We start from the raw sequence: 91,445 nt of genomic DNA on the forward strand, positions 1-91,445 counted from the left end.
GCTCGGGCCCGAGCAGAACCCGCTGGTGCACTCCGATCAAGGATTCCAGTACCAGCACAGGTCCTGGCGCGCGCTCCTGGCCGGTGCGGGTCTGACCCAGTCGATGTCGCGCCGAGCCACCTGTCTGGACAACTCCATGGCCGAGAACTTCTTCGGCCACCTCAAGGAAGAACTCTTCCATCATGACCACTTCGACAGCGTCCAGGACTTCACCCACGCCCTCGACGACTACATCGACTGGTACAACACCACCCGCATCTCCACCACGTTGCAGGGCCTGAGCCCGGCCGAATACCGGGCCCAAGCCCTCACCAACTAGCCTTCAATTAGCCAGTCCAACTCCCGGGGAGCAGTTCAGAGGGCGGGGGTGTGCCCCAGGGGTTCGCAGTGAGGTCGGGGAAAGGGAGCCGCATGACCGAGCACAGCGCCGAGACGCCGGCCCGTCCGCTGCTGCGGGTGGTGCGGGGTGCGCCCGACGACGTCGAACTCGCCGCGCTGACCGCAGTCGTCGCCACTCTGGCCGCCGCGCCGGCGCCCGCGTCCGCGCCGCCGGCCACCCTGTCGCTGTGGGCCGACCGGGCCGCGCTGCTCCGCCGGCCGCTCGCCCCCGGCCCCAACGCCTGGCGCGGCTCGGCCCTGCCCCGCTGACCACGGCCAGAGCCGTCCGCCCCCTGACCACGGCCGGAGCCGTCCCCCTGCCAACCACGGCCGGAGCCATCCCCCCACCGACCACGGCCGGAGCCATCCCCCCACCGACCACGGCGGGAGCCGTCCCCCTGCCAACCACGGCGGGAGCCGTCCCCCTGCCAACCACGGCCGCAGTCGTCCCCCCACCGACCACGGCGGGTGCCGTCCCCCTGCCGACGGCACCGGCTACCAGCGCTAGCAGTCCACCCGGCGGCTGCTGATCTCCAGGCCGCTGCTGCCGGTCACCAGCACCTCGCGGCAGCGCACCTCGCCCGGGTGGCCCGGCTGCCCGTCACCGACCACCAGGTGCACCCGCATGAGCAGGCTGCCCTCGACACTGGTGGGCCGGTCCACGCGCACGTCCGTCACGGCGTAGCCCAGCTCGCGCACGGTGTCCGGCACGCCGGAGAGGTCGTTGCGGGCACTGGCCTCGGCGTGCGCGGCGGCCTTGATGTCGGCCATCACCCGGGCCTCGTCCTGGTCGTATGCGGTGGCCACCGGCCAGAACACGGTCCCGTAGCCCACCGGGTCGGCTCTGAGCACCACACCGACCAGGGTCACGGCGACCAGCGCCCCCACCACGCCGAGCGCGAGCCGCAAGCGCCGCCGCCGCGGCCCGCGCGGTGCGCGCGGTTCGACCAGTGCCTTCCGTTCCACGACAAGAGCTTGCCGAATCCGCGGGGGCGCGCCATCGGTAGTTCTACGCGATCCGGCCCGCCACCCCGCCGCGTCCGGCAGGTCTTGACCGGGGATTCCACCACGCCCATATACTCCAGTTGGAACAATTAATCTGGAACAGTCGATGAGGAGCAACGGTGGTGAACACCCCGAGGGGCGCGTTGTCCCCGCTCGCGCTGGCCGTGCTCGAACTGCTGCACGAGGGACCGAGGCACCCCTACGAGATCCAGCAGCAACTGCGGGACCGGGAGGCCGAGCGGTTGACCAAGATGACGGTCGGCTCGCTCTACCACGCGGTGGAGAAGCTGAACCGGACCGGACTGATCGAGGTGGTGGAGACCAGCCGGGAGGGCCGGCGCCCGGAGCGCACCACCTACCGGCTCACCGACGCCGGTCGGGACGCCTTCGCCGAACGGCTGCGCGACATGGTGGGCAAGCCGGCGACCGAGTACCCCGAGTTCGCCATGGCCGTGGCCTACCTGCACACCCTGGACCGCGAGGACGCCCTGCGCCAACTGCGGCGGCGCAGCATCGCGCTGGAGTCGACCCTGGCGGCCAAGCCGGTGATCATCGACCGGCTGACCAAGCAGCGGCTGCACCCGCTGTACTGGGTCAACATCCGCTACAGCGCGGCCCTGGTCGAGGCGGAACTGCGCTTCGTCAACGACCTCATCGCGCAGCTGACCAGCGGCGAAATCAGCTGGCCCGGCGCGGACGAGCCCGGCGGCGAGGGCGGCCTGACCGTGCTGCCCGGTGGCGCGGACCAGCGCGGCACCAACGCCGGCACCGACACCGACACCGACACCGGCACTGACACCGACGCCGACAACGCCAGCGCCCAGGGCCGCCGCCGGGGCGGACGCGGCGGCGCGCGGTCCACCGGCGAGGCCGCCGGGTGAGCGCGCGCCCGGTCAACCCGTGGGCCGCGCTGGTCACGCTGTGCCTCGGCTACTCCATGATCGTGCTGGACAGCACGATCGTGAACGTGGCCGTGCCGGCCATGCTGACCGGCCTGCCGGCCAGTCTCAACGAGGTCATCTGGGTCAACAGCGGCTACCTGCTCGCGTTCGCGGTGCCGCTGCTGGTCGCCGGCCGGCTCGGGGACCGGTTCGGGCCGAGGCGGGTGTTCCTGGTCGGCCTGGCCGTGTTCACCCTGGCCTCGCTGTGGTGCGGCCTGGCCGGCGGGGTGAGTTCGCTGGTGGCCGCGCGGGCGGTGCAGGGGCTGGGCGCGGCCCTGCTGATGCCGCAGACCATGGCGCTGATCACCCACCTGTTCCCGGCCGGTCGGCGGGGCGCGGCCATGGGCGTGTGGGGCTCGGTGATCGGCGTGGCCACCATCTCCGGCCCGCTGCTGGGCGGCCTGCTGGTGCAGACCCTGGGCTGGGAGTGGATCTTCTTCATCAACCTGCCGATCGGCGTGGTCAGCATGGTCCTGACCGTGGTGCTGGTGCCGGACTGGCGGCCCGGCCACGGCCACCGCTTCGACCTGCTGGGCGTGCTGCTCAGCTGCGCCGGCCTGCTCGCGCTGGTGTTCGGTCTGCAGAACGGCCAGCACTACCACTGGTCCACGGTGACCGGCGGCGTCACCATCACCGGGATCATCGTGCTCGGGCTGGTGCTGCTGGTCGGGTTCGTGGTCTGGCAGGCGGTCAACCGGGCCGAGCCGCTGCTGCCGCTGCGGCTGTTCGCCAGCCGGGACTTCTCCCTGGTCAACCTGGCCAACCTGGCCCTGGGCTGCACCATGGGCGGGGTGTTCGTGCCGTTGATGCTCTACCTGCAGTCGGCCCTGGGCTACTCGCCGCTGCTGGCCGGGGTGATCAGCGCGCCCATGTCGCTGGCCCAGGGCCTGGTCGCGCCGTTCGTCGGCCGGCTGGCCGACCGGCTGGGCGGCAGGTTCCTGGCAGCCGGGGGCTTCCTGCTGTTCGCCGCCGGCCTGGCCGTGCTGGCCTGGCAGGTGGACGTGGCCACCAACCCGGTCACCCTGGTGCCCGCCATGCTGGTCTGCGGGGTGGGCATGGCCGGGGTGTTCTCCCCGCTGGCCACCATGGCCACCACCGGCCTCGACCCCCGCCTGGTCGGTGCCGGCTCCGGGGTGTTCAACACCTCCCGCCAGGTCGGCAGCGTGCTGGGCAGCGCCGCCGTCGGGGTGCTGCTGCAGGCCAGGCTGTCGGTGTCAGTGCCGGACGCGATCGGCCGCGCGGCCGCGGCGCTGCCCGAGTCGGCGCGCGACGCGTTCGTCAGCGGTGTCGGCCAGGCCGCGGCCTCGGCCGGGGAGTTCACCGCGCCGCACGTGCCCGACCTGCCCGGGCTGCCGGCGGAGTGGGCCGGCCAGGCGGCCCGGCTGGCCGAGACCGCGCTGCACGCGGGCCTGACCAGCGCGGCCAAGGCCACCCTGGTGCTGCCGGTGGGGGTGCTGGTGCTGGGCGCGCTGTGCTGCCTCGGCCTGCGCGGTCGGCGTGGTGGCCGACGCGGCGACCAGCCCGCTCCAGCGGTGGCCGGGCCTGAGGCGGCCCTGTCCGAGGCGACCCCGTCCGCGGCGGCGCCAGACACTGGGGCGCCAGGCACTGGGGCGGCACGGGCCACCGGGGTGGCGCGGGCGTCCTCGGGTGAGGCCTAAGCTGCCTGCTCGTGCGTTTGATCCTGGCCTCCGCTTCCCCCGCCCGCCTCGCTGTGCTGCGCGCGGCCGGGGTAGCACCGATCGTGCGGGTCTCCGGCGTCGACGAGGACGCGGTGGCCGCCACCCTGACCGATCCCGAGCCGGCGACCCTGGTCAGCGCGCTGGCCACGGCCAAGGCCAGGGTGGTGGCCGAGGAGATCAGTGCCGAGCACCCGGACGCGGTGGTGGTCGGCTGCGACTCCATGCTGGCCATCGAGGGCCCGGACGGCCGCGAGGTGGTGGGCAAGCCGGGCACCGTCGACCGGGCCCGGGCCCGCTGGCAGGGCATGGCCGGCCGGTCCGGCGAACTGGTCACCGGGCACGCGGTGCTGCGCCTGCGCGGTGGCGCGCTCGTCCAGGAGACCAGTGGCACGGAGAGCACCGTGGTCCACTTCGCCCGGCCCGACGAGCGGGAACTGGCCGCCTACCTGGCCTCGGGCGAGCCGCTGGCGGTGGCCGGCGGCTTCACCCTGGACGGGCTGGGCGGCTGGTTCGTCGACTCGGTGACGGGTGTGCCGTCCAGCGTGATCGGCATCAGCCTGCCGCTGACCCGCCGGCTGCTGGCCGAGGTGGGGGTGAGCGTGGTCGACCTGTGGCAGGCGGCCGGCACCGCCCCGGCGGCGGACTGAGCGGCGGACCGAGGCGACCGCGGCTGGTCGCGGACTGCCGGCGAACGGCCGATTGTGCTGCGACGTGACTGTGAACACACTGTGTGACAGCAGGGAAGAAGCAGTCACTCGAAACGGTTAATCGGCTTCGGCATGGCAGAGCTGAACCAGTGGCATTTCACCGAACGCCTGCACGTCGACCTGCGACGTCAGGCGAGTTCGATCTGTCCGAACTGAGCACGTTTCCGTCACCCTCGGTAACTACTCGCCCGTTCGGAGTGCCCCATGTCGGTTGTCCGCAGCTTCACCAAGCCCAAGTTCTTCGGCCTGACCGTGCTGGTCGCCCTGGTCCTCGGCGCGTTACTCGGCCTGCTGGCCAGACAGGCGCAACAGCAGTGGCTGACCAGCACCCTGCACACCATCGGCAGCGTGTTCACCAGCCTGCTGCAGTTCGCGGTGATCCCGCTGGTCTTCACGGCCATCGTGGTCGGCATCACCAGCCTGCGGGACCTGGGCGGCTCCCGGAAGGCGGCCCGGCTCGGCGGCAAGACCGTGCTGTGGTTCGCCATCACCTCGCTGATCGCGGTGCTCATCGGCATCGCCGTCGGCCTGGTGCTGCACCCGGGCAGCGGCGTGCGGATCACCCCGTCCCAGGCCACCGTGGACAAGCTCAGCGCCCGCACCCAGGGCTCGTGGGGCGCGCTGGTCGAGGGCGTGGTCCCGGACAACCTGTTCAGCGCGTTCGCCGACGGCAACGTGCTCCAGGTGGTGTTCGTCGCGCTGCTGGTCGGGCTGGCCGCCTACGCCCTCGGCCCGAAGGCCGCGCCGTTCGTCGCGGTCAACCGGGCCGTGTTCGACGTGGTGCAGAAGGTCCTGAGCTGGGTGATCCTGCTGGCCCCGATCGGCGTGCTCGGCCTGATCGGCAACGCCTTCGCCACCTACGGCAACGGCTTCGTCCGGCCGCTGCTGTCCCTGATCGTCGCGGTCTACCTGGGCACCCTGCTGGTGCTGCTGGTGGTCTACCCGGTGCTGCTGCGGTTCGTCGGTAGGGTCAGCCCGCTGCGGTTCTTCGCCAAGGCGTGGACCGCGCTGCAGTTCGCGTTCGTGTCCCGGTCCTCCTCGGCCACCCTGCCGCTGTCCCGGCAGACCGCGGTCAACCTCGGCGTGGACCGCGCCTACGCCGGTTTCGCCGTGCCGCTGGGCACCACCACCAAGATGGACGGGTGCGCCGCGGTGTACCCGGCGGTGGCCACGATCTTCATCGCCAACCTGTTCGGCGTCGAGCTGAGCGTGTGGCAGTACGTGGTGATCGTGCTGGTCGCGGTGTTCGGCGCGCTGGCCACCGCCGGCACCACCGGCTGGTTCACCATGCTGACGCTGACCCTGGGCGCGGTGAACCTGCCGCCGGAGACCATCGCGCTGGGCGTGGCCGTGGTCTACGGCATCGACCCGATCCTGGACATGATGCGCACCGCCACCAACGTGGCCGGGCAGATCGTGGTGCCGGTGCTGGTCTCGCGCAGCGAGGGCCTGCTCGACGACGCCGTGCTCAACGCGCCCAGCGCCCCGCCGCTGCTGGGCGGGGACACCGACGGCGCCGACACCGGGGACCGGGCCGACGTCACCGGGGATCGGTCCGAGGCCGGGACGCGCGCGACCGAACCGGTCGGCGCCAAGGCCTGAGCCGGTCAGCTGTACCCCCGTGTCAGGTGACGCAGGGGTACAGCTGCCCCATCTCCGGCGCCGGGTTGGGCCAGCCCGCGAGCTGCTCCACCCCGGTGACCGTGGCCGTGCACCCGATGTTGTCGCCGGTCGCCTCGAACACCCACAGGAACACCCGCTGGCAGCCGGTCAGCTCGGCCGAGTCGCAGTCGTACTGCACCGACACCACGTCGGCCACGCCGTCCCGGTTCACGTCGGCAAGACCGAGGTAGGAGCCGGCCGAGTAGTAGGGGACGTCGATCCTGCTCCACGCCCCGTCCTTGGCCAGCAGCACCTCGCCGACGCTGCCGCCGGACGGGCTCGTCCCGCGCACCAGGCACACCGCGCTCACCCCGGTGGCGCACTGCAGCGAGTTGGCGGTCAACTGGGCGCCGAGCTGGGTGATGGTCGCCTCGAACACGCTGGGCGCGCCGGCCCCGCTGACCCGCACCCGGCCGATCCGGCCGGCTGGGTCGCTGAGCAGTTCCACGCTCTCCTGCCCGACCTGCTGGGTGGCCACCGACTGGCACGCCTGGCTGCCGCACTGCAGGCCGGCGCCGGTGGCCGGGGTCGATGCGCCGGTGACCGGGCCGCCGTCCTCGTCGGTCTCGCCGGCCGGGCGCAGCGTGGCCGCGGCCACCAGCGCCCCCACCGTGATCACCGCCGCCAGCCAGGCCAGCACCACCACCGAACGCGGTGTCCGCCCGCCTCCGCCTGTCACCGTTCCCCTCCTCCCGCCGGCTCTGCCCGGCTGCCCCTGCGCGGGTGGCGGCGCTGCCCGCGTCGCCGCCGGTGCCGAGTCTGCCTGGACGAGTGTGTCGATCACCCATCAGGGCGTGACCGTGCTCTCGGTTCACGCTCCCAGGGGACTCCGTAAACTCCGCTGGGGCAGACTTTGCTGACGGGAAACCCCACCGGGGGATTCCGCAGCGGGGACTCCACGCCGGGGCACTCCAACCTGGGGCACTCCGGACCGGGCGCCCTCGCTGGCCCACACCGCGCTCGCCGGCAGGCGAGTACGTGCCGCAACAAGGAGGTAGGGCGTGCCGCAGCCGGCCACCAACCAGGACAGGGCGACGTTGCGCAAGGTACTCGTCGCCAACCGGGGCGAGATCGCGGTCCGGGTGGTCCGGGCCTGCCGGGACGCCGGTCTGACCAGCGTCGCCGTGTATGCCGACCCCGACAGGGACGCGCCGTTCGTGCGCATGGCCGACGAGGCGTTCGCGCTGAACGGGGCCACCGCCGCCGACACCTACCTGTCCATCGACAAGCTGCTCGACGTGGCGGCCAGGGCCGGCGCGGACGCGGTGCACCCCGGCTACGGCTTCCTGTCCGAGAACGCCGACTTCGCCCAGGCGGTCATCGACGCCGGGCTGACCTGGATCGGCCCCACCCCGCAGGCCATCCGCGACCTCGGGGACAAGGTGACCGCGCGGCACATCGCCATGAAGGCGGGCGCGCCGCTGGTGCCCGGCACCAAGGAGCCGGTGTCCGGGCCGGAGGAGATCATCGCCTTCGCCGAGGAGCACGGCCTGCCCGTGGCCATCAAGGCCGCGTTCGGCGGCGGCGGCCGCGGCCTGAAGGTGGCCAGGACCGTCGAGGAGATCCCCGAGCTGTTCGACAGCGCGGTGCGCGAGGCCGTGGCCGCGTTCGGCCGGGGCGAGTGCTTCGTGGAGCGCTACCTGGACCGGCCCCGGCACGTCGAGGCGCAGGTGCTCGCCGACCAGCACGGCAACGTGGTCGTGGTCGGCACCCGGGACTGCTCGCTGCAGCGCCGGCACCAGAAGCTGGTCGAGGAGGCGCCCGCCCCGTTCCTGTCCGACGAGCAGCGCCGCACCATCCACCGGGCCGCCAGGGCGATCTGCGCCGAGGCCGGCTACCACGGCGCCGGCACGGTGGAGTTCCTCGTCGGCACCGACGGCACCATCTCCTTCCTGGAGGTCAACACCCGGTTGCAGGTCGAGCACCCGGTCAGCGAGGAGACCACCGGCCTTGACCTGGTGCGCGAGCAGTTCCGCATCGCCGCGGGCGAGCCGCTGCGCTTCACCGAGGACCCCGAGCCGCGCGGCCACTCCATCGAGTTCCGCATCAACGGCGAGGACGCCGGCCGCAACTTCCTGCCCGCGCCGGGCACGGTCACCACGTTCGTGGCGCCGGCCGGCCCGGGCGTGCGAGTGGACGCGGGCGTGGAGTCGGGCAGCGTGATCGGCGGCCAGTTCGACTCGCTGCTGGCCAAGCTGATCGTCACCGGTGAGAACCGGACCCAGGCGCTGGAGCGGGCGCGCCGCGCCCTGGACGAGATGGTGGTCGAGGGCATGGCCACGGTGCTGCCCTTCCACCGCGCCATCGTGCGCGACCCGGCGTTCACCGGCACCTCCGCCGAGGAGTTCGCCGTGCACACCCGGTGGATCGAGACCGAGTTCGACAACACGATCCCGCCGTTCTCCGACGGCGCCGAGGCCGGCGCGGAGCCGGCCAGGCAGACCGTGGTGGTCGAGGTCGGCGGCCGGCGGCTGGAGGTGTCGCTGCCCGCCGAGTTCGCGGTCGCCCCGACCGGCGGCCGCGGCGCGGCCGGCGCGACCAGGGCCAAGCCGCGCGGCCGGGCCGGCGGCAAGGGCACCGCCACGGCCTCGGGTGACGCCGTGGCCGCCCCCATGCAGGGCACCATCGTCAAGGTCGCGGTCGAGGACGGCCAGCAGGTCGAGGTCGGCGACCTGGTGGTGGTGCTGGAGGCGATGAAGATGGAGAACCCGGTGACCGCGCACAAGGCCGGCACCGTGACCGGGTTGACCGCGGCCACCGGCGCGACGGTCAGCCAGGGCACGGTGATCTGCGAGATCAAGGACTGACCCCCGACCGGCCGGATCGGGTCGCGCTGGCCGTGGTCGCCGCCGCGACCCGGGCCGGTGGCGCGGCCCGGCCCGTACCATCGCATCGTGAGTGATGTGCCGTCGCCGCACACCCGGATCGGTGACCAGGAGCGCGAGCACGCCGTCCAGGCGCTGGGTGAGCACCTGAGCGCCGGGCGGCTCACCGTCGACGAGTACGGGGAGCGCTCGGCCAGCGCGGCCGTGGCGCGCACCCGGGGTGACCTGCTGTCGCTGTTCGCGGACCTGCCCGAGCCGCGCCCGCACTTCGCGGTGCCGCCGGCCACGTCGGCGGCCGCGCGCCCGGTCCGCGCCCGCTCCCCCCTGCCGGTGCTGCCGCTGGTCGCGGGCGCGGTGCTGGTGATCGTCGCGCTCGCGGTGCTCAGGCTCCCGGTCCCGCTGATCGTGCTGGCCGTCGTGCTGGTCAGCGTGGCCGGCCGGAACTTCGGCTCGGGCGCCACCCGCCACCGCGGTCGCCGGGGCCGAGGCCGCCGCGACGGCCGGGGCCGGGGCAGCACGTCCGGGGGTGGAACCGATGACTGAGGCCGACGCCCTGCCCGCAACCGCCGCACTCGCGGACAGCCCGGTCGCGGACAACGCCGTCGTGGACAGCCCGGTCGCGGACAACGCCGTCGCGGACAACGGCGTCGCGGACAGCCCGGTCGGGGACACCGTCCTGCTGGTGCTGTCCGATCGGGACGACGCCCGGCAGGTGGCCGAGGACCTGGTGGCGCGCGGCTGGCGGCCCGGCACCGTCCACCGCGACATGCTGGCCGGCGAGGACGACGCCGAGGACGTCGACTGGGTGGTGGAGCTGGCCACCGCGCCGGACGGCCGGCCGGCGTCGGCGTTGCGGTCCTGGTTGGACGAACTGGCCGACCGGTACGACGGCTTCACCAGCGACCTGTCCTGATCGCAAGATCGGGTGACTTGGCCGGGAACGGCCGATCCACGCGCGTGTCGCCGGACCGGTTGGTTCGCGACGCCACCCGGGGGCCGGTCCACGCGTTCGGCTGTGACAGGGGGTGAGCCCGGTTCGCCAGTGGTGCCGAATGGTCCAGACCGCTGACCGCAATGGGTGGTCGCCGGTTCTCCACCGCAGTCGGCGACGCGATTACCAGGCGACTTGGCTTCGCTACCGTACGCGGCATGCGCAACCACCGGCGAAGCGTCACCGGTACGGCGGCCCTGCTGTTCCCCGCCATGGTCCTGCTGCTCGGTTGCAGCACGTCCACCGCGACCACGGCGCAGCAGTCCGAGTCCATGGCGCCGGCCACCCCGACCACCACGCCGCGCCCGTCCCTGCCGCCCCGGCCCAGCGACATCCCGCTGGACCGACTCGACCCGTGCAAGATCCTCACCAAGGACCAGCGCGTCACCCTCAACCTGGACGGCCAGCCGGCCGGCTACGTGGACAGCAGCCTCGGCGAGGCCAAGGCCTGCACGATCCGCGGCACCGGCAGCGGCAACGTCGCCCGGCTGGCGCTGGTCACCGTGCAGGGCGTGGATGTCTGGCTGGACGAGAACGCCCAGGTGGACGCGCGGGAGGCGATGGTGGGCGAGTACCCCGCGCTGGTGGTCCGCACCCCGGGGATGGAGACCGCGTGCAACGTCGAAGTGGACGTTGCCGAGGGCCAGTTCCTCGACGTGCTGTTCCGCGACGGCGGCAATGCCACGCCCACGCCACGTGATCAGCTCTGTCTCGGCGCGCAGCGCGTCGCCGAGGCCGCAGTGTCAAGTCTCACCACCAAAAAATGACCCACACGGGCGGATGTCACGCTAACCACTCCCCCTCGTCACGGTCGGTGGCTAGAGTGTCGAGCGGCGTTCGTCCTCGGGAGGTCAGTCATGCCCTTTCAGACTCCCAGCGGTATTGGTGGAACCGGTCAGGTTCCCGATTCGACCGGCACTCGTTCGCAGAGCCTGCGGGTCGATCCCACCGCCATTCCCAACCTGCGCAAGACCTTTTCGTCGGCTCTGACCAAACTCGACAAGGAGATCGAGTTGGCCATCACCGAGATCAGGGTCCGACCGTGGGCGGGCGACCCGGTCAGCTCCGAGGCGGCCGAGCGGTTCAACGAGCGCTCGATCGACTCGGGTGACTCCGCCCTGTCCGCCCTGGAGGGCTACCAGCGGCAGCTCAAGTCCGCCATGGACGCGCTCACCGAGGTCGAGTACCAGTACCGCACCGTCGAGGGTGACAACACCGGCACGTTCAACAAGCAGGGCGGCTGCTGATCCCCGCTCGTGACGTGCTCGCCGGTGTGCACCGTTGTTCCGGCGGGAGCCGAAACCCAGCCCGTAATCGCCCGTAGTCGAAGGGGCAACCACTATGACCGGCGGACACCGTTGGCGCGGATACACGCACGAGGAGCTGTACGAGCAGCTGCACGCCGGGCCTGGTCCGTCGGCCTCGCACATCTCCACAGAGCGGTGGAACCGGATGTCGTCCACGCTGGCCGAGATCACCGCCGAACTGCAGGCCGGGGTGGCCAGCGCGGGAGCGACCTGGGAGGGCGCGGCGGCCGACGCCGCCACCGCCGGGATCACCCCGCTGGCCCGGTGGGCCGAGGACGCCCAGGCCGGTGCCAACGTCATGCGCACGTCCACCGAGCTGCAGGCCGACTTCGTGAGCAAGGCCAGGGCGGACATGCCGCCGCCGGTGGCGGTCACCGCTGAGCAGCCCGGCTCGCTGACCAGCATGGTCACCCACCTGTTCGGCGGGCAGACCGACTACGAGCGGCAGGAGGCGGCGCGCAACGCGGCCGAGGAGCGGGCCTTCGAGGTCATGCAGACCTACGAGTCCAGCACCACGTCCAATGTGGCCACGCTCGGCCAGTTCCAGCCGCCGCCCGAGGTGGTGGTCAAGTCCGCGCCCACGCCAGCGCCGAGCACCGAGTCCGCTCCGCTGCCCGGCCCGGTCCTGCACGTGCCGTCCCCACTGGACCGGCAGTCCTCCGCCGGCAACCGGCGCGGCGGCCTGGGCACCAGCGGCCCGGACCGGGCGGTGGCGCCCGGCGTGAAGCACCCGGCCGCGTCCGTGCGCAGCGCCCGACCCGGCCCGACCGGGCCCGGCGGCCCGGCCCGACCCACTGGCCAGCCCACCGGTCAGCCCGGTGGCCAGCCGAGCCAGCCCAGCGGCGCCAGCCAGGGCGGCACCGGCGGCAGCACCGCCCCGTCGCTGAGCGAGCCGGCCGAGTCGGCGTCGGGCCGCGGCGGAGCCGGTTCGCCGCAACAGCAGGTCAACATCCCCAGCCAGGGGCGGGGCCCGTTCAGCGGGATCCTCAGCCGGCTGGCTGGTGAGCCGCTGCCCACGCCGGCACACGCGCCGGCACCGCCCGCACCGGCCGACGCGGCGAACCCCAGGCCGGAGCCGGCGCCCGCGCCCGCGCCCGAACCCGCCACCGCCCCGGCACCGGCGCCCCCGGCCGCACCGGTCTCGGACGCCACCGCCACGAGTTCGGCGGCACCGTCCATTCCGACCCAGGTGTCGGCCGTGGTCGTGCACCACACCGATCGGGTCGGTCCTGATTCCGGAAACCAGTACTCGGCGAGTACCTTCGGTCCGCAGGCAGGCAACCAGCGCCGTCCGCACGGGACGGGCCCCGGTGCGGGGCGCGACCCGTTCGGCCTGTTCGGCGCCAGGGGGCGCTACCGCGAGGAGGAGGACGCCGAGCACGTCGGGCTGGACTTCCTCGTGGAGACCGAAGACGTCTTCGGCGGTGGCGACCGGGTTTCCTCGCCGGTGATAGGCGGGAGCCTGTGACCGGCGGCCGTGGCCGGATCAGTGAGCAGTGACCAGAAAGAGCCATTCCAGCGATGACAGTGTTCGGTTTGGACCTCGGCCTCAGCGACGTTCGGGAGCCGGTCACCATTTCGGCTCTTGAGTTCGACGTGCTGTGGGAGCACCTGCGGCTGGACGTGATGCCGCTGGTGTTGAAGGTTCCCTCGCCGGGCAAGACCCACCAGGAACGCGCCGAGCTGACCAGGCGGGTGTGGGCTGATCTGGAACGCCGCGGGCTGGGCCGGCCGGTGTCGCTGGACCCGGTGCTGGAAGACCTGCTGCACCTGCTCAACCGGCCGCAGCAGGAGGTGGACGGCCGGGTCTGGCTGGGGCGCAGCATCCGGGTGTTAGCCGCCGCCAAGGGCCAGTCCGCGGTGCTCGCGGTGTTGGACAACGACCAGCTCACCCTGCGCCCCGCCTCCAGCGAGGGCCTGCCCCGCGAGGCGCTGTCCGTGCTGCCCTCGGCGCCCGCCGGCACCGGGCACTCGGTCACCCTGCCCAGCGCCGACCTGGACGCCGCCGCGGCCACCGCGACCACCCCCGAGGAACTGGAGACGGCGCTGCGCGGCCGTGGCGTGCGCGAGGACGACGCCCGCACGCTGGCCAGGATGATCGAGGACGCCGGCAACCGAGGCCAGTTCGGCGCGGCCGCCCGCGACCGGTACGGCCGCCGGGTGCGGGCGGACCGGGTGGTGTCGTTCTTCGACACGCCCCGGGGCCGGTATGTGCAGATGCGGCGCGCCAACGCCGGTACCGAGCCGTGGAGCACCATGTCCCCGGTTGATCTGCGCCGCCTCGACCAGCACCTCTCCGAACTTCTCGCCGACGCCGTGCGCGCCACCACCTGACCATTCCGCGAGTCGACTTTGCAAACCCCGCGAGTTGACTTTTCACGCAGGCCCAAATGGGTGAGCCCGTCGCCGCGCGCCTTCTGTCACACCCCACACAACCAGCCACAACAGCAATTTTCCGACATGCCGCCACAATCGGCACACCCTTTGTCAAGGCAGTCACCCATGTGAGTTATGGAGTTATCCACAGGCACGCGCGTTATCCACAGGAAAAACAATGCTGCTGTTGTCGGATGCCGTGATTGCGCATCCTCGATGGCATGACGACGCTTCCCGATGGTTTTCACGGCGCCCACCGACGTGACGAAATCGAGGCACTGCTCGGCCGGCACGCGATTCGCAAGGCCGTTGAGGAGGGCCGGCTGGTGGCCTTTTCCCGCATTGTCCTGGTGGACCGACGACGACTGCTGGACCTGCCCACCCGGGCGGCCGCAGCCCTGCTGCACGCCGGCCCCAGAGCCGTGCTGACCAGCCACACCGCCGCCCTGTTGTACGGCTGTTCGGCGGCGGACCCCGGCTCCATCCACGTCATGGTCGGCTACGACCAGCACCTCCCGTCCCGACCAGGGCTGACCGTGCACTACGGCCAGTACCAGGAGAGCGACGTGGTGGAGCTGTCCGAACTCCGGGTGCTCGGCCTGGACGCGGTGATCGCGCAACTGCTGTGCACGACCTCCCGATCAACCGCGTTGGCCTGTGCCGACCAGGCCCTGGGTTCGGTCGCGCCGCACCTGCGGGGCGAGTTGCGCGCCGAGATCGACCACCAGCTCACCGTTCGCGCGGATCCTCGTGGCCGCCGCCGGGGGCGGTTCCTGCTCGACCTGGCCACCGGCCTGCCCGAGTCGCCGTGGGAGAGCCGGCTGCTGCTCAAGGTGGTGGACGAGGGCTTTCCCGTGCCCACACCGCAACACGAGGTGCGCGACCTCAACGGGCGCACGCTGTACCGGCTGGACTTCGCCTGGCCAGCGGTTCGGATCGCCCTGGAGTACGACGGGTATGCCGCGCACGCCGGCCGGCAGGAGCGGGATCGGGCGCGCGACGCCGATCTGGGGCGGCGCGGGTGGACCGTGATCCGGGTGACCCACGAGGACCTGCGCAACCCGACGTGGTTGTTCGAACGGCTGCGCATGGCCTTCGCCGGGCAGTGGGGGGTGGTGGCGGCATGAGCACCGCGGTGCTGTCGCGCCCCGGCGGTGCGCCCCAACCCGCTGGTTTTCGTGCCAGCGTGGACGGACCGGCCGAGTGCGCAGGGGCGGCCCTCGGGCGACGGGCTTCGAGTTGGGCGCTGGTATCCCGCTGCCTGGCTCGGGCGCGATCCCGAGTGGCTGCTCGGGCCCGGTGCGGGGCGGATCGGGGCTCAGGCTCGGCCCGCGGCGATCCGTCACCTGCTCAGGGCGGGTTCGGGCGGTTCAGGATCGGGTTGGGGTCGATCTGAGGCGGCCGGGGCGCGCTGGCCGTGGACCCGGTCGGATTCGAGTCCGGTCCAGGTGGGACGGACCAGGTCGGGGTTCGGGGCTCGGTCCAGCAGGGACGGCGCGGGGCGGGTCGTTCTGGCCCCGGGTCGTTCTGGCCCCGGGCCGGGTTGGTCCGGGCTGCGTCGGATTGGGTTGGGCTGCGCCGGGTTGGGCTGCGCCCGGTTGGGTTGGACTGCGTCGGGGTGGACTGCGCTGGGCTGGGTTACGCCGGGTTGGCGCGAACCGGGCCGGGTGGGGTTCGGCGTGGGGTCGGGCGGATCACGAGCCGATGCTGCGACACGGTCGGGTGCGCAGGTCGGCGACGTAGTCGTCGGGGGCGCCGGCGGCTTCGGCGGCATCGGCGACGACCCCGAGGTAGCGGGCCGACGGCAGGCCACCCTCGTAGGCGTCCAGCACGTACAGCCAGGCGACCACAGAGCCCTCCAGGGTCTGCACCCGCAACTTGATCTTCTTGTACAGCCCGAGCGCGCCTTCCCAGCGGTCCAGCCGCGACTCGTCGGCCGGGCTCACGTCGTAGAGGACCGTGAAGACCTGTGAGGTCGGGTCCTCGACAATCGTGGCCAACGCGCCTTCCCAACCCAGGTCCTCACCACCGAAGGTCAGGCGCCAGCCGTCGAGCCAGCCGGTTCCCGCCATCGGCGAGAACGGGGCTCGCTCCATCATTTGGCCCGGATCCATATTGGACCCGTACGCGGCGTAGAGCGGCACGAGGACAGGGTAGCGACCGGGTGAACGGCCGTCCGGCCACGCCTGGGCGTTGGGGCGCGGCTGTGCCACCGAGCAGGGCGAAAACTGGAACGCGTACGGTTGGCGCGCGGGCACCGTCGGGACCGCGAGCACAGGAGGAGGATGTGGTGACCCGGATCGTGATCATGGGCGGCGGCCCAGCGGGATGGGAGTCGGCACTGGTCGCGGCCCAGCACGGCGCTGACGTGACGATCGTGGAACGCGACGGGATCGGTGGAGCGTGCGTGCTCTACGACTGCGTGCCCTCGAAGACGTTCATCGCGTCGGCGGGCGCTCGGTCGGCCTTTCACCGCTCCGGTGAGTTGGGCATCCGCACCGACACCTCGGACGCGTCGGTTGACCTCTCCGTGGTGCACAGCCGGGTGAAGGGCTTGGCCCTGGCCCAGTCGGCCGACACCAGGGCGCGGCTGGAGCGGGCCGGCGTCCGGCTGATCACCGGCCACGCCAGGTTCTGCGACGAGTCTCCCGGGCTGGCCCAGCACCGCATCTCGGTGACCACACCCGACGGTGGCCATGAGACGTTGCCCGCCGACGTGGTGCTCATCGCCACCGGCGCCACACCCCGGGTCGTGCCCGGTGCGGAGCCGGACGGCGAGCGCATCCTGAACTGGCGGCAGATCTACGACCTGCCCGAGCTGCCCTCCCACCTGGTGGTGATCGGTTCCGGGGTGACCGGCGCCGAGTTCGCCTCGGCGTACACGGAGATGGGCGTGAAGGTCACCGTGGTGTCCAGCCGGGACCGGGTGCTGCCGCACGAGGACGCGGACGCGGCCGCGGTGCTGGAGGACGTGTTCGCCGAGCGCGGCACGACCGTGGTCAAGTACGGCCGGGCCGAGCGGGTCGAGCGGCTGCCCGACGGCGTGCTGGTGCGTCTGCAGGACGGCCGCACCATCGAGGCCAGCCACGCCCTGATGACGGTCGGCTCGGTGCCCAACACCGCCGACATCGGCCTGGAGACCGTGGGCATCGAGACCGGTCCTGGCGGGTTCATCCCGGTCGACCGGGTGTCCAGGACATCGGTGTCCGGGGTGTACGCGGCGGGCGACTGCACCGGCGTGCTGATGCTCGCCTCGGTCGCCGGCATGCAGGGCCGGATCGCCATGTGGCACGCGCTCGGCGAGGGCGTGAACCCGATCCGGCTGAAGACCGTGGCCTCCAACGTGTTCACCAACCCCGAGATCGCCAACGTGGGGATCAGCCAGCAGGCCATCGACTCCGGGGAGGTGCCGGCGCGGACGATCATGCTGCCGCTGGCCACCAATGCCCGGTCCAAGATGGAGGGGCTGCGGCGCGGCTTTGTGAAGCTGTTCTGCCGCCCGGCCACCGGTGTGGTCATCGGCGGTGTGGTGGTGGCGCCCACGGCGAGTGAGCTGATCCTGCCGATCGCCCTGGCCGTGCAGAACCAGCTCACCGTCGAGCACTTGGCGCACACGTTCTCGGTGTACCCGTCGCTGTCCGGCACGATCACCGAGGCCGGCCGGCAGCTGATGCGCCACGACGACCTGGACTGACCCGCTCAACCCCAACCTCGGTGCCGACACGCGCGCCAGCGGTCGGGCCGGGCCTTGAGCGGATCGGCCCGGCCCGGCCGTGGGCACAACGCCCCGGTCGGGCTGTGTGCGGTGAGCGGGGAGAGGAGGAGCAGGGCGCGCCAACGAGCTGGGTGCGGCCCGTGCGGGGTCCAGCCCGAGGTTGACTCAGCCCGAGGTTGACTCAGCTCGTGGTGGGGTCAGCCCCTGCTTGGTCCACCCCCTGCTTGGTCCAGCCGCTGGTTGGTCCACCCCTGGTGGCTTCAGCCCTGGTGGGTTCAGCTCGTGGTTGGTCCACCCCTGGGTTCAGCCCCTGGTTGGTCCACCCCTGGTGGGTCCATCTCTGGTGGGGTCAGCTCGTGGTGGGGTCAGCCCCTGGCGGGTCAGAACACCACGTCGGCTAGTCGGTCGACCTGGTCCGGGTCGGCGGACCAGCAGTAGAGCATCACCTCGTCCGCGCCGATGTCGGTGAAGCCGGTGATCGCGGCACGCACCTGCTCGGGTGTGGTGAGCATGGCGTCGGCCACCTGGTCGGGGTTGTCGAAGAACTGGTAGTAGGCCCGGATGTTCTTCCGGGCCTCGTCGACCACGGTGTCCGGGCCGAGGACGGCGTTGGCCTGGGCGACCAGGCGCGGCCGGCCGCTGCGCCCGTGTTCCTGCCAGGAGCGCTCAACCGCGCGGAACAGCCCGTCCATCCCCTCCGGTGGCGCGCCAGCGCCGAGGAAGCCGTCACCCCACCTGGCCACCCGCTCGACGGTCGCGGCGACGAAGCCGCCGAACAGCACCTCGGGACCACCGGACCGGGCCGGGGCGGGGCCGATCGGCCCGACGTTCTCGGCGTGGGGTTCGCCGGCCCAGATCCGCCGCAGCTGCGCCATCTGCTCGTCGAGCCGGCGCCCGCGCTGGCGGGGGTCGACGCCAGCGGCGTGGAAGTCGTCATCGCGTGCGCCAACGCCGATGCCCAGGGTGAACCGGCCGCCGGACAGCCGGTCGAGGGTGGCGGCCTGCTTGGCCAGCAGGGCGGTCTCGCGCACGGGCGCGATCAGGACTTCGGTCTGCACCCGGATGCGCGTGGTGGCTCCGACGATCGCCCCCAGGGCGACCAGGGGTTCGGGGTTGTCGTAGACGAGCCGGTCGAGCAGCGCGAGCGTGCTGAACCGGCTCGCGTCGGCGCGCCGCGCCCAGGTGACCAGCGCGGTGGGATCAGCGGTGGGAAGGCCAAGGCCGATCTTCATGGCGGATGCACTCCTCAGCAGGTGGCACGGGCCGCTCCGGCGCACCGCGAGACCTGCCTGGCTCAGCTCGTCCTCTGCTCGCGGAGCGTGGTCAACCCGCTGTTCTGGGTAGTCATTCCGGTCCGTTCCATCATCGCGCTGATCAGCCGAAGTGACACCGGTCGGACAGCGGATGGCAGCGGTGAGCCGGTGCGCTGGGTGCACGCCGGTCGGCCGAGTGTCCACGCGCACCGCCACACGGCCGAGTCGGGCGCGACCAGACGACGCAGAAGCGCACTGTGGGTAGTTGTGCGCAGTGCCCGTTCAGGGGTGGTACCTGCCTACCAATGGCGGTACATCCCGGCCCGAAAAGATTGAAAGGCTCGCGTAGGTCGGAGGCAACGACACAACTGACGAGGTGACCAGTGAAGGGACTCGACTACTCCACCGGTCCGCCCTCGGCCGCCGCGGTCCGAGCCGCGGGTTACGAGTTCGTGGTCCGGTACGTCTCCAGGCCCGGCAACCCCAAGAACATCACGGCTCGCGAGTTCGCCGACATGACCAACAACGGGGTGGCCGTGGCGCTGGTGTTCGAGACCACGGCCAACCGGGCGCTGTCCGGCTACGCCGGCGGACAGGCCGACGCGCAATCAGCAGCGGACCAGGCGGCCGGGGTGGGCATGCCCGGCAGCCGACCGATCTACTTCGCCGTGGACTTCGACGCCCAGCCCAACCAGTTCGGGACGATCGACGACTACCTGCGCGGCGCCGCGTCCGTGGTCGGCATCGACCGCGTCGGGGTGTACGGCAGCTTCTCGGTGGTCGGGCACTGCCTGGACGTGGGCACGGCCCGCTACGCCTGGCAGACCGCGGCCTGGTCCGGTGGCCAGGCCGACCTGCGGGCCCACCTGTTCCAACGCAGGGGCACCGTGTACGTCGGCGGGATCGCCTGCGACGTCAACGACTCCAACGCCAGCGACTTCGGCCAGTGGCCATACGAGGAGGATGACATGCCCCTGTCCGATGAGGACGTGAACCGGATCGCCGACGCGTCCGCGCGCGCCCTGCTCAACTTCAACTGCGGCATCCCCGAGTACCTGCGCCGGCCCGGTGACGGCGAGACCGCGCGCTTCGAGGACCTGACGCTGCACACCAACCGCGGCGTGTTCACCGTCTACGACATGGTGGTCGCCTACCGGACGGCGTTCGAACAGTTGGCGGACGCGGTCGCCAAGGACAAGGAGATCGACGCGGCAGCCATCAAGCAGGCGGTGACCGACGCGATCAAGGAGAACGTCCTCCAGGTGGACCTGGCGATCCGCGGCAAGCAGGACGAAGCCACACAGTAGGCCACCGCAGGGCCACGGCAGGGTCACCGCTGGGCCCCGCACGGGCACCACCGGCCATCGCGCGCCGCCGCACGGGACGGGACCGCCGGCGCGCCAGCGCACCAGCCACCCCGCGGCTACCCCCGGCGACACGCCGCGGCGGCCCCTGATCGGGCTCGTTGATCAGGGGCCGCCGCGGGTCAGCGTGGGGTCACCGGGTCCTGGTCGGCCGGCCGGCGGCCGGGAGCCGACCGGCCGCCGCGGATCTCAGTCGACCCAGTCGAGCGTCTTGGTGACCGCCTTCTTCCACATGCGGTACTGCTCCTGCCGGGTTTCCTCGGCCATCTGCGGGTCCCACTGCTTGTCCTGCGCCCAGTTGCGCCGGATGTCCTCCTCACCCGACCAGAACCCGGTGGCCAGGCCGGCCGCGTAGGCCGCACCCAGCGAGGTGGTCTCGCTGACCACCGGCCGGATCACCGGCACGCCCAGGATGTCGGCCTGGAACTGCATGAGCAGTTCGTTGACGACCATGCCGCCGTCGACCTTGAGCGTCTTCAGCGGCACCCCGGAGTCGGCGTTCATGGCCTCGATGACCTCGCGGGACTGGAACGCGGTGGCCTCCAGCACGGCCCGGCACAGGTGCCCCTTGTTCACGAACCTGGTCAGGCCGAGGATCGCGCCGCGCGCGTCCGACCGCCAGTAGGGCGCGAACAGCCCGGAGAAGGCGGGCACGAAGTAGCAGCCGCCGTTGTCCTCCACGGTGCGCGCGTGCTTCTCGATCTCGGCGGCCGTGGTGATCATGCCGAGGTTGTCGCGCAGCCACTGCACCAGCGAACCGGTGACCGCGATGGAGCCCTCCAGCGCGTACACCGGGGCGTTGTCACCGATCTTGTAGCAGACCGTGGTGAGCAGCCCGTTCTCGCTCATCACCTTGTCGGTGCCGGTGTTGAGCAGCACGAAGTTGCCGGTGCCGTAGGTGTTCTTGGCCTCGCCCGGGCTCAGGCAGGCCTGACCGAACATGGCGGCCTGCTGGTCACCGAGGATGCCGGCGATCGGCACCCCGGCCAGGCTGCCCCGCTCCCGGGTGTGGCCGTACACCTCGGAGGAGGACCGGATCTCCGGCAGCATGGACAGCGGGATGCCCATGTCGGCGCAGATGTCCTCGTCCCAGCTCAGCGTGTCGAGGTCCATCAGCAGGGTGCGGGAGGCGTTGGTGGGGTCGGTGATGTGCAGCCCGCCCTCGGGGCCGCCGGTCATGTTCCAGATCACCCAGGTGTCCATGGTGCCGAACAGCAGCTCGCCGGCCTCGGCCCTGGCGCGGGCGCCCTCGACGTTGTCCAGGATCCAGCGCACCTTCGGCCCGGAGAAGTAGGTGGCCAGCGGCAGGCCGGTGCGGTCGCGGTAGCGCTCCTGCCCGCCGCCGAGCTGGCCCAGCTCCTGGCAGATCTGGTCGGTGCGGGTGTCCTGCCAGACGATCGCGTTGTAGATCGGCTGGCCGGTGGCGCGGTCCCACACCACCGCGGTCTCCCGCTGGTTGGTGATGCCCACCGCCACGATGTCGCGCACGTGCAGGTCGGCCTTGGCCAGCGCGCCCGCGGTCACCTCCCGGGTGTTGCGCCAGATCTCCAGGGCGTCGTGCTCGACCCACCCCGCCCTGGGGAAGATCTGCTCGTGTTCCATCTGGTCCGCCGCGACGGCGTGGCCGGAGTGGTCGAAGATCATGCACCGGGTGGAGGTGGTGCCCTGGTCGATCGCGGCCACGTACTGGGTCATGCTGCTCTGTCCTCTCTGCTGGGCTGGCGGCTGGCGCCACGGTTCGGGCTGGTGCTCTCCGCGGGCGCGGACGGGCTCACTGGGCGGGCAGGGCCAGGTAGAGCAGGCCGGCCAGGGTGCCGCCGATGAGCGGACCGACCACCGGAACCCACGAGTAGGCCCAGTCCGCGTCGCCCTTGCCCCGGATCGGCATCAGGAACGCGTAGGCGATCCTGGGCCCGAGGTCGCGGGCCGGGTTGATGGCGTAACCGGTGGGGCCGCCCAGCGAGGTGCCGATCACCAGCACCACGAACGCGACCGCCGCGTAGCCCAGGGCGCCGTTGCCGAACTGCGGGATGCCGTCGGTCCCCGCCTTGTAGCCGGGGCTGAACAGGATGAAGGCGAGCAGGACGAACGTGCCGATGATCTCGGAGACCAGGTTCCAGGCGTATCCCCGGATCTGGGGAGCCGTGGAGAAGACGCCGAGGGTGTTCTGCGGGGCGTCGTGCCGGTCGAACTGCAGCTTGTAGGTGGCCCAGCAGAGCATGGCCCCGATGATCGCCCCGATCAGCTGCGCGACCACGTACACCGGCACCAGGCCCCAGCTGACCTTGCCGGCGACGGCCAGTCCCAGGGTCACCGCCGGGTTGAGGTGGGCGCCGGTGGGCGCGGCCAGGCTCGCTCCGGTGAACACGGCGAAACCCCAGCCCACGTTGATGAACAGGGGGCCGCCGCCGTGTCCGTTGGTGTTGCGGAGCAGGTGGTTGGCCACCACGCCGGTGCCCAGCAGGATGAGCACGGCGGTGCCGAGCACCTCCCAGACGAAGATCTCCCCAGGACTCATGATGCTGATCTCCTCGGCTTGTCCCACTAGTGCGCCGGAGGGCATCGAGCCTGGGTACGGCCTCGTCGCCCACCCCGGAGTGATCGGGAACGGTACTGCGCCATTCGACCAGATGTCCACGGTTGTCGCAGGTCGGAAATGCCCCTCGACCAGCGGCACCCGCGCTGGTGCCCGCCCGGGGTGATCTCGATCTCAGTGCCGCGGGCGCGGGCGGTGCCGGCCGGGCTCGGCCGCGACCCGCCGGGCGTGGCCGACCGGGGTGGCGGGCACGACAACCCGCGACAAGATGCACCCGATGTCAAACATGCGATGCTGGACGGGTGTCGCGGCCGGGGGTACGCACGGGCCGCGCCGGGTGGCAACCAACGGGTAACGTCGCCGAGCACCGAGCGCACGCCGAGGACGGGAGGACAGGTGGCTGACGGGAGTCTGGCGCGAATGGGTCCGGAGCATCGTGAGGAGGCCTGGCAGCGCCTTGGCTCGGACACCTTCGACCTGGTGGTGATCGGTGGTGGCGTGGTGGGCGCTGGCACCGCGCTCGACGCGGCCACCCGGGGACTGCGGGTCGCCCTGGTCGAGGCGCGTGACCTGGCCTCCGGCACGTCGAGCCGGTCCAGCAAGCTGTTCCACGGCGGCCTGCGCTACCTGGAGCAACTGGAGTTCAGCCTGGTCCGGGAGGCGCTGCGGGAGCGGGAGCTGATGCTCACCAAGATCGCGCCGCACCTGGTCAAGCCGGTGAGCTTCCTGTACCCGCTGACCCACCGGTTCTGGGAGCGCCCCTACACCGCGGCCGGTCTGCTGCTCTACGACACGATGGGCGGCGCCCGGTCCGTTCCCGGCCAGAAGCACCTGACCAGGGCCGGTGCCCTGCGCATGGTGCCGGCGTTGAAGCGGGACGCGCTGATCGGCGCGATCCGCTACTACGACGCCCAGGCCGACGACGCCAGGCACACCCTGACCGTGGCCCGCACCGCGGCGCACTACGGCGCGGTGGTGCGCACCTCCACCCAGGTGGTCGACTTCCTGCGGGAGGCCGACCGGGTCAGCGGGGTGCGCGTGCGCGACGTGGAGGACGGCAGGGAGACCGAGGTCAACGCCCAGGCGGTGATCAACTGCACCGGGGTGTGGACCGACGAGCTGCAGCGGCTGTCCGGCAGCCGGGGGCGGTTCCGGGTGCGGGCCAGCAAGGGCGTGCACATCGTGGTGCCCAGGGACCGGATCGTGGCCGAGACCGGGCTGATCCTGCGCACCGAGAAGTCGGTGCTGTTCGTGATCCCGTGGCGCAACCACTGGATCGTCGGCACCACCGACACCGACTGGAACCTGGACCTGGCCCACCCGGCCGCCACCCGCAGCGACATCGACTACCTGCTGGAACACGTCAACCAGGTGCTGGCCACCCCGCTGACGCACGACGACATCGAGGGCGTGTACGCGGGTCTGCGGCCGCTGCTGGCCGGGGAGAGCGAGGAGACCTCCAAGCTGTCCCGGGAACACGCGGTGGCGCGGGTCGCCCCGGGCCTGGTGGCCATCGCCGGCGGCAAGTACACCACCTACCGGGTGATGGCCGCGGACGCGGTGGACGCGGCGGCGGTGGACCTGTCCGGCCGGTTGCAGCCGTCGATCACCGACCGGGTGCCGCTGCTGGGCGCGGACGGCTACTACGCGCTGGTGAACCAGACCGACCAGCTGGCCAGCCGCTACGGCCTGCACCCCTACCGGGTCCGCCACCTGCTCGACCGGTACGGCTCGCTCGTGCACGACGTGCTCGCGATGGCCGAGGGCCGACCGGAGCTGCTGCGCCCGCTCCCGGCCGCACCCGACTACCTGCGGGTGGAGGTGGTCTACGCGGCCAGCCACGAGGGCGCTCTGCACCTGGAGGACGTGCTGACCCGGCGCACCCGCATCTCCATCGAGTACCCGCACCGGGGGGTGGACTGCGCCGAGGCCGCGGCCCGGCTGATGGGTGAGGTGCTCGGCTGGGACGACGCCACCATCGCCCACGAGGTCGAGGTGTACCAGGCGCGGGTGCAGGCCGAGCGCGAGTCGCAGGACCAGCCCGACGACCAGGCCGCGGACGCCAGCCGCGCCGCCGCGCCCGAGGCCCGCCCCAACGTCTCGGAACCGGTGCGCTGACCGGCTGCCCGGCAGCGGGCCCAGCGGCGACACGACAACGGGCGGACCACCCGAGGTGGGGTGGTCCGCCCGTTGGTGTCCGGCCAGTTCGGTCCGGTCGGCTGGTTCGGCCGGGTCGGTCGGCTGGGCCAGCGCGGTCGGTCGGGCCGGCGCGCTCCGGCCAGTTCGATCCGGCCAGTTCCGCCAGGCCGGTCGGTCCGGTCAGTTCGGCCAGGCCGGTCGGTCAGGCCAGGGCGGCCAGGGCGGCGTGCACCAGCACCCGCACCCCCACCGGCAGGGCCCGCTCGTCCAGGTCGAACGTGGGCTGGTGCAGGTCCTTCTTCTCACCGTGGCCGGGCCACACGCCCAGGCGGGCGAACGAGCCGGGCACGTGCTCCAGGTACCAGCCGAAGTCCTCGCCGCCCGAGGACTGCTCGGTGCCGGCCAGGGCGTCCTCGCCCAGCGCGGCCTCGATGCCGGCGCGCAGCATGAACGTGCTCTCCCGCTCGTTGACCACGGGCGGCACGCCACGCCGGTGCTGCAGGTCGTAGCCCACGCCGGTGGGCGCGAGCAGCGCGTGCACCAGCTCGCGGACCAGCGGCTCCAGCTCGGTCCACACCTGCCGGTCGCCGGTGCGCAGGGTGCCGCGCAGCACGCCGTCGCGGGGCACCGCGTTGGGCGCCTCGCCCGCGTGCACCGCGCCCCACACCAGCACCGTGCCCGAGCGCGGGTCCACGCGGCGGGACAGCAGCGCGGGCAGGCCGGTGATCACCGTGCCCAGCGCGTGCACCAGGTCGGCGGTCAGGTGCGGCCGGGAGGTGTGCCCGCCCGGCGAGGTGAGCCGCAGTTCCAGCAGGTCGCTGGCTGAGGTGATGGCGCCGATCCGGGTGCCGACCCGGCCGACCTGCAGGCGCGGCGCGCAGTGCAGGCCGAAGATCCGGTCCACGCCGTCCAGCCCGCCCGCGGCCAGCACGTCCAGCGCGCCGCCCGGCATGACCTCCTCGGCCGGCTGGAAGATCAACCGCACCCGGCCGGGCAGTTCGGTGGCGGAGGCCAGGGCCAGGCCGGCGCCCAGCAGCGCGGTGGTGTGCGCGTCGTGCCCGCAGGCGTGGCTGACCTGGTCCACGGTGGACGCGAACGGCAGCCCGGTGTCCTCGGGCAGCGGCAGCGCGTCGATGTCGGCGCGCAGCGCCACGCACCGGTGCCCGCTGCCCACGTCGCAGATCAGGCCGGTGCCGCCGGGCAGCACCCTGGGCTTGAGCCCGACCTCGGTCAGCAGCCGGCTGATCAGCTCGGTGGTGCCGTACTCCTTGCGGGACAGCTCCGGGTGGGCGTGGATGTGCCGGCGCCACGCGATGACGTCGGGCAGGTTCGCCGCCAGCCAGGCGTCCAGCCAGGCGGGGCCACGTCCAGCACCAAGATCTTCCACACTAGACATGCTGACCCCCCGCTCGGTGACCAGCACCTCGGGGTGATCGGCGTTGTGGTGATCCGCACTGGTGGGCCGTTGCCCCGGCTCCGCCAGGTGCTCGGCGACTCTGCTGGTCGCGCGGCTGTCGGGTAGTTCGGGTCGGGAGTCGAGGACTGTCACGCCGCACCCCCCTGGCCAGCCGCGCGTCCGGCCACGCCCGCGAGCAACCGGGCTCGCTGGCCGTCGTCGGTCGCGGCGGCGATGGTGGTCCAGGCCAGGGCCAGTGCCCCGTCCAGCACGGCGCGGTCGGCGGAGGCCGACGCGCAGGCGGTCGCGAACTCGGTTTGGTGGTTCACCGCGTCTCCGCAGTCGATAGCAATGGTTGGGTGGATCGCGGGCAGGGCGCGGGTGACGTTGCCCATATCGGTACTTCCCGTCTTTCGCTGCCGTTCTTCCTCGGGACTCAGCGGGGACCGGCCAAGCTCGGTGATGACCTGGCGGTAGGTGTCGGCCAGCCAGGAGTCCGGTGACAGCTCGGCGTAGACGGGGGAAACCGGCACGACCTCGTGGGTGCAACCGGTGGCGAGCGCCCCGGCGTGGAAGCAGTCCCGGATTCGGTGTTCCAGGCGCTGCAGGGATTCGGTGGTGGCGGCGCGCAGGTCGAACTGGGCCGTCGTGCTGTCGGGCACGATGTTGGGCGCGGCGCCGCCGTTGGTGACGATGCCGCTGACCATCTGGTCGGGTTCCAGGTGCTGCCTGGCCAGCCCGATCGCGACCTGGGCCACGGTGATGGCGTCGGCCGCGTTCACGCCGAGGTGCGGCGCGGAGGCGGCGTGCGAGGGGCGGCCGCGGTAGTGCACCCGGTAGTCGGCGATGGCCAGGGAACTCGCCGCGCACGTCTCGTCCGGCGCGGGGTGCACCATCATGGCCAGGGCGACGTCGTCGAACACGCCGCGCTCCAGCAGTAGGACCTTGCCGCCGCCGACCTCCTCGGCCGGGGTGCCGATCAGTTTGACGGTGATGCCGAGCCGGTCGGCGATGTCGCGCAGGGCCACGGCCGCGCCGGTGGACGCGGCGGCGATGACGTTGTGGCCGCAGGCGTGGCCGATGCCGGGCAGGGCGTCGTACTCGGCGCACAGCCCCACGACCAGCTCACCCGAGCCGTAGGTGGCGGTGAACGCGGTGTCCAGGCCGCCGACCCCGGGCTCGATCTGGAAACCCGCGCCGCCGAGGAAGTCGGTCAGCGTGGCCACGCTGCGGTGTTCGGCGAAGGCCAGTTCCGGCTCGGCGTGGATGCGGTGGGAGATGTCGACCAGGGCAGCGGAGTACCGCTCGACGGTGGATCGAGAAGCTGTCCTCAAGTCGGTACTCATTTGTGTCCATCCTGCATTACGCTTCGGCCCACAACGCGCCGTTGTGGATCTCAACCGTTCGCCGGTCGCGCCCCTGCGCCGAGCGGCGCAACAGGATTCAGCCTGGCTGAAGTGTCAGCGAAGCGATGTCCGCAGCCGCGGCACTGCGGCGCGTCCGCGGGCGAGTCTCCCCCGGAAGGGGTCGACCACACGACCGAATGACCGGCACCCTATCGGATGCGTCAGCGGCCGGGTCAACCAAATGATGATATGCGGAAAACACCCTGGCAGCGGCCCTGAACGGGCTGGACGCCGCCGGGTGTGCTGAAGTTCGCCCAGGTCAGGGCCGTGATCGCGGAGCAGGCGCCGAGCGGGGCAGGCGCCGAGCGGGCGCCACCCGGGCGGCCGACTGCCCGCGCGTTGCCCGCCGGCCGGTTACTTGCCGGCTGGCCACTCGCCGACTGGCTACTTGCCGGCGCGCTTCTTGCGGACCACCTGGCCGCCGTAGATGACGGCCGCGATCAGCGCCAGGCCCAGCGCGCCCATCCAGGCCGGGCCGGTGCGCTCCTCGGCCGGCGCGGGCTGCTGCTGGTTCTGGTCGGTCAGGTCGGGGCCGGCCGGTGCCGGGGTGTCGGTGTTCTGCTGCTGGTGGTGCGCTGGCAGCTGGGCCGCCAGCACGACGTCGGCCGCGCTGGGCGTGGCCGCGCCGGCCGGCGCGGCGGCGAACGCGGTGACCAGCAGCCCGAACAGCCCGAGCAGCAGCGCCCTGGTCCTGATCGCCATCGTCGCCTCCCTGTCCCGCCCGGCCCGTGGCCCGGCACCGCGTCGCGTCCTCACCGGACCCCGTCCTCGCCGGGGCGGTCCCGCGCACCCCGGCGCGGCACACCCGGCGACCACGACATCCGCCCCGAAAGTTACCTTCCGCGGGCGATCACCGCGACTACCGAGTGTGCCGCATCGAGTACGCGCCATTCCAGTGTCCGATCACCCAGCCCGATCAGCCGGGTACGGGGTGGCCGGCACCGGGTGACCGGTTCAGCGGGCGCCGAACAGGTGCTCCAGGGCCAGCTGGTCCAGCCGCTCGAAGTGCATGCCCCGAGCCGCGGCCTCGGCCACGTCGAACTCCTCGGCGCGCAGGTCGTCCAGGCTCTCGCCGTCGGCCAGGGTGGGCACGGACAGCTCGTCCACCCGGGACGCGGCCAGCGCCTCCTGCACCTCCGGGTCGGCGCGGAACGCGCGGGCCCGCTCGGCCAGGATCAGGTAGTTGCGCATGCAGCCGGCGGCCGACGCCCACACACCCGAGTAGTCCTCGGTGCGGGCCGGCTTGAAGTCGAAGTGCCTCGGCCCGTCGTAGCCGCCGTGCTCCAGCAGGTCGACCAGGAAGAACGCGCTCTTCACATCGCCGTTGCCGAACCGGAAGTCCTGGTCGTAGCGGGGACCGGTCTGGCCGTTGAGGTCGATGTGGAACAGCTTGCCGTGCCACAGCGCCTGGGCGTAGCCGTGCACCACGGACATGCCGGCCATCTGCTCGTGCCCGACCTCGGGGTTGAGGCCGACCATCTCGGAGTGCTCCAGCTCGGAGATGAACGCCAGGGCGTGGCCGATGGTGGGCAGCAGGATGTCGCCGCGCGGCTCGTTGGGCTTGGGCTCCAGGGCGAACCGGATGTTGTAGCCGCGCTCCTTGACGTAGGCGCACAGCACGTTCAGGCCCTCGGCGTAGCGGTCCAGGGCCGCGCGCACGTCCTTGGCCGCCGGCGACTCGGAGCCCTCCCGGCCGCCCCACAGCACGTAGGTGTGCGCGCCCAGCTCGGCGGCCAGGTCCAGGTTGCGCAGGATCTTGCGCAGCGCGAACCGGCGCACGTCCCGGTCGTTGGCGGTCAGCCCGCCGTCCTTGAACACCGGGTGGGCGAACAGGTTGGTGGTGGCCATCGGCACCACCAGGCCGGTCTCGTCCAGTGCCTTGCGGAACGCGGCGATCCGCCGCTCCCGGTCGTCCTCGGCCGCGCCGAACGGGATCAGGTCGTCGTCGTGGAAGGTGACCCCGTACGCGCCGAGTTCGGCCAGCTTGTGCACGGTCTCGACCGGGTCGAGCGGGTCGCGGGTGGCCACCCCGAACGGGTCGACGCCCTGCCACCCGACGGTCCACAGGCCGAAGCTGAACTTGTGTTCCGGGCGGGGCGTGTAGTCATCGGTCACGGTCTGCTCCTCGTGGTGGATGTGGTTTGGTGCCGCCGGGCCGGTGGCCGGTGACTCGGCTGGATCAGGTGTGCGGGGACGGTGTCACTGGCGGGTCATCGCGCGCCCTCCCCCGGCCCGGCACCGGGGCTGTCGCCCGGCGGCACGAGGGTGGGGTCGTCGAAGACGCGTTCGAGCGCGGCGTAGCCACCGCCGCGCACGGCCGCGGTGAACCCGAGGTCGGACAGCACCAGGGCGCAGCCGCCGCGCTCCGGGGCCAGCACCCGGCCGGACAGCTCGGCCAGGGCCGGTTCGACCAGCCACTCGCCCAGCGTCGCGAAGTACCCGCCGAGCACCACGGCTGTCGGGTTGAGCACGTTGACCAGGATCGACGCGCCGACGCCCAGGGCCGAGCCGATCTGCCGCAGCGCGGCCAGGGTGCGCGGGTCACCGGCCTCGGCCCGGCCCTTGACCACGGCCAGCCGGCCCTCCAGGTCCAGGGACGGATCGGTCACCTCGTCGTCCGGGCCGCCCACCGCGCGCAGCAGCGCGGCCAGGCCGACCTGGGTCTCCCAGCAGCCGCGCCGGCCGCAGCCGCAGGGCGTGCCGGTGGGGTCCAGCGGCATGTGGCCGACCTCGCCGGTGAACCCGGTGGCGCCGCGCAGCAGCTGACCGCCGGCGATCACCCCGCCGCCGACGCCGACCTCACCGGTCAGGTAGAGCAGGTCGCCGCTGCCGGCGGCCACCCCGTGCGCGTACTCGGCCAGCGCGGACAGGTTCGCGTCGTTGTGCACGCCCAGCTGGTCGGCGGGCAGGCCCAGCCGGCGGGCCAGTCCCTCGACCACGGGCAGCTCGCGCCAGCCCAGGTTGGGCGCGAACCGGACCACGCCGTTGTCGCTGTCCACCAGCGCGGGCACGGCCGCGGTGATGCCGCTGACCCAGCCGGCCAGCCCGCGCACGTGGGCCAGGCCGTGCTCGGCCAGTTCGGCGAGCCGGTCCAGGGCCCGGTCCTGGCCCAGCGCGACCACGTCGGCGGCGATCCGGCGGTGCTCGACCAGGTTGCCCGGCAGATCGACCACGGCCACGGCCAGGTAGTCGACGTTGACCTCCAGCCCGATGCCGCACACCGCGGCGGGGCGCAGTTCGACCAGGTGCCCCGGCCGGCCGAACTGGTTGGGCACGGCGTCGCCGAGCCGCACCAGCCGGCGCTGCTCCAGCTCGGCGACCAGGCTGGAGGTGGTGGCCTTGTTCAGGCCGGTGAGCCGGGACAGGCCGGCACGGGAGTGCGGGCCGTGCTCGCGCAGCGCGCGCAGGACCAGTGCCAGGTTGGCGCGGCGCAGCCCGGGCTGGTCGCGGGGCGAGTGCCCCCGGTCCCGCGCCGGCAGCTCCCTGGGCGACGACCCGTCCACGCTCACCTCCCGGCCACTTCGTTTATTGGTCCAACAAAGTAGGCGCGGCCGGCGCCCCGGTCAACCCGTCAGCGGGGTTCGTCGGTGCGACTAGATCCCGTGCACCTGGTTGCGGGCCCGCGCGTAGGCCGCGCGCACCGCCTGTCCGGCCTCGGTGTGCGCGGGTTCGCTCCGCTCCGCGCGCAGCGCCCACACCGGCGGCTCGGCCGCCCCGGACAGCGCCCACGCCGCCTGCCTGGCCGCGCCCAGCGCCACGTACTCGGCCGGCTCCGGCACCTCCACCGGCACCCCGAACAGCGTCCCGGCCACCTCCCGCACCGCGGCCGAGCGGGCCGCGCCACCGATCAGCAGCACCCGCCGCACGGTCACGCCGGCGTCCCGCACCGCGGTGATGCCGTCGGCCAGCCCGCACAGCATGCCCTCGACCGCGGCCCTGGCCAGGTTCTCCGGCGTGGCGTTGCCCCGGCGCAGCCCGGTCAGCGTGCCGCTGGCGTCGGGCAGGTCGGGGGTGCGCTCACCGTCCAGGTAGGGCAGCAGCACCAGGCCGCCCGAGCCCGGCTCGGCCCGCCGCGCCAGCTCGTCCAGCCCGGCCAGGTCGGTGCCGAGCATCGTGGCCGTGGTGGTGAGCACCCGGGCGGCGTTGAGCGTGCACACCAGCGGCAGGAACCGGCCGGTGGCGTCGCAGAACCCGGCGACGATGCCGGTCGGGTCGGCGGTGGGCTGCTCGGCCACCGCGAACACCGTGCCCGACGTGCCCAGTGAGACCACCACGTCACCCGGGCCGATGCCCAGGCCGAGGGCCGCGCCCATGTTGTCGCCGGTGCCCGCGCCGAGCAGCACGCCGTCCGGGGTGCGGCCGGCGGACTGGTTGGGGCCGAGCACCTCCGGCAGGTCCGGCCGGCGCCCGCCGAACGACTCGGCCAGCAGGTCGGGCAGCCACTGCCCGGTGGCCGGCGAGAAGTACCCGGTGCCCGAGGCGTCACCCCGGTCGGTGTGCTTGGCCTGCTGGCCGCCCAGCCGCCAGGTCAGCCAGTCGTGCGGCAGCAGCACGCTGGCCACCCGGTCGGCGTTGGCCGGCTCGTGCTCGGCCAGCCAGGCCAGCTTGGTCACGGTGAAGCTGGCCACCGGGACCAGCCCGGTGCGCGTGGCCCAGGCGTCCGCGCCGTCCCGCGCCACCAGTGTCCTGGCCTGCGGCGCCGACCGGGTGTCGTTCCACAGCAGCGCCGGCCGCACCACCGCACCGGCCTGGTCCAGGGTGACCATGCCGTGCTGCTGCCCGGCCACCGCGATCGCCTCGACCGGCCCGGGCGCGGCGGCCCGCGCCTGGCCGATCGCCTCCTGGCAGGCCGACCACCACACGTCCGGATGCACCTCGGTGCCGTCCGGGTGGCCGGCCCTGCCCTCGGCCACCACCTGTCCCGTGTCCGCGTCCACCACCAGCGCCTTGGTCGACTGGGTGGACGAGTCAATACCCATAACCAGTGTCACGGCGCGCATCATGCCTGGCAGTGCCGGGCACGTACAGGGCGTCGACCGCGTCCGGCGGAACACGCCGTCCGGCCCCCGGGCTCCGCGGCGGGCGGGGCGATCAGCACCGGGCAGCCGGATCAGGGGGTGTCCGACAGGCCGGCCACCGATCCCAGTTCGACCAGTTGCGCGCGGCCGTGGCCCACCGACCAGTTGTCCAGCGCGTTCTCGACGAGGGTGACGAACACGTCCTCGGACCGGACGCCGGCCGCGACCAGGTTCTCGGTGATCCGCTGGAACAGGTCGAGTTTCCGCTCCCTCGGCCGGCCGGCGACCAGGGTGATCTGGATGGAGACCACGTCCTGGCGGGCCACGTCCAGGTAGGTCGGGTCGAAGATCAGCTCGTCGGTGGCGTGCGGGGTGACGATCTGGAACCGGTCGGCCGGCGGGATGCCGATGGCGTCGACAAGAGCGCGGTGCACGCCGTCGGCGATGGCACGGCGCTGGGCGGGTGGGCGGGCGGCGGACAGGTCGATGCGCACCAGGGGCATTGGGATCGCTGCCTTTCACGTCGAGCGACAGGTGTTCGACCCAGGTCGACCACAAGAGTGTACAACGGTGATCGAACACCTCGGGGCAACTCCACCCGACCGCCTGGCGTCGACCGGGTGTGCCAAGCGGAGACGAACTCGTCCGACCGCCCGAGAGACCACCGGACGGTTACCGCGATGTGCCAGCGTGACAAAAAAGTGCCTTCTTCTACCGCGCTGACGACTGACACACGATAACGGCGTGCGACATGGATTGTGGATCACTGACCCGGGGCTCTCCCCCGTCCAGATCGTCGAGCAGGTGCGCGCCGCGGCCAGCGTCGGACTGTCCAGTGCGTGGCTGCTGCAGGTGCTGAGTTTCGACGCGCTCACCGCGCTCGCGGTCGCCGGCCGCGAGGTGCCCGGGATCGGCCTGGGCACCGCCGTCGTGCCCACCTTCCCCAGACACCCGCTGGCGCTGGCCAGCCAGGCGCTCACCACCCAGGCCGCCATCGGCAACCGGCTCACCCTGGGCATCGGCCTGAGCCACCGGTCGATCATCGAGGGCAACTTCGGCATCCCCTTCGACCGGCCGGCCCGGCACATGCGCGAGTACCTGTCGGTGCTCGCACCGGCACTGCGCGGCGAGACCGTGGACCACCAGGGCGAGACCCTCGCCGCCTCGGCCACGCTCACCGTCGCGGGCGCCACGCCGCCGTCGCTGGTGGTGGCCGCGCTCGGGCCGGCCATGCTGCGGTTGGCCGGTGAACTGACTGACGGCACGGTGACCGTGTTCACCGGCCCGAACACGCTCGCCGGGCACATCGTGCCGGGCATCACCCGGGCCGCGGCCGCGGCCGGCCGAGCAGCGCCACGCGTGGTGGTCGGGGTGCGGGTGTGCGTCACCGCGGACGCCGCCGCGCGCCAGGCCGAACTGGCCGCGCAGCACTCGGCGATGGGCGACACGCCCCCGAGCTACCGCGCCGTGCTCGACCGGGAGGGCGCGGCCGGACCGGCGGACGTGGCGATCGTCGGCGACGAGTCCACTGTGGAGCGGGAGATCCGCCGCTACGCCGATGCCGGCGCGACCGAGTTCCTGGCGTCTCCGTTCGGCACCGGGGAGGAACAGGCCCGCACCCTCGAACTGGTCGCCGCGCTGGGACAGCCAGGCTGATCCGGCCCCGTTCCCGCGCCCGCACCGTTCTCGGGCCGGCGCTGTGTTCGGGCCGGCACTGTGTTCGGGCCGGCGCTGTGTTCGGGCCGGCATCGCGTTCGGGCCGGCACCATGCTCGGGCCGACCCCGTTCCGGGCTCGGGCAAGCCCGTGCCGATTCCGTCCCATCACCGGAACGACCCATTCCGCGTTCACCCGAACGGCCCTGCCTGAGATGTCGACTCGCGCGCGCTGAACGTGCAACTCGCGGGGTTTGCAACGTCGACTCGCGGGTGCGGAGGGCATGACTCGCGGGGTGAGCTGGGGGAATGATCGGTGGGAGCGGGGTCGCCTGATCGGGTTAGCCCTGGTGCCTGGTTGGCGGGTCAGGGTTTGGTGAAGGCGGACAGGATGTGTTCGGCGGCCAGGGTGGGGGTGAGTTCGCCGGCCTGGACGGCCGCCTCCACCTCGGGGACCACCTCGCGGACGGCGGGGTGGTTGGTCAGGCGGGTCAGCAGCTCCTCGCGGACCATCGCCCAGGTCCAGTCGACCTGTTGGCGGCGACGCTTCTCGGCCAGCTCACCGGTGCCGGCCAGGGTGTCGCGGTGCTGTTCGACCTGCTGCCACACCTCGGCCAGGCCGGTGCCGTGCAGGCCGCTGCACGTCAGCACCTGCGGGGTCCAGGTGGCACCGGCCGTGCGGAGCAGCCGCAGCGCCCCGGACAGTTCGCGGGCGGCCCGCCGCGCGTCCGTCTCATGTGGACCGTCCGCTTTGTTCACCGCGATCACGTCGGCCAGTTCCAGCACGCCCTTCTTGATGCCCTGCAACTGGTCGCCGGTGCGCGCCAGGGTCAGGAACAGCGAGCAGTCGACCATGTTGGCCACGGCGATCTCGGACTGGCCAACGCCGACGGTCTCCACCAGCACCACGTCGTAGCCGGCCGCCTCGACCAGCACGATGGTCTCCCTGGTCGCCTTGGCCACCCCGCCCAGGGTGCCGGCGGTGGGCGAGGGCCGGATGAACGCGGCCGGGTCCACGGCGAGCCGGGCCATCCTGGTCTTGTCACCCAGGATGCTGCCGCCGGTCCGGCTGGACGACGGATCCACCGCGAGCACGGCCACCCGGTGCCCGGCACCGGTCAGCATGGTGCCGAGCGCGTCGATGAACGTGGACTTGCCCACGCCGGGCACGCCGGTGATGCCCACCCGGTGCGCGTTCCCGGCGTGCGGCAGCAGTTCGACCAGCAGTTCCTGGGCCAGTGCGCGGTGGTCCGGCCTGGTCGACTCGACCAGGGTGATCGCCCTGGCCAGGCGGGCGCGGTCACCGGCGAGCACGCCCTTGGCGTACTCGCGGACGTCGATGCGAGGCGGCGGCATGCGTGGTACCCGACCTACCCGACCGACGCACCCGAGCCCGACGAACCCGGGTCCGACGAACCCGGGTCGGCCGTCCCGGCACTGGACGCCCCGGCACCGGGTGCTTCAGAGCCGAGTTCGTCATGGCCCAGCTGGGTGGCCAGGCGGCGCAGCAGGTCCGCGGCGGCGTCGGCGATCACCGTGCCCGGCGGGAAGATGGCCGAGGCGCCGGCCTGCCGCAGCGCGTCGAAGTCCTGCGGCGGGATCACCCCGCCGACCACGACCATCACGTCCTCGCGGCCCAGCGCCACCAGTTCCTCGCGCAGCGCCGGCACCAGGGTGAGGTGCCCGGCGGCCAGCGAGGACACGCCGACGATGTGCACGTCGGCCTCGACCGCCTGCCTGGCCACCTCGGCCGGCGTCTGGAACAGCGGGCCCACGTCCACGTCGAAGCCGAGGTCGGCGAAGGCCGTGGCGATCACCTTCTGGCCGCGGTCGTGGCCGTCCTGGCCCATCTTCGCCACCAGGATGCGCGGCCGGCGGCCCTCCAGCCTGGCGAACGCGTCGACCACCGCCCTGGTTTCGTCCACAGTGGACACCGAGCCCACCTCCTCCCGGTACACCCCGGAAATCGTGCGGATCTGCCCGGAGTGCCGACCCCACGCCCGCTCCAGCGCGTCGGAGATCTCCCCGACCGTGGCCTTGGCCCTGGCCGCGTTGATCGCCAGCGCCAACAGGTTCTGGTCCAGCTCGTGCGATGGCGAGGGGGCCGCCTCGGCGGCCCTGGTCAGCGCGCGCAGCGCGGCCGCCACCGCCTGACCGTCCCGTTCGGACCGCAGCCGCCGCAGCTTCTCGATCTGGCTGGCGCGCACGCCCGCGTTGTCGACCTTGAGCACCTCGATCTGCTCGTCGTTGTCGATGCGGTACTTGTTCACGCCGATCACCGGCTGGCGCCCGGAGTCGATGCGCGCCTGGGTGCGCGCGGCCGCCTCCTCGATGCGCAGCTTGGGGATGCCCGCGTCGATCGCCCTGGCCATGCCGCCGGCCGCCTCGACCTCGCTGATGTGCCGCCACGCCCGGTGCGCCAGGTCGTGGGTGAGCCGCTCCACGAACGCGCTGCCGCCCCACGGGTCGATCACCCGCGTGGTGCCCGACTCCTGTTGCAGCAGCAGCTGGGTGTTGCGAGCGATGCGCGCGGAGAAGTCGGTGGGCAGCGCCAGCGCCTCGTCCAGCGCGTTGGTGTGCAGCGACTGGGTGTGCCCCTGGGTAGCGGCCATGGCCTCCACGCAGGTGCGGGCCACGTTGTTGAACACGTCCTGCGCGGTCAGCGACCAGCCCGAGGTCTGCGAGTGCGTGCGCAGCGACAGCGACTTCGGGTTGCTCGGCCCGAACTGGTTGACCAGCTTGGCCCACAGCAGCCGGGCCGCCCGCAGCTTGGCGACCTCCATGAAGAAGTTCATGCCGATGGCCCAGAAGAACGACAGCCGCGGCGCGAACGAGTCGATGGCCAGCCCCGCGTCCAGCCCGGCCCGGATGTACTCCACGCCGTCGGCCAGGGTGTAGGCCAGCTCCAGGTCGGCGGTGGCCCCGGCCTCCTGCATGTGGTAGCCGGAGATGGAGATCGAGTTGAACTTGGGCATCCGCTGCGAGGTGTAGGCGAAGATGTCGGAGATGATCCGCATCGACGGCCCCGGCGGATAGATGTAGGTGTTGCGGACCATGAACTCCTTGAGGATGTCGTTCTGGATGGTCCCGGCCAGCTTCTCCGGTGGCACCCCCTGTTCCTCGGCGGCCACCACGTACAGCGCGAGCACCGGCAGCACCGCGCCGTTCATGGTCATGGACACGCTCATCCGGTCCAGCGGGATGCCGTCGAACAGCTGGCGCATGTCGTAGATGGAGTCGATGGCCACGCCGGCCATGCCCACGTCCCCGGCGACCCTGGGGTGGTCGGAGTCGTAGCCGCGGTGGGTGGCCAGGTCGAACGCGACCGACAGGCCCTTCTGCCCGGCGGCCAGGTTGCGCCGGTAGAACGCGTTGGACTCCTCGGCCGTGGAGAACCCGGCGTACTGGCGCACGGTCCACGGCTGGGTCACGTACATGGTCGGGTAGGGGCCGCGCAGGAACGGCGCGATGCCCGGGTAACCGTGCGGGAAGTCCAGGCCCTCCAGGTCGGCGGCGGTGTGCACGGGCCGGATCCCGATGCCCTCCGGGGTCTCCCAGACCAGGGCGTCGCTGCCCTTGCCGGTCTGCTCGTGCAGCGCGGCCTGCCACCGGGCGGTGCTGGCCGGCGCGGGCTCACCCAGCTCCACCTGGGTGAAGTCGGGGATCACCGCCGGACCGGGCCCGGTGCCGGCCACCTGCCCGTGTGCGGCAGACGCGGAGTCGGAAACGGTCACGGCGTGGCCTCCAGAGCGTCCAGGGTGCTGGTGAGGATGTCCAGGGCGGGACAGCCCAGGTGGACGAACTCGTCGATGTCCGCGTCGGTGTAGTCGGGCTTGGGCCGGCCGGCCAGCAGCACCCGGTGCGCACCCGCCGCCCTGAGCGCGGCGGCCACCTCAGCGGCCCGCTCGGCGTAGTCGCCGTCGGTGCCGCACAGGCAGGCGATGCGCGCGCCACTGGCCTGGAACGCGGCCACCACCTCGGCGGTGTCCCGGGTGGCGCCGGCCGACGGGGTGGCGATGCCGCCCGCGTTGAACAGGTTGGCCGCGAACCCGGCGCGGGCGTTGTGCCTGGCCACCGGGCCGAGGGTGGCCAGGAAGACGGCTGGCCGGGCGCCATCACCGCGCTCGCCTGGCCTGGCGGCCAGCCGATCCGCGCGGTCGCGCAGGGCCTCCCAGGCCTGGGCGTAGCGCACCCGCGGCAGGCCGCCGGTCGGCTCGGCCGGGGTGGGCGCGGGTGGTCGGATCACCGGTTGTTCGGCCAGGTTGGGGAACTCGCTGACGCCGGTGATCGGGTCGGTGCGGTCGGCCAGGTTGGCCGAGCGGCGCGCCCAGGTCTCGGCCAGCCGGTCGGCGACCAGGCCCGAGGTCAGCGCGGCGGCCAGGCCGCCGGCGCGCTCGATGTCCTGGAACCACGCCCACGCGGTGTGCGCCAGCTCGTCGGTGAGCCGTTCCACGTACCAGGAGCCGCCGGCCGGGTCGATCACCCCGGCCAGCCTGGCCTCGTCCACCAGCACCGCCTGGGTGTTGCGGGCGACGCGGCGGGCGAAGTCGTCGGAGACGCCGATGGCCGAGTCGAACGGCAGCACGGTGATGGCCTCGGCCCCGCCGACGCCGGCCGCGAAGCAGGCGATGGTGGTGCGCAGCATGTTCACCCACGGGTCGCGGCGGGTCATCATGGCCGCCGAGGTGACCGCGTGCTGGGTCTGCGCGCGGGCCGGCTCACCCGCCCCGCACACCTCGGTGACCCGGGCCCACAGCCGGCGGGCCGCGCGCAGCTTGGCGATGGTGAGGAACTGGTCGGTGCTGGCCGCGTAGCGGAACTCCAGCTGGCCGCAGGCCACGTCCACGGGCAGGCCGGCGGTGGTGAGCGCACGCAGGTAGGCCAGGCCGGCCGCGATGGAGCAGCCCAGTTCCTGGGTGTCCGAGCCGCCCGCGTCGTGGTAGGGCAGCGCGTCCACCACCAGGGTGCGCAGCCGGGGGTACCGCGGGGCGCAGCGCACCACCAGGGCGGCGGCCTGCGCCAGGTCCGGCGCGGCGCCGGTGCGGGCGAGCAGCCCGAGCGGGTCGGCGCCGAGGTTGCCGCTGACCTGGCTGGCCGGCACGGCCTGGTCGGTGTGCAGGCGGAGCAGTTCGGCCGCGGCCTCGGCGAACTCCGCGCCCGCGTCCAGCACGACCGGGGCCAGGTCCAGGTGGACGCCGTCCAGCGCGGTGGCCAACTCGGTCACGGGCACGCCGTCGCCCTGGCCCACCCGCAGCCACACCGAGGTGACGCCGCCGGCCAGGTCGGCCAGGACCGCGTCCCGGGTCTGGGCGGGGGTGGTGCCGAGACCGTGGCGCTGGCGCACGTCCCACCCGGTCAGCACCGCGCCCTGCGGCCGGCTGCCCCGCACGAACGGCGGCAGGCCGGGCAGGCCGGGGTCGGGTGCCCGGTCGTCGGCGGTGTACAGCGGCTGGATCGTGATTCCGTCGTAGGTGGTGCTGGTCAGCAGCTGCTCCACCGGTCCGGAGTGCGCCGCGGTGTCCACTCCCGACTTCCGGAGCACCCCCTCGACCAGAGCACGCCAGTCGTTCCTGGTCGCCGTGGGAAATTCGGCGGCCAGTGTCAACTCGCCAGACGACTCCATCATGCCCCGCAATGTTACTTATTAGTAGCTCGGCCGGTTGTGTGAGCTGAGCCGCCGTGAACGATGCAGTTGGTCGAGAAAAACCTATCTACAAATCACCGTAAGCATGACCCCTAAAACCGGACCTATGCCCGTCCTGGTGGGTGCTTGTGAAGAATAGGGGGCGTGGATGTGGACCCCCCTTCACCCGAACGCCTGATCGCGGACCGCTATCGGTTGCAGCGCGTGCTTGGCCGCGGGTCGATGGGCACGGTGTGGGCCGCCTACGACGAGGTGCTGCTCCGCCGCGTGGCCGTCAAGGAGGTGCTGCGTCCACTGGGCATGCCCGAGACCGAGGCCGACGAGCTGCGCGAGCGCACCCTGCGCGAGGCACGCGCCATCGCCACCCTGTCCCACCCCAACGTGGTCACCCTGCACGACGTGGTGCGGCACGAGGGCGAGCCGTACGTGGTCATGGAGCTGGTCCCGTCCTACAGCCTCGGGGAGCTGCTGCGCGCCCAGGGACCGCTGAACACCACCCAGGCCGCCGCGGTGGCCGACGCCGTGGCCGCCGCGCTGGAGGCCGCGCACCGCGCCCGGATCACCCACCGCGACGTCAAGCCGGGCAACGTGCTGGTCGGCGAGGACGGGCGGATCAAGCTCACCGACTTCGGCATCGCCCGCAACATGGCCGAGGCCACCATGACCAGCAGCGGCATGGTGCTGGGTTCGCCCGCCTACATCGCGCCGGAGGTGGCCTCCGGCGACGAGGTCACCCCCGCCGCCGACCTGTGGGGGCTGGGCGCCACCCTGTTCGCCGCGGTCGAGGGCCACCCGCCCTACGACGCGGACGGCGACCCGGTGGAGACCGTCTCCCAGGTGATCCAGGCGCCGGTGCCGAGGCCGACGCGGGCCGGGGAGCTGGAACCGGTGATCACCGCGCTGATGGTCAAGGACCCGGCCGAGCGCCTGCCCCTGGTCGAGGTGCGCAAGCAGATCTACTCGCTGCTGCCCGAGCCGGGTGCCCAGGTCTTCCCACCCACCGGGGAGGTTCGCGGCGGTGAGGGCGGCGGCCGGGCCACCGGCACCGCGGCGCTGCCCGAGCGGCCACGCCGACCGAGGCAGCCGAGCCGGGCCAAGCCGGCCATCGCCCCGGACACGCCCCTGGCCGCGGACCCCGGCCCGCTGCCGTTCGGCCCCGGCGCGGCCGCCTCGTCGGCCCCGCCGTCGTCCCCGCTGCCCGAGGCCGGTTCGCCCGAGGCCGGTTCGCCCGCTGCCGCCGCACCGCTCGCCGCCGACCCAGGGCCGCTGCCGTTCCCGCTGGCCGACACCGCCCCGACAAAGGTGCGCCCGTTCGTCGCGATCAGCACGGACACCAGCACGGGCACCAGCACCGGTCCCGGCACGGACACCAGCACGGATACCAGTACGGGCACCAGCACGGATACCAGCGTCGGCACCGGCACCGGTGTCGCACCGGCCCGGCGCCGGGTGCGCGACACCCTGGTGGTGCTCGTCGCGGTGGTGCTGTTCGTGCTGGCGAGCGTGACCGGATTCGTGCTGGCCAGGACCGTCAGCGGGCAGGCGGTGCTGCCGCCGGCGACGTCCACGGTGAGCCCGCAACCGGCCTCGCCCATGGAGGGGCTGGCGCCGACCACCGCCCAGGCCATCACCGCCATGGGCGAGCAGGGCGGCCGGTTCAGCCTGCACGTGCCGCAGGGCTGGTCGCAGTACGTGGAGCAACGGGCCGGCGACTCGTTACCGCCGAGCACCGTGGTGCACTTCGTCTCGCCCTACGGCGAGGACGAGCTGACCGTGCAGCGCTACCCCAGGTTCTTCCCCACCTACCAGGTCAGCGAGTACCTGGCGGCGGTGAGCGAGCCCTGGCCCGATGGCGGCTACGTGGAGCAGGTCCAGCAGGTCGACAAGACCGCCACGACCGGGCCGGAGCCGGCCCGCACCCTGGTCTACCGGACCGTGGAGCGCGCCCAGCGGTCACCCGCCAGCCGGACCACCGAGCCCGAGCCGACCCAGCGCCGCACCCACTTCCTGCGGGTGCTGCCGGTGGGCAGCGACCTGTGGGTGGTCGGCGTGAGCGTGCCCTCCGACCACGAGGAGAACGGCCAGCGCGAGCTGTTCGCGAAGATCATGCCGACCTTCGCCACCACCGGCTGAGCCCGCCGTCGGGCGCGGGCTCGGCGGGTGACCGGCCGGTGCTGGCTTAGGCTCTGGCTCGTGACCGGTACCAAAGACGACACCGCTGCCATCACCGACACCCGGGAAACCGACACCCTGGCCGCCGCGGCCGCGCGGGCCATCGCCGAGCGCACCGGGGTGGACAAGCACGACGTGGCCGTGGTGCTCGGCTCCGGCTGGGCGCCAGCCGCGGACATCATCGGCACGCCCGAGGCCGAGGTGCCCATGGCCGAACTGCCCGGCTTCCTCGCGCCCAAGGTGCTCGGTCACGGCGGCACCATGCGCTCGGTGCGGGTGGGCGAGACGAGGGTGCTGGTGCTGCTCGGTCGCACCCACCACTACGAGGGCCACGGTGTGCGGCGCGTGGTGCACGGCGTGCGCACGGCCGTGGCGGCCGGCTGCCGCACGGTGATGCTGACCAACGCGGCCGGTGGCCTGCGCGAGGGCATGCGCGTCGGCCAGCCCGTGCTGATCAGCGACCACCTGAACCTGACCGCGACGTCACCGCTGGTCGGCGCGCACTTCGTGGACCTGACCGACCTGTACTCGGCGCGGTTGCGCCAGCTGGCGCAGCGCATCGACCCGAGCCTGGCCGAGGGCGTGTACGCCGGCCTGCCCGGCCCGCACTTCGAGACGCCCGCCGAGATCCGGATGCTGCGCACCCTGGGCGCCGACCTGGTCGGCATGTCCACGGTGCTGGAGGCCATCGCGGCCAGGGCGGCCGGCGCCGAGGTGTTCGGCCTGTCCCTGGTGACCAACCTGGCCGCGGGCATGACCGGGGAGCCGCTCAACCACGAGGAGGTGCTGGCCGCCGGTCGGGACGCGGCCGGCCGCATGGGTGAGCTGCTGCGCGACCTGGCCGGCCAGGCGTGACACCGCTGGGTGGGGTGACCTCGTGACGCTGCGACCTGACCTGCGCGACGCCGCGTTCCGCTGGATCGCCGACGACCCGGACCACGGCACCCGCGCCGAACTCCAGCGGGTGCTGGCCGAGGCCATGGCCGGCAAGCCGACGGCGGTGACCGAGCTGACCGACCGGATGTCCGGCCCGCTCACCTTCGGCACGGCCGGGCTGCGCGGGCCGGTGCGGGCCGGCCCCAACGGCATGAACGTGGCCGTGGTCGTGCGCACCACGGCCGGGCTGGCCGACTGGCTGCGCGCCCGGGGCCACGCCGGCGGGCTGGTGCTGGTGGGCCGGGACGCGCGGCACGGGTCGGAGCGGTTCGCCTCGGCCGCGGCCGGGGTGCTCGCCGCCGCCGGGTTCCAGGTGCGGATGCTGCCCCGGCCGCTGCCCACGCCGGTGCTGGCCCACCTGACCCGCCACCAGCCGGCGGTCGCCGGCATCCAGATCACCGCGTCGCACAACCCGCCCGGCGACAACGGCTACAAGCTCTACCTCGGCGACGGCACCCAGATCGTGCCGCCGGCCGACCGGGAGATCGAGGCGGCGATCAGCGCGGTGGCCTCCGCCATGGCCGTGCCCACCTCGGCCGACTGGGGGCTGGTCGAGGAGCCGCTGATCGAGTCCTACCTGGACCGGGTGGCCGGTCTGCCGCGCGGTGCCGCGCGCGAGCTGCGCGTGGTGCTGACCGCCATGCACGGGGTGGGCGCGGACACGGCCGTGACGGCGCTGCGCCGCGCGGGCTTCACCGACGTGCGGCTGGTGGCCGAGCAGGCCGAGCCCGACCCGGACTTCCCCACCGTGTCATTCCCCAACCCGGAGGAACCGGGCGCGGCCGACCTGCTGCTGGAGCTGGCCGCCGGCACCGAGGCCGACCTGGCGATCGCGCTCGACCCGGACGCGGACCGGTGCGCGCTGGGCGTGCGGGAGCGGGACGGCTCGTGGCGGATGCTGCGCGGTGACGAGACCGGCGTGCTGCTCGGCGAGCACGTGCTGTCCACTCTGGACAGAACGGCGCACCCGGACCCGCTGGTGGCCACCACGATCGTGTCGGCGAGCCAGCTGGAATCCGTGGCGCGCAAGCACAACGTGCGCTACGACGAGACGCTGACCGGGTTCAAGTGGCTGGTCCGGTCCGGTGTGGACGGTGCGGGAACCGGACTGGTCTACGCCTACGAGGAGGCGCTCGGGCACTGCGTCGACCCGGACGGGGTGCGCGACAAGGACGGCATCTCCGCGGCCGTGCTCGCCTGCGATCTCGCCGCGGGCCTGAAGGCGGCGGGGCGCAGCCTGCTGGACGCGCTGGACGAGCTGGCCGCCGAGCACGGCGTGCACCTGACCGACCAGGTGTCGGTGCGGGTGACCGAGCTGAGCCAGATCGGCGCGCTGATGGCCCGGCTGCGCGCGCGACCGCCGGCCGAGTTGGCCGGGGTGGCGATCGAGGTGGAAGACCTGCTGCCGCGCACCGACGGGCTGCGGCTGACCGGGCCGGGCGTGCGCGTGGTGGTCCGGCCGTCGGGCACCGAGCCGAAGCTGAAGTCCTACCTGCAGGTGATCGAGCCGGTGGCGGAGCCGGGGTTGACCGCGGCCCGGCGGCGCGCGGGCGAACGGCTGGCCGACCTGCGGTCGGCCGTAACCGAGTTGTTGGCCAACACCACCTGATCGGACCAGTCTTACCCGGGAGTTGTCCACAGGCCAGCGAGGTTGTCCACAGGGCTCTCGCTGGCCTTCCCGTGGCGGGTGGGCGTGGATAGGCTGGTGCCGGGGTCGCCCCCCTGGGAGGGCGGGGGCTGCGCTGCCGCGCCTGTGACCAGCCACAACCGCGGCGGTGGCCGGTCGCCGGCGAACACGTCACCCCACCGCGCTCGGCGGCCGCTCCCGCACCGGTTCCACACCGAACTTGTAGCTCATGAAACGCCAGAACAGCGGCACGGCTTCGGCGCTTGGCCGGAAGATCCGGTCATCGTGGCCGGTGATCGAACGGTGCTCGATGAACACGCCACCCGCGCCCACATAGCCCGACCAGGGCGATCGGACGATGACGACCTCGATGGGCGGCCGCTGCGGCACCGGCCGCGCCGTGACGATCAGGTCGTGCACGGAGGTGAGCGCCGCCAGTCGCTGCTCGCCCCCGCACTCCACCACGCTGTCGACGATGTGCGCCATGTGGCGCAACTCGGGGTGTTGTCCGGCCAACTCGTGGAACCTGGCGACGATGACACCCCAGGCGACCTCGTGGAAGGGGTCGCGCCACGCTCGCGAGTTCATGCGCACGCGACCAGTGTTCCAGCCAACCACCGGGCGGCCCCACCACACCGGAGCCGCACCTGCTCGGTCCACCCGGGCGGGTCGCGCGCTGCCGCACCTCGTGCCCAGCCCGCAACACGCGGACGGCGGAATGGGGAACTCGGGCGGGCCGGGCCAGCCGGAGCCGGCCGGAGTTCCCCGTTCCCGGGTGGTTCACCCGGGTCAGCCCCGCCGGGGGCTCAGGCGGTCATCAGCGTGAACACCAGCGCGAGCACGGCGATGACCAGCGCGACACCGGCCACCAGGTAGGGCCGGATGGTGGGTGCGCTCACCGGCTTGGCCCCGTCCTCGGTGCACGCCGCGACCGCGATCCGGCCGAACGCGTAGCCGAGGCTGGTCAGGCACACGCCCAGACCCATCAGCAACAGGTTCACGCCGATCGCGCTGTGGTCCACCGTCGGCCACACCGACAGGGCGAACAGGGGCAGGCCGACCAGGCCGAACCCCCCGGCGAGCACGAACCCGTAGGTGATTCGCCGGCGTCTGCTTCCGGTCAGCACATTGGGGGGAGCGAGCATGACACCAGTATCCCGGTCCGACGGCACCGGCCATGCCCGCACCGCCCCGGCGATCCTCGGTTGCGGGCCGCGGTCGGGACCGGCAGGCTGCACCCGTGCGGCGACAGCGAGTGGGCGGCGCGGCGAGTGTCCGCGAGCGCGGAGCGGAGCAGGGGCGGAACCGAACGACCGGACAGCCGTGCCCACCCTGCTGATCGTGCACCACACCCCGTCCCCGGCGGTGCGGGAGATGGTCGAGGCGGTGCACGCGGGCGCCACCGCGCCGGAGATCGAGGGCGTGACCGTGGTGGTGCGGCCCGCCCTGGCCGCCACCGCCGTGGACGTGCTCGCCGCCGACGGCTACCTGCTCGGCACGCCGGCCAACCTCGGCTACATGAGCGGCGCCCTCAAGCACATGTTCGACCTGGTCTACTACCCGTGCCTGGACGCGACCAGGGGCCGCCCCTACGGCCTGTTCGTGCACGGCAACCAGGGCGTCGAGGGCGCGGTGCGCGCGGTGGAGGGCATCACCAGGGGCATGGGCTGGGAGAAGGCCGCCGAACCCGCGGTGGTGCTGGGGCAGCCGGGCAAGGCCGACCTCGAAGCGTGCTGGGAGTTGGGTGCCACGCTCGCGGCCGGCCTGATGCCCTGATCCGGTCAGCCCCGCCGGTTGGCTGCTACCGGTTGAGCAGCGGGAGCATCTGCTCGGCGTAGCGGGTGCCGGCCACCGCGTCGGCTGGCACGGCCGCCTCGATCGCGGCGATGTCCTCTTCGGACAGTTCGATGCCGACCGCGGCCACGTTCTCCTCCAGGTAGGTGCGCCGCTTGGTCCCCGGAATCGGCACCACGTCCGCACCCCGGCTCTGCACCCACGCCAACGCCAACTGGCCCGCGCTCACCCCGCGCTGCTCGGCCAACGCCCGCAACGCCGCCACGATCGCCAGGTTGCGCTCCAGGTTGCCCTCGGCGAACCGGGGCATGCTGGTCTGCCGGATGTCGTTCGGGTCGAAGTCGCCGGCGCTGGCGAACCGGCCGGTGAGGAAGCCCCGGCCCAGCGGCGAGTAGGCGACCACGCCGATGCCCAGTTCCCGGCAGGTCGGCAGGATCTCCGCCTCCAGGTCGCGCGTCCACAGCGACCACTCGGTCTGCAGCGCGGTGATCGGGTGCACGGCGTGCGCCCGGCGGATCGTCGCCGCCCCCGCCTCGGACAGCCCCAGGTAGCGGACCTTGCCCTGCGCCACCAGCTCGGCCATCGCCCCGACCGTCTCCTCGATCGGCACGGACGGGTCCACCCGGTGCTGGTAGTACAGGTCGATGTGGTCCACGCCCAACCGCCGCAGCGACGCCTCACACGCCTGCCGCACGTACGCGGCATCACCCCGCACGCCGCGGGTCGTCGGGTCGTCGTCGCGCACGATGCCGAACTTGGTGGCCAGCACCACCTGGTCACGCCGGTCCGCGATGGCCCGACCCACCAGCTCCTCGTTGGCGCCCCTGCCGTACATGTCAGCGGTGTCCAGCAGGGTCACCCCCAGCTCCAGCGCCCGGTGGATGGTGGCGATGGACTCGGTCTCGTCCCCACTGCCGTAGAACTCGCTCATTCCCATGCAGCCCAGGCCCTGGGCGCTGGTGGTCAACGCCCCCAGGCGTCGAGTCGGCAGCGTTGTCATGGTTGCTCGTCTCCCCAGATCAGCTCGAATCCACACTGGACGGTTCAGCGGCCGGTCAGGCGCTCGTTCTCCTCGGTGTAGCGGGTGCCGGCCACCGCGTCGGCTGGCACGGCCGCCTCGATCGCCGCGATGTCCTCTTCGGACAGTTCGATGCCGACCGCGGCCACGTTCTCCTCCAGGTAGGTGCGCCGCTTGGTCCCCGGAATCGGCACCACGTCCGCACCCCGGCTCTGCACCCACGCCAACGCCAACTGGCCCGCGCTCACCCCGCGCTGCTCGGCCAACGCCCGCAACGCCGCCACGATCGCCAGGTTGCGCTCCAGGTTGCCCTCGGCGAACCGGGGCAGGCCGCGGCGCATGTCGTCGGCCGGCATGTCCTTGGTGGACTGGACCTGGCCGGTGAGGAAGCCCCGGCCCAGCGGGGAGAACGGCACGATGCCGATGCCCAGCTCCCGGCAGGTCGGCACGACCTCGGCCTCGATGCCCCTGGTCCACAGGGACCACTCGCTCTGCAGCGCGGTGATCGGGTGCACGGCGTGCGCCCGGCGGATCGTCGCCGCCCCCGCCTCGGACAGCCCCAGGTAGCGGACCTTGCCCTGCGCCACCAGCTCCGCCATCGCCCCGACCGTCTCCTCGATCGGCACCGACGGGTCCACCCGGTGCTGGTAGTACAGGTCGATGTGGTCCACGCCCAACCGCCGCAGCGACGCCTCACACGCCTGCCGCACGTACGCGGCATCACCCCGGACCGGCCGCTGCGTGCCGTGGGCCGCGTCCCCGCTGGGCACGAACGCGAACTTGGTGGCCAGCACCACCTGGTCGCGCCGGTCCGCGATGGCCCGGCCCACCAGCTCCTCGTTCGCGCCGAGCCCGTACACGTCGGCGGTGTCCAGCAGGGTCACCCCCAGCTCCAGCGCCCGGTGGATGGTGGCGATGGACTCGGCGTCGTCGGGCTGGCCGTAGGCGGTGCTCATGCCCATGCAGCCCAGGCCCTGGGCGCTGACCCGCAACTGGCCGAGGTGTCGGGTGGGCAGGGTCATGCGGTCGCCTCCTGAGGCAGGTCGTTGAGCAGGTGGGCGTGCTTGCGCTCGATCTGGTCGTAGTGGTCGATCTTGTAGTCGAGGACGTCGAGGCACTTGGTCAGTTCGGCGACGCGTTCCCGGACCGAGGCGCGGTGCTCGACCAGGATCTGCTTGCGGAGCGCGGCCGTGCCGACGCCGCCGTGCCGCAGCCGGGCGTACTCCCGCATCATCCGGATCGGCATGCCGGTGGTGCGCAGCCTGGTCAGGAACTCCAGCCAGCCCAGGTCGTCCTCGCTGTAGGAACGGCGCCCGCCCGAGTCCCTGGCCGGCGGGTCCACTAGGCCGATGCGCTCGTAGTAGCGCAAGGTGTCAATGGACAGCCCACTGCGGGCCGCCGCCTGCGCGATCGAGAAGTTCACGTGGTCGACCGTAGGAGCTGGAGTACGCTCCAGGTCAACCCGAGTGAGCGGTACCACCTCGACCGAATCGGGTGAATGTCCAGTTCAGGACGGGTTAGCCCGGTTTTTCGGTGGCGAACGCGGCCAGCCGCCCCGCTGCTTCCGGCACTTCCACGTGACCGCGTGCGACCTCGCGCACCAGGGTGAGGGCCGCGTCCTCGTCGGCGTCCACCCACCAGCCGTTGATGTCGCAGAAGGTGACCGCGGCCACCCAGCCCAGCCGCCAGTTGCCCTGCACCAGCGGGCGGGCGCGCACGATCGAGTCCATCAGGGCGGCGGCCTTGAGCCACAGCGTGTCGTAGGCCTCCACGCCCAGCACGGTGGAGCGCGGCCGGTGCGCGGCCGAGTCCAGCAGGCCGAGGTCGCGGATCAGCAGGTCGCCATCGGTTGCCGCGGTGGCCAGGATGAGCAGGTCACCGGCGTCCAGGTAGTTCGTCACGAACGAGTGCGGTCACTTCGGTCGGTGGGCGGGGGTCAGGCTGAGCCGAGTCGGTCGAGCAGGCTCCGGTACCGGGGCAGCACCCGGCTGAGCACCTCGTCGAGCTGTTCCTGCTTGTGCAGCTTGGCCCAGCGCTCGGCCAGGGCGAGCCGCACGATCTCCTGCTTCGAGCGTCCCTCGGCCTCGGCGAGTTCGGCGAGGCGCTCGTTCTCCTCGTCGGTCAAACGCAGTGTCATGGCCACACCGCCACGGTACCAGCGTGATACCACTCCCGACACCGCCTCGGCGACCACCTGCTGGGACGAGCACCTCCGCTGAGGCATCCTTGCCTGGTCAACGCGGGTGCACCGGCCCGCGGACATACAGTAACGCGGTTACCAAACCAGCCCCGCCGAGGTTTCAAGCCAGTGCCACGACCCAAGACACACGACGAGAACCTGCGTGTCCGGCTGCTCGACCGAGCCGGTGAACTGCTCTCCGCCGAGGGACCGGCGGCACTGAGCCTGCGCCGGCTGGCCAGCGAGTGCGACACCTCGACCACCGCGGTGTACTCGCTGTTCGGCGGCAAACCCGGGCTGGTGCGGGAGCTGTACCTGGAGGCGTTCCAGCGCTTCGGCGACCGCCTGTCCGCGGTCCCGGCCACCGACGACCCGGTGGAGGACCTGGTGCAGCTGGGCCTGGCCTACCGGGCCGGCGCACTGTCCGACCCGCACCTGTACGCGGTGCTGTTCAACCAGGTCATCCCGGGTTTCGTGCCCGATCCGGAGGCCGCCACCCAGGTGCGCGGCACGTTCGCGCCGCTGCTGGCCGCGGCCAGCCGGGGCGTGGCCGAGGGCGTGCTGGCCGACCAGCCGCCCCAGGAGATCGCCCTGGCCGCCTGGGCCAACGCGCACGGCCTGGTCAGCCTGGAACTCACCGCGCCGACCCTGCTCGGCTCGGCCGGGGTGGAGCAGATGTACGAGACCGCGCTGCGCGCGCACGTCAACGGCTGGCGCCGGCGCTAGCCCGCCCCAGCCGCACGCTCACACCGCGCCGTACTGCCGGTCGCCGGCGTCGCCCAGCCCGGGCACGATGTAGCCGGAGTCGTTGAGCCGCTCGTCCACGCTCGCGGTCACCAGCCGCACCGGCAGCCCGGACTCCTCCAGGTGCCGGATGCCCTCGGGCGCGGCCAGCGCGCACACCGCGGTCACGTCGGTGGCGCCGCGCTCGGTCAGCAGGGTGATGGTGTGCGCCATGGACCCGCCGGTGGCCAGCATCGGGTCCAGCACCAGCACGGGCCGGTCGGCCACGCTCTCCGGCAGCGACTCCAGGTAGGGCGTGGGCCGCAGCGTGGTCTCGTCGCGGGCCAACCCGACGAACCCCATCTGGGCCTCGGGGATCAGCTTGTGCGCCTGGTCGGCCATGCCCAGGCCGGCGCGCAGCACCGGGACCAGCAGCGGCGGGTTGGCCAGCCGGTAGCCCACGGTCCTGGCCACCGGGGTGTGCACGCGCTCGGTGGTCACCGGCGCACCGCGCATGGCCTCGTAGACCAGCATCACGGTCAGCTCGTGCAGCGCTGCCCGGAAGGTGGCGTTGTCCGCCCGAGCATCGCGCATGGTGGTCAACCGAGCGCGGGCCAGCGGGTGATCGACGACAAGCACGTCCATGAGCAGACACGGTAACCGGTGACAGACCGCGCCGACGGGTGAACCGAACCGGCCTGACCTCGCCCAACCAGCCCACGCCCCGGGCGGCGGTGCCGCTCCCCCGCTCACCGGCTCACGCCGTGCGAGCGGCGCTCCGCCTAACTCGCACCCGGCTCACGCCGTGCCGAACGGGTTGTCGATCACGTACCGCCAGTGGCCGTCCGCGCCCCGCCGGGCCACGTCCGTGGCGGTGCCGGCCACGTGCACGGGCGCGCCGTCCGGGCCGGTCCCCTCGATCACCCAGTCCACGATGAGCAGTGCCAGGTCACCGGCCACGTAGGTGTGCCGGGGCCGCACCTGGATGGGCAGGCCGAGATCCAGCAGCTCCTGGTTGGCCCTGGCCCGCGCCGCGCCGGTGACCGGCTCGCCCGGCCTCGGCACGAGCAGCCCGCCCGGCTCGTACAGCTGGTCCACCACCGCGCCGCGACCGGTGTTGAACGCGCGGGCGAACGCCGCCGGGTGCGCCTCGGCGGCGGTGCTCAGCGCGGCCGGCTGGCTATCGTCACGCTGGTGAGTCGACTGGCGAACGGGCTGGTGAGTGGGCTGGTGAGTGGTCATGACCACAGTGAAGACGGGCCGCGAACGGGTCACCAAACGGAAACCCACGGCCGGTGGGACCCGGAACTGGTGCCCGACGAGCGGGGCCGGACCGCGCGGCCGGAGCCGGACTGCCCGGTCGAGGTGGCCCTGGCCGCCATCGCCGGCCGGTGGACCACGCTGGTGCTGCGCGAGCTGATGCACGGGTCGCGCTCGTTCGGGGAACTCCGCGCCGCCCTGCCCGCGCTCAGCGCCAAGGTGCTCACCGAGCGGCTGCGCGAACTGGCGGCCAGGGGCCTGGTGGACCGGCGGCGGACGGCCGGCTTCCCGGTGCGCACCAGCTACCAGCTCACCCCCGCCGGCCAGCTGCTGCGTCCGCTGCTGGTCGCGCTCTACCAGACCGGCACGGCCCTGCTCGACACTACGATGCCAGGGGCGCGCGGCGCCTGATCCGACCCGGCCTGGCGAGGCGCGCCCTGGTCAACGGCGCACCAGCCACGAGCGAGGGGAACGGCGAATGGTGGACCACGTGCGGATCGGCATCCTCGGCGCGGCCCGGATCGCGCCCACCGCGCTCGTCCGCCCGGCCCGGCGGTCCCGCGAGGCGCGGGTGGTGGCGGTCGCGGCGCGCGATCCCGAGCGGGCCCGCCAGTTCGCCGGCCGGCACGGCATTCCCGTGGTGCACCGGGACTACCAGGCGCTGCTGGACGACCCCAGCATCGACGCGGTCTACAACCCGCTGCCCAACGGCCTGCACGGCCGGTGGACGCTGGCCGCGCTGGCCGCCGGCAAGCACGTGCTGTGCGAGAAGCCGTTCGCCGCCAACGCCGAGGAGGCCCGCACCGTGGCCAGGGCGGCCAGGGACAGCGGGCGGGTGGTGCTGGAGGCGTTCCACTACCGCTACCACCCGTTGGCGCAGCGCATGCGCAACATCGTGGAGAGCGGGGAGCTGGGCATGATCCAGCACGTGGAGGCGTGGATGTGCCTGCCGCTGCCGAGGTTCTCCGACATCCGCTACCGGTTCGACCTGGCCGGCGGCGCGCTGATGGACGCCGGCTGCTACGCCGTGCACCTGGTGCGGCTGCTCGGCGGCGTCCCCGAGGGCGAACCCCAGGTGGTGTCCGCCAGGGCGCGGCGGCACGGCGTGGACGTGGACCGGTTCATGCGCGCGCGGCTGCGGTTCCCGGCCGGGCACACCGGCCAGGTGGTGGCCTCGCTGTGGTCGCCGACCACGCCGCTGCGGATCTCGGCCAAGGTGGTGGGCGACGCGGGCGAGCTGCGGGTGCTCAACCCGGTCGCGCCGCAGTACTTCCACCGGCTGGCCGTGCGCACCGACGACCACCACCGCACCGAGCACTTCGGCCGCCGCTCCAGTTACGCCTACCAGCTGGACGCGTTCACCGCCGCGGTGTTGCGCGGTGCGCCGGTGCTCACCCCGCCCGAGGACGCCATCGCCACCATGAGCGTGGTCGACGACATCTACCGGGCCGCCGGCCTGCCGCTGCGCCAGCCCAGTTGAGGCCGGCGGGGTGGCGGTGCCGGGTGGTCCGATCGGGCGAGGGTCACCCGTTTGGGCCTGCGTGAAGTGTCAACTCGGGGGGTTTGCACAGTCGACTCGCGCGGGGTGGGGGTGGGGGATCACCCCAACGGGTGGGGTTACTGGTCGGGGCGGTCGAAGAACTCGTCGATCGCGCGTTGGGTGTCGGCGCGCGTGGTGCCGGTGATCTCCAGGGAGCGGTCGCCGTCGCGCACCACGATCTTGCGGTCGCGGCCCCGGTTCACCCAGTCCTGCAACACCTTGCCCAACTGCACCAGCACCCGCGAGCTGGCCAGCGCCACGATGATCGTGCTGACCGTGGCCGGGTCGACCGCCTTGGCACCCGGCGGCAGCTCACCCCCTGGCGCGAACTCCACCCGCGCCACGTCCAGCGCGCGCAGTTCGCCGCGCAGCTGCCGGGCCTGCTCGTCCACCTCGCCCGGTTCGCCCAGCACGGTCACGGACACCACCGGAGCAGTCACCATGTCCCCTCCCCTGAAGCGGCTGAACCGCAACACTATCGGTCCCGCGACCACGGTGGGCGACCATATGATCACGGCTGTGCCCCCGTTGGTGGGGTGCGGGAGCCGGGGGGTGCCATGGCCGGAGAGCGGCGCGCGCTGCTGATCGCCACGGGCACCTACACCGACGCCGCCTTCGCCGGGCTGCGCGCGCCCCAGGCCGACGTGGCCGCGCTCGCCGGGGTGCTGCGCGACCCCGAGATCGGCGGCTACGCCGTGGACGTGCTCACCGACCAGCCCTCCCACCAGGTCCGGGTGCGGCTCAACGAGCTGTTCACCACCGCCGGCCGCGACGACCTCGTGCTGGTCTACGTGTCCGGCCACGGCGTCAAGGACGAGACCGGCCAGCTGCACCTGGCCACCACCGACACCCAGCGCGCCCTGCTGGCCTCCACCGGGGTGCCGGCCGCGTTCGTCCGCGACCTGATCGACCACAGCCCGGCCCGCCGGGTCGTGGTGTGGCTGGACTGCTGCTACGCCGGCGCGTTCCCGGCCGGCGTGGTGCCCAAGGCCGAGGGCAGCGTGGACGTGCTGTCCCAACTGGACGCCCGCGCCGGCCGGGGCTGCGCGGTGATGACCGCGTCCACCGCCATCCAGTACGCGTTCGAGCGCGGCACGGCCGGCGTGACCGGCACGGCCGCGCCGTCGGTGTTCACCGGCGCGATCGTCGAGGGCCTGCGCACCGGCGCGGCCGATCTGGACGCCGACGGCGAGATCAACGCCGCCGAGCTGTACGCGTACGTCTACGACGAGGTCAAGGCCACCACCCCGGAGCAGACGCCGACCCGCAACGACCAGGTCACCGGCGAGCTGTACATCGCCCGCAGCAACCGAGGCCCGCGCCTGGACCCGGAGCTGCCCTCGGTGATCAGGCACGGCCTGCGCAGCGGCCTGAAGCACATGCAACTCGGCGCCGTCCGCACCCTGGCCGAACTGGCCGACGCCGGTGACGAACGCGCCCGCGCCACCCTGCGCCTGCTGCGCGACGGCCCGGACCCGTTCCTGGCCGGTGCGGCCGGCACGGCGCTCACCCCGCCCCCGACACCAGAACCAGAACCAGAACCGAGGCCGAGACCGAGACAGGAACCGGCACCGACACCGGAGCCGGACCCGAAGCCGGCCCCGAAGCCGACGACGGCGCAGCAGGACCGCACCAGCACCAGCACTGCCACCACGGCACCGGCTGGGCCGGGCACGACAGCACGGCCCGGCAAGGCCACCCCGGTCCGGCCGAGCCACGCCGCCGCCGCGCGGGAGACCTGGTCCACACCGCGACCGCCGGTGGACATGTCCCAGCTGCCCAGGGGCCTCGGCAACACCCCGCCCCGCACGATGGCGTGGTGGGGCCTGGTCTCGACCGCGCTGGGGCTGGCCACCACGGGCTGGTTCACCGGGCTGCTCCCACACCCGGACGCCCCGTCGCCGCTCACCTGGGCGGTTCCGGCCGGACTGGTCGTGCTCGACCTCGTCGTGCTCGGGTGGCTGGTGGCCATCGTGCGCCGGGACGCCGCCGACACCAGCACCACCCTGGTCCGGGACGCGGTCGCGGTCCGGGCGGTCGCGTTCACCCCGCGCGGCGAGCGCCTGGTCCACGCCGGTCCCCCCACGGTGACCTGCCGGAGCACGGTGCGGTGGCACGAGAAGCCGAGGCAGATCAGCGTGGCCGACGGGGTGGCCGACCAGATCGCGGTCAGCCCGACCGGCGGTCTGCTGGCCACCGTGCACCAGGACGGGGCGGTCGGGATCGTGCGCTGGGTCGACGGCACCATGGTCAACCTCCTGGCCGCGCCGCGGACCAGGGTGCGGTCCGCGGCGTTCAGCCCGGACGGCAGCCTGCTGGTCGGCGGCCTCGACCACGGCGGCATCACGATCTGGCGCACCGAGCTGTGGGGGTCCACGACGGGGCCCCGCGGCCACCGCCACGCCGTCACCAGCCTGGCCTTCCACCCCACCAAGCCGCTGCTGGCCAGCTGCGGCGAGGACAACACCGTCGCGATCTGGAACACCGGGGACTGGTCGCCGCGGGCCACCCTCACCAGCGACGTCCCCCCGACCCATGTCGTCGCGTTCAGTCCGGACGGCGAGTGGCTGGTGACCGGGAGCGGGGTGGGCAGCATCGAGGTCTGGGACACCTTGGCCTGGCGGAAGAAGAAGGAGGAGCGCTGGCTGATGAGCGCCCACCGCGGCCGGATCACCGCCCTGGCCGTCCACCCCACGCGCAACCTGTTGGCCAGCTGCGGCGAGGACAACACCGTCACCCTGTGGGACACCGGAACCTGGCGGCGGGTCAGGACCTACACCGGGCACCGGGCAGCGGTCCGGTCGGTGGCGTTCAGCCCGGACGGGCGGGTGCTGGCCAGTGGTGGCGACGACCGCACGGTCAAGCTGTGGCGGATCTGGGACTGACGCCGGCCGAGTCGGGCCGGCGCGCGCTGCTGGTGGCCACCGGCCGCTACACCGATCCCACGTTCGCCAGCCTGCGCGCGCCCGAGGCCGACGTGGCCGCGCTGGCCGAGGTGCTCGCCGACCCCGCCATCGGTGGCTTCGGCGTGGACGTGCTGCTGGACCGGCCGTCGCACGAGATCCGGGTGCTGGTCAACCGGTTCTTCGGGGACGCGGGGCGCGACGAGCTGGTCCTGTTCTACGTGTCCGGGCACGGCGTCAAGGACGAGGCCGGCGAGCTGCACTTCGCCACCACCGACACCGACCGCCGGCTGCTGGCCTCCACCAGCGTGTCCGCCGAGTTCGTGCGGCGGCTGATCGACCAGAGCGCCGCCCGCGCCGTGGTGGTGTGGCTGGACTGCTGCTTCGCCGGCGCGTTCCCACCGGGGCAGGTGGCCAGGGCGGCCGGCTCGGTGGACGTGCTCAGCCAGCTGACCGCCGGGTCCGGTCGGGGCTGCGCGGTGATGACCGCGTCCACCGCCGTGCAGTACGCGTTCGAGCACGACACCGCCGAGGTGGCCGGGGTGGCCCAGCCGTCGGTGTTCACCGAGGCGGTCGTGCGGGGCCTGCGCACCGGCGCGGCCGACCTCGACGCGGACGGCGTCATCGACGCCAGGGAGCTGTACGACTACGTCCACGACCAGGTCAGGGCCGCCACCCCGCAGCAGACCCCGACCCGCAACGAGCAGGTCACCGGCGAGCTGCACATCGCGCACAGCCCCCGGGGTCCGCGGCTGGACCCCCGGCTGCCCCCGGCCATCCGGCAGGCGCTGCGCAGTGGTTTCCCGCACTTCCGGCTGGCCGCCGTCGCCGCCGTGGCCGACCTGGCCCGCCAGGGCGACCAGCTCGCCACGCACACCCTGCGCCAGCTCAGCACCGGCGCCGACCAGGAGCTGGCCCGGGCCGCGGCCGACGCCCTGCGCACCGAGGCACCGCCGCCACCGCCAGCGCCGGCACCACCCGCCGCCCAGCCGGAGCCGGTGCCGGCGCCGCCCGTCGCCACCGGCGGGTCGACCCCGGGCCGCGCCGCCAGCGCCGGTGGGATGCGCCTGCCGCGTGGCGTGAGCCGGGTGCGGCCAGCCGCGTCGGCGGTCAAGACCGGCGAGTTCCTGCTGGTGGTGCTGTTGGTCGGGCTGCTGTGGTGGCTGACCGCGCACGCCGACCTGGTCCGCTCGCCGGGTGGGGTGCTGGTCACCGCCGTGGTGATCCCGGTGGTCCTGCTGGCCGTCATCATCGACCTGGTCCGGTTCCAGCAGCGGCTCGCCGCCGACCAGAGCGTCATCCTGGTCCGGGCGCGCGCCTCGGCCGTGGCGTTCAGCCCGGACGGCGGCTTGTTCAGCTACGCCGAGGGCGGCGGGGTGACGAGCTGGCGGACCGGGCCGTGGCGCGTTGTCGGCACCGTACGGGCCGGCGCGCACTCCCGGCCGGACCGGCGCGACCGGGTCACCCGGCTGGCGTTCGGCCCGGACAGCGCGCTGCTGGCCGCGGTGACCGCACGCGGCGCGGTCACCGTGTGGGAGACCGCGACCTGGCGGCGGGTGGGTGTGGCCGGCGACGACCGGGGTTCCGGTGCCGCGCTGGCGTTCAGCCCGGACGGCACCAGCCTGGCCGGGGTGGGCCCGGACCAGACGATCGTGCTCTGGTCCACGGCGACCGGTCGAGGCGCGCCGTGGACCGGCACCGCCCTGCCCGGCCACCACGCCCCGATCACGTCCCTGGCGTTCCACCCGAGCACCCAGCAGACCCCCGGCAGCGCGGACCTGGTCAGCGCCGATCTGGTCAGCGCAGACCGGTCCGGCACCATCCGGTGCTGGCGGCTGGACCAGCGGCGGCCCGTCCGGCAGGGGCGGGCGGCCGACGTGGCCGTGCACGACGTGGCGGTCAGCCCGGACGGCACCTGGCTGGCCACCGCGGCCGCGGACGGCACCGTGTGCGTGCGGGACACCGCGACGCTCACCGCGGTCTGGGCCCGCGCCGCCGGTGGCGCGCCCGCCACCTCGGTGGTGTTCAGCCCGGACGGCGCGCTGCTGGCCAGCGCGGGCGCCGACGCGGACATCCGCGTCCGGGACGCCGCGACCGGCCACCTCATCACCACGTTGACCGGGCACCGCGGGCCGGTCAACGCGCTGGCGTTCAGCCCGGACGGGGCGGTGCTGGCCAGTTCCGGCGCCGACCGCACGGTCCGGCTCTGGTCCACCGCCGGTCTGGACCACCGCCCGCGACAGGGGTGAGGCGAGTACCGCCGAGTCCACCGCCCCGGCTTCCGCACCGCTCTACACTTCTGCGCGTGAGCGAGCAGCCGGGTCCCGTTGACCCCAGCCAGTTCCGCGCCTCCGACCAGGACCGGGAACGCGTGGCCCAGGCACTGCACCAGGCCATGGGCGAGGGCCGGCTGACCCTGGCCGAACTGGACGACCGGCTGCAGCGGGTCTACCAGGCCAAGACCTTCGCCGAGCTGGCGCCGCTCACCAGCGACCTGCCCGGCCACCAGCTCGCCGTGCCGCACCCGGCCGCGGTCCAGCCGGTGGCCGGCGCCGCCCCGCTGCCCGCCAGCGCGCGGGTCGGCGGCACCCCGGGACCGTCCACGTCGATCGCGGTGATGTCCGGCGCGAGCCGCAAGGGCGAGTGGGTGGTGCCGGTCACGCACACGGCCGTGGCGGTGATGGGGGGCGTCGAGATCGACCTGACCCACGCGCGGTTCGAGGAGTCCGAGGTCACCATCAACGTGTTCGCGTTCTGGGGCGGGGTGGAGATCACCGTGCCCGAGGACGTGGCCGTGCGGGTCGACGGGGTCGGCTTCATGGGTGCCTTCGAGGACAACACGATGCGGCGGGGCGGCCAGCCGGCCCCGCCCGGCGCGCCGACCGTGCGGGTCACCGGCCTGGCCATGATGGCCGGCGTCGAGGTGCGCCGGCCCCGCCGCAAGAAGGTCAGGGGCGGCGGGGACCGCGGGCAGATCGAGGAGTAACCGCTCATCCGCCCGCATACACTCGGGCGCATGGCCGCACCGTCGACAACGTCGTCAGCCGCGTCGCCGGACACCCCCGGCACCGGCCCACTCCCCCCGGCACTCACCGATGCCGTGCGCGACGAGGCATCGCTGCGCAGGTTCCTGTTCGGGCTGCCCGGCGTCGACCAGGTGGGCGTGGAACAGCGCGCCGCCGGTCTGGCCACCCGCAGCATCAAGAAGGCGGCCAAGCTCTGGGCGATCGACACCGCGATCAGCATGGTCGACCTGACCACGCTGGAGGGCGCGGACACCCCCGGCAAGGTGCGCTCGCTGTGCGCGAAGGCCCGCCGCCCCGACCCGGACTACCCGGACGTGCCCCGGGTGGCCGCCGTGTGCGTGTACCCCGACCTGGTGGAGACCGCCGTCGCCGAGCTGGCCGGCACCGGGGTGGGGGTGGCCAGCGTGGCCACGGCCTTCCCGTCCGGTCGGGCCAACCGGCGGGTGAAGCTGGCCGACACCGAGCTGGCCGTGCGGGCCGGCGCCACCGAGGTGGACATGGTGATCGACCGGGGGGCGTTCCTGTCCGGCCGCTACGGCCAGGTGTTCGAGGAGATCCAGGCGGTCAAGGCGGCCTGCGTCCGCGAGCACGGCCCGGACGCGCACCTGAAGGTGATCCTGGAGACCGGCGAGCTGGCCACCTACGACAACGTGCGCCGGGCGTCCTGGCTGGCGCTGCTGGCCGGCGGTGACTTCATCAAGACCTCCACCGGCAAGGTGTCGCCGGCCGCGACCCTGCCGGTGACCCACGTGATGCTGCAGGCCGTGCACGACTGGCACCGGCTGACCGGGCAGCTGCGCGGGGTCAAGCCCGCCGGCGGCATCCGCACCACCAAGGACGCGGTCCGCTACCTGGTCGCGGTGCACGAGGTGGCCGGGCCGGAGTGGCTGTCCCCGCACCTGTTCCGGTTCGGGGCGTCCAGTTTGCTCAACGACCTGCTGATGCAGCGGCGGACCCAGTTGGAGGGCCACTACAGCGGCCCGGACTACGTGACGGTGGACTGACTCGCAATGACCAACGCCCCTGACGCCAACGACTCCGCGTTGGCCAGCCCCGCCGGCTCGGCCGGCTCGACGGGTGCCACCGGTGCCCCCGGTTCGTCACCGTGGGAGTACGCCCCGGCGCCGGAGTCCCGGGACATCGCCGGCCTCAAGCCGAACTACTGGATGCTGGTGGACGGCCAGTTCGTCGAGGGCACCGGCGAGCCGCTGAAGACGGTGAACCCGGCCACCGAGGAGGTGCTCGCCGAGGTGTCCACGGCCGGACCGGCCGATGTGGACAAGGCGGTCAAGGCGGCCCGGCGCGCCTACGAGCGGGTGTGGGGCAGGATGCCCGGCGCCGAGCGGGCCAAGTACATCTTCCGGATCGCCCGGCTGATCCAGGAGCGCGCCCGCGAGCTGGCCGTGCTGGAGACCCTGGACAACGGCAAGCCGATCCGCGAGTCGCGGGACGTGGACGTGCCCACGGCCGCCGCGCACTTCTTCTACCACGCCGGCTGGGCCGACAAGCTCGGCTACGCCGGGTACGGGCCGGACCCGCGCCCGCTGGGCGTGGCCGGCCAGGTGATCCCGTGGAACTTCCCGCTGCTGATGGCGGCCTGGAAGATCGCGCCCGCGCTGGCCTGCGGCAACACCGTGGTGCTCAAGCCGGCGGAGACCACGCCGCTGACCGCGCTGGTGCTCGGCGAGATCTGCCAGCAGGCCGACCTGCCGCCGGGCGTGGTCAACATCCTGCCCGGCGCCGGTGACGTGGGCGCGGAGCTGGTCAACCACCCCGGCGTGAACAAGGTGGCGTTCACCGGCTCCACCGAGGTCGGCAAGCTGATCCAGCGCTCGGTGGCCGGCACCGGCAAGAAGCTCACCCTGGAGCTGGGCGGCAAGGCCGCCAACATCGTGTTCGACGACGCGCCGCTGGACCAGGCCGTCGAGGGCATCGTGAACGGCATCTTCTTCAACCAGGGGCACGTCTGCTGCGCGGGCTCCCGGCTGCTGGTGCAGGAGTCCGTGGCCGAGGAGCTGCTGGACAAGCTGCACCGCCGGGTGGCCACGCTGCGACTGGGCGACCCGCTGGACAAGAACACCGACATCGGCGCGATCAACTCGGCCGAGCAGCTGGCCAAGATCACCGAGCTGGCCGCGTCGGGCGAGGCCGAGGGCGCGCGGCGGTGGAGCAGCCCGTGCGCGTTGCCGGACAAGGGTTTCTTCTTCGCGCCCACGGTGTTCTCCGACGTGCACCAGGCCATGCGCATCGCCCGCGAGGAGATCTTCGGGCCGGTGCTGTCGGTGCTCACCTTCCGCACCCCGGACGAGGCCGTGGCCAAGGCCAACAACACGCCCTACGGGCTGTCCGCGGGCGTGTGGACCGACAAGGGCTCGCGCATCCTGTGGCTGGCGCAGCGGATGCGGGCCGGCGTGGTGTGGGCGAACACGTTCAACCGCTTCGATCCCTCCGCCCCGTTCGGCGGCTACCAGGAGTCGGGCTTCGGCCGGGAGGGCGGCCGGACCGGGTTGGAGGCGTACCTCGATGTCTGAACGGATCTCCGTGGCCAAGACCTACAAGCTCTACGTCGGTGGGGCCTTCCCCCGCTCCGAGTCGGGCCGGGTCTACCCGGTGGCCGACAGCAGGGGCACGTTCCTGGCCAACGCCGCGCTGGCCTCCCGCAAGGACGCCCGCGACGCGGTCGTCGCGGCCCGCAAGGCGTTCGCCGGCTGGTCGGCGGCCACCGCCTACAACCGGGGCCAGGTGCTCTACCGGGTCGCCGAGCTGCTGGAGGGGCGGCGCGAGCAGTTCGTGGCCGAGGTGAGCGCGGCCGAGGGCGCCCAGACCAGGCGCGCCCAGTCCATTGTGGACGCCGCGATCGACCGCTGGGTGTGGTACGCGGGCTGGACCGACAAGCTGGCCGCGGTGCTCGGCTCGGCCAACCCGGTGGCCGGCCCCTACTTCTGCTTCACCACCCCCGAGCCGACCGGCGTGGTCGCGGTGCTGGCCCCGCAGCGCTCGTCCCTGCTGGGTCTGGTCAGCGCGGTCGCCCCGGTGATCGCCACCGGCAACACCTGCGTGGTGGTGGCCAGCCAGGACCGCCCGCTGCCGGCGATCACCCTGTCCGAGGTGCTGGCCACCTCCGACGTGCCTGGCGGCGTGGTCAACGTGCTCACCGGCCGCACCGCCGAACTGGCGCCGTGGCTGGCCGCGCACGCCGACGTGAACGCGCTGGACCTGACCGGCGCGCCCGAGGCCCAGCGCGTCGAGCTGGAACGCGCCGCCGCCGGCACGGTCAAGCGCGTGCTGCGCACCCCCACCACCGAGCCCGACTGGTCGGCCCAGCCCGACCTGGGCCGGCTGCGCGCCTTCGTGGAGGCCAAGACCGTCTGGCACCCCGTGGGCGTGTGATCCCGGCCTGCCGCCCCCTGGCCAGGACTGGTTGGTCAGGGCTGGTCGGCCAGGGCTGGCCGGTCAGCGGGTGAGCCGGTCGCGCTTGAGGACCGTGAGGAAGCGGGCCAGCCCGGCCCTGGCGAAGGTCAGGACCGGGCCGGCCGGGTTCTTGGAGTCGCGCACGGCGACCGCGTCGGCGGTGAAGGCGAGCTGCACGCAGTTGCCGGTTCCCGTGCTGTGGCTGCTGGTTCGCCACAGCCCCGCCGGGGATGTGGGGGTCATGGCAGTTCCTTGATCACGTGGCGGATGAGGTCGAGGGAGTCCCTCGGGGACAGCGCCTGGCTCTGCACCGAGGCGATCGCGTGCAGGTAGCTGCGGATCACGCCGTCGCGCTCGTGCACCGTCCACGAGGTCACCCCGTCGACGTAGACGGCCTGCGGGTCGCTCTCGTCGGGCCACTGGATGATCACGAACGAGTCGCCGAGCGCGGCGTGCGCGTCCGCGGTGAACGGCACGACCCGCACGGTGACGTCGTGCTCCTCGGTCACCCGGGTGATGTGCCGCAGCTGGTCGCGCAGCGTGTCCGGGCCGCCGACCTGCTGGTGGACGGCCGCCTCGCCGAGGAACGCGGTCAGCCGCAGCCCCTCGGCGAGCCGTTTCTGGCGGCGCATCCGCAGCTCCAGGTAGCGGTCCACGTCGGACACCCGGATGTGCGGTGCGGCCGCGGTGATGACCCGCTCGGCGTAGTCGCGGGTCTGCAGCAGACCGGGCACCAGGTGGCCCTCGTAGGTGCGGATCCAGGAGGCGTCCGCCTCCAGCTCGATCAACAGCTGCACGGCCTCGGACAGGATGTCCCCGTAGTCCTGCCACCAGCCGGGTTCCTCGGCCTTGCGGCGCAGCTCGTCCAGCTGGGCGACGGCATCGGCCGGGATCGCCAATTCCGCGACGATTCGGTCCAGTACCCGGGGCGACGGTTTCGCCTTTCCGGTTTCGATCTTCGACCAGGTGGCCTGGTGGATGCCGATCCGTGCGGCCAACTCGGTGCCGGAAAGGCCGCTGCGCTGCCGGTAGTGGCCCAGTCTGCTGCCCAGCCGACGGCTCCGCACGGTCGGTCGCATCATTCCCCCTTGCGTGTCCAGCACACTTCCCAGCGGCGCACTGTCACCCATTCGACGAATTCCATGCCAGGCATTGCGCCTGGCATTATGCCTGACATGGTCACGGTTACCGGGACCATTGGCACACGGTAAAACCTCCTGGTCGAGCACGAATCATTCACAGCACCGCGCACAGACGGGTGCGGGTGGATTTCCGACCTGGCTCGACCGCACCAACCCAGTCAACCGATTCCACGTCGGTCGGCACGGCAGCGGGGAGCGACCAATGTGGTGGAACCTGCAACGGCCCGCCCGGGACAGGGCAACCCAGGGCAGGGCAACCCGGGACAGGGCAACCCGGGGCGGGACGGCGCGAGCTGGGGTCGCCGCCGGGGTGTGGCCGCCCGGCCGCCGCCCGGCAGACCCGCGAACAGCGCGCTGACGGGGGCCGGCCCGTGAACGCGAGCGCGCGGGTCGAGTGGCTGATGTCGAGCTACGACGCCACCTGGCACGCCTTTCCCGCCGGCCAGCTCACCGACCGGGCACGCACGTTCTACGAGGCGCTGTGCGGCCACAGCGTGCCGAGCGGCCACGTCGAGCACACGGCGCCGCGCGCTTACTGCCCGACCTGCCTGGTCCACTACGGCACCCGGCTGCCCGACGAGCAGCGCTGGCAGTCCAGCACCTGACCAGCGGCGCGGCCCCACCCGCCCGGCCGCGCCAGGGGTTGCGCTCAGTTGGTGCGCCAGTCCAGTCGGCCCTCCACGGTGACGTTGGGGTGGCAGTAGTTGACGGTGGTGCGGTACTCCAGCGCGGTGGCCACCTCGTCGAGCATGACCGTCAGGCTCGGCCACTCCGGTTTGCGCAGCGCGCCCTCCTCGTGGTCGTGCTCCTTGACGCAGCCGTGCAGTTCGCCCGGTCTCAGATCCACGACGAGGTCGTTGCCGCAGCCGTCGAACGCGATGGGCACGAACGCCGGGTGCCAGCTCCACGCCATCGATCCGGCCTCCGGCTCGGCCTCCACCGCGCCCCAGTTGTCTCTGGTGATCTTCATCCACATTCGTCTTGCGTCCAGCGCGTCGGCCGCGCTGTACGGGGTGTAGAACGGCGGCAGCACTTCCGCGAACGCGCGGTCCCGGGTTCCGCCGCACAGCGTCCACCAGGTGCGCAGGTCCACCGGGAGTTCGAATCCCAGTTCCTGTTGCAGGGCAACGATGTCCTGCTCGGCTGAACCCGCGATCAGTGGTGCGTAGGTTACCGGGGCGTGATCTGCCAACCACTGCACGATCCGTCCCCAGTGCTCGGCAACGTCCACGACTAGATGATCGAGTAAGACCGTTGGAATCGGTACCGCTCAACGGAGCATGATGTGGTACGCCGGTACAGGACTATTCGCGGCATACCCGGTTATGAACCAATGACTTCACGATATTTCCTTGTCATTACGTAATATTTCCGGCTTCGGCCGGTTTCGTCCGACGTCTGTCCCGACCGGGTGGTCCCGCGACCGGAAACCGCGTCCGGCCACGGCACGGCCCGCCGCGCCACCCGGCCGGCACCGTCATTCCAACCGAGCGCGGATAGGCCGGGACCCGACCTCCGGTGCTCGCGCGCGCAACCGTTACCCGTACCCTCTTGCTCCGGCATATCCGTAGGCCGCGCAAAGGCATGGCCTGACCGGGAGGTCAGATGGCTCAGGACATCGTCCCGATCGAGCTCGGACTGACCCAGGGTGACCTCGTCACGCTGTGGGCACCGCGGTGGCGGGAGGAAGGCGAGGAGTGGGAGGCGTTCCTCGGCAACGAGGACGACCTGTACGCCTTCCCGGACGCGCCCCACCTGGCCGCGTTCGTCCGCACCGCCGAGGAGCACGACCTCATCGACCACCCGGCCTGGTCGGTGGTGCCGGGGCTGTCGGTCACCGACCTGATGCCCGACGTCGACCACCAGTTCGACCTGGTCGGCGTGCCCGAGCTGGTCGCGGAGGACCCGGACACCTGGGTGATCGGCGAACTCGCCGACATCGTCGCGATCGTGCGCTCGCTGGCCGACGTGTGCGACCTGGAGAAGGTGCACGAGGTGCTGGACTCGGCCGCCGGGTTCGACCTGCTGCCGCAGGGCACCCTGCCGTTCACCGGTCGCGAGGGCGCGGAGCTGTGGACCGACCTGGCCAAGGTCGTGGCCGAGCGCTGGGACGAGGTGCTCGACGCGCTCGACGCCGTGGTGACCACGCCCGAGGTCGACGCCGCCGCACTGGACGCCGCCCAGGAGGAGTTCGAGGCGGCCGAGCTGGACAAGTCCGATGAGGACGGTGCCGAGGACGGCGCGGACGCCGACGAGGTCGAGGAGCCGACCGGGTTCTGGGCCGAGGTCGGCATCGACCCGATCAAGATCATCACCACCGAGGGCGAGCTGTACACGCTGCGCTGCTACCTGGACGACGCGCCGGTGTTCCTCGGCGCCAAGGGCCGCATCGACACGTTCACCTCGCCCCGGGCGCTGGGCCGCTACCTGGTCGACGCCGGCGACCCGGAGACCAACGACCTGGCCGCCGTGTCCACCTGGTCGGAGGTCATGCTCAAGGCCACCGACGGTGACCTGGACATCGAGGTGAGCGCGGACAACACCTACGTGCTCACCGGGCTCGCCGACGACATCGCCGAGGGCCCCGAGGCGATCGACCCCAGCCAGCTCGAACTGGCGGTGGAGCTGCTGGAGGACGCCGGCGACTGGGCCGACGACGACAGCGTGCGCGACGCGCTGAACCCGTCGGAGAGCCTGGGCTGGCTGGTGTCCTACGTGCTGCGGCCCGACCCGAACCGGCTGGCGCCGAGCCCGCCGTTCGACGCCGAGGTCGCCGCGTGGCGCGCGCTGGTCGCCTCGGTCGAGGCGCGCCTGCGCACCCACTGACTGACCGGCCGCCACCCGGTCCGCACCTGCCCGGCCGTCCCGCGTCCAGCGCGCGGGGCGGCCGGTTTCGCGTGTCGCAGCGCTCACCTGGGCGCGGACCTGACGATTTCACCCCGGAGGGGAACCTCGGGCACGTAAGTTCGCTCTGAGTGGGGGACACGAACACCGGAGGGCCCAATGACTGCCAAGGGGTTTTCAGTCGATCCCGCCGCACTGTCGGCGTACGCGAGCAAGACCGGTCAACTGGCCGAGGACGTGAACGAGGTCGGGTCCTCGGGCCTGTCCGGTGTCCAGTCGGTGCCGGCGGACTGCCTCGGTGACGTCGGGCAGGAAGCCGGGTTCTCCGCCGCGCTCGCCGAACTGGGCACCACGCTGGCCAGGACCATCGCCGACGTGGCGACCGCGACCGAGGGACTGGCCTCGGCCGTGGGCAAGGCCGCCCAGGACTACCAGGTCCAGGACGCCGGCACCGCGCAGGGCTTCGCCGGCGTGAACGCGTGAACGCGTGAGCGCGTGAGCCAGCGCCGTTTTCCCCGTTGTTTTCCCGTCACCAACCGCTATCCGCCAACCGGGCCGGTCGCGCCCTGGGGCAGCTGAGGGGGGCACACAATGCTCGACGTCGGTTCAGTAGTCCAGGCGTTCGCCGCGCCCATGATCGAACACCGGCAGAAGCTCACACCGAACGGTGGCGCCGCGCAGAGCGCCCAGGACGCCCTGACCAAGGCGGCGGAAGGGCTGACCAAGCTGGCCGAGAGCCACCGCAGCGCCTCGGACGCGCTGGCCGGCCAGTGGGAGGGGGACCGCGCCGACGCGTTCGCCCAGCGGTGGCCGAAGCTGCAGACCGCGCTGACCGACACGGCCGAGCAGGCCAGCAAGGGCGGCAGCGCGGTCGGCACCGCGCTGAGCACCGTCCAGGACGGCAAGGCCAAGGTCGAGCAGCTCATCGACGAGTACACCAAGAAGGCCACGGCCGTGCTCAAGGCGGCCAGCGCGGTCGGTGGCATCGGCGGGGTGGGCGCGCTGCTGATGGGCGTGGTCATCGTCAAGTCGATCGCCTCGGACTACGCGGGCAAGTCCGCTGAGGTGCTGACCGGCGTGCGCGACGAGCTGTCCGACGCGGCCGGCAAGCTCAAGTCGCTGCCGTCCGCGCCCAAGCTGGACGGCGTGACCGACTCGCTCGGCAGCGACAGGACGGCCACCCCCAAGCCGTCCAAGCGGCCGGAGGAACCGAAGAAGCCCAGCGGTGACGCGACCTCGCCCAGCGGCCACCGCGGTGGCGGCGGAGGCGGCGGCGGTTCGTCCACCTCGCCCAGCGGCCACGGCGGCGGCGGTGGCGGTGGTGGCGGCGGCAACGGCAGCGGCGGTGACGGCAGCCCGCCGGTGATGACCCCGCCGTCGTCGAAGTTCGGCAGCGGCACCGACATCACCCTGCCGCAGGGGCTGGGCACGGTGAAGGCGCCCAACGAGCGGGCCGCCAAGGCGGTGCGAGCGGCGCTGACCCAGCTCGGCGTGCCCTACAAGTGGGGCGGCACCACCCCGGGCAAGGGCCTGGACTGCAGCGGCCTGACCCAGTGGGCCTACAAGCAGGGCGGGGTGCAGCTGCCCCGGCTGGCCCAGGAACAGGGCAAGGGCAAGAAGGTCTCCCGCGGCGACCTGCAGCCCGGCGACCTGATCGTCTGGTCCGGGCACGTGGCCATGTACGTGGGTGAGGGCAAGATGATCGAGGCGCCCAAGACCGGTGACGTCGTCAAGATCACCAACCTGCGCACCAGCAACGGCGGCCAGTCGTTCTACGGCTTCTACCGGCCCACCGCGTGAGAACCGGATGGGAATCGCGTTGCGAGCACAGGATTCCGGTCGCCCCGGCGGGCTGACCGCACAGAGGAGCTGAGTGTCCACAATGGATGAGATCGTCGACGCGCGGCGGATCAACGCGGAGGTCGCCGCGAACCAGCAGCGGCTGCGCGCGGCCGTGGCCCGGCCCGGCGCCCTGGGCGCGCGGGCGACCAGCGGGGACGGCACCGTGGTGGTGGAGGCCGGCCCCGGCGGGGCGCTGCGCTCGGTGACCCTGTCCCCGGAGGCGCTGCGGCAGGGCGGGCAGCGGCTGGCGCAGACCGTGCTGGCCGTGGCCAACCAGGCCAGCGCCAAGGCCAACCAGCGCACCCAGTACGCGATGCGCGCGGCCGTGGGTGCGGACGCGGCCGGCGAGTTGGACCGGCTCGGGCTCGGTTTCGACCCCCGGCTGGCCGAGGACGAGGACGCCGAGACCGCCCGGCGGGGTTGGTGAGCCGTGCCGGCGACAATGGGCCACCGCCCGACCGGTGGCGGCAGCGACCGAACGAAGGCAGGCATGACCAGGGGGAGGCAGTCGTGACCGAGCCGCGCAGCATCGCGGAACTGGTGACCGACGTCCAGGACGCGGCCGACCGCAGCAACGGGCTGGAACAGCGGCTCGCCGCCGTCGTCGGCCGGGCCAGCAGCCCCGACGGGGCGATCCGGGTCGGCGCGAACGTGCACGGCGCCCTGGTCGAGCTGACCATCGCCGACCAGGCCCTGCGCATGGGCGCCGACCTGCTGGGGCTCACCATCACCCGGCTGGCCGGGGAAGCCACCCAGGCGGCCACCGTGGCCGCGCTCGACCTGCTGGCCCCGGCGGCCGGGGACGCGCTCACCATCGAGTTGGCCAAACTGGCCGGCCTGGGCCACCTGGTGCAGGAGGAACCGGGCGAGGAGGAACCGGAGACGCCAGCCACCGCACCGACCACCGGGCCGGCCTCGGGCGGCCCGACCACCGGGTGGGCGCCGGGCACCGGCCAACGCGGCGCGGCCGCCGCGACCCCGTCAGCCCGACCGACCCGCCGCCCCAGGCCGGTCGAGGACGACGACGAACCGGAGTTCGGTTCGATCCTGCGGTCGGACCGCTGGTAGCCGCTCCCCACTCACCAGCGCGTGCCGGTGGCCGGACGCGCTGGTCGGGTGCCGCCCCGGTGCGGCCGGTCGGGTGGCGGCTCGTCACCCGGCCGGTGTCATCGCGCCCGGCTGGTCGCACAGACATCGGGCGCACGCGTCGATGACCACGCGCAGGGCGGGCCGCTCGTCCCGTGCCCGCCAGACAACGGCCAACTCGCTGGGGGTGAGCCCGGCGACGGGTCGGCACACGATGTCGTCCCGCTGGTAGATCTCCGCGTTGCCCGAGGAGAGCAGCACCAGGCCCAGCCCGGAGCCGACGGCTTCGAGGGACTCCTCCGCGGTTTCGGCCTCAGCCACCACCCGCGCCGGCGCCGGGCGCTGATCATTTCCCAGCCAGAACTCGCGGAGCTGTCCCGCCGTGCGCGGGAGCGCGATGAACGGCTCGTCGGCCAGTTCGTCCAGGGGGACGACCTCCTGCGCGGCGAGCCGGTGTCCGACGGGCAGAGCGACCCACCGCTCCTCGGTGGCCACGACCCGCCACGAGAACTCGCGGTTGTCCGGCATCGGCAGCCAGGCGATGGCCACATCAACGTCACCGCTGGCGAGTCCGACCGTGGGGTCGCTCCACGAGACCTGCCGGAACAGCAGTTTCCACCCCGGCAGCAGGGTGGCCATCCGGGCCGTGACCCCGGCGGTGAGACCGCGGCCGATCCTGGTGTGGAAACCGACCGTCACGGTCATCCGCCCCGCCGTGACCACGTGGGAGATTTCGCACTGCGCGGCCTCCCACTGCTGGATGATCAGCCGGGCCTGCGGCAGCAGCGCCGCGCCCGCCGCGGTCAACGCGACGGAGCGGTGGTCCCGGTCGAACAGCGTGACCCGCAGGAGGGTCTCCAACTGGCGGATCTGCTTGCTCAACGACGGCTGGGCGATGAACAGCCGGCTGGCCGCCCTGGTGAAGCTCAGCTCCTCCGCCACCGCGACGAAGTAGCGCAGGTCCCGGACATGGACATCCATAGTCGCAGGCTATAGCCGCATGTCTTGGACGGCTGCTGCTGAGCGGCCACACGATGGGACGGGAGCATCGACCACAGGAGGGCATCGGGGATGGAACTGGGAGTCTCGGGGCTGAACGCCAAGGCCACGCTGGGCCCGGCCGAGACGGTCAGGTTGGCGCGACTGGCCGAGGACCTCGGCTACGCGTCGTGGTGGGCGGGCGAGCACGTGGTGCTGCCCAGCCCCCGGGTGGCGGCATCGCCGATGGAGCCGACGGATCCGATCCTCGACCCACTGGTGCACCTGTCCTATGTCGCGGCCGTCACCCAGCGACTGGAACTCGGCACCGGGATCGTGATCCTGCCGCAGCGCAACCCGCTCGTCCTCGCCAAGCAGGTGGCGAGCCTGGACGTGCTCAGCCGGGGCCGGCTGCTGCTCGGCGTCGGTGCCGGATACCTCGAACCCGAGCTGCGTGCGCTCGGTGTGCCCATGTCCGAGCGGGGCAGCCGCACCGACGAGTACCTCGATGCGATGACCGCGCTGTGGACCGATCCGGCTCCCGCGTACGAGGGCCGTTTCGTCGCCTTCCGCGACATCGACGCGCACCCGCGGCCGACCCGGCCGCGCATCGTGATCGGTGGGCACAGCCCGGCCGCGTTCCGCCGCGCCATCGCCAGGGGCCACGGCTGGTTCGGCAACGGCACCCTCGATGACCTGCCCCGACACCTCGCCGGACTGCGGCGGGCCGCGAGCGAGGTCGAGCGCCCGGACCGGCTGGGCCGGCTGGAGATCAACTACCTGCCGCTCGACCCGGTGGAAGTGGCTCCCCGCTCCGCCGAGCGCTACGCCGAACTCGGGGTGGACCGCCTGGTGGTCTATCCGCTGCCGCTCGAGGACCCGTCGGATGTCGCCCGGTTCCTGGAGCGCCACGCCACCCTGCCGCGCTGACACCACCCGCGCGCTGGCCCCACTCGCACTGGCACCGTTCCACCCCCAAAGAACTGAACACTTGCACGGCTTCCAATACAGCCGTATAGCATGTTGAACATGCGACCAGTATCCGACGATGATCTGACGGCGCGCGCCCGCATCCGCGATGTCGCGATGGCGCTGTTCGCCGAGCAGGGCGTCAAGGCCACCACGATCCGGGCGATCGCCGACGCGGCCGGCGTGTCACCCGGCTTGGTGCAGCACCACTTCGGCAGCAAGGAGGAACTGCGCCAGGCGTGCGACGAGCACGTCCTCAGCTACATCCGCGAGCAGGTCACCGAGGGCATCACCGACCACAACCTGGAGCGGCCGGAGTTCGTCGAGGCCGTCCGCCGGACCGCGCCGCCACTGATGAAGTACCTCGGCCGGGCGCTCGTGGACGGCTCGCCCGCCGCCGCCGCCATGTTCGACGAACTCGTCAGCGTGACAGCGGCCAACCTGGCCCGCGGCGACCACTCCGATGCCGACCACCGCGCCCGCGCCACCGTGCTGACGGCGATGAAGCTGGGCATCACCGTGCTGCACGAGCACGTCTCCCGCGCCCTGGGCACCGACCTCTACGGCCCGCAGGGCGCGCTGCGCGTCGGCCAGGCCCAGCTCGACCTGATCAGGCCCGAATTCGTCGGCCTCGAACTGCACGAGCGGGCGCGGACCGGCCTGGACAAGTTCGGGGAACAGCGGTGAGCGCCGCGGTGCGGGTGGACGGCCTGGTCAAGACCTTCGGCCGGACCAGGGCGCTGGACGGGCTCGACCTCACCGTCACCGCGGGCGAGGTGCACGGCTTCCTCGGCCCCAACGGCGCGGGCAAGACCACCACGATCCGCGTCCTGCTCGGCCAGGTGCGCGCCGACGGCGGTCGGGTCGAGTTGCTCGGCGGCGACCCCTGGCAGGACGCCGTCGAGTTGCACCGCAGGCTGGCCTACGTGCCCGGCGACGTCACGCTGTGGCCGTCGCTGACCGGCGGCGAGGTCATCGACCTGCTGGGCCGGCTGCGCGGTGGCCTCGACCCCGGGCGCCGCGCCGAACTGCTGGAGCGCTTCGAACTCGACCCGCGCAAGAAGTGCCGCACCTACTCCAAGGGCAACCGGCAGAAGGTGGCGCTGGTGGCCGCGTTCGCCTCCGACGTGGAGCTGCTGGTGCTCGACGAGCCGACCTCGGGCCTGGACCCGTTGATGGAGACGCTGTTCAACGAGTGCGTCCTTGAGGAGAAGCGCCGGGGCCGCACCGTGCTGCTGTCCAGCCACATCCTGTCCGAGGTGGAGGCGCTGTGCGACCGGGTCAGCATCATCCGCGCCGGCCGCACCGTCGAATCCGGCAGCCTGGCCGACCTGCGCCAGCTCACCCGCACCACGGTGCGCGCCGAGCTGATCGGGCCGGCGCCCCAGCTGGCCGCGCTGCCCGGGGTGCACGACCTCGCCGTGTCCGACGGCCGGCTGAGCTGCCAGGTGGACGGCGACGCGCTCACGCCGGTGCTCGCCGAACTGGCCAGGGTCGGCGTGCGCGCGCTCACCACCCAGCCGCCAACGCTGGAGGAGCTGTTCCTCCGCCACTACACGGGAGCCACCAGATGACCGGCACCGCCACGCTGATCCGGCTCATCGTGCGCCGGGATCGCGTGCCGCTCCTGGTGTGGATCGCGATCAGCGCCGTGCTGCCGGCCGGCATCGCCTCCGGCACCACCGCCCTGTACCCCGACCAGGCGGCCCGCGACGCCTTCGCGACGGAATCGCTGGGCAGCCCCGCGCAGCTGGCCACCCGCGGCCCCATCTACGCCGCGAGCGTCGGCGGGCTGACCGCGTGGACGCTCGGGTCCTCCCTCGCGCTGATCGGCGGGCTGATCAGCATCCTGCTGGTGATCAGGCACACCAGGGGTGAGGAGGAGACCGGCCGACGCGAACTGCTCTCCGCCGGTGTCGTCGGCCGGCACGCCCCGCTGGCCGCCGCACTCGCGGTCGTGTGCACCGCCAACCTGCTGCTGGGCCTGCTGGCGGTACCCGCGCTGGTCGCCAGCGGGCTGCCCGCGGGCTCCTCCCTGCTGTTCGGCCTCTCCACCGCGGCGGGCGGCTGGGCGTTCGCGGCCGTGGCCGCGGTCACCGCGCAGCTCACCGCCGCGTCGGGTCCGGCCCGAGGCATCGCCATCGCCACCGGCGGCCTGCTGTACGCGCTGCGTTCGCTGGCCGACACCGGCGGCGCCGCCTGGCTGGCGTGGTTGTCGCCGTTCGGCTGGGTCCGGCTGACCAAGCCGTACGCCGGCGACCGGTGGTGGGTGCTGGGCCTGGTCGCGGTGTTCGTCGCCGCCCTGACCGCGGCGGCGTTCCGGTTGTCCACCCGACGGGACGTGGCCGGCGGCCTGGTGCCGACCCGCCCTGGACCGGACACCGGGGCGCTGTCCGGCGCGTTCGGCCTGGCCGCTCGGCTGCACCGGGGCGCGCTCGTGGGTTTCACCACCGGTTTCGGCCTGATGGGCGCGCTGCTCGGGGTGGCGGCGCGCGGGCTGGACGCCCAGTTGGACACGCCGCGGTTCCGGGAGCTGGCCACCACCATCGCCGGTGCCGACGCCCGCGTCTCGGACGTGTTCTTCACGTTCGTGATGTACGTGCTCAGCCAGCTCGTCGCCGCGGCCGCGCTGGTGTCGGCGCTGCGGGCCCGCGGCGAGGAGGCGGTGGGCCGCGCCGAGCTGCTGCTGTCCACTCCGGTCGGCCGGCTGCGTTGGGGGCTGAGCCACCTGGTGTTCGCCCTGGTGAGCCCGGTGCTGCTGCTGACCGTGCTGGGCGCGGCGGCGGGACTCGGCTACGACGGGGACATCGCCCGCGTCACCGCGGCCACGCTCGCCCACCTCCCCGCCGTCTGGACCGTGGTCGGGATCGCCGCGCTGCTGTTCGGCGTGCTGCCCCGGGCCGCGGTCGCCGTGAGCTGGACGGCACTCGGCCTGTTCCTGCTCGTGGACCTGCTCGCGGAGTTCAAGCTGGCCAGCGGGTTCGTCCTGGCCCTGTCGCCGTTCACGCACGTGCCGGCGGTGCTGTTGGGCGGTGCCTCGGCACCGGTGGCGCCGCTGCTGTGGCTGACCGCGGTGGCGGGCACCCTGACGGCGGTGGGGCTGGTCTTGCTGCGCCGCCGCGACCTGGCACCGGCCACCTGACGCCGCTCCGGGGCCCGACCGCAGCGCCGGGTCCCGGTCACTCCGGTCGGGCCGAACGGCACCAGCGGCCCGCGTATGTCCAACGGCCCCCAGGGCAATCCCCCACCCTTCCCGGGGGGACGGCCCCTGGCCAGTCTACCGTCCACCACCTGCGGAAACAGTCGGTCGAGCGGTGCCTGTGGACAACTCAGGGGCCTGTGGACAACTCCGGACCCGATCGCGTGAAATCCGCGGTCAGGCCATCAGGGCGGCGTACCCTGGCTTGATCACGTCGTTGATCAGGGCCAGTCGCTCGTCAAACCCGATGAACGCCGACTTCATCGCGTTCACCGTGAACCACTGCAGGTCGGCCCAGTCGTAGCCGAACGCCTCCACCAGCGCGGCGAACTCGCTGGTCATGGTGCAGTGGCTCATCAGCCGGTTGTCGGTGTTCACGGTGACCCGGAACCGCAGCCTGGTGAGCAGCCCGATCGGGTGCTCGGCGATCGAGGGAGCCGCGCCGGTCTGCAGGTTCGACGTGGGGCACATCTCCAGGGGAATCCGGCGGTCCCGCACGTAGTTGGCCAACCGGCCCAACTGCACGCTGCCGTCGTCGGACACTTTGATGTCGTCGGTGATGCGCACGCCGTGGCCGAGCCGCTCGGCCCCGCAGTGCTGGATGGCCTCCCAGATCGACGGCAGGCCGAACGCCTCACCGGCGTGGATGGTGAAGTGCGCGTTCTGCTGGCGCAGGTACTCGAAGGCGTCCAGGTTGCGGGTGGGCGGGTAGCCGGCCTCGGGGCCGGCGATGTCGAACCCGACCACGCCGGCGTCGCGGTAGCGCACGGCGAGTTCGGCGATCTCCAGGGACCGGGCGTTCTGCCGCATCGCGCACAGCAGCGTGCCGATCCGGATGCGGTGGCCGGCCTCGGCCGCGCGGGCCTCCCCCTGGCGGAAGCCCTCCTGCACGGCGGTGACCACGCGGTCCAGCGACAGTCCCCGCTCCTGGAACAGTTCGGGCGCGTAGCGCACCTCGGCGTAGACCACGCCGTCGGCGGCCAGGTCCTCGGCGCACTCGGCGGCCACCCTGATCAGCGCGGCCTCGTCCTGCATCACGCCGCAGGTGTGCGCGAAGGTCTCCAGGTACAGCTCCAGCGAACCGGAGTCGGCGGCGTCCCGGAACCAGGTGGCCAGTTCGTCGGCGTCGGTGCTGGGCAGGTCCTGGTAGCCGGACTCGCGCGCCAGATCGATCACGGTCTGTGGCCGAAGCCCGCCATCCAAGTGGTCATGCAGCAGCACCTTGGGGGCGGTGCGGATGGCATCAGGTGTCATCGGCTTGGGCATGGCACCACGGTATACCTGGCAAGATCCACCCCACTCACCGCGCAACGATCTTGTACGCTAGAATTACCGATTCGGTCGCCTGGACCAAAAACCACCCTGATGTCGGTATTCACGTCGAGGGCAATCCATTAATCGCCACTCTGCGCAATCGCGATGACCTGTTCACCTCACTCAGATGGCGGATGGACTACCGGTATGCCCGCTGAACAGACCCCGACCTGCTATCAAATAGCCGCACCCGAACTCGGCCATTTGGCCGAGCTGTGACCACAACGCCATCAATTTGGGACGGGGGGTGGTACTGGGCACGCCACGGAAGTGGTTAGGCTCCGGAAGTCTCCCCTCCCCTTGGACGAAGGCTCGCCGTGAACGAGAACAACAACACCCACTCCACGATGTCCTTCGATCGGATGCGCAACATGCTGGTGCGCGCCGCCGAGATCCGTGAGAGCGAGCAGCAGCAGATCTTCGACGCGCTGGACGAGATTCACGCGCGAATGGCTCCGCTGGAGTCGTTGGGCTCAGTTCGCAAACGCCTGTCCGAACTGCCGGACCGCACCGAGGTCAGCGTTCTCGCCGAGCGGCTGGACGAGACACTGACCAAGCTGGAGGCGCAGGACAACGCGATCGGCGAGCTGAACCGCGCCGTTGACGGCCTGGTCGACAAGCTGGCCAAGCCGTTCGCGCAGCTCGACGGCAGGCTCGACGGGGTCGCCGGCCGCTTCGAGGGCGTGGCCGGTCGGATGGATGGGCTGGAGGACAAGCTCGCCCACATCCACAAGCGGCTCGACGACCTGGACCAGCACCTGGACAAGCAGGACGGGAAGATCGAGGTGCTGCCCGGCGCCGTGCAGGGCCCGCTGCGCGAGCGGCTGGACGCGCTGGAGACCGCGGTGCGCAGCCGCATCGACGAGTTCGACGAGGGCGTGCACGAGCACCTGGACGGCACCCGGGAGGCACTGGCCCGGTCGCTGGGCGACTCGTCCACCGCGCTGAACACCCGGCTGGACGAGGTCCGCGACAACGTCACCACGACCTCGGAGTCGTTGCAGGCGGCGCTGTCCCAGACCCGCGAGGCCGTGACCGGCAAGCTGGCCGAGACCCGCGAGGCGGTCAACGGCAAGCTCGCCGAGACCCGCGACGCCCTGCACGCGGCCCTGGAGGAGACCCGCGACCGGGTCGACAGCACCGACCGGTTGGAGGCGCTGGCCAAGCGCCTGGAGCAGGTGACGTCCCGGCTGGACCAGATGGCCAACCGGCTGGACACCGTCGAGAACGACTTCACCGCCCGCATCGGCGAACTCAGCACCGCGGTCGAGCAGGGCCTGCACAAGGTCGAGGGCACCGTGTCCAACCGCCCGGACGCCGAGTCGCTGTCCTCGCTGATCCGCCGCAGCAACGAGGAGTCCGAGCAGCGCATCGGCGGCCAGCTCGACGAGGCCATGGCCACCTTCGCCGAGTTGATCCTGGGCGGCGGTTCGCCGACCCCGCCCGCGCCGCCCACCGCGCTGCCCCGGCCGCAGCGCCGCGCCAGGGGCAAGGGCGGCCCCAAGGCCGTGAACAAGGACATGGACCTCGACGGCGACGAACTCACCGCCGAAGGCGCCTGACGCACTCGCACTGGCACCGCCGAGTCCGTCCGGCTCGGCCACGGCCGCGCTGACCGTCCTCGACGCGGGGGCGCGTTCCTCGTCCGGAACGCGCCCCCGCTGTCGTTTCCGGCCCCGCTGTCGTTTCCAGCCCCGCTGTCATTTCCGGCCCCGCTGTCGTTTCCGACCCTGCTGTCGTTTCCGGCCTCGCCGCTGGTTCCGGCCCGCTGGTTCCGGTCCCGCCCGCTTGTTGCCGGCCTTGCTTTCCGGCGCCGCGGTCAGCGCCGGCCGGTCGGGCTGGCGCCGCCGGCCCGGTACCAGGCCAGGGTGCGGGTGATGGCCTCCTCGTGCGGGGTGACCGGCAGCGGGCCGAAGGTGCGCTCGAACGCGCTGTGGTCGGCGATCCACGGCCGGGTGCGCTGGTGGGCCAGTTCCCCGGCGCCGCGGACGGTCCGGTCGACCAGCCCGAGCACCGCGGTGGTGAACTGCGGCAGGCGCAGCGCGCGCCGCCCCGGACGACCGGCCAGGCGCGCGGCCGTGGCCACGAACTCGCGCCCGGTCAGGGTGGGGGCGGCCGGGGTGATCCACACCCGGCCGTCGGCGCGGTCGTCGTCGCCGAGCACGATCTGGGCGCGCGCGGTGTCGCCCAGGAAGGGCAGGGTGTGCGGCACGTCCAGGTCGCCCAGCCACATCGGGATCCCGCCCTTGGCCAGCGGGGCCAGCACGGTGATCCCGTGCAGCGACTTGAGCCCGCCCGGCCCGTAGTAGTCGCTGGACCGGCCGAGCGCCACCCGGACCCGGCCGGCGCGGTGGGCGTCGAGCAGCCGCCGGCCCAGTTCGGCGCGCAGCCGCTCCTTGGGGCCGACCGGCCGCTCCGGGGTGTCCTCGGTGATCGGTCCGGACACCGGCCCGTACGCGTAGAGGTTGTCGGCCAGGACCAGCTTGGCGCCGGCCGCCTCGGCGCCGGCCAGGCTGTTGGTCACGATCGTCGGCAGCATCCGGACCCAGTCCGGGTAGGGCGGGTTGGCCGTCAGGTGCACCACGGTGGCGCCAGCGCAGGCGGCGATGGCCGCGTCCCGGTCCATCAGGTCGGCCCGGTGGCTGTCCGCCCCGTCCGGCGTGCCACGACCGGAGCGGGTGACCGCCCGCACCGGCCGGCCCTCGGCCACGAGCTGGCGAGCGATCTCGTGCCCGATCCCGCTTCCCGCGCCCAGCACCACGATCCGCTCAGCCATCACATCTCCCCAGAAGGTCTCACGCTTGTTAGAAGGTGTAACAGAAGCATGAGCCTGTTACTCTGCCGTTGTCAAGCGGCAGTGGCGAGACAGCAGCGCGGCTGGGCAGCAGCAGCGGCAGACAGCAGAGCAGGAGGTGTGCCCGGATGACCGGACCCGCCAGGAGCCGTCGGCAGCGCTACCGGGACCAGACCCGGGAGGAGGCCAAGCAACTGGCCATGACCCAGCTGGCCGAACTCGGGCCGACCGGCGTGTCGGTCAACGCCATCGCCAAGCGCATGGGGCTCACCGGACCGGCGCTGTACCGCTACTTCGCCAGCCGGGACGACCTGCTCACCGAGTTGATCAGGGACGCGTACCGGGACCTCGCCGAGAGCCTGGAGGCCGCGGGGCGCGCCAGCCAGCGCCGCCAGCCGGCCGCCCGGGTGCGTGCGGTGACCGCCGCGTTCCGGGAGTGGGCGCTGGCCGCGCCGCACCGCTACCTCCTGCTGTTCGGCACGCCCGTGCCCGGCTACGCGGCCCCACCGGACACGGTCGAGGCCGCCAACCGGTCCATGGTCGCGATCCTGGACGCGTTCAGCGCGCTGCCCACACCGCCGGCACCGGCCGAAGCCGGCCCGGCCGAGGCAACTGATCGGGCCGATGCGGCTGATCCGCTGGACCGGCAGTTGGCCGACCTCGCCCGCCGGCGCGACCTGGCGGTCACGCCGGAACAGTTCCGGCGGGGCCTGCTCGCCTGGACCAGGCTGCACGGCGTGCTCAGCCTGGAGGTGCAGAACCAGTTCGCCCCGATGGGCGTCGACCCGGCACTGGTGTACCGGGCCGAGGTGGAGACGCTGATCGCTGGCGGCTGACCAGCGATCAGGTCACGTGGTGTTCTTCGACGGTGCAGTCAGGTCCGGGGAAGATCAGGCTCTCGTGGCCGTCGGGGAACCGGACCAGGAACGGCGGCTCGCCGCGCTCCCCCCGGACCTCGATGATCTCCGCCTGCTGTTCGTGCGTTGAAATGGTGCGGCTGTGCACCCGGAGCATGTCGCCAACTGATGCTCGCATCTCGACCACCTCCGCTAGCACCAGGTTAGGACGGCGGCCCCGACTTCGCTGGGTGCGCGACCAGGCCGGAATCCAGGGCGGAAACCAGGCCGGAAACCAGGACGCGGGGCAGCGCGGGGCGCGGCAGCCCGGGGTCAGGAGCAGGCCCTGGCCAGCGCCTCCACCTGCTCGGCCTTCTGCTCCACCCAGCGCAGCCCGGACTCCGCGTCGAGGTCGGCCAGGCTGACCTTCTCCAGGCTGGTGGCCAGGTCGGTCACGGCCGTGCGCACGGCCTCGTCCGCGGTCTGCGCGCTCAGCGCGGTCAGCTCCTCGGCGGCTTTGTGCGCCTGGTCGACGGCCTGTTCCGGGCTGCCGAGATCGGGCGCGAACCCGGCGAGCCGCAGCGCCTCCGTGCACACCCCCGCCCGGTCGGTCACCGAGGCGACCACGTCACCCGCGTTGGACACGCTGTCGGCGACCTGCTCCACCTCGGCGCAGCCGGTCAGCACCAGTGCCGAGGACACCCCCAGGCCGAGCAGGACGGTGGACACCGGGCGGGGGAACAGCGGGCGAGGTCGGATCCGTCGCATGGCAACTCCGTTCGTCGGGGATTCCCTCCCACGGAACAGGACATACCCGACACTACCCACGGTCGCCGCCGGCCAACCGGAAACCGACCGGGCCAGCACGCCCCACCGATCGGCCCGGCGCCCCACGGCCGCCCGGTCCCGGCACCGCCGCCTAGGCTGGCCCGGATGGGACAGGACAGCGTCAACAACAGCGCGGCGGCCGACAGCGCGGTGGTCGTGGAGCGGGTGACCGGCCGCTGCGGCGAACTCGTGCTGCGCCGGGTCGTCTCCGGTGCGGCGGCGGACCGGGTCGACTACGAGGTCATCGCCAACGGGATGTTCCTGATGGACACCCGCAACGGCGAGTCGGAACGGCTGCTGGTGCGCGCCGCCGCCGATGCCATGCCCGCGCCCGGCCGGCTGCTGATCGGCGGGCTCGGCGTTGGCTTCTCCCTGCGCGAGGCCCTGGACCACCCGGCGACCAGCGAGGTCGTCGTGGTGGAGCGGGAGGCCGCGGTCATCGCGTGGAACCGGGGCCCGCTGCGCGACCGGCACGGCGACGCCGTGGCCGACCCCAGGGTGCGGGTGGTCGAGGCCGACCTGCTCGACTGGCTGCGCACCGGCGACGGCGGCGACTTCGACGCGATCTGCCTGGACATCGACAACGGTCCGGAGTGGACGGTCTCACCGGAGAACGCCGAACTCTACCGACCGTCCGGACTGGACCTGGTCGCCGACCGGCTCAGCGCGCGCGGCGTGCTCAGCGTGTGGAGCGCGGGCGCCAGCACCGCCTTCGAGGACCGGCTGCGCGCCCGGTTCGCCCGGGTCCGCACGCTGCCCGTGCCGGTACCCCGCGGCGAACCCGACGTGGTCTGGCTGGCTACTCCGTGACCTTCGGGTGAGCGGTGCTCGCCGCGACCACCCACACGATCCGACTGGTGGGGTTGGCCGCCTCCGAGGTCGCGAACCGCACTTCCCAGCCGCCCGGTGGCCAGGCGGAGCCACCCGGTCACCGTGTTTGGCTGGCACTCACGACTTCATCGGACTGGCGACTGGTCCGAAGTCCTCGGTCACCGGTGCGGAGAGCTGCCTGGACAGCTCGGGGTCGGCGTGGACCACGGCTGTGTTCCGCCATTCCCGGATTGTCGTGGCCAGCAACGACCACTGTCCCAGCTCGGCGGATGCCCGGAACCCGCGCACGAGGTCGTGGACGAACTGCGCGCGTTCCTCTGCCGGCAGGACACCAGCCCACGGGAACTCGTCGAGCAGCGCTTCCGCCGTGGCCTCGGCGGGAAGGTGGGCGAGCAGGCCGCGCAGGGCTCGGCCAGCGACGATAGCTCCCTCCTCCGCGCCAGCCAGCCGATCCTCCCTGGTGAGCAGCAGGGCGGCGCCGTCGCGGCGGCGCACTCGCACGTCTCCCCGGTCGGCGAGGGCGGCGACCCCCTTGGGGTCACGCTGTAGTTCGCTCCACTGCACTTCGGTAGCAGCCATACCTCAATTCTGAACTTTTTCAGAACTCACGGCAAGTGCTATCGGCGACAAGGCGGCTCCTGAAGTCGTGGACCACGCGCCGCAGCGGACGTCTCAGGTCACCGCCAGGGCAGGAGGGACACGCCGAACAGGAACGGGAGCGCGCCGGCCTGTTGCAGGGCCGCCGCGGACAGCCAGATCGCCAGCACGGTCAGGCCGGGGCCGATGATCGTCATCTCCACCTTGCCGCCGGTCTGCATCCGCATGGGCTTGGGCGGGGCGACCGGGTACCAGGTCTTGCCCCCGATCGGCACCGGCCAGAGCATGGGGCAGCCCTGTTCGGTGATGGCGTCACCCAGGTAGTGGGCGACGCAGCCGAGACCGACCGCGATTCCCATGGCGGCGGCCTGCATGTCGTCGCCTCGGTCGATCCAGCGCAGACACAGCACGGTGAGGATGAAGGACACGACCGTGATCAGCAGGGCGTCGCGTTTCGGGTGCCACTCGTGCATCAGGCCGCGCACGGCCAGGCCGCTGAAGAAGAACATCACGGCGGGCAGCGCCCAGTGCTGGCTGGTCTGCACGACCGCGGTGGTGAGCACGGTGACGACCAGCGCGAACACCAGGGTGTGGGTCAGCCCCCGGTGCCCGCCGTCGCGTTTGGGGTCACGTTTGGTCCTGGTTGTCCGGTACACGAAGCCGCTGAGCGCGTTCACCCCGTTGGAGAGCCCCTGGGTGACCGGCCCGAACGTGCGGGAGACCGTGGACTGGGGGTGGTCCAGGTCGGGCAGCAGCGCCGCCCCGCTGCACATGACCGCGCCGATGATCCAGGTTTCCGGCTCCAGCTGGCCGATCGGGTGGCTGGAGGCCAGTGCGGTGACCGCGGCCCAGGTCAGTAATCCGCTCATGGCGTGGGTTGGCCCGGTCGACACGCTGTCCCCCTTGAACGTCTGCCTGGGCGTGCAGGCTAGATCGCCGCGCGTGCCTTCCGGATGACGCAGCGCCCTGCGGGAGCGGTGATACCCGCCACACCTGGTGCCGGTGGTAGTCGAGGGCAGATCCGGGGCCCCGCCCAGCTAGCAGTACGCTTGTACCGTTTGCGCGGTCGAATAACGCGAGAGGAGCCTCGCCACATGGCCAAGATCAAGGTTCAGGGCACGGTCGTCGAACTCGACGGCGACGAGATGACCCGGATCATCTGGAAGTTCATCAAGGACAAGCTGATCCACCCGTACCTGGACGTCAACCTGGACTACTACGACCTGGGCATCGAGCACCGGGACGCCACCGACGACCAGGTCACCGTGGACGCGGCCAACGCCATCAAGCAGCACGGCGTCGGCGTCAAGTGCGCCACCATCACGCCGGACGAGGCCCGGGTCGAGGAGTTCGGCCTGAAGAAGATGTGGCGCAGCCCGAACGGCACCATCCGCAACATCCTGGGCGGCGTGATCTTCCGCGAGCCCATCGTGATCTCGAACATCCCTCGGCTGGTGCCCGGCTGGACCAAGCCGATCGTGGTCGGCCGGCACGCGCACGGTGACCAGTACAAGGCCACCGACTTCAAGGTGCCCGGCCCCGGCACGCTGACCGTCACCTACACGCCGGAGGACGGCAGCGAGCCGATGCAGTTCGAGGTCGCCCAGTTCCCCGAGGGCGGCGGCGTGGCCATGGCCATGTACAACTACCGCAAGTCCATCGAGGACTTCGCCCGCGCTTCGTTCCGCTACGGCCTGGAGCGCAACTACCCGGTGTACATGTCCACCAAGAACACCATCCTCAAGGCCTACGACGGGATGTTCAAGGACGTCTTCGCCGAGATCTTCGAGAAGGAGTTCAAGGCCGACTTCGACGCCAAGGGCCTGACCTACGAGCACCGGCTGATCGACGACATGGTCGCGGCCTCGCTGAAGTGGGAGGGCGGCTACGTCTGGGCCTGCAAGAACTACGACGGTGACGTGCAGTCCGACACCGTGGCGCAGGGCTTCGGCTCGCTGGGCCTGATGACCTCGGTGCTGATGACCCCGGACGGCAAGGTCGAGGCCGAGGCCGCGCACGGCACGGTCACCCGGCACTACCGCCAGCACCAGCAGGGCAAGCCCACCTCGACCAACCCGATCGCGTCGATCTACGCCTGGACCCGCGGTCTGGCCCACCGGGGCAGGCTGGACAGCACCCCCGAGGTGGTCGGCTTCGCCAACACCCTGGAGCAGGTCGTCATCGAGACCGTGGAGAGCGGCAAGATGACCAAGGACCTGGCGCTGCTGATCGGCAAGGACCAGCCGTGGCAGACCACCGAGGAGTTCCTGGCCACCCTGGACGAGAACCTGGCCAAGAAGATCGCCTCCGCCTGATCCGGCGCGCTACCCGGTTGACCTCGACCGGGTAGCCGCGTCCGGCACGCACCGAACCCGGTCACGCGCATCGTGGCCGGGTTCGCTGTTCCCCGGGCCGGCCACCCGTCGGTCCGCTCACTCCGCTACCCCACCCGACCTGCGGTTATGGTTAGCTTCCCTGGTGTTCACCATCGCCACGGTCAACGTCAACGGCCTGCGCGCCGCCGCCAAGAAGGGCTTTTCCGAGTGGCTGGCGGCCACCGACGCGGACGTGGTCTGCCTGCAGGAGACCAGGGCCGAGCCCGGTCAGCTGCCCGACCAGGTGCGCGAGCCGGACGGCTGGCACGCCGTGCACGTGCACTCCGAGGTCAAGGGCCGCAACGGGGTGTCCATCCTGTCCCGCACCGCCCCGGACGGCATGCGGGTGGGCTTCGGCGAGGCCGAGTTCGACGGCAGCGGCCGGTACGTGGAGATCGACCTGCCCGGCCTGGTGGTGGCCAGCCTCTACCTGCCCAGCGGTGACGTGGACACGCCCCGCCAGGACGAGAAGGAGCGGTTCATGGCCGCGTTCCTGCCCTACCTGGTCGAGTTGCGCGACAAGGCCGCGGCCAGTGGCCGCGAGGTGGTGGTGTGCGGTGACTGGAACATCGCGCACCGCGAGGTGGACCTGAAGAACTGGCGCAACAACCAGAAGTCGGCCGGCTTCCTGCCGTCGGAGCGGGCCTGGCTGAGCCGGGTGTTCGACGAGGCCGGCTACGTGGACGTGGTGCGCCGCCTGCACCCGGACGGCCCCGGCCCCTACTCGTGGTGGTCCTACCGGGGCCGCGCCTTCGACAACGACACGGGTTGGCGCATCGACTACCACGTCACCACCCCGGGCCTGGCCGACCGGGCGCACACCGCCGTGGTGGAACGCGCCGCCAGCCACGCCGAACGCTGGTCCGACCACGCCCCGGTCACCGTCACCTACGACTGGCCGGCGGCCGGAGATCAGGCACAATCGTGACCGGGAGGTGAGCCCGTGCACGAGATCATCGCGGCCAAGCTGCCGCAGGTGAGGGAGTTGTGCCGTGCCTTGGGCGTCCGCCGCCTCGATGTGTTCGGATCCGCGGTCGAGGGCTCGTTCGATGTCGCTTCCAGCGACGTGGATGTTCTCGTGGAGTTCGACGTCCAGCCGGGCTTCGACTACTTCGGCAGCTACTTCGGCTTGAAGGAAGGGCTGGAACGGATCTTCGAGCGGCCGGTGGACCTGGTGACCACCTCCAGCATCCGCAATCCCCACTTCCGCCGGCGCGTGCTGGACACCAGGGAACAGGTGTATGCGGCCTGACCCGAGCACTTACCTGTGGGACGCATTGCGGGCCGCTGAGCTGATAAGTCGGTTCAGCGCGGGCAAATCGTTCACGGACTACGAAGCGGACGCGATGTTGCGGTCGGCGGTTGAGCGGCAGTTCGAGATCATCGGCGAAGCCCTCAACCAACTTCGCAAGGTCGACGTCAAGCTCGCGTCTGCCGTTCCGGAAGTGAACCGAATTGTCGCTCCGCAACATCCTGATCCACGGATACGCGTCGGTTGACGATGCTCTGGTGTGGCAAACACTCACCGACAAGCTGCCTGTTTTGACGCAGGTACTTCGACGGCTCCTCGACCAGGCGAACGAGTGAGGTCCCGAGCAGGTCGTGCGCACCGACACCACGACCCACTTCGTTCGCACCGCGGGCACGGGCGAATCGGACGGCGGCAACTGTTCCAGGATCTGGACACCCAGCACCGGTGTCCGGCGGTCGTGACAGGCGTGCGCGTACCGTGCGTCAGCGGGTTTGACCGACCTTCCCAGGTCGCTCACCAGCGCGGACACAGAACGTCACGGCGGCGCGATCAGGTGACGTCCGATGTCGCCCCCAGGCGTCAGGGCTTGATCGAACATCGATAGTCTGCGGCAGCGACGTCAGCCGCGTTGGGGCAAAACCCACCATCGGGTGTGCCGGATTGGGTAACTTCGCGGCCGGCACATGACCGCAGTTCCAGACCGATATCGACACCGATGCTCACCCGGGACTTGGTTCAGGAGGCCCAGCAGTGCTCAGGCAGGTCGCGCGCACCAGCGCTCACCTCGCTACTGCCGTAGGGATGACGTTGCTCCTCGTGTCGGCCGGTGCCGCCACGGCGTTAGCCGACAGCGACCTGGCGCAGGAGGCCGCGACCGTGGAGAGCCGGATCTCCGGGAACCTGGCCGGGCCGGTGGGCCTGGTCGCGGTGCTGCTCGGGCTGGGCGGTCTGGTGCTCGGGCTGGTGCGCCACCGGCGCGCGGCCCAGGTCGAGGCGATGGCCGCCGCCGCGGCCGCCACGCCCGTGGCCGAGGCCGCGACCACCGTGGCCGAACAGCTGGCCGGCGACAGCGCGGCGCCCGCCACCCGGGCGGCCTGAGCCTGGCCCCCATCCCCACTCGCACCGATCATCGGTACCGCCGCGGTCGTGACCTGCTCGGCCGCGCGCTCGCTCCGCTCCTCGGGCCGGACGGCCCTGCGGTGCTCACCCGCTGTCGCCTCGCGACCGGGTGACGCCCACTGCGGGTCGGCGTCGGCGGGTTTGCGAGAATTCGGGGCGTGGCAGCCGAGCAGACCGGGGCGGACAACACCGCGGCAGTGACCAACAGCCAAGCAGCGGACACCGGGGCGGACACCACCGCCACCACGCGCAGGCCACGGGTGCTGTCCGGCATCCAGCCGACCGCCGGTTCCTTCCACCTCGGCAACTACCTCGGCGCGCTGCGCCAGTGGGTCGCCATGCAGGACACCCACGACGCGTTCTACTGCGTGGTCGACCTGCACGCCATCACCGTGCCGCAGGACCCCAAGCAGCTGCGGGAGAACACCCGGGCCTCCGCGGCCCAACTGCTCGCGCTCGGCGTCGACCCGCGGCGCTCCGCCCTGTTCGTGCAGAGCCACGTGCCGGAGCACCCCCAGCTCAGCTGGGTGCTGGAGTGCCTGACCGGGTTCGGCGAGGCCAGCCGGATGACCCAGTTCAAGGACAAGTCGGCCAGGCAGGAGGCGGACCGGGTCGGCGTCGGGCTGTTCACCTACCCGATCCTGCAGGCCGCGGACATCCTGCTGTACCAGGCCGAGCAGGTTCCGGTCGGCGAGGACCAGCGGCAGCACCTGGAGCTGACCCGCGACCTGGCGCAGCGGTTCAACAGCCGGTTCGGCCGCACCTTCCGGCTGCCCGAGGCCTACATCCCCAAGGACACCGCCAAGGTCTACGACCTGCAGGACCCGAACGCCAAGATGAGCAAGTCGGTGCCGACGGGCGTGATCGAGCTGCTGGAGGACCCCAAGCGCTCGGCCAAGAAGATCCGGTCCGCGGTCACCGACACCGGCCGGGAGATCGTCTACGACCCGGAGAACAAGGCGGGCGTGAGCAACCTGCTCAGCATCTACTCGGCACTGGCCAACCGGTCCATCGCCGAGCTGGAGCAGGACTACGTCGGCCGCGGCTACGGCGACCTGAAGAAGGACCTCGCCGAGGTGTTCACCGAGTTCGTCACCCCGATCCAGCAGCGCGTGCGGTCCTATTTGGACGACCGGGCCGAGCTGGACCGGCTGCTCGCCCAGGGCGCGCAGCGCGCCCGCGAGGTCGCCGCCACCACCCTGGCCCGGGTGTACGACCGGATCGGCTTCCTGCCACCGGTGGCCTGACCGCGGCGGTTTCCGCTCGGACCCGCCCCTGGTCGCGGTCGTCCTGGGACAATGTCCACTTGTGACGGCCACTGACCGGTCCAGTGTCGATCCGCCAGCCGACTCCTCGCTCGCGGGCAGAGTGGCCGCGCTGCGGCGTCGCAACCCCTGGCTGGACCACCTGTTCCGGGCGGCTGAGCGGTACAGCGAGCGGTACGGGGACCACTACGCGGCGGCCATCACCTACTTCAGCCTGCTCTCGCTGGTGCCGCTGCTGATGGTGCTGTTCGCGGTCGCCGGGTCGGTGCTGGCCAGTCAGCCGGCCCTGCTCGCCCAGCTGCGCGACGAGATCAGCACGGCCGTGCCGGGCGCGCTCGGCGACGAGATCGGCCGGACCGTGAACGCCGCGCTGGAGTCCAGGGGCACGGTGGGGCTGCTCGGTCTGCTCGCCGCCGTCTACTCCGGACTCGGCTGGATGAGCAACCTGCGCGACGCGCTGACCGCCCAGTGGGGACACGCCAAGCAGCAGCTTCCCGTGCTGCGCAAGGCGGGCCGGGACCTGCTCGCCCTGGTCGGTCTCGGGTCGGCCCTGCTCGTCTCGTTCGGACTGACCGCGATCGGCACCGGTCTGGGCAGCCTGCTGCTGCGCTGGGCCGGTCTGGCCGACGCCGGGTGGGCGCCGGCGCTGCTGTGGGTCGCGGCCCTGGTGCTGTCGCTGGCGGCCAACTGGCTGGTGTTCCTGTGGGTGCTGGCCAAGCTGCCGAGGGAACCGGTGACCTGGCGCAGTGCCGCGCGCGGCGCGGTGGCCGCCTCGCTCGGCTTCGAGCTGCTCAAGCAGTTGGGCAACATCTACCTGCGCAGCGTGCTCGGCTCGCTGGCCGGCGCCACGTTCGGCCCGATCATCGGGGTGCTGGTGTTCGCCAACCTGGTGGCCCGGTTCCTGTTGTTCGTCACCGCGTGGACGGCGACCGCGCGGGAGAACGCCCGACTGGACCAGACCAGCGCCGCGCCGACCACCGTGCTGCGCCCGGTGGTCCAGGTGCGCACCGGGCCACGACCGAGCACGGCGCTCGGCCTGCTGGGGCTGGGTGCGCTCGCCGGGCTGGTGCTCGGCCGGGCCCGGGCCGCCGGGCGCGCCGGCCGCCGCCGCGGGCCCGGCGACCCGTAGCGGTCGGCCGGTTCCGGGTTCGTCAGGCGAGTCAAGGGATTTCCCGGCAATTGGCCCTGGCGTTACGTCCACATGCGCGCAAGGCTGTTCACGTTTGTTCAGCCGGGAGTGGTACAAGCACTCGCGACTGGACCACGAGCGGTGCGCTCCGGTCGACTTCCGCCGGTGGCCCACTGCCGCACCCACACCACCGGCGGCAGCCCTGGCACACCCACGCCGAGCGGGGTGGCGTTGCCACCCCCAGCTGTCCGCCGGCGGACAGTGCCCGCCCCGACCGAGAAGCAGAGGAGGCTTCGTGGACCCATTGGGCGCGAATCCGATGAAGGATGTCGACCCGGAGCAGTGGCTCCGCGACATCACCGCGCGGATGTCCGATCTCCAGCAGAAGGCGGAAGAACTGCAGGCGAACTTCGCCACCGCCGGGGCGACGGTGTCGTCCAAGGACAATCACGTCACCGTGACCATCGCGCCGACCGGGGCGCTGCAGAACCTGCGGCTCGGCCCCAACGCCACCACCACCATGAGCCCGCAGCAGCTCGCCGCGACCATCATGGAGACGGTGCACAAGGCCCAGCGCAGGGCCGCCGGCAACGTGGTGACCGCGTTCGAGCCACTGGGCGTCGGCACCCAGACCATGGACCTGGTCACCAGTTATCTGCCGCCCGAGCAGGACGAGGACCAGGAGCGCTGGGAACGGGACAACGACGCCTACGCCGTCGAGGACACCCCGGACCGGGCCGGGACACCACCCACGCCGCCGCAGCGCCCGTACGGCCATCCTGGAGCACCGCAGCACCCCTACGGCCAGCCGGCGCCGTACCAGCAGCCGTACCCGTACGGCGGCCAGCCTCCGGCGCCACAGCCACCGCAGCACCCGTACGGCCAGCCGGGGGCCGTGCCGCCGCAGCCGGGCGCCACCGGCCCGGCACTGCCGCCGTTCCCGCCCGGTCGGCCACCCCAGCAGATCCGTCCCACCCGGCCGGCCCGGCCCCCGGTGGCGGACGACGAGGACGACGAGGACCTGCCGTGGTGAGGCGGCGGGTCACCACCACACCCAGCGACCACTTCCTGACGTGGGAGAAGGAGATCCATGCCCGACGGTTTTGAGGTCACGCCAGAGGAGATCGAGAAGTTCGCGGAGAACCTGCAGGCGCTGTCCGAACACATGGAGCGGAGCAGCGAGGTGCTCAACGCGGTGCGCTTCGACCCGCTGGTGTTCGGCATCTTCGGCCAGTTCTTCCGCATCGGCGCGGAGATGCACGTGAACAAGGCCAAGGACCAGCTGAAGAACAGCGCGGCGAAGATCGCCAGCGCGCGGGAACTCGCCCTGCAGACCGCCCAGACCTACCGCGACACGGACCAGAGCAACGCCGACACGTTCAACAAGGGGTGACCGGTGGCTGACACCGAGGAGAAGAAGCCCGAAGGCCCCAAGGTGTTCTCCTTCACACCTGGCTTCGGCGAGGGCACCGAGCTGGCGGACAAGTTCTCCGGCGCCGGGATCGCGGACACCGTCTACGGCCTGGTCAAATCCATTGGGGAACACAACACGGCCGGCATGGCCGCCTACGGCGTCGGTCTGGCCTTCGACGTGGCCGGCATGCTGTTGAACCCGCTGGGCAGCCTGCTGGCCGCGGGTGTCGGGTGGCTGATCGACCACCTGTTCTTCCTGCGTGAGCCGCTGGACCTGCTGATGGGTGATCCCAGCGCGGTCAAGCAGAACACCGACATGATCAAGGAGGACGCGGAGAAGTACAACGAGGTCGCCACGGCGCACACCGAGGCGCTCAAGGCCCTGGAGAAGTGGACCGGCAAGGCCGCCGAGGCGTTCAAGGCGAGCATGACCCAGCTCACCGACGAGATCCTGGCGATCGGTGAGGCGGTCAAGGGCGCCGCGCAGATGATGAACACCATGGGCGGCTGCGTGGCTGGTTTCCGGTCGCTCATCCGCGACATCATCGCCGCGCTCCTGGGCAACCTGATCGCTGGCGCGCTGATCGCGGCCGGGCTCGCGCCGATCACCCTCGGCGCGTCGATCGTGGCCTACGTCGGCGTCGCGGTGGCCTCGGCCGTGGCCACCATGGGCAAGATCGTGCCGATGTTGTCCAAGCTCAGCTCGATGCTGTCGGCCAACAAGACCGCGCTGGCCCAGCTCGACGACATGGTGCACACCGTCGGCGTCAACCTGGGTCGGTTCGACAAGCCGGGCGGTGGTGGCGCCGCCGGCACCACCACCTCCAGCGCCGCCGGTGCCGGCGGCAAGATCCACACGCCACCGACCACGGGCAGCAACTCCGCCGGCACCTCAGCCTCGGGCGCGGGCAGCAGCGCCGCGGGCGCCGGCGGCAAGATCCACACGCCACCGACCACCGGCACCAACTCCGCCGGCACCACCACCTCCAGTGCCGGCACCAGCACCGCCGGCGCCGGCGGAAAGATCAACACCCCGCCCACCACCGG

The 91,445-nt window shown here is 72.4% G+C and carries 91 protein-coding genes and 1 pseudogene; 56 read left to right on the top strand and 36 right to left on the bottom strand.

Going from position 1 to position 91,445, the window contains the following annotated elements; genetic code table 11:
- The coding region (locus tag LX83_RS11440; RefSeq protein WP_253770232.1) for an IS3 family transposase at window positions 1-319 on the top strand (319 nt) is incomplete at its 5' end.
- Between the two features lie 92 nt (window positions 320-411).
- Window positions 412-648 (top strand): acyl-CoA carboxylase subunit epsilon, encoded by a 237-nt coding sequence (locus LX83_RS11445; RefSeq protein ID WP_253770234.1) that lies wholly within the window; start codon window positions 412-414, stop codon window positions 646-648.
- 234 nt (window positions 649-882) lie between these two features.
- Here the strand turns inward: LX83_RS11445 and LX83_RS11455 are convergent, their stop codons facing one another.
- On the bottom strand, window positions 883-1,344 hold the full coding sequence (locus tag LX83_RS11455; protein WP_253770236.1) for a hypothetical protein: 462 nt from the start codon (window positions 1,342-1,344) through the stop codon (window positions 883-885).
- Window positions 1,345-1,505: 161 nt separating this feature from the next.
- Here LX83_RS11455 and LX83_RS11460 point away from each other — a divergent pair, with 161 nt between their 5' ends.
- The 5 genes from LX83_RS11460 to LX83_RS11475 all read left to right on the top strand — a co-directional run bounded on the left by LX83_RS11460 (window position 1,506) and on the right by LX83_RS11475 (window position 6,312).
- On the top strand, window positions 1,506-2,264 hold the full coding sequence (locus LX83_RS11460) for a helix-turn-helix transcriptional regulator (protein ID WP_253770238.1): 759 nt from the start codon (window positions 1,506-1,508) through the stop codon (window positions 2,262-2,264).
- Window positions 2,261-3,982 (top strand): DHA2 family efflux MFS transporter permease subunit, encoded by a 1,722-nt coding sequence (locus LX83_RS11465; protein WP_308203955.1) that lies wholly within the window; start codon window positions 2,261-2,263, stop codon window positions 3,980-3,982. Before LX83_RS11460 ends, LX83_RS11465 begins: the two co-directional genes overlap by 4 nt.
- 11 nt (window positions 3,983-3,993) lie before the next feature.
- Complete coding sequence (locus LX83_RS11470; protein WP_253770240.1) at window positions 3,994-4,650, top strand: Maf family protein; 657 nt, start codon at window positions 3,994-3,996, stop codon at window positions 4,648-4,650.
- A gap of 132 nt (window positions 4,651-4,782) precedes the next feature.
- Window positions 4,783-4,866 (top strand): putative leader peptide, encoded by an 84-nt coding sequence (locus LX83_RS38665; protein ID WP_407649549.1) that lies wholly within the window; start codon window positions 4,783-4,785, stop codon window positions 4,864-4,866.
- Between the two features lie 48 nt (window positions 4,867-4,914).
- Window positions 4,915-6,312, top strand: a complete 1,398-nt coding sequence (locus LX83_RS11475; RefSeq protein ID WP_253770242.1) for a dicarboxylate/amino acid:cation symporter — start codon at window positions 4,915-4,917, stop codon at window positions 6,310-6,312.
- 22 nt (window positions 6,313-6,334) lie between these two features.
- On the opposite strand, the gene LX83_RS11480 is transcribed toward LX83_RS11475, so the two are convergent.
- Window positions 6,335-7,051: a hypothetical protein gene (locus LX83_RS11480; RefSeq protein ID WP_253770244.1), complete on the bottom strand. Its 717-nt coding sequence runs from the start codon at window positions 7,049-7,051 to the stop codon at window positions 6,335-6,337.
- Between the two features lie 322 nt (window positions 7,052-7,373).
- Between LX83_RS11480 and LX83_RS11485 the strand changes: the two genes are divergently transcribed.
- From LX83_RS11485 to LX83_RS11520, 8 genes are all read left to right on the top strand, one after another.
- Window positions 7,374-9,179, top strand: a complete 1,806-nt coding sequence (locus LX83_RS11485; RefSeq protein WP_253770246.1) for an acetyl/propionyl/methylcrotonyl-CoA carboxylase subunit alpha — start codon at window positions 7,374-7,376, stop codon at window positions 9,177-9,179.
- 87 nt (window positions 9,180-9,266) lie between these two features.
- Window positions 9,267-9,740 (top strand): DUF1707 SHOCT-like domain-containing protein, encoded by a 474-nt coding sequence (locus LX83_RS11490; protein WP_253770248.1) that lies wholly within the window; start codon window positions 9,267-9,269, stop codon window positions 9,738-9,740.
- Window positions 9,733-10,110 carry a hypothetical protein gene (locus LX83_RS11495; RefSeq protein WP_253770250.1) on the top strand — a complete coding sequence of 126 codons (378 nt, stop codon included), beginning with the start codon at window positions 9,733-9,735 and terminating at the stop codon, window positions 10,108-10,110. Before LX83_RS11490 ends, LX83_RS11495 begins: the two co-directional genes overlap by 8 nt.
- 236 nt (window positions 10,111-10,346) lie before the next feature.
- Window positions 10,347-10,955, top strand: coding sequence for a DUF3558 domain-containing protein (locus tag LX83_RS11500; protein ID WP_253770252.1), 609 nt, complete (start codon window positions 10,347-10,349; stop codon window positions 10,953-10,955).
- A gap of 90 nt (window positions 10,956-11,045) precedes the next feature.
- Window positions 11,046-11,435 (top strand): transcriptional regulator, encoded by a 390-nt coding sequence (locus LX83_RS11505; RefSeq protein ID WP_253770254.1) that lies wholly within the window; start codon window positions 11,046-11,048, stop codon window positions 11,433-11,435.
- A 94-nt stretch (window positions 11,436-11,529) separates the two neighbouring features.
- A complete protein-coding gene (locus LX83_RS11510) occupies window positions 11,530-12,963 on the top strand; it encodes a PPE domain-containing protein (protein WP_253770255.1) in 1,434 nt (477 codons plus the stop codon).
- Window positions 12,964-13,016: 53 nt separating this feature from the next.
- Window positions 13,017-13,829 (top strand): ESX secretion-associated protein EspG, encoded by an 813-nt coding sequence (locus LX83_RS11515; protein WP_253770258.1) that lies wholly within the window; start codon window positions 13,017-13,019, stop codon window positions 13,827-13,829.
- A 263-nt stretch (window positions 13,830-14,092) separates the two neighbouring features.
- The gene (locus tag LX83_RS11520; protein WP_253770259.1) at window positions 14,093-14,998 is read left to right on the top strand and encodes an endonuclease domain-containing protein; all 906 of its coding nucleotides are present in this window, start codon (window positions 14,093-14,095) and stop codon (window positions 14,996-14,998) included.
- Window positions 14,999-15,565: 567 nt separating this feature from the next.
- Here LX83_RS11520 and LX83_RS11525 read toward each other — a convergent pair.
- Window positions 15,566-16,015, bottom strand: a complete 450-nt coding sequence (locus tag LX83_RS11525) for a gamma-glutamylcyclotransferase family protein (protein WP_253770261.1) — start codon at window positions 16,013-16,015, stop codon at window positions 15,566-15,568.
- A 146-nt stretch (window positions 16,016-16,161) separates the two neighbouring features.
- On the opposite strand from LX83_RS11525, the gene LX83_RS11530 reads away from it, so the two are divergent.
- Complete coding sequence (locus LX83_RS11530; RefSeq protein WP_253770263.1) at window positions 16,162-17,565, top strand: NAD(P)H-quinone dehydrogenase; 1,404 nt, start codon at window positions 16,162-16,164, stop codon at window positions 17,563-17,565.
- A gap of 401 nt (window positions 17,566-17,966) precedes the next feature.
- Here the strand turns inward: LX83_RS11530 and LX83_RS11535 are convergent, their stop codons facing one another.
- Window positions 17,967-18,818: an LLM class flavin-dependent oxidoreductase gene (locus tag LX83_RS11535; RefSeq protein WP_253770265.1), complete on the bottom strand. Its 852-nt coding sequence runs from the start codon at window positions 18,816-18,818 to the stop codon at window positions 17,967-17,969.
- Between the two features lie 404 nt (window positions 18,819-19,222).
- Between LX83_RS11535 and LX83_RS11540 the strand changes: the two genes are divergently transcribed.
- A complete protein-coding gene (locus LX83_RS11540; protein WP_253770267.1) occupies window positions 19,223-20,146 on the top strand; it encodes a glycoside hydrolase domain-containing protein in 924 nt (307 codons plus the stop codon).
- Window positions 20,147-20,392: 246 nt separating this feature from the next.
- Here LX83_RS11540 and glpK read toward each other — a convergent pair whose 3' ends face one another.
- Together glpK and LX83_RS11550 are read right to left on the bottom strand one after the other, a co-directional pair.
- Window positions 20,393-21,898 (bottom strand): glycerol kinase GlpK, encoded by a 1,506-nt coding sequence (gene glpK / locus LX83_RS11545; RefSeq protein WP_253770269.1) that lies wholly within the window; start codon window positions 21,896-21,898, stop codon window positions 20,393-20,395.
- Window positions 21,899-21,974: 76 nt separating this feature from the next.
- Window positions 21,975-22,721 (bottom strand): MIP/aquaporin family protein, encoded by a 747-nt coding sequence (locus LX83_RS11550; RefSeq protein WP_253770271.1) that lies wholly within the window; start codon window positions 22,719-22,721, stop codon window positions 21,975-21,977.
- Between the two features lie 438 nt (window positions 22,722-23,159).
- Between LX83_RS11550 and LX83_RS11555 the strand changes: the two genes are divergently transcribed.
- A complete protein-coding gene (locus tag LX83_RS11555) occupies window positions 23,160-24,857 on the top strand; it encodes a glycerol-3-phosphate dehydrogenase/oxidase (RefSeq protein WP_253770273.1) in 1,698 nt (565 codons plus the stop codon).
- 223 nt (window positions 24,858-25,080) lie between these two features.
- Here LX83_RS11555 and LX83_RS11560 read toward each other — a convergent pair whose 3' ends face one another.
- The 7 genes from LX83_RS11560 to LX83_RS11590 form a co-directional block, all read right to left on the bottom strand.
- Window positions 25,081-26,427, bottom strand: a complete 1,347-nt coding sequence (locus LX83_RS11560; protein ID WP_407649530.1) for an amidohydrolase — start codon at window positions 26,425-26,427, stop codon at window positions 25,081-25,083.
- Window positions 26,424-27,620 (bottom strand): M20 family metallopeptidase, encoded by a 1,197-nt coding sequence (locus LX83_RS11565; RefSeq protein WP_253770275.1) that lies wholly within the window; start codon window positions 27,618-27,620, stop codon window positions 26,424-26,426. Before LX83_RS11565 ends, LX83_RS11560 begins: the two co-directional genes overlap by 4 nt.
- A 444-nt stretch (window positions 27,621-28,064) precedes the next feature.
- Window positions 28,065-28,382 carry a hypothetical protein gene (locus LX83_RS11570; RefSeq protein WP_253770277.1) on the bottom strand — a complete coding sequence of 106 codons (318 nt, stop codon included), beginning with the start codon at window positions 28,380-28,382 and terminating at the stop codon, window positions 28,065-28,067.
- Window positions 28,383-28,634: 252 nt separating this feature from the next.
- Window positions 28,635-29,795, bottom strand: coding sequence for a xylose isomerase (xylA, locus tag LX83_RS11575; protein WP_253770279.1), 1,161 nt, complete (start codon window positions 29,793-29,795; stop codon window positions 28,635-28,637).
- Between the two features lie 95 nt (window positions 29,796-29,890).
- A complete protein-coding gene (locus tag LX83_RS11580) occupies window positions 29,891-31,183 on the bottom strand; it encodes an ROK family protein (protein WP_253770281.1) in 1,293 nt (430 codons plus the stop codon).
- A gap of 90 nt (window positions 31,184-31,273) precedes the next feature.
- Window positions 31,274-32,659 carry a xylulokinase gene (gene xylB, locus LX83_RS11585; RefSeq protein WP_407649550.1) on the bottom strand — a complete coding sequence of 462 codons (1,386 nt, stop codon included), beginning with the start codon at window positions 32,657-32,659 and terminating at the stop codon, window positions 31,274-31,276.
- A 131-nt stretch (window positions 32,660-32,790) separates the two neighbouring features.
- Window positions 32,791-33,201 carry a tautomerase family protein gene (locus LX83_RS11590; protein ID WP_253770285.1) on the bottom strand — a complete coding sequence of 137 codons (411 nt, stop codon included), beginning with the start codon at window positions 33,199-33,201 and terminating at the stop codon, window positions 32,791-32,793.
- 241 nt (window positions 33,202-33,442) lie between these two features.
- Here LX83_RS11590 and LX83_RS11595 point away from each other — a divergent pair, with 241 nt between their 5' ends.
- The gene (locus LX83_RS11595) at window positions 33,443-34,354 is read left to right on the top strand and encodes a TIGR03564 family F420-dependent LLM class oxidoreductase (RefSeq protein WP_253770287.1); all 912 of its coding nucleotides are present in this window, start codon (window positions 33,443-33,445) and stop codon (window positions 34,352-34,354) included.
- Between the two features lie 364 nt (window positions 34,355-34,718).
- Here the strand turns inward: LX83_RS11595 and meaB are convergent, their stop codons facing one another.
- The 3 genes from meaB to LX83_RS11610 form a co-directional block, all read right to left on the bottom strand.
- Window positions 34,719-35,708: a methylmalonyl Co-A mutase-associated GTPase MeaB gene (meaB, locus tag LX83_RS11600; protein ID WP_253770289.1), complete on the bottom strand. Its 990-nt coding sequence runs from the start codon at window positions 35,706-35,708 to the stop codon at window positions 34,719-34,721.
- A 14-nt stretch (window positions 35,709-35,722) separates the two neighbouring features.
- On the bottom strand, window positions 35,723-38,020 hold the full coding sequence (gene scpA / locus LX83_RS11605; RefSeq protein ID WP_253771103.1) for a methylmalonyl-CoA mutase: 2,298 nt from the start codon (window positions 38,018-38,020) through the stop codon (window positions 35,723-35,725).
- A 62-nt stretch (window positions 38,021-38,082) separates the two neighbouring features.
- Window positions 38,083-39,978: a methylmalonyl-CoA mutase family protein gene (locus tag LX83_RS11610; protein ID WP_253770291.1), complete on the bottom strand. Its 1,896-nt coding sequence runs from the start codon at window positions 39,976-39,978 to the stop codon at window positions 38,083-38,085.
- Between the two features lie 240 nt (window positions 39,979-40,218).
- Between LX83_RS11610 and LX83_RS11615 the strand changes: the two genes are divergently transcribed.
- The 3 genes from LX83_RS11615 (at window position 40,219) to LX83_RS11625 (ending at window position 44,713) form a co-directional block, all read left to right on the top strand.
- A complete protein-coding gene (locus LX83_RS11615; RefSeq protein WP_253771105.1) occupies window positions 40,219-42,129 on the top strand; it encodes a serine/threonine-protein kinase in 1,911 nt (636 codons plus the stop codon).
- 90 nt (window positions 42,130-42,219) lie between these two features.
- Entirely contained in the window at window positions 42,220-43,023 is an 804-nt protein-coding gene (locus LX83_RS11620) for a purine-nucleoside phosphorylase (RefSeq protein WP_253771107.1), read from the top strand.
- 22 nt (window positions 43,024-43,045) lie between these two features.
- The gene (locus LX83_RS11625; RefSeq protein WP_253770293.1) at window positions 43,046-44,713 is read left to right on the top strand and encodes a phospho-sugar mutase; all 1,668 of its coding nucleotides are present in this window, start codon (window positions 43,046-43,048) and stop codon (window positions 44,711-44,713) included.
- A 189-nt stretch (window positions 44,714-44,902) separates the two neighbouring features.
- Here the strand turns inward: LX83_RS11625 and LX83_RS11630 are convergent, their stop codons facing one another.
- A complete protein-coding gene (locus tag LX83_RS11630) occupies window positions 44,903-45,319 on the bottom strand; it encodes a hypothetical protein (RefSeq protein WP_253770295.1) in 417 nt (138 codons plus the stop codon).
- 218 nt (window positions 45,320-45,537) lie between these two features.
- Window positions 45,538-45,876, bottom strand: coding sequence for a hypothetical protein (locus LX83_RS11635; RefSeq protein ID WP_253770297.1), 339 nt, complete (start codon window positions 45,874-45,876; stop codon window positions 45,538-45,540).
- A 178-nt stretch (window positions 45,877-46,054) separates the two neighbouring features.
- On the opposite strand from LX83_RS11635, the gene LX83_RS11640 reads away from it, so the two are divergent.
- Window positions 46,055-46,507, top strand: a complete 453-nt coding sequence (locus tag LX83_RS11640) for a flavodoxin family protein (protein WP_253770299.1) — start codon at window positions 46,055-46,057, stop codon at window positions 46,505-46,507.
- A 25-nt stretch (window positions 46,508-46,532) separates the two neighbouring features.
- On the opposite strand, the gene LX83_RS11645 is transcribed toward LX83_RS11640, so the two are convergent.
- The 5 genes from LX83_RS11645 to LX83_RS11665 form a co-directional block, all read right to left on the bottom strand.
- Window positions 46,533-47,525, bottom strand: a complete 993-nt coding sequence (locus LX83_RS11645; RefSeq protein ID WP_253770301.1) for an aldo/keto reductase — start codon at window positions 47,523-47,525, stop codon at window positions 46,533-46,535.
- A 44-nt stretch (window positions 47,526-47,569) separates the two neighbouring features.
- Window positions 47,570-48,565: an aldo/keto reductase gene (locus LX83_RS11650; protein ID WP_253770303.1), complete on the bottom strand. Its 996-nt coding sequence runs from the start codon at window positions 48,563-48,565 to the stop codon at window positions 47,570-47,572.
- Window positions 48,562-48,966 (bottom strand): MerR family transcriptional regulator, encoded by a 405-nt coding sequence (locus tag LX83_RS11655; RefSeq protein WP_253770305.1) that lies wholly within the window; start codon window positions 48,964-48,966, stop codon window positions 48,562-48,564. Before LX83_RS11655 ends, LX83_RS11650 begins: the two co-directional genes overlap by 4 nt.
- 94 nt (window positions 48,967-49,060) lie before the next feature.
- Complete coding sequence (locus LX83_RS11660) at window positions 49,061-49,444, bottom strand: type II toxin-antitoxin system death-on-curing family toxin (RefSeq protein WP_253770307.1); 384 nt, start codon at window positions 49,442-49,444, stop codon at window positions 49,061-49,063.
- A gap of 35 nt (window positions 49,445-49,479) precedes the next feature.
- Window positions 49,480-49,680: a type II toxin-antitoxin system VapB family antitoxin gene (locus LX83_RS11665; RefSeq protein WP_253770309.1), complete on the bottom strand. Its 201-nt coding sequence runs from the start codon at window positions 49,678-49,680 to the stop codon at window positions 49,480-49,482.
- A gap of 171 nt (window positions 49,681-49,851) precedes the next feature.
- Between LX83_RS11665 and LX83_RS11670 the strand changes: the two genes are divergently transcribed.
- A complete protein-coding gene (locus tag LX83_RS11670) occupies window positions 49,852-50,448 on the top strand; it encodes a TetR/AcrR family transcriptional regulator (RefSeq protein WP_253770311.1) in 597 nt (198 codons plus the stop codon).
- Between the two features lie 18 nt (window positions 50,449-50,466).
- Here the strand turns inward: LX83_RS11670 and upp are convergent, their stop codons facing one another.
- Window positions 50,467-51,090, bottom strand: a complete 624-nt coding sequence (upp, locus tag LX83_RS11675) for a uracil phosphoribosyltransferase (protein WP_253770313.1) — start codon at window positions 51,088-51,090, stop codon at window positions 50,467-50,469.
- Between the two features lie 153 nt (window positions 51,091-51,243).
- The gene (locus LX83_RS11680) at window positions 51,244-51,687 is read right to left on the bottom strand and encodes a YybH family protein (protein ID WP_253770315.1); all 444 of its coding nucleotides are present in this window, start codon (window positions 51,685-51,687) and stop codon (window positions 51,244-51,246) included.
- 69 nt (window positions 51,688-51,756) lie between these two features.
- Between LX83_RS11680 and LX83_RS11685 the strand changes: the two genes are divergently transcribed.
- Both LX83_RS11685 and LX83_RS11690 read left to right on the top strand, forming a co-directional pair.
- Complete coding sequence (locus tag LX83_RS11685) at window positions 51,757-52,116, top strand: winged helix-turn-helix transcriptional regulator (RefSeq protein WP_253770316.1); 360 nt, start codon at window positions 51,757-51,759, stop codon at window positions 52,114-52,116.
- Between the two features lie 67 nt (window positions 52,117-52,183).
- Entirely contained in the window at window positions 52,184-53,185 is a 1,002-nt protein-coding gene (locus tag LX83_RS11690; protein WP_253770318.1) for a Gfo/Idh/MocA family protein, read from the top strand.
- A gap of 137 nt (window positions 53,186-53,322) precedes the next feature.
- On the opposite strand, the gene LX83_RS11695 is transcribed toward LX83_RS11690, so the two are convergent.
- A complete protein-coding gene (locus tag LX83_RS11695; RefSeq protein ID WP_253770320.1) occupies window positions 53,323-53,688 on the bottom strand; it encodes an effector-associated constant component EACC1 in 366 nt (121 codons plus the stop codon).
- Between the two features lie 114 nt (window positions 53,689-53,802).
- Between LX83_RS11695 and LX83_RS11700 the strand changes: the two genes are divergently transcribed.
- Genes LX83_RS11700 through LX83_RS11725 form a run of 6 tightly spaced genes read left to right on the top strand, consistent with a single transcriptional unit; the run spans window position 53,803 to window position 62,564 of the window.
- On the top strand, window positions 53,803-56,130 hold the full coding sequence (locus LX83_RS11700; protein WP_253770322.1) for a caspase, EACC1-associated type: 2,328 nt from the start codon (window positions 53,803-53,805) through the stop codon (window positions 56,128-56,130).
- Entirely contained in the window at window positions 56,112-58,397 is a 2,286-nt protein-coding gene (locus LX83_RS11705) for a caspase, EACC1-associated type (protein ID WP_253770324.1), read from the top strand. The genes LX83_RS11700 and LX83_RS11705 overlap by 19 nt, the downstream gene beginning before the upstream one ends.
- A gap of 56 nt (window positions 58,398-58,453) precedes the next feature.
- Window positions 58,454-59,134, top strand: coding sequence for a DUF1707 SHOCT-like domain-containing protein (locus tag LX83_RS11710; RefSeq protein WP_253770325.1), 681 nt, complete (start codon window positions 58,454-58,456; stop codon window positions 59,132-59,134).
- A gap of 30 nt (window positions 59,135-59,164) precedes the next feature.
- The gene (gene deoC / locus LX83_RS11715; RefSeq protein ID WP_253770327.1) at window positions 59,165-60,178 is read left to right on the top strand and encodes a deoxyribose-phosphate aldolase; all 1,014 of its coding nucleotides are present in this window, start codon (window positions 59,165-59,167) and stop codon (window positions 60,176-60,178) included.
- 6 nt (window positions 60,179-60,184) lie between these two features.
- Window positions 60,185-61,705, top strand: coding sequence for an aldehyde dehydrogenase family protein (locus tag LX83_RS11720; protein WP_253770330.1), 1,521 nt, complete (start codon window positions 60,185-60,187; stop codon window positions 61,703-61,705).
- The gene (locus tag LX83_RS11725) at window positions 61,698-62,564 is read left to right on the top strand and encodes an aldehyde dehydrogenase family protein (RefSeq protein WP_253770332.1); all 867 of its coding nucleotides are present in this window, start codon (window positions 61,698-61,700) and stop codon (window positions 62,562-62,564) included. The genes LX83_RS11720 and LX83_RS11725 overlap by 8 nt, the downstream gene beginning before the upstream one ends.
- A 63-nt stretch (window positions 62,565-62,627) precedes the next feature.
- Here the strand turns inward: LX83_RS11725 and LX83_RS11730 are convergent, their stop codons facing one another.
- Together LX83_RS11730 and LX83_RS11735 are read right to left on the bottom strand one after the other, a co-directional pair.
- Entirely contained in the window at window positions 62,628-62,828 is a 201-nt protein-coding gene (locus LX83_RS11730; RefSeq protein WP_253770334.1) for a DUF397 domain-containing protein, read from the bottom strand.
- Window positions 62,825-63,664, bottom strand: coding sequence for a helix-turn-helix domain-containing protein (locus LX83_RS11735; protein ID WP_253770336.1), 840 nt, complete (start codon window positions 63,662-63,664; stop codon window positions 62,825-62,827). Before LX83_RS11735 ends, LX83_RS11730 begins: the two co-directional genes overlap by 4 nt.
- Window positions 63,665-64,098: 434 nt before the next feature.
- Between LX83_RS11735 and LX83_RS11740 the strand changes: the two genes are divergently transcribed.
- Complete coding sequence (locus tag LX83_RS11740; RefSeq protein ID WP_253770338.1) at window positions 64,099-64,332, top strand: hypothetical protein; 234 nt, start codon at window positions 64,099-64,101, stop codon at window positions 64,330-64,332.
- Window positions 64,333-64,376: 44 nt separating this feature from the next.
- Here LX83_RS11740 and LX83_RS11745 read toward each other — a convergent pair whose 3' ends face one another.
- A complete protein-coding gene (locus tag LX83_RS11745) occupies window positions 64,377-64,958 on the bottom strand; it encodes an SMI1/KNR4 family protein (protein WP_253770340.1) in 582 nt (193 codons plus the stop codon).
- A gap of 374 nt (window positions 64,959-65,332) precedes the next feature.
- On the opposite strand from LX83_RS11745, the gene LX83_RS11750 reads away from it, so the two are divergent.
- From LX83_RS11750 to LX83_RS11770, 5 genes are all read left to right on the top strand, one after another.
- A complete protein-coding gene (locus tag LX83_RS11750; protein WP_253770341.1) occupies window positions 65,333-66,553 on the top strand; it encodes a primosomal protein in 1,221 nt (406 codons plus the stop codon).
- Between the two features lie 177 nt (window positions 66,554-66,730).
- Window positions 66,731-67,054, top strand: a complete 324-nt coding sequence (locus tag LX83_RS11755; protein WP_253770343.1) for a type VII secretion target — start codon at window positions 66,731-66,733, stop codon at window positions 67,052-67,054.
- 108 nt (window positions 67,055-67,162) lie between these two features.
- A complete protein-coding gene (locus LX83_RS11760; RefSeq protein ID WP_253770345.1) occupies window positions 67,163-68,371 on the top strand; it encodes a bifunctional WXG100 family type VII secretion target/C40 family peptidase in 1,209 nt (402 codons plus the stop codon).
- Window positions 68,372-68,453: 82 nt separating this feature from the next.
- Window positions 68,454-68,840 carry a YbaB/EbfC family nucleoid-associated protein gene (locus LX83_RS11765; RefSeq protein ID WP_253771109.1) on the top strand — a complete coding sequence of 129 codons (387 nt, stop codon included), beginning with the start codon at window positions 68,454-68,456 and terminating at the stop codon, window positions 68,838-68,840.
- Between the two features lie 83 nt (window positions 68,841-68,923).
- A complete protein-coding gene (locus LX83_RS11770; protein ID WP_253770348.1) occupies window positions 68,924-69,481 on the top strand; it encodes a hypothetical protein in 558 nt (185 codons plus the stop codon).
- An 84-nt stretch (window positions 69,482-69,565) separates the two neighbouring features.
- Here LX83_RS11770 and LX83_RS11775 read toward each other — a convergent pair whose 3' ends face one another.
- A complete protein-coding gene (locus LX83_RS11775; protein ID WP_253770349.1) occupies window positions 69,566-70,480 on the bottom strand; it encodes a LysR family transcriptional regulator in 915 nt (304 codons plus the stop codon).
- Window positions 70,481-70,570: 90 nt separating this feature from the next.
- Here LX83_RS11775 and LX83_RS11780 point away from each other — a divergent pair, with 90 nt between their 5' ends.
- The 4 genes from LX83_RS11780 to LX83_RS11795 all read left to right on the top strand — a co-directional run bounded on the left by LX83_RS11780 (window position 70,571) and on the right by LX83_RS11795 (window position 74,588).
- Complete coding sequence (locus LX83_RS11780) at window positions 70,571-71,407, top strand: LLM class F420-dependent oxidoreductase (RefSeq protein WP_253770351.1); 837 nt, start codon at window positions 70,571-70,573, stop codon at window positions 71,405-71,407.
- A gap of 99 nt (window positions 71,408-71,506) precedes the next feature.
- Entirely contained in the window at window positions 71,507-72,133 is a 627-nt protein-coding gene (locus LX83_RS11785) for a TetR/AcrR family transcriptional regulator (protein ID WP_253770353.1), read from the top strand.
- Window positions 72,130-73,020, top strand: coding sequence for an ABC transporter ATP-binding protein (locus LX83_RS11790; protein ID WP_253770355.1), 891 nt, complete (start codon window positions 72,130-72,132; stop codon window positions 73,018-73,020). Before LX83_RS11785 ends, LX83_RS11790 begins: the two co-directional genes overlap by 4 nt.
- Window positions 73,017-74,588, top strand: coding sequence for an ABC transporter permease (locus LX83_RS11795; protein ID WP_253770357.1), 1,572 nt, complete (start codon window positions 73,017-73,019; stop codon window positions 74,586-74,588). Before LX83_RS11790 ends, LX83_RS11795 begins: the two co-directional genes overlap by 4 nt.
- 234 nt (window positions 74,589-74,822) lie before the next feature.
- Here LX83_RS11795 and LX83_RS11800 read toward each other — a convergent pair whose 3' ends face one another.
- The gene (locus tag LX83_RS11800) at window positions 74,823-75,911 is read right to left on the bottom strand and encodes an adenosine deaminase (protein ID WP_253770359.1); all 1,089 of its coding nucleotides are present in this window, start codon (window positions 75,909-75,911) and stop codon (window positions 74,823-74,825) included.
- A 410-nt stretch (window positions 75,912-76,321) separates the two neighbouring features.
- Here LX83_RS11800 and LX83_RS11805 point away from each other — a divergent pair, with 410 nt between their 5' ends.
- On the top strand, window positions 76,322-77,521 hold the full coding sequence (locus LX83_RS11805; protein WP_253771111.1) for a hypothetical protein: 1,200 nt from the start codon (window positions 76,322-76,324) through the stop codon (window positions 77,519-77,521).
- 257 nt (window positions 77,522-77,778) lie between these two features.
- On the opposite strand, the gene LX83_RS11810 is transcribed toward LX83_RS11805, so the two are convergent.
- On the bottom strand, window positions 77,779-78,735 hold the full coding sequence (locus tag LX83_RS11810) for an NAD-dependent epimerase/dehydratase family protein (protein WP_253770361.1): 957 nt from the start codon (window positions 78,733-78,735) through the stop codon (window positions 77,779-77,781).
- Window positions 78,736-78,881: 146 nt separating this feature from the next.
- Here LX83_RS11810 and LX83_RS11815 point away from each other — a divergent pair, with 146 nt between their 5' ends.
- Window positions 78,882-79,589 (top strand): TetR/AcrR family transcriptional regulator, encoded by a 708-nt coding sequence (locus LX83_RS11815; RefSeq protein ID WP_253770363.1) that lies wholly within the window; start codon window positions 78,882-78,884, stop codon window positions 79,587-79,589.
- Between the two features lie 7 nt (window positions 79,590-79,596).
- Here the strand turns inward: LX83_RS11815 and LX83_RS11820 are convergent, their stop codons facing one another.
- Together LX83_RS11820 and LX83_RS11825 are read right to left on the bottom strand one after the other, a co-directional pair.
- The gene (locus tag LX83_RS11820; protein WP_253770365.1) at window positions 79,597-79,788 is read right to left on the bottom strand and encodes a DUF1918 domain-containing protein; all 192 of its coding nucleotides are present in this window, start codon (window positions 79,786-79,788) and stop codon (window positions 79,597-79,599) included.
- A 134-nt stretch (window positions 79,789-79,922) separates the two neighbouring features.
- Window positions 79,923-80,357, bottom strand: a complete 435-nt coding sequence (locus LX83_RS11825; protein WP_253770367.1) for a bacteriophage spanin2 family protein — start codon at window positions 80,355-80,357, stop codon at window positions 79,923-79,925.
- A 165-nt stretch (window positions 80,358-80,522) separates the two neighbouring features.
- Between LX83_RS11825 and LX83_RS11830 the strand changes: the two genes are divergently transcribed.
- Window positions 80,523-81,227, top strand: coding sequence for a spermine/spermidine synthase domain-containing protein (locus LX83_RS11830; RefSeq protein WP_253770369.1), 705 nt, complete (start codon window positions 80,523-80,525; stop codon window positions 81,225-81,227).
- Between the two features lie 138 nt (window positions 81,228-81,365).
- Here LX83_RS11830 and LX83_RS11835 read toward each other — a convergent pair whose 3' ends face one another.
- Both LX83_RS11835 and LX83_RS11840 read right to left on the bottom strand, forming a co-directional pair.
- Window positions 81,366-81,827 carry a hypothetical protein gene (locus LX83_RS11835; protein WP_253770371.1) on the bottom strand — a complete coding sequence of 154 codons (462 nt, stop codon included), beginning with the start codon at window positions 81,825-81,827 and terminating at the stop codon, window positions 81,366-81,368.
- A 98-nt stretch (window positions 81,828-81,925) separates the two neighbouring features.
- Window positions 81,926-82,738 (bottom strand): metal-dependent hydrolase, encoded by an 813-nt coding sequence (locus LX83_RS11840; protein WP_253770373.1) that lies wholly within the window; start codon window positions 82,736-82,738, stop codon window positions 81,926-81,928.
- Window positions 82,739-82,939: 201 nt separating this feature from the next.
- On the opposite strand from LX83_RS11840, the gene LX83_RS11845 reads away from it, so the two are divergent.
- The 11 genes and pseudogenes from LX83_RS11845 to LX83_RS11895 all read left to right on the top strand — a co-directional run.
- Complete coding sequence (locus LX83_RS11845; RefSeq protein ID WP_253770375.1) at window positions 82,940-84,160, top strand: NADP-dependent isocitrate dehydrogenase; 1,221 nt, start codon at window positions 82,940-82,942, stop codon at window positions 84,158-84,160.
- Window positions 84,161-84,323: 163 nt separating this feature from the next.
- Complete coding sequence (locus LX83_RS11850; RefSeq protein ID WP_253770377.1) at window positions 84,324-85,148, top strand: exodeoxyribonuclease III; 825 nt, start codon at window positions 84,324-84,326, stop codon at window positions 85,146-85,148.
- Window positions 85,149-85,163: 15 nt separating this feature from the next.
- A complete protein-coding gene (locus tag LX83_RS11855; RefSeq protein ID WP_253770379.1) occupies window positions 85,164-85,472 on the top strand; it encodes a nucleotidyltransferase family protein in 309 nt (102 codons plus the stop codon).
- Window positions 85,462-85,719, top strand: coding sequence for a HepT-like ribonuclease domain-containing protein (locus LX83_RS11860; protein WP_253770381.1), 258 nt, complete (start codon window positions 85,462-85,464; stop codon window positions 85,717-85,719). Before LX83_RS11855 ends, LX83_RS11860 begins: the two co-directional genes overlap by 11 nt.
- Window positions 85,720-85,729: 10 nt before the next feature.
- On the top strand, window positions 85,730-85,807 hold the full coding sequence (locus LX83_RS38395) for a hypothetical protein (RefSeq protein WP_253771113.1): 78 nt from the start codon (window positions 85,730-85,732) through the stop codon (window positions 85,805-85,807).
- Between the two features lie 466 nt (window positions 85,808-86,273).
- Window positions 86,274-86,570: a hypothetical protein gene (locus LX83_RS11870; protein ID WP_253770383.1), complete on the top strand. Its 297-nt coding sequence runs from the start codon at window positions 86,274-86,276 to the stop codon at window positions 86,568-86,570.
- Window positions 86,571-86,788: 218 nt separating this feature from the next.
- Window positions 86,789-87,838: a tryptophan--tRNA ligase gene (gene trpS, locus LX83_RS11875; RefSeq protein WP_308203967.1), complete on the top strand. Its 1,050-nt coding sequence runs from the start codon at window positions 86,789-86,791 to the stop codon at window positions 87,836-87,838.
- A gap of 61 nt (window positions 87,839-87,899) precedes the next feature.
- Window positions 87,900-88,985, top strand: a complete 1,086-nt coding sequence (yhjD, locus tag LX83_RS11880; protein WP_407649532.1) for an inner membrane protein YhjD — start codon at window positions 87,900-87,902, stop codon at window positions 88,983-88,985.
- 295 nt (window positions 88,986-89,280) lie between these two features.
- The gene (locus LX83_RS11885; protein ID WP_253770385.1) at window positions 89,281-90,018 is read left to right on the top strand and encodes a YbaB/EbfC family nucleoid-associated protein; all 738 of its coding nucleotides are present in this window, start codon (window positions 89,281-89,283) and stop codon (window positions 90,016-90,018) included.
- 57 nt (window positions 90,019-90,075) lie between these two features.
- Window positions 90,076-90,378 carry a type VII secretion target gene (locus LX83_RS11890; protein ID WP_253770387.1) on the top strand — a complete coding sequence of 101 codons (303 nt, stop codon included), beginning with the start codon at window positions 90,076-90,078 and terminating at the stop codon, window positions 90,376-90,378.
- A 3-nt stretch (window positions 90,379-90,381) separates the two neighbouring features.
- A pseudogene (locus LX83_RS11895) lies at window positions 90,382-91,445 on the top strand (hypothetical protein); the annotation flags it as partial.

This window comes from Goodfellowiella coeruleoviolacea (assembly GCF_024171785.1).
Classification (GTDB): domain Bacteria; phylum Actinomycetota; class Actinomycetes; order Mycobacteriales; family Pseudonocardiaceae; genus Goodfellowiella; species Goodfellowiella coeruleoviolacea.

Excerpts from the sequence above, each read along its gene's own strand:
- LX83_RS11445 (WP_253770234.1), top strand. The coding sequence starts at position 412 with ATGACCGAGCACAGCGCCGAGACGCCGGCCCGTCCGCTGCTGCGGGTG.
- LX83_RS38665 (WP_407649549.1), top strand. The coding sequence starts at position 4,783 with ATGGCAGAGCTGAACCAGTGGCATTTCACCGAACGCCTGCACGTCGAC.
- LX83_RS11475 (WP_253770242.1), top strand. The coding sequence starts at position 4,915 with ATGTCGGTTGTCCGCAGCTTCACCAAGCCCAAGTTCTTCGGCCTGACC.
- LX83_RS11495 (WP_253770250.1), top strand. The coding sequence starts at position 9,733 with ATGACTGAGGCCGACGCCCTGCCCGCAACCGCCGCACTCGCGGACAGC.
- LX83_RS11500 (WP_253770252.1), top strand. The coding sequence starts at position 10,347 with ATGCGCAACCACCGGCGAAGCGTCACCGGTACGGCGGCCCTGCTGTTC.
- LX83_RS11505 (WP_253770254.1), top strand. The coding sequence starts at position 11,046 with ATGCCCTTTCAGACTCCCAGCGGTATTGGTGGAACCGGTCAGGTTCCC.
- LX83_RS11510 (WP_253770255.1), top strand. The coding sequence starts at position 11,530 with ATGACCGGCGGACACCGTTGGCGCGGATACACGCACGAGGAGCTGTAC.
- LX83_RS11515 (WP_253770258.1), top strand. The coding sequence starts at position 13,017 with ATGACAGTGTTCGGTTTGGACCTCGGCCTCAGCGACGTTCGGGAGCCG.
- LX83_RS11520 (WP_253770259.1), top strand. The coding sequence starts at position 14,093 with ATGACGACGCTTCCCGATGGTTTTCACGGCGCCCACCGACGTGACGAA.
- LX83_RS11535 (WP_253770265.1), bottom strand. The coding sequence starts at position 18,818 with ATGAAGATCGGCCTTGGCCTTCCCACCGCTGATCCCACCGCGCTGGTC.
- glpK (WP_253770269.1), bottom strand. The coding sequence starts at position 21,898 with ATGACCCAGTACGTGGCCGCGATCGACCAGGGCACCACCTCCACCCGG.
- LX83_RS11550 (WP_253770271.1), bottom strand. The coding sequence starts at position 22,721 with ATGAGTCCTGGGGAGATCTTCGTCTGGGAGGTGCTCGGCACCGCCGTG.
- LX83_RS11555 (WP_253770273.1), top strand. The coding sequence starts at position 23,160 with ATGGGTCCGGAGCATCGTGAGGAGGCCTGGCAGCGCCTTGGCTCGGAC.
- LX83_RS11565 (WP_253770275.1), bottom strand. The coding sequence starts at position 27,620 with ATGAGTACCGACTTGAGGACAGCTTCTCGATCCACCGTCGAGCGGTAC.
- LX83_RS11570 (WP_253770277.1), bottom strand. The coding sequence starts at position 28,382 with ATGGCGATCAGGACCAGGGCGCTGCTGCTCGGGCTGTTCGGGCTGCTG.
- xylB (WP_407649550.1), bottom strand. The coding sequence starts at position 32,659 with ATGGGTATTGACTCGTCCACCCAGTCGACCAAGGCGCTGGTGGTGGAC.
- LX83_RS11590 (WP_253770285.1), bottom strand. The coding sequence starts at position 33,201 with ATGCCCCTGGTGCGCATCGACCTGTCCGCCGCCCGCCCACCCGCCCAG.
- meaB (WP_253770289.1), bottom strand. The coding sequence starts at position 35,708 with ATGCCGCCGCCTCGCATCGACGTCCGCGAGTACGCCAAGGGCGTGCTC.
- LX83_RS11610 (WP_253770291.1), bottom strand. The coding sequence starts at position 39,978 with ATGATGGAGTCGTCTGGCGAGTTGACACTGGCCGCCGAATTTCCCACG.
- LX83_RS11615 (WP_253771105.1), top strand. The coding sequence starts at position 40,219 with ATGGGCACGGTGTGGGCCGCCTACGACGAGGTGCTGCTCCGCCGCGTG.
- LX83_RS11630 (WP_253770295.1), bottom strand. The coding sequence starts at position 45,319 with ATGAACTCGCGAGCGTGGCGCGACCCCTTCCACGAGGTCGCCTGGGGT.
- LX83_RS11635 (WP_253770297.1), bottom strand. The coding sequence starts at position 45,876 with ATGCTCGCTCCCCCCAATGTGCTGACCGGAAGCAGACGCCGGCGAATC.
- LX83_RS11645 (WP_253770301.1), bottom strand. The coding sequence starts at position 47,525 with ATGACAACGCTGCCGACTCGACGCCTGGGGGCGTTGACCACCAGCGCC.
- LX83_RS11650 (WP_253770303.1), bottom strand. The coding sequence starts at position 48,565 with ATGACCCTGCCCACCCGACACCTCGGCCAGTTGCGGGTCAGCGCCCAG.
- LX83_RS11665 (WP_253770309.1), bottom strand. The coding sequence starts at position 49,680 with ATGACACTGCGTTTGACCGACGAGGAGAACGAGCGCCTCGCCGAACTC.
- upp (WP_253770313.1), bottom strand. The coding sequence starts at position 51,090 with ATGGACGTGCTTGTCGTCGATCACCCGCTGGCCCGCGCTCGGTTGACC.
- LX83_RS11680 (WP_253770315.1), bottom strand. The coding sequence starts at position 51,687 with ATGACCACTCACCAGCCCACTCACCAGCCCGTTCGCCAGTCGACTCAC.
- LX83_RS11690 (WP_253770318.1), top strand. The coding sequence starts at position 52,184 with ATGGTGGACCACGTGCGGATCGGCATCCTCGGCGCGGCCCGGATCGCG.
- LX83_RS11695 (WP_253770320.1), bottom strand. The coding sequence starts at position 53,688 with ATGGTGACTGCTCCGGTGGTGTCCGTGACCGTGCTGGGCGAACCGGGC.
- LX83_RS11700 (WP_253770322.1), top strand. The coding sequence starts at position 53,803 with ATGGCCGGAGAGCGGCGCGCGCTGCTGATCGCCACGGGCACCTACACC.
- deoC (WP_253770327.1), top strand. The coding sequence starts at position 59,165 with ATGGCCGCACCGTCGACAACGTCGTCAGCCGCGTCGCCGGACACCCCC.
- LX83_RS11720 (WP_253770330.1), top strand. The coding sequence starts at position 60,185 with ATGACCAACGCCCCTGACGCCAACGACTCCGCGTTGGCCAGCCCCGCC.
- LX83_RS11725 (WP_253770332.1), top strand. The coding sequence starts at position 61,698 with ATGTCTGAACGGATCTCCGTGGCCAAGACCTACAAGCTCTACGTCGGT.
- LX83_RS11730 (WP_253770334.1), bottom strand. The coding sequence starts at position 62,828 with ATGACCCCCACATCCCCGGCGGGGCTGTGGCGAACCAGCAGCCACAGC.
- LX83_RS11735 (WP_253770336.1), bottom strand. The coding sequence starts at position 63,664 with ATGCGACCGACCGTGCGGAGCCGTCGGCTGGGCAGCAGACTGGGCCAC.
- LX83_RS11750 (WP_253770341.1), top strand. The coding sequence starts at position 65,333 with ATGGCTCAGGACATCGTCCCGATCGAGCTCGGACTGACCCAGGGTGAC.
- LX83_RS11755 (WP_253770343.1), top strand. The coding sequence starts at position 66,731 with ATGACTGCCAAGGGGTTTTCAGTCGATCCCGCCGCACTGTCGGCGTAC.
- LX83_RS11760 (WP_253770345.1), top strand. The coding sequence starts at position 67,163 with ATGCTCGACGTCGGTTCAGTAGTCCAGGCGTTCGCCGCGCCCATGATC.
- LX83_RS11765 (WP_253771109.1), top strand. The coding sequence starts at position 68,454 with ATGGATGAGATCGTCGACGCGCGGCGGATCAACGCGGAGGTCGCCGCG.
- LX83_RS11775 (WP_253770349.1), bottom strand. The coding sequence starts at position 70,480 with ATGGATGTCCATGTCCGGGACCTGCGCTACTTCGTCGCGGTGGCGGAG.
- LX83_RS11780 (WP_253770351.1), top strand. The coding sequence starts at position 70,571 with ATGGAACTGGGAGTCTCGGGGCTGAACGCCAAGGCCACGCTGGGCCCG.
- LX83_RS11785 (WP_253770353.1), top strand. The coding sequence starts at position 71,507 with ATGCGACCAGTATCCGACGATGATCTGACGGCGCGCGCCCGCATCCGC.
- LX83_RS11795 (WP_253770357.1), top strand. The coding sequence starts at position 73,017 with ATGACCGGCACCGCCACGCTGATCCGGCTCATCGTGCGCCGGGATCGC.
- LX83_RS11800 (WP_253770359.1), bottom strand. The coding sequence starts at position 75,911 with ATGCCCAAGCCGATGACACCTGATGCCATCCGCACCGCCCCCAAGGTG.
- LX83_RS11805 (WP_253771111.1), top strand. The coding sequence starts at position 76,322 with ATGCGCAACATGCTGGTGCGCGCCGCCGAGATCCGTGAGAGCGAGCAG.
- LX83_RS11810 (WP_253770361.1), bottom strand. The coding sequence starts at position 78,735 with ATGGCTGAGCGGATCGTGGTGCTGGGCGCGGGAAGCGGGATCGGGCAC.
- LX83_RS11815 (WP_253770363.1), top strand. The coding sequence starts at position 78,882 with ATGACCGGACCCGCCAGGAGCCGTCGGCAGCGCTACCGGGACCAGACC.
- LX83_RS11820 (WP_253770365.1), bottom strand. The coding sequence starts at position 79,788 with ATGCGAGCATCAGTTGGCGACATGCTCCGGGTGCACAGCCGCACCATT.
- LX83_RS11825 (WP_253770367.1), bottom strand. The coding sequence starts at position 80,357 with ATGCGACGGATCCGACCTCGCCCGCTGTTCCCCCGCCCGGTGTCCACC.
- LX83_RS11830 (WP_253770369.1), top strand. The coding sequence starts at position 80,523 with ATGGGACAGGACAGCGTCAACAACAGCGCGGCGGCCGACAGCGCGGTG.
- LX83_RS11835 (WP_253770371.1), bottom strand. The coding sequence starts at position 81,827 with ATGGCTGCTACCGAAGTGCAGTGGAGCGAACTACAGCGTGACCCCAAG.
- LX83_RS11845 (WP_253770375.1), top strand. The coding sequence starts at position 82,940 with ATGGCCAAGATCAAGGTTCAGGGCACGGTCGTCGAACTCGACGGCGAC.
- LX83_RS11860 (WP_253770381.1), top strand. The coding sequence starts at position 85,462 with ATGCGGCCTGACCCGAGCACTTACCTGTGGGACGCATTGCGGGCCGCT.
- LX83_RS11870 (WP_253770383.1), top strand. The coding sequence starts at position 86,274 with ATGACGTTGCTCCTCGTGTCGGCCGGTGCCGCCACGGCGTTAGCCGAC.
- LX83_RS11890 (WP_253770387.1), top strand. The coding sequence starts at position 90,076 with ATGCCCGACGGTTTTGAGGTCACGCCAGAGGAGATCGAGAAGTTCGCG.